Genomic DNA, 86,442 nt, shown 5'->3' with positions numbered 1-86,442 from the left:
TCGGTGACCCTAACCGAAAGGCTGGCGAAGGTGCCGGACACCGTCGGCGTGCCGGATACAACACCGCTCGACGAGTTGACCGAGATGCCGGTCGGCCAGCTGCCGACGAGCGAATAGGTGTATGGCAGCGTGCCGCCACTGGCCGATGCGGTGAAGCCGGTATAGGCGGTGCTCTGCGTAGCCGACGTCACCGGCGTTCCAGAAATCGACAGCGGAGCTGACGTTCGCGGCACCACCATCGGGAATGGAAAAGTCACTGCAGCGCCACGACGTTAAGATGTGAAAACCCATTGATCACGGTGATATGGAACATGAAGTCATCACCGTTGGTGGTGGTCAGTGCATCGCCGGTTTTCTTCGTGAAGCCCGACGTCGTGATGGTGCCGGCGGAGCCATTGTTCGTGCACTGGATTGCCATGGACATGGCGTCGCCGCCGCCCACCGATGGAGGCGCCAGAGTGTGCGCACCGCCGTTCACGTAGCGTTGCAGATTGCCGTTTGCTGGATCTGGCGTGAAAGTACCCGACGACTTGGTGCCGGCATTGTTCGCGGTCGCCGTGAAGCCCGCAGTGAGGTTGGCAGTGGCGTCCGATTTAAGCGCGGTGACCGCAGCTATGTTGACCTGGCTGAACGCAATCGCCGTCGNNGTACCTTCCTCGACGGCGATGAGCGATCCTGGATGCTCGTCATAGGTGTCGAACTCGGATGAGCGCGCCGGCGAGACGCCGACGACATAGATACCGTTCTGCTCTGGCGCGGACTGGTTCTTGACCAGCACCAGGTCGGCGGTCGCCAGTGTGACGCCATCGAGCGTGTCGCCATTGTTGAGCGCGGTTGAGATCGTGATGTTGGCCGTCGTCGCGACCCTGACGCGGCCACGCTTGCCGAGATTGAGGGCTAGGCCGTCGACATAGGTCTTGACGGCCTGCTCTACAGGGACCTTGCTATTTGAGTTCGATGCCAGGGTGCCGTCGGTCGAGAGCGCGACGCCGCTATCCTTGATGATCTTTCCGGTAGCGAGATCGAACAGCGCGATGTTGTTGTTGACAGCGCCGGCCGGGCCGACGACGTCGCCGGAACCGCCGCCGCCAGAAAAGAGAGCCCAAGCCGAACCATTGTAGAAATAATAGGCGTTGTCGTCCTGCGCATAGGCGAACGCGCCTTCGATCGGCGGCAGGAAGAACCAGGCCGCATTGTAATAGACGGCCACGTGCTTGCCTTGGCCAGACCAAGCCCCCGTTGGAGACGCGCCGAGCACATATAGATCGCCCTCAGCCGGTGAGCCTGGCGGTGCGGTATCGCCGATCGAGACCGCAGGGAAGCACATCGCGCCGGCCTCGAGCGCGGCAATCGCCGCATTGACCGTGACGGAACGGTTGTTCTGTGTTTCCGCCATCTCGGTGATGCCGAGCCGGTTTGAAGTCGTCATGCCGCTTCTCTCAGTTCGATGCCGTCGCCATAGATCGCGGAGACCTGGGCGAGACCGAATTCAAGGGTTGTCTGGGGTGAGCCGAAATCGGTCGTCTGATCGGCGGCGGTGTAGGTATAGGTTTCGGTGCTGGCGTCGTAGCTGTTCACTAGGACGCCCATGCCGTCGTAGATGTTGATGGCGTAGGCTTCGACGCTTTCGCTCATCGGCGGTGTTTCCGGCCCGCTCTCCGGCCATGCCTGGCCGAGCCGATCGCGGCGGTTGAAGACGAAGGTCCAGTCGCCCGTGCCGGAATCGAGCACCGCACTGACGAGTTGCGGCGACCATGGCCGCAGACCCTTGCCGTTGTTGGTGAAGGTGACGGCACCGGTGGAATCGAACACCGTCGAGGTCGGCACCGCGACATAGATGCGCGCCAGCGTGCGATCTCCCTCCAGGCTGCGCGTCATCGCCTGGTCGTCGAGATGATAGACTGTGGCGCCGGCGGCGTGCCCAGCCATGGCGAATTCGGTACCCTTCAAGCCGCGCAGCAGCGTCGACAGCGTCCAGGTGCCATCCATGTTGTCGACGACGGAAGCGGCGCGGATGTACTCCCAATCGCCGACGCTGGCGTTCCAGACGGCGAAGCCGTTCGTGGTCTCGCTGGCTAGCAGCGCGTCCTCGCTGACGCTGGCAGGCGCGCTGCCAATCGGAACGGCGATGTTGAAGGCCGTTGCGCGATCCCATGCGGCGGGATGCGCGCGATCCGGTAGCGCATCGAGTGCGATGCCACGGATCATGCCGTTGACGAAGCCAGCCCACTGCAGGTACGTGGAACCGCCATCCTCGGAACGATAGATCGAGGCCGAACGGAACGTGCCGGCGGAGGTCACCGCGACGCCGGTGTAAAAGCCGTCATTGTTGTCGGCGCCGCGCAGCAGGTGGCCGTCGATCAGCACCGGGGTGGCATCAGCGATCCCGAGCAGCGAATCGATGACATAAGGGGTCTGGACGCCGACGGCCTCCGATGTGAAGCTGTCGCCGCGCTTGCGGAACTCCATCTCAACGACGGTATCGCCGCTCATCTTGGTCAGCACCGCCTTGGCGGTCCTTCCCTCATCCAAGGGCAAGGTGACGACCTGGCCGGGGTGGAGATCCATGTGCTTCGGGCCGACAGTGGTCTTGTAGACCGTGGCGGCGTCGAGCAGGGAGTTGAACATCACATCCGCCACCTGGGCGGCGTCGTCATCCTTGAGAACCTGAGATGTCGAAAACGCCAAGGCTCGCTTGCGTCGCACCTTGATCGGCGCACCGGTCTCGTCGGCCTGCGAAGGTTCATCGTTGAACTTTTCGTCTTCCTTCGTGGTTCCCGCCTGCGCACCGATGCGGTAGGCGGCGTCATAGCTCGGATAGGTGATGATGATCTGTTCCGGCATATCGAGCGCCGAGGGATATTCATCCGTGACTGATACCGGATCGGGTTCCGCGTTGAGCGCGACGCCGACATCATCGATCGACAGTGTGCGAAACGAGGCGGTCTGGCGCGGGAAAAAGGTCTGGACGCCGTCGATCTGCGCCCAATCGACGAAGTTGACGCGGGTGAGATCTTCGACGACGCCGCGCGGTGGTGTTCCGGCACGATCGCCGTAGCCATAGATGCCTGATGTCACCGCGGAAGCATCGGCGGTCAGGCCGGCGTAACCGCATTCGGCCTCAAGCACTTCGGACAACAGGACGGGTGTGCGAGCGAGACGGGGGACGAACATCAGGTAGCCTTCAAGCGGCTGCCAGATCACCCCGAATCCGGCCGATACACCGGAGAGGTAGCCAGGGGCATCGAAGCCCCATGTAGTCGTTGCATAATCCGCCAGTTTGGTGAGATCGGAAATGCGGTACTCGACGATCCGGTGATCTTCCGGTGCCGAAAATACCAGCGTGTTTGAGGCGCCCAGAGCACGACGTGACAGCAGTTGATCCGGTATACCGGACGCGTTCCAGCCGCCATCCGAGATCGATCGAAGCAGCGTCCCCATATCGGCCGAATAGACGTAAATATTTCCCTTGGCGCCGAACACGATGACGCTGTCGGATTCATCGTCGTAGAAGATCGCACGGATACCCTGAACTGCGCCGAGCACGGGCAGCGTGAAACTGGCGTCGGCGACGGAAATGGTAGTGGTATCCCAAGCGGAATGATGGAGGACCGTCGAATTGCCGGTGCTCCAATAGAACCGATCTGGACCACAGCTCAGGATTTGCGGTTTGCCGGCAAGATCGAGAGACCAGCCCAGGCTCCAGCCGGTACCGATGTTGCTGAGCAGCGAAAGCTTATCCTCACGCGCCATCAAAATGTAGGACACGCCGCCGATCGACGTCTCGCAGGAGCAATTGATGTTGTCCTTTGGCAGGGATTGCAACACACCGGTCACGACCTGCTTTTGAGCGCCGGTGGCGAGGTCGTACACATGGACTTCATCGGCGTTTATATTGCCGACAAGCACATCGTTGCGGGATGAAATGATGACACCGGTCGGCGGGAAGCCCAGATCGATGGCCTTGCGCACCGTGCCGGAAGGCAGCGAATAGAGGGTCAATATCCCACCCAACCCGTCATTGGCCGCCAGAGCCACGGCGTCACCGTTGATGTCGGTGCGATGGCTTCCACCGGCGGCACCAACGTTGATGCTGAGATAAGCGCTCTCGCTCTGCTTGAGCAGTTCACCTTCCATGTTGGGGATGCGGAGGCCGAACTCGTCGAGCGGAAGGTTTTTCACCACAACATAGACGATGCCAGGCCAGGCCGGGACGTTACCGGCGCCACGGTCGGCCTCGATGTCAGGATCAGGCCCTTGGTCATCGGTGCCGAGATAGACCGTGATCGAGGCGCCCTTGGCGACGCCGATGCCCTTGCCGCCGTTGTCAATGGCGTGCTGGAGTGCCTCCGCCGAGATGTCGAAGATCAGCTTGTCGTCGGCCCAGATGCGCGTGACACCAGACGCCGGGCCGTTCCAGGCAAACGCGACCGCAAAGGTTGCGGTGTAACTGTAGGTCGTCACCTCCGGACCGAGGGCTTTACCCTGCCGCTCCGTCTTGACGTGCTCGTCGATATGATCGGCCTTGAGCCAGATCACGGCACCGGCCGTTCGGATCGCGCCATGCCAGCGGGTGAGCTGCTCGCCATAACGTGACGTCTGCGCCTTCAGGCTTTCGGCGCGCGGCCCCTTGATCTTCTGCGGAAAGAAATAGGCGATCGCCAGATTGATGCCGATGCCGGCGACGGTGGTGACGATCGAGCCGAGGAGACCGCCACCAACGGCGAGGCCGGCGAGCGGCGCTATGAAGGCCATTTGGGCCTCCACAGCATCAACGGTGGGAACTGCAGGCCGGTGTCGACGACATTGGATTTCGGGCCGAGCGCCTGGATGACGCGCTTCGGCGCCAGACCGTCGACCTCGGAGACGATCGCCATGTGTAGCGTCTGCGTCGTCTTGAACAGCACGATGTCGCCGATATCCGGGGCACCGACGCGATCGCAGAACACTTCGAGATACCGCCTGGCCTGCCGATAGTCCTGCATGCGGCCATAATCGGCCGTCAGGGGCACATCGACGCCTACGGCGCGCATCGACAGCACGATGAGCCCGACGCAGTCCATGCCGCGCTCAGTGCGTCCCTGGTGCGCCCACGGCACGCCGAGGAAGCCGCGAGCGGCGGCAATGAAGGCTTCGGCGCTCATTGAGCGTTGCCCTCTACATGCCGTGCTTCCATGAGGGCCTTGTGGACGCCCGATACCGATCTCAGCGCGTCGATCGATGGGAAACCTGTGCGATAGACATAGCGATCATCCCTCCCCGGCCGGCGCATCAACCCCGGATCGAACTGGAACGAGCGGGCAGCGCCGACCGCGTATTTCAGCGGCTCAAGCGCCTCGGTAATCGGTTTGGCGTCAAAGGCGAAACCCAGCGTCTGCATCCCCGCTTTTCCGACGAGACCACCATCCGCGAGGCCAGGCATTGCGGCGATAGCAGGCGCGGCAGCCACGGCACCAGCAGCTGTACCAAAGAACGAACGTCGGTTCATGGTCAGGCCTTCGATGCTGCCGCAGCGGCCGTGTTGTCGGCGATCTCCCGAAGGCACAGCAGCGCTTCGACCAGCAGGCTGAACGCGATCGCCTTTGCCCTTTCCACATCCTTGCCCTGGCATTCCGATATCTCGCTGGCGGCTTTCAGGATTTCGTTGCGCGTCATGTTCAGCCCTTGGGTGCGGTGGCGGTGATGTTTTCGCCGGCGAGGAAGTCGAAACCACCATAGCGAAGCGTCAAGGTGCGCGAATTGTGGGCATTGTCGTGCTTGCCGATGCAGTCCTCGACACGCCGATGTCGGCAGCCGACCAGGGCTTCGAAGGTGTCGCCGATCTGGATGTCATCGTAGGCGCCGAGGTGCAGCACCAGCGTTCCGGTGCCGTTGTCGGCGCGGACACGGCGCTTGTCGCCGGCATTGTCGCCGGTCAGGAAGGTGATGAAGCCCTCGCCGAAATAGTCCGCGACGACCGTGATCCCGGTCGCAACGATGGTGCGGCGATCGGCAGATGACGTCACCGTACCAACAAGCCGGCGGGCGCGGATCGCGGTCCAGGTCACGGTGCCGTCGACCACGGTGCCGCCAAGCGTGGTCGGCCATGTCGGTTCCGATGCGCCACTGGCGCCAGCGACTGTCGCCTTGAACCAGTAGATCCCGGCGCCGGTCAGCCGCCTGACGAGACCGTGGAGCGCATAGTCCGTCGTATCAGCCCAGGCATCGGCCCGGGTCGGGATGCCGCATTTCAGATCGCCATATGATTCGGGACAGTTGGCGCCAAGGGTGACGCCGACAGGCTGCTCGAGCCGCTTCTCCGGCCCCATCATCTCCAGCCGCGAGACCATTCCCTTGATGTCGGATTGACCGAAATCATAGGTGCAGTAGAGCCACGGCTGATCAAGATGATCAGGCACCACATACCCGATGATGGCGATGGCGTTGTCGAAGCGGCCGCGACGGACGTCGCTCGCGGTCACTATGGTGGCGCCAAGGATGATCTTGAAATCGCGGTCGTCGATCGGTGCGTTGATCTGCGCCGAAAACGCGGACAACTGCTGGAACTGGAACGGTGAGAACGTCTCAACACCTTCGCCATCAAGATCGACGTCGAGCGGCTCATCCCATTCGGTGAGCGCTATCCTGGTGCCGTTGGCGAGGATGATCAGCACGATCGCGGGCAGCGCGAAGGAATCGGAGTTGATCGCCGTCAAGACGCTCGCCGGTACGGTCCTAGGCATCGAACGGCACCTCGACCAGCGGGATCGATGGCACGGACCCGACGCGGAAGAACTCCGCGACCTGGCTTAGATCGTTGGTGTCGAAGCGGACCTTCTCCCGGAATTTGAACCCGGCGGTGACATTGTTGACGCCGACGGCGGGCTCATTGCCGGCCGTGAAGGTGACGACGCCGGTGGTGTAGTTCACGGTGTAATGCGTCGTCTCCGTCTTGGTGACGCCGCCGACAGCGATCAGCATGGTGCCCTGCACCGGCAGATAGATCGTCCTGTCGACGGCGACGACCGAGGTGTCGATCAGCGTGACCCTGTATTGCTTCTTGAGTTGAAACACTGGGTTGGCGCCGTCACCGCTGCCGATGATGGCATCGTTTGCCGCCGGTGCGTCCTCCGGCTTGCAACTGCGATCGTCGAGCAGATTGGTGATCGCGAAGCAGTGTTCCGGCCCGTTCATCACCTCGAAGAACGCCAGGATGTCGTAGACGTCATTCGCCTTGCGGATGTTCTTGCCGATGTTGCACCGACGCAGCCTGCGGGAACGCCTCGAGCGGCGCTGGCTGTACCCGGTCGGGCTATTGGCCGCATCGACCAGGCTGACAGGCGCGAACTCGCTGCCCTGCGAGATCGTGCCGGGCAGAACTGCGTTGTAGAACGTCATGCCGTCCTCTGGAGCTTTTCAAGGGCGCGCGCGCTTTTCGCCGCGATCTGGTTCTGGCTGGCCGGCGTCGCCGGGTTCTCGCGGAAGATGAAGTTGTTGGTCTGATGGATGGCCTGCGCGGGGCGATCGTTGGCGGCTGGAGCGCCACCGCTCTGGTTCGCCGCCATCTCCATCGATCGAGGATTGCTGCGGATGACATCGCCGGCGCGCAGCTTGCGCAGCTCTGGGCCGCGCTCGCCAACCCATGCCCAGCCGGAAGGAGCGTTCTCGGTGCCATCGGCGAACAAGCCCCATGAGCCGGAAAGGATGTCGCCGGTTGCCTTGGGCGATATCGAGTTCATGAAACCGAGGGCGCCCGAAGAACCGCCGAACATGCCGGAAAGCCCCTGAAACCAACTGCTGCTGCTTGTCGCCGGCGTCAGTTGCGACATGAGGCTTTGACCCATCTTGCTGAACTGCGAGATCAGGCCTTCCGAAGCGCCGCCGAGATTGCCGAGTGCACTGGTCGTATTGCCAAGAGCCCCGGTCGCTTTGGTTGATGCATCGCCGAGTTTGGCGATGCTCTGGGTCGTCATAGGATCGATGCCACTATCGCCTCGATTTATGCCCTCCCATTTGCCGACGCCGGCGGCCTTCGCTCCATACCATTGCGACCAGCCGGACTGCTTGGCCTGCTTCGCGGCGAACTGGATGCCGGCCTCCATGTTGGCGGGGTCCGACACGCTAAGGCCGGTTTGCTCTTCGAAGGCGTTGCCAAGCCCCTTCGGGAAACCGGTTCCGGGACCGCCTTTGAGTAGTTGCATCGGGCCGAAGGAGGGCTCCTGGATGCCGTTCTTGAAGACACTGCTCTGAACAAATCCGCCCAATCCGCCTTCGGACTTGGCGACCTTCAGGAAGATATCCGGGTTGATGCCTTCGGCTGCCGCTGCGCGACGGATCATGTCCGTAACGCTGCCGCCTCCCAGCGACATCGCCGAAGCAGCGCCACCACCGGAACTAGCGAAGCCACCTGACGGCGAGAAGATGCCGCCGAGCCCGCCAGAGGTCGTTCCGAACGCCTGATCAATCCGGCTCTGGATCATGTCCTGCGCGGATCCGCCGGTGCCGAAGGCCTGGTCGATGCGCGTCTGGATTATGTTCTGGTTGGCGGCATCGCCGCCGCCATAGCCGAGGATATCGGACAGCGTGGTGTCGGCCTTGAACGATGATCCGCCCAGCAACGAGCCCAGCGAGCCGACACCCGGCAGGCCAACCGGCGCGCCGTTGACGAACACACTCGCGGCCTGGACCTGCATCGAACCGACCGATTGGCCGCCGGCGCCTCCGAAAAGCTTGCCCAGCAACGATGATGCGCCAGCAGATGATCCGGACTGTGACTGCTTTCCCGAAAGCAGATCGCCCAGCAAGCCGCTTCCCGTCGATTCTCCACCGAAGATGGAATTGAAGATGCCGTCGAGGCCGCGATCGATAAGCTTGTCGGCGATCTTGGACAGCGCGTTGACCGCCGCGCCTTCCAGGCTCTCCCATAGCGATTTGCCCTGCTTGAGCCCATCCGCCATGTCGGTGAAGAAGCCTTTGAACGTGTCCTTCGTCTCTGAAAGTGCCATGTTGTAGCGCATCATCTGCGCTTCCTGCGAATTGAGGTCTTCGGGCTGACCGGCGCTTTTTAGCGCGGATGCGATCTGCTGGTCTTCCGAGTTGCGCAGGATTTGCCGGCGATCGAACAGTAGGTCGGCTTGCAGCGAGGCCTTCGCCATCGCCTCTGCATTGGCTGAAAGCGCCGAGGTGTTGGCGCGCATCTCGTTGGCTTCCTGCCCGTACAGCGGGATGCCGAGCTTGCGGATATCCTGCTCGGTCTTCAGCGCAGAGGCGGAACGCTGGCGTGCCAGCGTGTTCTCGCCGACCAGCCCGAGTTCGGAACGCTGGGTTTCGAGATCGATCTCCTGACCATGGATTGTGTCGCGCGCTTCCTGCAGCGCGCGCAGCTTGCCGTATTCGATCGCCTTCGCCTTGATGCGCGCGATCTCGGCCTCATCGGCATCGACATTGTTGCGAGCGGCTTCCTCGCGAACCTGCTGCTCCAGTTGGAAGGCCATGCGCAGGCCTTCGGTCTCCGCCGTGGTCTTGCCGATGAGATCGACGTCGAGCTTCGCGGAAGCCAAGGTGTTGTCGAGCGAGCGTTTCCGCTGGTCCTGCGCCTCGGTCAGCGCAATTTCCTTCTGCCGCTGCTGCTCACGTTGCGCCGCAAACGGATCGTCGCCGAAGCGCTGGCTCATCACCGACTGGTCGCGGCCGGCCTGCTGGGTGCGGTCGAAATTGCCGATCGATGAGCGGTTGATGTCCTTGATGGCCTCGCCCGTGTTCTTGAGCTGCGCTGCCGCAGCGGTGGCGGCGGCCACGATCGCGAGTATCTTGTCGGCGGTGGACTGAAGGCCGGGATTTTCGCCGACCACTGCCGCAATCGACTTTTCGAAAGCGGCGAAGTCTGGACGACCGTTGTGGGCCTCCGCGACTATCCTCTTGATCGGTTCATTGAACGCAGAGAATTGATCTCGCGCGGTGATGAAGCCCTGACCGGCCGCGAATGGGTTGATCAGGTCGGAAAACGCACCGACATTGGCGGCGCCGGACGATTTCTGCAACGCCTCTGTCTTGCGGCGCGCATCGGATTCTGACGCGATAACCGACTTCTTGTAGAAATCGTCAGCCTTCAGACTTGCATTGCCGTAGGCGTCGGCGAGGTCGTTGACCGCCTTCCGCTGCTCCTCCGTGGCGTCCTTCAGGGATTTCGTCTGCGGCAGCAGCTTCGATCCGAACTGGATGCCGGCGGCGACAACGGCGGTGAGACCGATGGCGACAAGGTTGACCGGGCTTACCAGGCCGGTAAGACCGGCAAGCAACGCCTTGGCGCCCCCAGCGGCGCCCTGTTCGCCCATGGCCATCTGCATCGCCATGCCGAGTTGCGTGCCCTGCTGAAGCGCGATCGTCGGGATCGATTGCCCCATCATCGACGTGATCGCGATGTCCTGAAGCTGGCTGGTCGCGTTCATTCCGGCGAACTTGTTGGCTCCGCCGCTGCCGTTCTGGTTGGCCGCGATGCGATTGCGGGCCATGGTCTGCGCCTGGGCGAGTTCCTCGGCTGAAATCGCACCCTTCGCCGCCAGCGCCGAATATTCCGACAGCTCGTTGTTGAGGCGGTCCTGTGCCGCTGCGGCGGGATCGAGTTCGGCGCGCAGCGCGGCGACGCGTGATGCCATCTGGTCGGCTTCACGGCCGGCTTCTTCGAAAACGGACGCCGAAGCCCGGGCGGATTTACCCGAAGTCGCCATCACCGAAGAATTGAACTCGTCGGCAAAGGCGGCGCCGGCCTGTTGGGCTCGCAGGCGAGCCATCTGTTCAAGGCGGGTGAACTCGGCCTCGAACACCGAAGCCGAGGCCTGCGCGCCAGATGACGGCGACGACACCCCGAGAACGGAATTGAAGCTGCCTTGGTTCGCTGTGGCCATCTGCCGGCTGTTTTCGGCGGCCTGGTCGGCACGCGCCTGCGCGATCAGTGCGGCGTGCGCCACGGCGGCCTGCTGCAGGGCTATGGCCTGCCCTTCGATCTGGGTGTTTGCTATGCTGACCGCAGCGGCAAGCTGGGTCTGGCCCTTTGCGGCGAGCTCGGAGACATCGGCGCTGAGCCCGAGCTTCTGGTTCATGCCGACGAGAAGGCGTGTGGCACCCTCGATGTCGGTTTTCCCGCTGTCGAGCTGCCGCCCGATCTGACGAAGACCCTGCTCGAATCGCTCCTGGTTCTTGTAGCCGTCGAGGTACTGGCGCGAGAGCTTCGCCAGGCTGTCGCCGGCGGTGCTGATCTTGGTGTCGGTCTGGCTGAACGCGGTGCCTATCGCCTGCGCGGAAGCGATCATTGCGCGATCGGAGGCGACTTTCTGGTCGGCGCCGGTCTTGTACTTCGCGGCGTCGATCTCGGCGGCGACGCGGAGGCTGGAGAGTGCTATATCGTTCATATCTCAACCTCCCTTCTTTGGGTGCGCGCCGATGAGACGACGGTTCATTTTAGTGGCAGCTCTTGGTGCGACCGCCGCATTGGCGGCCGACCGATATGAGCTATCCGAAGCTCAGATTTCGTCGGTACACGACACGCTCTTGAAGACTCTCAAAGACCCCGGAAGCGCTCAATTCGGATCTATCGGAGCTGTCCAGACGGGTGCCGGCAAAATCACGATCTGTGGCACCGTCAACGCGAAGAATTCCATGGGTGGCTATGTCGGATTTGCTCCATTTCGCGGCCACATGTGGACACCCGATACCGTTTTCTTTCTGGATGAAATGGCCTCGAACGACGGCGAGTCCGCGCTGATATCGTCCAATTGCGGCGCCGCCCTCATGTCGGATTGACGTCCGCTCTTTCTTTTGCCTTTTCGGCGACGTGCAACAGCCATTCGTCATCGAGGGCGGATACGAAGTCGACGAAGCGATCGAAGGCTTCCCCCTCGATGCTGTAGCGGCGGGCGTAGGCGTCGAAGGCGAGGAAGCTGATCGGTGTTTCACCGCCGCCCTCGGTATATTGGCGGTCGTAGCGCAGGACCTGCCAGGCGCGTCGATAGAAGTCGTGCCAGGTCTCGTATCTGGCTTCATCCGGCCTGGTCGGAAGCGTCTCCGCCGGCACCTCGTCCGGGTACTCCCGGTTCAGGTCTGCCAGCCATTCGTGATGGCCTCTCCGCTCCAGGTCGTAGCGGAAGGCCGCCTTCAGTTTCCCGAGGCGGTCTCCTCGAACTCGACCTTGCGCCTGCCTGCGAGACCGGCGCACCAGCGCACCATGCTGCGTACAACCCGATGCTCCTCCGCCATGAGGACGCCGCCAACGACCTCAGGGGAATAGGCAACATCGAGGCCCTTCCAGCCGAGCAGGAGGAACTCGACGGCGAGTTTTCCTTCCGCCTTGGCCAGCACATCGGCAGGAATGGTACCGCTCGGATACGCCTGCCGCAGCTTCTCAAGCTCCGCCTGATAGGCCGAGGCATAGGGCGGATAGTTGAGCGAGCGCGTCAGGAATGCGAGGCCTGGCAGGGAAACCTGCTCGAGCGGTTTGTCGGGGTTGAGGCCGGGCCATTCCTTCGGCTCGATCCAGTCGCCTTCACGTTCCTTGACAAGATCGGCAGCCAAGCTGGCCAGTTTGATGATGCTCATGTCGGAGATATCCTTTGTCGGAAGGGTGCTGGGCGAGGTCCGACAACCCCGCCCAGCGTTCTCGCGAAAGTTCGGTCCCGCTGTCGGGCGGGATTTGGTCATTCGTAGTATTCGAGGCGGTCAAGCAGGACGTGCGCGTTGGTCAGCGTGTCGAGCGACGCCATGCCGGTCAGCGGCAATTTGGTGTCGGTGTTCTTCGCCGTCGCGTTGGTCTGCCCATCGGTGTAAGTGAGACGCGGAACCGCCCAGATCATCGCCTGGCTGTTCTTCGCGATGCGAAGGTTGATGTTTGTTGCCGTACCAGCGAACAGCTTGGACATCAGGGCGTTGGACCCGAAGAAGGTTCCCATCGCAGCGGTGACATCGACCGATCCCTTGCCGATGTCCTCGGCCCCGACGAGACCATCGGAGCGGATACCGCCGATCATGCGGAGGTTGTTCTTGATGGTCAGCGTGATCGATTCGATGAAGTTCGGACCGCCGACGATCGTCCCGTTCTCCGCGATGCGGCCGACATTGACCGCGGCGGCCATGATCGCGTTCGTGGTAGCGGCGTCGGGTGACGCATCCAAGGACGTGGTGTCCTGGGTACCGGTCAGGCCGGCGAAAGTCATCGTCCAGGTCGCGATCTGCTCCTTGACGAAGTTGAAGACGCCCTGGTCGACGGTCATGCCACGCTGCGCGATATAGGTCGGCACGGTCTGATCCATGAACCCACGCTCGATCGTCTGGCTGAGCGTGAGAAGACCGTTTTTGAGCGTATCGCCGTAGAAAACCTTGACGGTCTTGCCGGTGCCGGCGTCGGTCGTCCAGCCGGTCGGCAGGTTGTCGAGCGTCAGTTTCGCGGCGGCAATCGCGATGACGCGCGCCCATCCATTGCAGGCCGCAGTGGCGAACCTGTCGCCGGTTGCGGTGCCGCCGATCTTGATCCACTGCCCAACGGCAAGACCGAGCGTGGTGAAGTCGAGCAGCGTCGAAGTGATACCATCGGCGACGGCGACGAGATCGGCTGAAGCGCCTTGGAAGCCGACGACCTTGATGCGCGCCGCGGCCGCCGGCGCCGCCTCGGTGACGAAGCCGGCGCCGAGGAACACCGGGGATGTCGCATGGCCGGTCGTGCACTTGAAGACGCCGTTGTTGGCGCCGGTGGCGAACCCGGAGAACTGGGCGATCTGGCCAGCGACAAAGGCGGCGCCTGTCGTGCAGGTCACCACATCGGTGGTGCCGGTCATCGCGGTGATGACGCTGTCGGCCGTCCCGTCGTTATCGCGGAACGGCGTGTTGACCCAGGTGTTGGCGAACAGCGATTCCAGCCAGTCTGAGAACGGCGACCCATGCGGCGGCCAGGAGAGCTCGCCGTTGATCGGACCATCGTTCATCTCGTTGACCTTGATCGGGTCGGAATTCATGCGGTCGTCGCGGATCTCCTCCGAACTGACGAACACCGGCACGAAACGCAGCGTTTCGCCCTTGAGGCGCGCCTTGCGCATCCGGGGCGTGACCGGCGTGGTGCCGAGGGTGACCTCCCTGACGTGGGAGAGGCGCAGGCGATTTGCGTCCGACATGACATTTCTCCATGGCAAATAGCGCCGCGGTCAGGCCGGGCGGTGGGCAGGCGTTGATTTTCGGGGTGAGGTCTAGGCGGCGGCAGGCTTGGATTTGGCAGGCTTCGGCTGTGCCTCAAGGAAGCCCTCTGAGGTCAGACCTTCGAGGGTGTGCGGCGACAGATCGGCGTTATCCGGAACATCGGCGCCGGCGGCGAAGCGCTGCACGCGCGTGTTGAACGGCTTTAAAACCTTGGTCATGTTCATTCGTCCCTTTGCCAGTTGATGGTTGCCAACATTGAGTAGTAGTTGGCGCTGTATTTGCCGGCGTCGCCGGCTCCGATCGATGCCTCTCGGAAGATCACGGTGCCGATCTCCATCCCACGAAAGAGGTCGATCGCCAGTCCGGCATATTGGCGAGCGAGCCGCGTACCGATTCCGTTCTTCGTCATGACGTGCAGGTAGACCTGCCCGACTTCGCGCCAGAGGTTGTTGTCGCGGGTTTCGGCGCCGATCGAGGCCTGATCGAAGAAGTCGCCGAAGATCTCGACGTAGAGGAAGTGGGCAGGATCGTCGGGGATATCGTCCGGCATGTTCTCGAATAGGACCGGCGTGGCATCGAGACCGGCCGTCGCACATGCTGTCGGCCATTGCTCATTGATATACGGCTCGACGGTATCGTAGGTGACGAGGCTGGACATCAGAGCGCGTTGATGACGATCGAGGGATAGGTGATCGGCTGGCCAGCAGCGCGGTCAGCGCGAGGTTTCGCACTGACGGTGCCAAGGTTCTTCCCCTGCGCCCGCCAGCCCAGGATGACCGGCTTCGGGACGCCATGCCAGCGCGCCAGAGCGTCGACCGACGCGGTCCGCTGGTCGCCGCCCTTCAGCACATACGGAATCATCGGATGAACACCTGACGCGATGTTGAGGAATTTGGCCTCGAAGCCGAAGGCGCCACGGAAGCGATTGTTCATGGCGTTCTTGGTGCCATCGAAAACCCGGCGACGCTTCACCCCCAAGAGACCGCCCTCGACCTTGCGGATATAGGGCTGGAAATCGGTGATGATGACCTCGGCGTCGCTCGGGATCGATGCATAGTTGGTGACCGGCTGCCCTCCAACGATGACGATGAAGGATTCAGCAAACCTGCCGGATTTGCGCGGGCTGCGCTTCACCAGCTCGGCCAGGGCGGCGTTGATGATCAGCGGCCAGTTCGAAAACACATACAGGATTGAACCCGGGGCGACGACGGCTTCCTCGGCCAGGCCAGGGACGCCATTGACGTAGCGGTCATATTGCGGCGATGCCCCGGCGGCGATCGCCTTCGCGAGCTCGGACCGCGCATATTTCGCCAGCGCTGCGCTGATCGCGGCTGGCTCCATGCCGGCCGTGGCGATCTTGAGGTCGCGCTCGAAGGAATCGAAGCGGGCCATCAGTGTCGAGCCTCGACGATCTGCACCTTTCCGGTGAGTGTCTTGCGGACAAAGGCTTCATTCTCGATGACGGGGCCGTGCTCGTCGTGCACTTCGACGAGAACCGTACCGGCTTCATCGTCGGCCTCGCAGGCGCGCTCGACGCGCTGCCCATCAAGGAAAACGATCGGATTCTTGAAATGCCACCGCCAATAATCGGGTGACTTGCTATCACTCGTTACGCGCATGATCAGCCTCCAACCACCAGTTCGACGCGCACCAGCGTGTTCTGCACCCGGATATGTTTCGGGAACTCGACGTTGCGAACCTTTCCGTCCTGCACGATCTTGTCGTTCTTGCGGATCGGCAGCCTGAACTGCGCCCGGTTGATGTCGGTCGGGCTGAGGACGACACGCGACCATGTCTGATCGATGTTGCCGACCAGCTCTTCCGGCTTCAGCGGCCGTATCGAGGCCCTGACATCGGCGTCGAACGGGATCTGGATCGCGTTCGGGCCGAGCGTCAGCCGGCGCAGCACCGCATCCTCGCCGGCGTCTAGCAACGCAGCGTCGAGATCGGCGATCAGCTCGGCAGGCGTCGTCACCGCGCGTGGATCCTCGCCGACAACACCGTGTTGCCGGCATAGGTCCCGGTCGACACAAGCTTCAGCCGGAAGCGATCGCCGAGAACAATGCCAGTGACAACGGTGTCGTCGGCGAGCACGCCATCGGTCGGCGTCTGTTCGACGCCATCGGGCTTCAGGCGGCGCGCGCGTGTCTTGCTGGCCGTCGTTCCCGCCAGGCACCAGAGATCGAACCAGGTGGTGCCCTGATCGAGCGTGGACTGCACGAATGCCTTGATGGTGGCGCCGCCGCTGCCATAGGCGAACCGCAACTGGACGTCGATCTCGGAGACGCCGGCCAGTCCGACGATGGGATCGCCGATTGCTGTATCTGCGGCGGTGACCGTAAAGTCGCCGAGATCGTAAATGCCGGGGTTTTCCATTATGCCACCACAGGGTTGATGAAGCGGGCGAGCTTGCCAGCGACGATCTCCGGGACCGCGCTTTCAGTGCCTTTCCCGGGGATCGAGCCGACCCAGAAATCGCGCTCCACGCGGCGGACATCCGGGATATCGACGACTTCAGATTTCAGTGACGGATCGCGACCTTTTTCCGCCCAGGCGAGCCGCATGAACTCCATGGCCGCTTCCGCGAGATCTCCGGGGACATCAGCGAAACCGGCTTTGTACACGGCGATGATCTTGGTGGCGCACCAGCGCACCTCTCTGTTGTTGACCAGTCGGGCGACTAGACCCGATTCAGGATCGACAGCGAAGTCATCGTCCGCCGTCAATGGCTCGCCGTCCTCGACGAGGCTGGTGACTTCGATGTTGAAGCGCCGTGAGAATTGAAGAGCTGCGACATCAACACCGCGAAAGGTTTCGGTCAGCGTCTCTTGCCGCAACGTGGGCTCAGCGCCGGCGCCGACCGCCACCTTGCATTCCGTCATGATCGCGGCGCTGTTCCGAAGATCCAGAGCCGCAAGCTTTGTGTCCTGGCTGCTATCGGTCACGCCGATCGCCTCACGACGCTCAGCCTGCGTCAGCAGCGAGCGGTCGGTTGCAGGCGTCGTTATGGCGAGGGTTGATCGCATGAGGGTCTTTCGAATTCGGGTTCAGCTAGCTTGCCAGTGCAGCGTTGATGGCCGCAGCACAGATCGGCACGGCATACGTCTCATAAGCCGACGCCGACAGGTGCGTCCCGTCCGGATATAGCGACGTGTCGGCCGTTGTCGCGACCAGTCCAAGAACCGGATCAGCCGCATAGTCGGCCACGGTGTAGCCGTTCACCGATGCGTTGGATCGGATCTGCGTGTTGAGATCCTGCCGGTCCAGGTCTTTCGCCGAGCCGGCCGAGCCGAACGCGGTGCGCGGTAGGCAGGTTCCGACGACGCACCGCACGCTCGAGCCTAGAGCTTTCTGCGCCGCTACCCATGTCTGGATGTTGGCCATGACAGCCGCCGCAACGCCAGAGCCCGCGTTGATATCGTTGGTCCCAGCCCACAGATGGAACATGTTCTTGCCGGTGATCGAGCCGCTGTAGAGCGTCGCTTCGTGCGCGGCACGGCCGGTCACGACGCCAGACATCAGTTGCCCGGCAATGCCAAGGTTCCACACGCACTTGTTGGAAGCCGAGACCAGCGCCGAAGCGAGACGTGGCATGGTCTTGCAGTCGTCGGTGTAGACGCCCTCCGTGATGCTGTCGCCGACAAACACAAGGTGATTGTCGAAGGCTGTCGGGATGCCGAACGCCGCGATCGCCGCTGTCCTGGCGTCGGTGATCTGTGTGTCCGACAGCTGCGACGGATAGATGGCGAACAGGGCGTAATCCTGGCGCGCGGCCTTGTTCCATGCGCTGGCCACTGAGCTAAAGCCGAGGTAGCCGCCGGCGATCGCGAGCGTCGTTGGCGCCGTGATCGTGCTCTTGGCGCCAGTCGTGCGATAGATGCCGGAGCCAGAGGCGCCGGTGCCCATGCCGTAGAACTCTAGGACGTCCTTTGCAGCCGGAACCTTGTCATTCACAGCGCCAGGATACCAGCGGATTGACATCGCCGTGGCGGACGACAGCAGCATCGCGTCGGATTGCGCATTGTTCGGGAACTCGTAAGGCGTCATCCCTTGCAGGGAGACAGACGAAGCGAATACCGCCAGCTTGGTATTGCCGAGGCGATCAAATGCCACCCCTGCTGGAATATTGAAGTACCGCGGAATGGCGTTAGGGGCGGTGTTGTCTGCTCGGCGCGTACCAGCGATGATTGCGTTGCGACCAGCCAGCAAACGAGGCATGTTTGCCTGTGTCGTCTGCGTGGCGTGGTTGCCGTTGCCGCTCTGGTCGTACCAAGTTTTGACCAAGATGATATCGGACGGCGAAGCCTTGAAGGCCATGGCCGTAGCAATGTCAATCTTGCGGCTTATGGTGCGATAGCCGATATCCATTTCGGCGCTGTCAGAGGCGCGCACGATGCGACAACAGGCCAGCGCGGAGCCAGATATGGCATTGGTCGAGAAGATCGCGCCGCCCGCACCGGGTGCAGGCAGGATAAGATCAACACCATGCGTCTCGGTCGCCCCTCCCTGTACCAATGGGCTGGCAAGCGGCCCGTCAAAGAGCTTCTGAAGGGGTGAGAGCAGCACCGACATCACACGCCCTCCAGTAAGCTTTCGGGCAGATCAGGCACTGAACACACCGCAGGCGACGCCAGCAGAGCGCGTGAAGCGATAGGTGCCCGGTCCGGCGATCACGGTCGCGAGGTTATAGGCGTTCAGCTCGCCGATGCTGCTGTAGGCGCCGGCGTCGTCCTTGAGCTGGATCAGCACGCGGGCGCCACTGTCGACAGGAGCGGCAGTATTCTTCAGCGCGACCGTGACCGGAGTGCCAGCCGCCACGACAAGATCGCCCGATGAGGCGGCGGTCGTGCCGACCGCGAGAAGTTGAGTGGCCATTTGCTATCCTCCAGGTCGGGGCGCGGCTGTGATCAGCCCTGAGCGGCGATGCGGGCGTCGGCGATCTTGCCGAGGACGACATCCTTGCTGTCGCCGTCGACGACTGCGATCTTCTCGGCGTCGACGACCTTCGCGAGATCTGCATCGGAGAGCTTCGCCAGATCGGCGAGAATGGTGTCACGCTGCTTGGCCGCCTTCTTAGCCGCGGCATCGTCGGCCTTTTTCTTGGCCGCAGCTTCGGTTACAGCGGCCTCGATCTCCTCGGCCGTGCTGCGCGAGGCATATCCCTTCGGCGGATAGTCCGATGCCGAATAGCCGGCAGCCAGGTACTCAGCGATGGTTGGACCGTCATCGCGCAGCGCATTCCGCTTTTTGCCGCCGATCGCTTCGACGTAACCGGCAGCCTCGAGATCATCGAAGAGCTCCGCCGGCACCTGGTCGTCTGTGCCCTTGACGATCTCGCGACCGTGGAGATTTCCTTCCTCAGCGACGCGAACCGACATGAGGACGGCAACTGCTTTCATTGCAGACATCGGATTTTCCTTTCGGGTTTAGCCCTTCATGAGGGGGTTGGGGTGTTTGGCGTGGTCGTATCGGGCCTCGATCGCCTCGGCGGTCGGCAGCCGATCATGCGGCGTCATGGTGACGACGTGGCGCTCGCCGGTGTCATCAAAGGCGAGATCAACCATGTCGTAGCCGTAGAGCCGATCGCCGACAGGCGCGTTGGCATCCATGAGCGACGTCATTGCCGGGAACCCAATCTCGATTCCGCGTTCCGCCGCGATGCCGAGATGGAATTCGACGCAGGCGCGACCCTTCTCGGCCTGGTGTGAATTCGCGTAGGTGAAGTCCATGCCCCACAGGCTGATCTTCTTGACGCCGATGTGGACCGCGAAGGCGACCGCGTAAGCCGCGGTGCTGTTGAAGTAGGCCCAGCCACAGGAGTTGATGACGGCCTCGAGCGGATAGGCGACAAGACCGCGATATCGGCGGTGAGGCTGGCTGGTGTAGATCGGACCGGGATGCCTCCGCATCCATTCCAGCATCCTGGCAATATTGCTGTCCGGCTTCGCCGCGGCGCGGACCTCCTGAACCCTGACATCATCCATATGGAAGACGCGGTCGCACTGGACGACGCCGGCGACAGCATTGATGCCCCAGACCTCGTCGCAGAAGGCATGGCGGCCGCCGAGCCTTTTCACGAGGTCGACGTAGGATTCCAGCGATGGGCCGAGCCCGAGAATGCAGACGTGTTCCGGCGTTGCCGCCAGCAGGTTAGATTTCTTCACGGTGATTTTCCTGTTGTCGGACAGGTTGACGCGCGCCGGCGGTGTTCCGGCGCGCGGGAGGATTGAGATCAGGCCGCCGGCTTGCTGGCCGGGTCGAGGAACGCGGTCGCCGCGATCGGTGTCGTCGCGGTGGTCGTCGACTTTACGGTGATGTTGCAGTAGCGCTTGCCGCCCTTGTAGCCGATCGTCTTGACGCAGTTCTTGGAGGTGCCGGAAACCCGGGTTCCTGTGGCGCCGACGCCGGCGCCGGCCTCGGTTCCGATCAGGTCGACATCGGCAACAGAGGTCATGGTACCGGTGACGTCACCTTCCTTGACGATCGTGGTGTAGACGGCGGTCGTGGCGGTGACTGTGCCATATTCCACCGCGAACAAGACGGGGCCGATGTAGCCCTTGCGGTCGACAATCTTGCCGACCTGGCCGGTGCCGGTGGTGCCAATGGCAACCGGCGAGATGACGCGAACGGCCTTGAGACCGTTTTTGAGATCAAACATTGGAGTGCTCCGATTGAGATTGAGGGACGAGAGCCCGACCGCGCGGCCGGGCTCAGATGGTCATGACGCTCAGGTCGAGCACTTCAGCTTGCGGATCGCCTCGGCCAGAACCACCTTGCCGCCGGTGCGCCGACGGAAGATGAAGCGGATGTTGCCGCTGGTCGCCTGGGTATAGGGGTCGCGCAGCATCTCCATCGCGATGCGATCGACGATGGTGTAAGCCCGGCGGAAGTCGCCGTAAGCGATCGGGTAGAGGTTGGCGCCCTCGGACGGCATGTCCGGGAACTCGGCGTAGGGGTCGCCGTCGATCGAGTTCGGCTTGCCCTGCGCGATGCCGGGCATCCAGATGTAGTTCTTCTGCCCGTCCTTCAGCTTGCGGACCGAACCGATGGTGGTGCGGTTCATGATCCACGTCGCGTTGGCGGCGTAGGCGGTCTTGATCGCATGCTTCAGGGTGAGCAGGCCGTTGGCCTGGCCGTCGACGTCGGCGATGGTGGCTGCGGTACCCGACACCGTTTCCGCGACCAACCCATTGGTCAGGATGCCCTCATATTCGCCGATGCCGGTGCCGGAGACGAACTCGGCGCCTTCCTTGACGGCGAACTGTTCCGCGGACTCCTCGCGGATCTCGGCCTCCATGTCAAAGGCGGAGTCCTCGAGCATCTGGTTGGAGATGTCGATCAGGGCGTACATCTCAGGTGCTGTGAGCTCCTCGAGACCGTAGGTGAGGCCAGTCGTTTCCGTCTTCGTACCGGTCTCGTGGACGCGGCGAGCCGCGAACTGACCGGTGCGCTTCGGAATCTGGATCGCCTTATTCGCGGTGTTGCGGACACGGACAAGACCACGGGCCGGGCTCTGCAAGGTAACTGCCTTGATGATTTCGCGGATATATTCGGTCGGGGCAAGATACCCGGCCGCGGTATCGGTGCCGACGTTGAGCGCCTTGGCTTCCGCCATGACATCGGCGAGAACCTTCTGCTCATCCGCCGAGAGATTGACGACACCGACAGCATGGGCGCGAACAACCGCCCTGCACCAGTTGTTGAACATTACCTTGGCTTCGTCGCCATTCCCGCGCTGACGGTCATTGGCGGGAAGGCGAGCAAGCGCGACCTCGATGCGCTCCGAGGCTTCCTTGGCAGCCTTGGCCTGCTGTTCGGCCATGGTCAGCTTCTGGTTGAGGCCTTCGTACTGCTGAAGGGTCGACTCGATCTTGGCGAGCTTTTCCGTCGTGATGACGTCGGCGGCGCCCTTTTTCTCGATCTCCTTCAGACGGTTGTCGTTGGTGCTCTTGAATTCCTCGAAGGCGGTCATGACCGGGCTGATCGCCTTCTTCAGCTCCTCGGGATCGATCACCGCGGCGGCGGCCGAGGCGATGATGACGCCGTGACCGTCATTCAGGGGATGGGCGAAGGCAAAAACAGCCGCGATGGCGTCGGGCGCTACGACGGCGGTGATGGCAAGCGCGACCGCGCACGCCACCATGAGCATGGTGGAGATCTTCATTTGAGTTCCTCGGTTGAATGAAGGGGCCTAGTTGCCCCGGATGCGGTTTGCGGCATCAGCAATGATGGCCGCGACGACGCTTTCCCTGTCCTCATCCCGAGGGTCCAGTTGAGCCTTGAAGCCGCTGGCGGCGATCGCCTTGGCGGCAGCATGCGAGTAACCGCCTACATCCCGTAGGAAGTCCTCGAATTCACGAATGGTCTTGATCTCGTCCGCGAAGTCGTCCTCCGCGGCCGCCTTCATGGCGTAGATCCGAGCCAACACGTTGGAGGGGTCGTCGACGAGCGAGACCTCGCGCAGATTGGCGGCCTTGATATAGCGCTTCGGCTCGCCGGGACGATCACTGCCCTTCTTCGAACCATTCGGGGGGACGCGATACCCAATCGAAAGGCCTTTGAAGCCTCCCTCGCGAACCTGCGCCTCGTTCCATTTCCCCTGTTCGGTGCCCAGGCCGATAAGGTGACCCTTCACCTGCAGGCCGTTGGCGTCTTCCGACATCGCGTCCCAGACACCAACGGGTTCATGACGATTGCCCGTCATTGCGCCATGCATCTTGTACATCGGCGGCAACGCGCGACCCTCGCGCTGCCGATCGAGAAGCGACTTCGCAAAGGCACCGGGTTCTATGACGTCGCCGTGGCTGTCGATATTGCCGAAGACCGCGGCATAACCCTCGAAAGAGCCGGGGGTGCCGCCGCTGTCCGCAAACTTGAACTCGAACGCCGCGCCGATGCAGCCGATTTCCATATCAGATCACTCCGTCGCTGGGCCGCTGTCGGCGCGGTGCTCGTCAATTTCCGAGAATATTTCTGGGCCGAATTTCAACTCGCCGCGGTATGGCTCCACTTTCGCGAGGTCGATGTCGCCGGCATCCATCGTTATTGTGACGTGCGGCTGATATTCCGGCCAATCCCAGGAGGCGCCGGCCTCGCGGATGGCCATGTGTCGCCACGACAGGTCAGTTGAAGCGAAGAGCAGCGCAACCGCGCCGTCCTTACCCATCGGCTCGACGACACGAGGACCGCCAGGCGCAATCAAGAGGGTGCCATTGCTGTTCTGGATCCAGTTCTCGCCGAGAGTGATCCAGTCCAGCCGCGACCGGCTATAGGCGATCGTGACATGCAGTTCGTCGGCCTGAAGCGTGTTCTTGAACCCTTGGGCGTGCGCCCACTTCAGGAAGGCGTCGGTGTTGATGAGATGCCGGCACACATAGAGGGTCCGTGGCGCTGACTTCGTCTCCGCCGAGCCGGGCTTTCGCTGATCCTGGCTGGCTGGCGCCATCGTGGCCGGCTGCCAGACCTCATCCATCTTCGGATCTTCATCCGGGTTCCAGCCGTCGTCCTCACGGACCTCGTTCGGCTTCAGCCAACCCGGTGAGGAGTTCGTGCCCAGACCCGCCTTGTAGTACTCCGTCCGATCTTTCAGTGAGCCGCGGAGCAGCTCGGATGTGTCGATCCGGCAATAGTAGCCCTCGGCGCGCTCATCCTTGGTCAGGATCTGGGTTTCCACCCCGGATCGCACCGCCTTGATCCAGGGCTGCAGCGAGTAGCGGACATGCGCTTCGAGGAAGGCATCAGCGCTGGCGAAGGTCGGCGACTGGTCGCCGGCATGCCCCAGCATGATCGGGAAGATGCCGAGGAGACGCGCGATTTCCTCAATCTGGTGTTTCCGGGTGTTGAGATGCTCGCCGTCGACGCCACTCTGAGCGATCGCCTTCCACTCCAAACCGCCGGCTATCACCGGCGTTTTCCCTGTATTCGGCGCGCCGCCGAAGCTTTCCTGCCACTGGCTCCGCAACAGGTCGATCTGAGCCTTGTTCAGCTTCTGCTCGGTCTGCAGAACACCGCTGGGACGCGCGCCGTTCGCATGCAGCCTGGCCTGCGTCTCCTCGATCGAGCGGGAAAGACCGATGGCTTCGCGGCCGACGACCGCGGGATCCAGTCCCTTGTACGGTGACCACGATGGTCCCTTGAGATGCAGGACCTGGTTGGAGCCGACCGTGGCGAAACCGCCGCCCTCGAAGGTGAGATCGTAGGTCACGTAGTTGAACTGGTTCGGCAGATTGATCGAGACGCATTCCGGCCGGACCGGTATCAACTCTTTCAGTTGGCCGTTTAGCTCTACCTTGTAGGAGACGCCGTTGCCGGCACCGGCGGCGTGCATGAGCGTGGTGCGCCAGAACTGGAAAGAGTCCTGGAGATTGTTGGCGCGGTGCAGCAAGACGTCATAGGCGGGGTGGTCGATCGCGGGTTCAGTGCCCTTCGTGCTCCGCTTGTGGAGCTCGACTGGCAGCTGTGCGATGCCTTCCGCGATCACGAGGATGCCGCGGTGGAACGATGTCGTCTGCAGGGCCGATGATGTCGATACCTGGGCGCCAGATTTTGTTGGCAATCCCCATCCGCCATTGATCGCCGACCACATCTCCGGCGAGAAATCGACAGCCTTCGCCTCGTCGTCGTCGTTAACCGCAGTCAGCGGCGACGCATCCGATCGGCGCGGGATCAGGGGTACCGATCGCATATGGTCGCCTTTCAGAGTGCGTAAATTTCTGCTGGGACTGCCGCTTCCGGATTCTTCACCATCACACTGACGGCGTCGAAGAGTGCCATCACCGGGTCGATCTTGGCGTCACCGGCGTTCTGTTTGGTCGCACGGATGGCGGTCGCTGTCGGCTCGATCTTCACGTTCTCGACACTCCAGTCCATCATCGAGGATTTGGCGTGCGTCAGCATTCTGTTCGATAGCCGGCCTTCGCTCGTCTTGATGGCGTTCATGAGCTTGTAGCCCTGCCCCACGCCTTCGACCTGGCCACCTTCCTGGGTGATTTCGATCTCGGCGAGCGCATCGACGAGTTCGCCATATGGTCCTTCAGCATCGACCGCGACACAGGCAAGCAAGCCAGCATCATTCACTTGTCGAATGACTCCGATGCTCTCAGCGAGACTGACGATCGTGTCGTCGACGATGGTGAGCTCGCCAGCCGTTTCGAAGTCCAACAGTTTCGTCGCGATCGACTGGCGACGCTCGAGCACACCGCGATGGCACCAGGCGTGACTCCAGCAAAGCCAGCGCTTCATCTTGATCACGACATCCTGGCCGGCGACCTTGATCACGACCTCGATCTCGGCTGGTTCGCGACCAAGCACCGAAAGTCCGTAGAGGTCGTCAAGCCCACCACCGTCTATCCCAACGACAACCGCTTCGCTTCGCTCGAGAAGGGATTGCAGGGTGATCGTGTCATCTTCCGAATGAGCCCAGTAGGCAGCACCTGGCCATCCGTCGGTCTTCATGCCAACGCCCATCTCGATGTTGAGATGTTGCGAAGCCCAGATGCGTGTCGGTTTGTCACCCTTCTCGCGCTCTGAATTCCAGTCGGGTATGAGATCATGCAAGTGGATCGACCGGTTGAGGTTAGGCATCACCATCGACCAGTTTTCCGAATCGCCCCACTTGTCCTTGTCCTTGGCGATCTCCGTTGGGAACTCGTAGAGCATCGGCAGCATCGGCCGGATGATCTTGCCGCGGTAGTGCCCGTCGCGGATCCTGCGCGCCATGTGCAGTTCATCCTTGAACGCACCGGCCGGGATCTCGTCGCTCTGGGTTGTGGTGATCAGCAGCGCGCCTTCGTTGGTCTTGTCGAGACCGCCACGGATCTGGCGCAGCACTTTCGTCGTGTGCTGGTTGCGGCCGAGGAGGTGCAGCTCATCGACCAGGGCAAAGATGACGATCGCGCCGGTGAGAATGTCGAGAGCGAACGTCTTGACCTTCAGTTCCGAATTCGTGACCAGGCACTGGATCGTCTTTTCGTGATCCTTGCGGTGAAAGCGGCGCTGCAGGTCAGGCGATTTGCTGATCATGGCCGTGGCCTGATCGTAGGCGCGATCTGAAATGGTCTGCGTCGGACCAACGAACAGCGCCTCGACGTTGTGGCGCTTGTTCATCATCATCGCCGTCAGCATCAGGCCGGCGCTGTAAGTCGTCTTCGACGATCCCTTCGGAGCCATGACGAAGAAATCGCGGATGGCGCGGCGACGAATGGCTGGATCCCAAGACCCGAAAATGACGCGGACCAGGTCGCGGAACCACTGTCCCGCCGCTTGGCCCAATGTCATCTCGTCGAGGCCGTCCGGCAATGGCAGTGCGTCGAAGAAAGCCAGCCCCATCTCGGCCTCGGCCTCATTCAACTCCAGACAGTCCGGGATCAGCGGTTGACCCTTCTGCATCCGCTCTTCCCAGTCGACGCAACTGAGGTCCCACATGTCAGTGCGGTCGCGTGCCCTGGCGGCGGGCCATCAGATCGCCCAGCGTCGAGGCGGTGTCCGGTCGGCTGGCATCGACAAGGGCCTGCTCCTTCTTGCCGAGCTTCGGACCCTTCTCCTCCGCCTGCGGGCGTGACGACTGGCCGTAAAGCATCAGGTCGTTTTGCTCGACGAACTTGCGGAACGCCTTGCCGGCCGCCGAGCTTCCGCCTTCGAATTGCGTCCAGAAGAGCATCGCGGTCCGCGCGTCCAGACGATCCCTCGCCTCATCCCGGAACTTGAGTTCACGAAAATAATTCTTCCGCAAAGTCGGCGGCGTGATGCTCAGCGCCCGTGCGATCCGCTCGTTGTTCCAGCCGAGGGCGAGCAACATGCTGACTTTGTTGCGGTTTGCCGCAGTCGCTATGTGTTGCGGGCGACCTCGCTTGCCCCAGCCTTCGGGAATCGGATCCCCAAAGAGGTCAGAATTCTCACTCATCGAAAAAAAATCCCTCGCTGAGCCCCAAGCGGTTAGAGGCCCCGTGGCCGCCCAGAGATTCGACCCGCCCCCCCCTTATCAGGGTCGGGCTGCCATCCTCTTGGCCCGCTCGGCCAGCGTCTTCTTGGTGTGCGAGGCTCCACAGCGGAGCATGATGTTGCGCTTGTCGAGCGGTGCGCCACCGTCCCTGAGCTCGACCAGGTGATCACCGAACACGCGCATGCCATGCCGATGGGTCTTGCCGTCGCACTGCGGGTCCTCGCATCTGCGACCGCGCTCGGCGATGATCTCCGCCATCAGCTTGCGCCACTCTGGGGAGAGATAGAACGAATCAGCTGTCTTGGGCGCCACCTTGATGGTGCGCGTGTCCAAGGTCCGGATAGCCGGACCCATCATCTTCAGCTTGGCCAATGTGGGAATCTTATCCATCGCGGTGAAGCATGCCGGGCCGCGCCCTTCGCTTCACTTGGATCCGTTCGGGGCTCGGCCTTGCGGCTGCCACTCGGTTTTAGAAGCTTGCGCCTCAGGTCAACGGGTCGTCCTGGACGTGACTCGCTAATCGGATTTGGTGATTTGCGCAAGTCCCAGTTCCACAGGCGTCTCACGTCCGAAGATCATCACCATCACCACCGCACGCTGATCATCGGTCAGCTTGGCGATGGTCCCCGGAAAGCTGGCGAACGGACCGTCCTCGATCAGCACGCTTGCCCCAACCGGGAACGCCGCCTCGACCACCGCCTCGTCGGTCGACTTCTCTTCCAGTTTCTTCTTGAGTTCCAAGTATTTACACTCAGGCACAGGCACCGGCCCGTGCGCCCCACCAAGCACACCGCTGACCCCTTCGAGGTTCAGCAGAGCGGCCCACGTTTTGTCACGGTTGACGACACGAACGAACACGTAGCCAGGCAACGCAGGCACCGTGTAGGCGACCTTGCGCTTGGCGTGTGGGGCATTGCGCAGCCGCTTCTCGACCGGAAACCAGCGCTCGATGCGGGCGACCGACAGAGACTTATCCACATCCTTTTCGGCGTGATGACCGATGCAAAGCACGAACCATTGCATCACCGGCCCCGACTCACCCGCTGCGGCGAGCAACGCTTGCGCCCTCCGAGACAGGCCCATCTGCCTGTCCGATTCGGCATAGGCGCGGTCAACGTTGATGATCTCGCCCGTCGATCGGTTTATCCAGACGTTTTCCCGATCACTCAGCCGCTTCACGTCCGCCCGCATCATGGTTCCCTCGCACCGCCTGTTCGAATGCTTCCAGTCCTGCCGGCCCGCCAGCCGGGAAGTAGACCACCGGCATCTGACCGGGGTCGGGCAGCCAGGGCCAGCCGCGCTTCTCGTGCTCGCCAAGCCAGCGCTGCCAGAGATCGCCACGCACCGGCACCGGCTCCATTAGCGCGGCCAGCGCCTCCAGATCAGGCGTCACGGTGATGCCTTTGCGGCTCTCGGCGAAGTCGTGCATGCGGTTGACCGAGGGCCATCCGTGCTTGGCTTGGCGTGTCAGCCTCGCCTGCCGTCCTTGCGCATCGTCCTGTGCCAGCAAGGTCGCCATGAAGGCGCTGGGCGGTGGTGCCGACAGGGCCGATTTCAGCACCAGTTCGCGCATCCGCACCGCGCCCCACACCGGCCCGAAGGGCGGTGCAGTCATCGCCGCCGGCTTCGCGTCGACCGGCTCCGGAACATCGACCCACAGCCGCTGCTCGAAATAGGTCGAAGGCGCGTGGACGTGATCTTTCTTCTGCGCCTTGAGCAGCGCCAGCCAGTGCGGGAACTTGCGCTCGGCCTCGACCCGGTCTTCCAGCGACAGCGCCATGAACAGCTTCAGCGCCCGCGCCGTCGGAATGCCTTTCTGCCCCGGCCAGACCCGAACCATCCGCCAGAACGCCGCCTCGATCTTTTTCGGATTGTCCTCGCGCGCCTCTCTCTCAACAGGTTCCCTTACCGGTTCCCTTACAAGGTTAGGCGGCGAATTTTGCCGGTTGAAACTGTCGGATTCTGCCGGTTGCTCGGGCACGATTTCGCCGGTTGCTTCGGCCCCAGAGCTACCGGCAGAATTTGCCGGTTGAAAATCGGACTCGAAGCTTAGGTGATAACGGTTCGAGCTGCGCTTGCCGTCCTCGAAAGTCACATCCCAAGCGATCAAGCCGCGTGCCCTGAGATGAGTCAGCTGATCACGCACGGCGCGCTCGCCGAGGTTGGTCTTCGAGCAGATGTAGTCCTGGCTCGGAAAGCAGCCATTGACCGGATTGTGGCAGTCAGCGAGCACCATCAGCACCGCCCACTCCGACGGCTTCATGTCCCGGTGCATCTCCGGCTGATCGAATGCCCATTTGGTCGCTGCGTGGCTCATGTCGGCACCGCCAACGTGAACAGATCAGCCTGCGCCGGACGCACGTCGATCACCATGGCCTCGCGCCTGGCGCGGCCGGCTCCCGCCAGCATCCAGTCGACGTTCTGGCCGCGCCGCGCCTGCGCTTCGCGCAACAGCACCTTCGCGTAGTAGATCAGGAAATCCCGGCGCTGCTTTGGGGTTTGCTGCTTCACTCCGCCGCCTCCAGGAACGCTTGCAGGCCCCACTCCAGTGGCGGGCGATGGTTCGCTTCGATCCAGGCAGCCGCCGGTGCGTCGCAGACCGAGTTGCCGATCTTGTGCCGCTGTTCGGTTTCGGTCAGCGGCTTGCCCCTGTAGATCGGGTCGAGGATATAGCTATCGGGAAAGCCCTGCGCACGGGCGAGCTCGCGCGGCGTCAGCATGCGCATGCCGATATCGACGATGACATAGAGGATGCCGCGAATGGTCAGCGTGACGATGTCGCCGCCATCCCAGCATCCATGCCGACGTAGGAACGCGGCGACCTGGCGCGCCCGAGCCATTTGCGCATCAGTCAGTGGCGGCGGCGAGGCTTCGACATGGGTGAGGCCAAAGCGCGCCTTGGTCGGCACAGTGAGTGAAGGATCGTCGACACGGGCGTGCTGGCCGCCCGACGAATAGTAAGCCGTCATCAGCGGCAGCGTCACGACGGCCGAGTGCTGGCCGCCGGCGCAGATCGCCGGGTGCGCATCGCCGCAAGATCCGTCACGCCGATCGCTGCCCTTCAGCGACAGCATGTGGGCGGCGACCACGCCTTGGGTGCAACCCTTCTGAACGATGGTCGAGACCGGCCGCTGCACGCTGTGGCCTTCCTCGCCAGTGTTGTGCTGCGCCAGGTAAACAGCCGCAAGGCTGCCCTGGTTGCCGTCCGGAACCGGTGTCGGCAGCGGTCGTTCGGCGCTCACCGTGCGCGGATCCTGCCCGTCCCTTTCGCCATAGCGTGGCACCAGGTAGGGAACGATCACCTGGTTCTGGTCGCCGTCGGAAGCCGCAATCGTATGGGTCGGTTGCGTGGCGGACCTGTTGCCGCCGCCATGCTGGCCCCGGCTGACGAAAGGAACAGCTGCAAGCCCAACCATATCCATCTTGCCGCCGCCGCCCGACACAACGGCCCCGGCGGGCTCATTCATCGACGTCCCGATCGAATTGCCGAAATCGCGCTTGATGAACGGCAGCAACGCCGCCTCGACCGCACCGATCGGCGAGGCGCCGCCCGGACGCTTGATGAAGCTGTTCGCCGTCACCGCGGGCAGCGGGGCGCTGACCGGCTTGCCGACACTGTCGCCGCGAAACACGGCGATCAACGGCGCCACGATCTTCGGCTCCAATCCCTTCAAGGCCACCGCACGCCAGACCGGCGGCAAGCGATCCCAGATGTCGCTGTCGACTTCGTTAGGGTCGCCTTCGGTCCACGGCGACAGCTTGGCCACGGCAACGACACTGTCTGGCTTCGTCGTCATCGACTGCCACGGCTGGCCGACCGAACGCGGCGCGCTCTGGCCCATGCGTCCGCCGACACCGACGATGCACGGCGCCAGATATGTCTCGACATCGAACTGGTTGGCGCCGCCGGCCATCACCGTGCGCGTCGGCTCGTCGGCACTGGAGGTCGGCGAGCCGGAGTTGCGCATCGTCATCATATGCGGCACGACGAGGCCGTGCGCGTCGCGCGCCCGGGCGACGGTCGCGAATGGCTCGCCAAGCCCCTGCCCGCGAAAACCCTCACCGGCATGATTGCAGGTGGCGATGAAAGCGTCGTCGCCGGCGTCGAGCACATGCCGCTTCACGCCAAAGGCCAGGCGTGCATCCGTCTTCACCGCCAGCGGCCGGATAATGCGTTTGCCTGTTGCCTTGGTGTAGGCGCGCGCCTCCTCCCTGGTCAGGAAGATCGACGGGCAGTCGATGTCGAAATCGAGGATATCGGCCGCCACCGGCCACGGCTTCAAGGCGCTGCTCTTGACCATGTCCGATTTGGGCGCAGCGTGGCTGCGATCCGGGGTGACGATCCGGGCAGCATCGCGCCGGGCGCAGAGGTAGAGGCGCTTGCGGATCGTCGGTGACCCATATTCGCAGGCGACCAGTTCATCCCAGCCGACGGAATAGCCGTAACGCGCCAGCTCATGGACAAACTGATGAAACGTGTGGCCAAGCCGCTCCGGGTCGCGTTCGAAACCGGTGCCGTCCTTGCGCTCGATCAGCGGCGACCATTTGGCGAAGGCGCCGACATTCTCCAGGCAGATGGTCCACGGCCGCTGCCAGTCCTGTAGCTCCTTCAGCCATTTCAGCAGCACCCAGGCGAGATCGCGAACGGCGCGCGACGTGATCGGGCCGCCCTTGGCCGTCGAATGATCGCGGCAATCCGGCGACAGCCAGAGGAAGCCGAACAGATTGTCGCCAAGCGTCTCCCGCATTGACACCTGCCAGACATTGTGCGGCAGATGGATGGTGTCGCGATGGTTCGCCTCATGCATGGCAAGGGCGGCCTCATCGTGATTGATGGCATAGGTCGGCCCGAGCGGATGCCCGGTCGGCAGCAAGCCGGCTTCTGCCAGCCGCCGGAAGGCTTTAGCGATGCCGTTCGATGCGCCGCCGCCGCCGGCAAAGCTGTCGACGGCAACGATCCTGCGTTCACCCTTCGCCGGGGGAATGAAGGGCAAAGGCACTTTCTTCGCCGGCATGAAACCGGGCACTGAAAGACAACGCCATTTCTTCGTTACCGGCGGCAGGGCGACGACAGCGCCGAAATCGAATTGTGCGTTCATTGCGGCGCCACCAGCTCGAAACCGGCCGCGTTGCGATGACCGCCGCCACCAAAAGACTTGGCAACTTCGGAAACATCGACCCGGCTATCCTCGGACCGCAGTGAGAACTGGATTTGCCCGTCGGCGCGGCGGAACCACGAGGCGGCGAATGGGGCATCGGGGAAGCGTGCCAGTAGCTCGTGCGCCGCGTCGCTGGCGTAGTGGTATGGCGCGTTGACGGTCGGCACATGGTGCCCGCCGACGTCCGAGAAATACGCCTCCTGCAGCATCTTGCCGATGTTGGCCAGGTGCGACCGCAGGACCGCCTTGCCTTCCTCGACCAGTTCGTCGGGCTTTTCGGCGATCTCGCTCCAGACGGCAAAATCCATCGGATAGGTGCGCAGCGCTGCCGAGAACTGCTTCGTGCGATCACCGTAGGCGAAGCGCCAAAGGTCGCGGTCTTCGATCAGCGACAGGATTGTGGGGCAAGGATCGTCCTGCCTGTTGGTCCCCGTTGCGAACTGCCAGGCCATCGTCGCTCCAGACTGGTGCATGTCGAAGACGGCAACGATGGGCGAGCCGGTCTCCGTGCAAGCCTTCGCCGCCAGAAGCTCTATGTCAGCCAGCGCCGGCATGGGGCCATTCCAGTCGGCCAGATCGGCCTCGGCTGTCTTGTGGTGGTCGATCACCACGATGCTCTTGGCCTTGTCGGCCATCGCCACCAATTCCGGGCGCTTCGCCGAGAAGTCCACGAACAGGACGTGCCGGCCGGCCGCATCGGGAAGCGGCTTGCCGTAGAAGCCGGGCACATAGGCAACCTCGTTGCCCCATCGTTTCCAGATCGCCCACGCCGCGCCGAAGCCGTCATCGCAATTGCCGTGATAGATGCAGAGGTCTGGTTTCCAGTTCATCGTCCCGCCTTCTTCCAATCGGCAAAACTCCCGCGCAGCGCTTTCCACGCGTCGCCGGCCTTGCCGCCATCGTTGAGTTGTTTTCGTGAGGTGACGCCCAGCAGAGAGCGCACTTTTTGCGCCACGCGATCGTCGGTCAGAGGCTTTTCGAGCCCGTGCCGCTCATGCAGGAACACCATGAACGCGGGCTCCTGACACTTCATGGCGCACTCTGCAGCGAAGTTCTTCACATCGCTCGCCGCCGGTTCGCCGGCAGCCTGATTGCGATGCGGAGGCTTGCCGGACAGCTTGCGGATCTCGCGGAAAGAATCGTCGAGCAGCCGCAGCAGGAATTTTGTCGTGTCGGGCGCATTGCAGACGAAGTCGATCTCATCGACCGAGGCAGCATCGAAGCGCAGCAGCACCAAGAGTTCGCCCATCTCGCCGCGAGCCTCGACGAAGGCGCCAGCCTCGCCATGCACGCGTGTCCACTCGCCCGGCGCAATATCAGTCAGGGCCGCCCGGATGGCGCGCAGCTTCGTGGCATCGGGCGAGAGGACGGCGGCGTTCATTCCGCCTCTCCGGCCAGCACGTCGAACACCGCCCGGCCGACTTCGCTCAGCGCCCACGGCGTCGCCGATCCGCGACCCATGCGCCGACCGCGCATGACGATGCCGCGCCGCTCCATGGCGTGCAGTACATCCGACACAAGCATCTTCGATTCGTGCCGCAGCATGCCGGTGAGCGCCGCCATGGAGAGCCGGCACCAGCCGTCGGCGTCGGCGTGGGTTCCGACCAGATGGATAACGGCGCACTGGCGCAGCGTCAGTTGGCCAGCGGCACCGAACGGGCGCCGGCCCTGGCCGCCGGCCTCGAACTCGGCGCGGCCTTCGATCAGGTCGCCCGCCATGTCGGTTTCCAGCAGCCGGGCGAGCAGTGCCGCCGCCAGCACCTGCGGGCTCTCGCCACGCGCCAGCGCATGGCGGCGCAAGCCATCAGCGACGGGGCCTGTGAAGGCGATATGCAGTTCCTCGCTGGCGCGGCGGCGCGCCGGCAAGAGCATTTGGCCAGTGCGCGCGGCATTCTGCCTGGCGATCAGCTCCGGCGAGCGCATATCGAGGCGCGGCAGGTTGCGGTCGAGTTTGCGCAAAGCGGCTTCAGCCATCGAGTTCGACCCCAATGGCTGCCAATGCCGCGTCGTTCTCGGCGATGCGCCGGCTGAAACCAGAGATCAGGTCGCGACGCACGCCGTCCAGCCATGCCTTCGCCATGACGATTTCCGAGGTCTTGCCGGTGGCGCTGCCCATCGACAGCACCAGCCGCTCGCCAGCAACCAGGCGGTCGCGCATGGCGACGTTCTGGGCGCGTGCCTCGGCGAGCGCCGTCGCCTTTTCGAGATCGGCGGCCTTCATTGGTCGAACTCGCCGCAGCCGCGCCCGATCTCGCCTGGGTTCTCGGGCTTGGTGAACTGCTGCCACGGCACCCAGCCGCGCGGGCAGTGAAAGCCCCAAACGCGCAACATCGGCCCGGTCAGGAACAGCGTCCAGCATGGCCCATCCACCAATTCAATGCGGTGCGCGGCCGAGGCGCGCCGGAACTTAGTGTCGCCGGCGCACCGCTCGACGCGGTGGTTGATACCGCCCGGCGCAATTGTGTGCTCGACATAGCGGCCACGCAGCAGCACCGAAAAATTCCACCAGGGATGATCGTGCAGCGCCCGGTCGTCGTCGGACCGCAAGAAGTGGTGCAGATAGATGTTGAAGAACCGGTTGCGCGGAATCAGCCACCAGCGATGCATATAGGGATCGATATGGCCGCCAATAACGATATTCGGCGGGCGCCTTGCCGACAGCGAAATGAGACGCGGCGCCAGCCGCAGGATGAGCTTTTCAAACATTGGACAATATTCCTGTTTCAGTGCTTTTCCCGTGAAACACCTTGCCGTGGGACAGGCCGGGCCTTGCGCGCTTGCGCGGCTTCGGTGCACCGCGCGGCGCGCGGTAGAAGGCGCGGGCGTCGAGCCCGGCCCAATCGCAGATGGCGAATATCTTCCCGGCCGCGATGTCCTGTCCGGCCATGACGCGCGACAGGTCCGGCGAGGTCACGCCGATCTCGTCGGCCAGCGCCCGCCAGCCCCTTCCGTCATACTCCAGCATCGGACGGAGCTTGCGGCCGAGGCCAGCAGTGTCATAGGCGGCGAGCGTGCCGGCGCGGATCGGCCGGCTCTTTTCGCGCAGGGACAATTCCTCGGCGCGATCGTCGATGCGCATGCGATTGTCCAGCGCCTTGCGAAGGCGGGCCATGGCGCGGAGGATTGAGGGATCGGAAGTCACTCCGCCGCCTCCAGCTCGTCGCCGATGCCCATCATGTCGAACATCGTTGGCACGGCCATCTGCGCTTCGGCCTTGCGGCAGTAATGCGCGCCGTCATGGAAATAGGTGGCGGACAGTTCGGAGGCCTGGCCCTTGCGGCCTTTCAGGATGGCGCGATAGGGCACCGTCATCAGCCCGCCGAACGGGTCATAGATGATGTCGCCCTTGTTGGAGTAGCGGTCGATCAGCCGGTCGACGATGTCGAACTGCAGCGGGCAGACATGCTTTTCCAGATTGTTGAACGCCTGCTCGCCGTTCAGTGTGTGCATGCGCACCACGTCGGTCCAGATGTTCGGATCGGCGCAGGGCGGATCGAGCATCATGTAGGTCTTCGACAGCGCATCCTTGGCCGCCAGCTCTTCGCCGAGCCGTACATGCGCTTCGAAATCATAGACCGCGCCCTCGAACATGTTCTGGAACAGCGCGCGCACTGCCTTTGGCCCCAGCCGCACGATCTCGTCGGTGGTCAGCAGCCGGTCGCCGGAAGACGGCCAGAAGGCGTGCGCATCCATCTGCCAGCGCGCCAGCGTGTAGCCGCTGCCCGGCACTTGCGGCCGCCGGTCGCCGTCGCTCCAGCGCTCATGCCGGCCGTCGGCGGCAATCACCAGCGGCTTGTCATGCTCGACAGGTTCATCGGCGTAGCCGCGCGAGAGGTCGCTCTGCGGCCGCCGAAACAGCAGCACATACTCCGGTGAACCGACGCCCATCTTGGTGGCGTCCTTCATCATTTCGGAATAGCCAAGCCGATAGGTCTGGTTGTTTTCCTTCACCACATCGGTACCGATGGTGATCATGCCGATGAACTGAAAACCGTGCTTCAGGTAGTGGAACAACGCCTCGGCATGGAACGGCGACACGGTCGGCACGCCTTCGCCGGTCACCGAGCCGAACAGCACCCGGTCCTTGACATGGATACAGGCCAGCCGGCCGGGCTTGAGGATGCGCAGCAGCTCGGGCGTCAAAAAGTCCATCTGCGCCCAGAAGTGGCCATTGTTGTCGGTGTGGCCGAAATCGTTGTAGCTCGCCGTATACTCGTAGTGGTTGGCGAACGGGATCGAGGTGACGATCTCGCCGACGCTGGCGCTGGCCGTCTGACGCGCCTCCAGCACCGCATCGTTGTGCGCAATCACGAAGGACTCGCCGCGCTCTTCGCGCCTCGCTACGCCGATCGAGCGTGACAGCACGTCGTCGAGCGGCAGTCCGTCGAGGCCGTAGCGGCGGATGATCTCCGCCATGCGTGCCATCAGGCGTTCGTGTTCAGCCCACTTGCCTTCGAGGTTGCGGCGCACCTCGCGCTCGGCTTCCGAGAAGATGATGTCTATCCGGCATTCCTGCATCTGGCCGAAGCGCACGATGCGGTGCACCGCCTGGATGAAGTCATGGAACTTGAAGCCGACACCGACGAAGATCGCCCAGTGGCAATGTTTCTGGAAATTGTTGCCGGCGCCCGACATTTCCGGCTTGGTGGCAAGGTCGCGGAACTTGCCGTCCTTGAAGCCTATGGCGTTCTTTTCGTTCGCCTCCAGCCCTTGCGTCCCATAGATCGAGCGCACGCCCGGCACCGCCGCCTCGATCGCCCGGCGCTCATCCTCGAGGTCGTGCCAGAGGATGCGGTGGGCCTCCGGATCCTGCGCGATCAGTTCGACCATCTTGCCGATGCGCGCCGCCAGGCTGTCGCGCTTGGCCGCACTCGCCTGCACGACGCCGAGCGCCGTATTGCGCAGCAAAAGGCCCTGCCCGTCACGATCCTCGCCGGCCGTCGAATGGTCGATCGGCACTTCATGCCAGTTCACCGTGACCGGCGGGAGCACATAACCGTCGTCGGAAAATCCGAGATCGGAAGGTGATTGCAGGAACACCGCCCAGCTGTGCACCCACAGCCAGAATTCATCTTCCTTGTGCGGGAACAACGTCAGGTCGCCGGCTTTTTCCGAATTGCGCTGGAAGAACCGCGTCAGCGCCTGGCCGGTGTCCATGATGCCCAAAAAGCCGGCATAGTGGATCAGTTCCTTGGTGCGGTTCGGCGACGGCGTCGCGGTGGCGACGAACTTGAAGCGCACAGCCTTGAACAGCGGCAGGAACGTCTGGAAGGTTTTGGTTCCATAGCCGCGCAGCACCGCCGCCTCGTCGAGGCTGGCCGCAACGAAGCGCGAGACGTCGATCTTGCCGGCCAGCACCGATTCGTAGTTGGTCAGGTAGATCGTGTCGTCGCCGTCGACCTCGCTGTCGCTGCGGATGAACTTCAACGTGACGCCGAATTCGCCTTGGAATCGCTCCGCCGCCTCGGCGAAGAACTCATGCCGCACGCCAAGCGGAATGACGATCAACCGCAGACCAGGCGCAAACCTGCCTATCAGCCGCATCAGCTCGATCTGCATGAAAGTCTTATGGAGGCCGAACGACGCGAAGATGCCGCGGCTGCCGCCCTTCAGCGCCCAGCGCACGATCGCCCGGCAATGCGGTGCGCCGGCCGGGTTGATGTCGTCGAGCGCAACGTCGAAGCCGTCGGCTTTGGCCAGCTGCATCTTGCCGCGCAGGAAGGTGAGGTAGGGATCGTCGGGGATCGAGGCGAGCGCGTTCATGCCGACACCGCCTTGGCGAAGACACCTTCGCGGTTGAACCACTCATAGAATCGGCAAGGGCCACAGGTGCAGCGCCAGCCGTTGGCGCGCAAGGTCAGAAGCAGCCGCTTCGCCTCGGCGCGGCGCAGCGTGTAGGCGTTCCAGCACCAGTTGCCGACCCAGTCTTTTGACCCGACAATCTCGAATTTGCACCGGTGAATGCGGATGAAACCCGCCCCTTCGGTGAAGGTGTAAGGCCTCCAACCCGGCGATTCCAGTTCGACGTCGCCATAGCTCGCCATCACGGTCTTGCCGTCGAACCGGCCGTTGTCCGGATCGTTGCAGGCGAAGTGGATGGTGGCGGTGCGCTTCATGCCGGCACCGCCTTCTGGAGCTTGTCCAGATCACGGCCGATCATTGCGTGCTGGACGCGCAAGGCGGCGAGGTGTGCCGCCATTTGATCTGGCGGGACTTGATCCGTCCGCTTCAGCAAGCTCCGCAGCTCAAGCGCATCGGCGCGGGCGAAGGCCAGTTGTTTCGTAAATTCGGTCACGCCGGCACCGCCTTCTTGGCGCGACGCTTCGGCTGCCTAATCTCCCCACCTGTGGGGGAGATGTCCGGCAGGACAGAGGGGGGCGTTGTCCCTTCAGCCTTGCCAGCCGCCAACTCGGCTTCGACGATCGGCTTGAGTTCAGCGAGCCGCGCGGCTTCGGCCGCGTTCAGGTCATCACGCAACTTCAGCCGATTGAATTCTGTCCAGTCGGCCAAGGCATCGACGAAGCCGCGTTTCCTGTCGCCAACAACACTGACGGCATCGCCATCGGATGCGGCGTCGACCAACCTCCCCAGTTCGGCGAGCCGCTTGGCGCCGCCGACCGTGAGTTCCTTGCCGGCCCAGATCAGGCCCTGTTCAGTGAGGATTTCGAACAGCGGGCCGGAGACCTTGATGCCGCCGGCAATCGCACTGAGCATCTTGAATTCGGTCAACTCGGCGGCGGTTACCGATGGCGTTTGCCGCACGATGGTCCGCTTGCCCGCGAGGTTGGCAGGGCTGACATAGCCATCGCGTTCCATGCGCTCCAGCAGGGCCGACGCGGTGTTGTAGTTCAGTTGCAGCCTGCGCTGCACGAAGCTTGGCGACGGCTTGTCGTTCGCCACCACCAGGTCGACGGCCTTGCGGTAGAGTTCGTCATCCGTTGCCGGGGACCCCGATTGCTCCGCAATCTCCCCGGCCTTCTCGGCGGGCGGAAGGTCCACCGGACCTTCCGATGGACCCGCTTCAAAGCCCCAGTGATCCCAGCCCGGCCGGGGCGCGCGGCAAAACAGTTCGATCTTGGCGATGCCTGGGAACAGCCGCTCTATTGTCTCGGCGAAGAAATCCGGCTTGGCGGAATGCTTTGTCTTGCGCTCGCGGTGCACCGTCTCGGGCTGCGAGCCGGGCAAGGGCGCGGCGACGTCGCCGCGGCGGCCGATCAGCAGGATCTCGTGCCGGTCGCGGCCCCAATAGCCGGTGCCGGCGACTTCCTTGTCCCATATCCAGTGATGGACATAGGTGAGGCCGAGTTCGGCCAGCACCCGCAACCCGTCGAGCAACATCGGGTTGGTTGCCCAGAGATAGATAACGGCGTTTTCGCTGAACGGATCGAGATCCTTCAACAGCGCGATGATCTCGTCGGTCGTCATCGTCGGATAGTGGTTCTCGGCGCTCTTCTCGCGACCGGTCACTTCCGAACGCACGCCGAACTGCCACGGCGGATCGAGATAGCCGACCGGATAGGTGCGCTTGAGCTTGCCCGGCGCTGCCGCCTGGCCGTTGTCGCGCACCATGTCCATATGCGTCAGCCGCACGGCGTGGCGCAGCTTCTGCCGTGCCGCACGGATCTCTTTCGCCCGCGCGACGATTTCTTTCTCCTCGTGTGCCAGCACTTCGCGCTGCGCCTCGACGGCGAGGTCAGACAGCGCCTCGCCGGCATGCACAGACACGCGGCCGTCGCGGATCGCCTCGATCAGTTCGGCCGCGCCATGGTCGCGAATGCGCTTGGCGGCGATCACCGCGCGCTCGGAAATCGACAGCCGGCGCGCTGCCTCCCGGGTCGGCAAATTTGCTGACCCGGCAGTGCTCTGGTTGATCCCGATATCCCAGTCGACCAGCCGCGCCGCCACCATGGCGCGCTGGCTCTCCGATAGGTGCCGGCGGTGCAAATTGAGCGACAGCACGAAGCCGAGCGGATCGTCGCCGGCATAGTCGATGAATTCAGGCTCGACCTCGGCGAATTGGCAGGCGGCATAGCGGTTGCGCCCATCCAAAATCTTGCCGTCCAGCAGGACTATCGGCTCGCGCTGGCCATAGGTCACGATGTCGTCGGCCATCTCCTGCATTTCCCGCTCCGACAGCAGCGGGAACAGTTCGGCCAAAGGATGCGGGAGGAGCTCGGTCACGACTGGACTCCCGCGAGATAGGATTGGGCCAGCTTCTTGATGCGCGTATCATCAGGCGCATCGACTTGCTGGAGTGTGGCCAGTGGATCGACGATGCCCTGCGACTGCGAAGCCTTGAGCCCGAGCATCTCGACAAGGACAGGATCGCTGCCACCGTTGGTATGGGCGTAGATCGCGTCGACCTGGCGAAGCTGGCCCGGACGGCGAAGTCGACCGATCAACTGCTTGTGGACTTGCGGCGACCAATCCAGTTCGCCGACGATCACCTTCGAGCAGACTCGCTGCAGGCCATCCAAGCCGGCGCCCGATCGCAGCGAGATGATCATCAGCTTGCTGCGACCCTCGATGAAGTCTGCTTTCGCCCGTGTCTTCGCCAAGGTGGTTTCGCTGCCGGTATACATGACCGGATCGAGGTCACTCAAAGCCGCAAGCCAGACGTCGTAGACATCGCGGTGCCAGCCAGCCAACAGCACCGGTTCGCCGGCCTCGACAAGAATGCGCGCCAGCGCTGCGACCGACTTCGCCTTAGCCATGCCGGTCGCGTGCCGAGCCATCATATCGAGTTCGCGCGCTGCCTGGCCGCGCTCGACAAAAGAACCGCCCATCACCCGTTGCGCAAGAATGCGAGCCTCATCCTCGACGGCGTCGACGACGCTTTGGTCAAAGTCGACTTCATGCATAAGGACATTGACGGGCGGCATCTGCTTGCCGACGTCGAATTCCGTGCGGCGCAATGCGATCGTCTGATCGCGCAAATAGGTGCCCAGCGCCTTCGGATCTCTGACCACCCAGTGCGACCCGTGCGAGGTGCACCACTCGATGATGAACTCGTGCCAGCCGCCGAGCGCGCCAGGTTCCAGAAGATCGACGATGTTGAAGATTTCCGATCCATAATTGTAGATCGGCGTTGCCGTCAGTCCCATGCGGATGTCGGTGTTGGAGACGAAGGCGCGAGCGGCCTGGCCCTTATTCGTCGATCCACCGTGCCGCAGCTCCTGGATTTCATCAAAGATGATCGACCGGAACTTCCCCGTCGCCGCGATGTCGGTCCAACCGGCGATGTTCGAATACTTGAATATGAAGATATCGGCAGCCGGCAGCCTGTAAGGCTTCGTGCCCTTGATGATGTGACTGGTGAAGGTGGTGAACTCTTCGATGTATTCCTCGACCCACTGCTCGGCCAGATGCGCCTGGACGACGATCGCCGCCGGCAGCGCCGACGTTTCGGCAAGCGTCGCCAGCGCGCTGACCGTCTTGCCGAGGCCCACATCGTCCAGCAGAAGCAGCCGCCTGGTCTTGGCGGTGACGGCAGCCGCCTGTGCCTGGAAAGGGTAAGGCGACGCGCCTTCGCGAAACCGGCCGATCGACGAAGGCAGCCAGTCGTCGGCGAGAAGACTTTCGACGGCCAGGCGCTGGTCTATATGGCGCTGCCGGCCGGCTTCAACGCGCTCGCGGTCGGCACTCGGCACCTCCAGCGGATAGCGCTGAGTGAACCAGACAAGGTCCGCACATACGGCGGCACCGTCGGTGATGAAGAACTCACCCGTCTGATGAATAGGAATTCGAGGAAATACCTTCTTGAACACCAGCGAGACATGCGGCGGCAGCCCGGCGACCTGCCACTTGCCGAGGTCTGCCCGGTATCGCAGGCGTCCATAGGTTTCGAGCGACGCGTGGGCGTTCAAAGCCACGCCCTCCCGAGCGAAACAATGTCCAAGCGCTTGGCACCAATCGCAGGTGGCACTCCCATCGCGACCGAGGAGACCAAGGCGATGGCACTCAGCTGCGAATGGGCGGCATACCGACGGAGTTGCCGCAGGATGGCGCGCGGAGATCCCTTGATCTTGACCTCGATGCCAAGGTCGCCGACGACGAAGTCGATGATGTCGCCGTCCCCCAGATTCACCTCACGCTCGAATGCGATGCCGCAATTCGCGAATGCATCGGCGATCGCGGCCTGCACATCCTTTTCAGGACCGGCCGGCAGCCGGGTCGAGCGCAGCACGGCAAAAGCATCGCTCATGCCGGCACCCGCGCGTCAGCCAGTGCGACCTTGGCGGCGCTGCGCTGCGGCTCGCTCATCTCGAAGCCGAAACCGTAGCTGGTGGTGAAGGTGGGACCGTGCGGCTTGAGCTTGCGGCGCAACCGCTTGACATGGCTGCGGATCGCCTCGCCGAGATCGTCGATGCGCTCCAGCGCGTCGAAGGAATAGAGCGCGCTCGCCAGATGATCGTAGCTGGCGACGCCGCGCTGCACCAGCATCATGAAGATGGTGGCCTCGGCCTTGTTGAGGCCGAAACGGCGCCGCGCGGTCTGCAGGTCGTCGCCGCCGCTGAATGCCGCTAGTCGCTCGCGCAGCTCGTGCACCTCGTCGTCGAGGCGATCCTGACGCTTGGCTTGTCTTGGCGACGCCTGCCCGAAGCGTGCTTGGTTGCGGGCGACCGCCGCCAGATGCTTGTTGGATTCCGGCATGCCCGGCGCCTGCATCAGTGCCGCATAGTCGTCCGGCTCCAGCGGCTGCACCAGGCGCCAGCCCTCGCTATGGCGGGCGGAGAGCTGCGAGATTGGGATGAAGTCGACAGCGCCCATCACGATCCCCGACCCGGCACGAACAGGCAGATCGTCTTTCCGGCCTCGCCCCCCCCCTGGTGCGCACACCAGTGGAACTCGCCGTCCGGCGATTGCCGGATGCGCTTGTCGGTCATAGGGATCACCTCGCCGGACGGCGTGTGATAGCCGTCGGCGCGCTCGCCGATTTCACCCGTCTTGGCCTGCCGGCAATCGAGGCCGGAGCAGCACTGCCAGGGGTACGACCAGCCCTGCGGCATGGCGGCCGTTGGCAAGGCGTCATGCGGCCAGCTTTCGCCGGCGCTCATCGCGACGATGCCGAGCGCCATGCCGCCGATGGCAAAGCCGACGGCGCAGGACGCCGGAAAGGAATGCATGGGATGTCTCATCGAAGCGCGCCCCGAGCCGACCAGAAAACGCCGAAGCCCGGCGCGGGCACTCACCTCACGCCTTGCGGCGCCACGCTTCGAGAATTCTGCTGACCGTCTGCGGCTTGACGCCTGTCGCCTTGGCGATGGCGGCCACATCGCCCTGCCCGGCGCAGGCGAAAACCAGCGTCACCTGCGCATCGAGCTCGGCATCATCGACCGGCGCGGCCCGCTCCTGTCCGATGCGCGCGGCAAAGCCGGCCTCGAACAGCAGCTTGGCAAGGCCCGTCGGCGACAGGCTCTTTTCGCGCGCACGCTTGCTCACTGCCTCGTGCACCTTGGGCGACACGTCGAAGGCGAACTGCTTGCGCTCGATCGACTGGCGGCCCTCGCCGAGAAGCCGCCGAAGCAGCGGGCGGCGTGGTGGGCGCAATAGGAGGTCTCGCCGGAGACTATCTCGCCGCAGAACAGATGCAGTCCGCCCGGCGGCGCATCGTTGACCGGAAAGCGGCACTGGTCCTTGGCAAGCTCGGTGATCGGCAGACGCCGGCTGCCGGCATCGTAGACGGCGGGCTTGATGACAGGCTTTGGGCGCGGCGGCGGCGTCGGGGCACGCAACATGAGAAGATCCTTGTCGATGGGTGGCATGTCGAGGGTGGCGTCGAGAAAGGCCCTGTTCGGCAGATATTCCGGATGCAGCCGCGTCTTCTCGGCATGCGACAGATCGCGATAGCGCCGCGCGCCAGGCTCGAAACGCTGCGTCTTTTCCGGCCTTGCCGGCGGTGCCGGTCTGCGCGGCAGCGCCTTGTTAGGGCCGCCGCCATGGCCGGCGCGGCTGAAGCCGATCGCGGCCAGCGTCTCGTTGCGGTGGACGATGCCGATGATGGCATTGCGGCTTACGGCGCATTGCCGAAGGCTGGAGAGTTCCGCAGCGACCTGCGAGGCCGAAAGGTCTTCCTTCAGCCACCCGGCGATGGCGTCAATTTCATGCGGCGTATAGGCCATGGTCCCGGTCATCTACGCCGCCACCTTCCGGCGCGCGCGATAGAGCGAGCTGATTCCTTCGTCGATCTCGCGAACCGCCGTACGCTTCGCCGCGGCGATGTCGGTGCGACTGGTGACGACGGCCGCGAGCGAGGTGACCGCCTCGCTGGTTTCCTTGTGGAGGTCGGCCAGATCCTCGACACTGAGAGCTTCCGGCTTTTCCGGTTCGAGCGGCACGAGCGTGTAGCCGAGCATATTCGCCAGTTCCTCCATCATCATCGGCGCGCCCAACTGGCGGTCGAGAGCGACGATGACGGCGGCGTTGATGAAGTTCGGCTCCGAGCGCGAACCGTATTTCGACAGCATGTCGGTCGGCACGCCTGCAACGTGCTGGAACACGCCCGGTCCACCGGCGAGCTTGATCAGCTGCTCGGTGCGCGCCTTGATGCGAATGCGGTCTTCCGGCGTCGTCAGGAAGAGGGCTGGATCGAGCTTGGACATGGCAGCTTTCCGGCAAAGCAGAGCCGTCAAGGAATTTTTCCGGAGAAATGATTCCGTGCAGGCAGGAAGTGGTTGATTCAGTGTGCGGGCAGTTCAACGCGCCCTACGGAGGCCTCCATGCCTTGCTCATTTCCGCACCCCCTGAGTTCTGTTCCCCAGCGCTTCCCGCGCGCTGCTGAAGCGCCCCTGGTCACGCCGGACGAAGTGAGGCACATCGCCGATATCGTCGCCGACATCATCGGCCGCCGGCCGGGCCAGCGACGGGATGCCGATCCGGTCGGCATAGGTGCAGATGCCGCGCGCGATGATCTCGTCGGCGGCAAGGCCGGTAGCATCACCCGCCAGCTTGAGGATCAAGGCGACTGCGGGCGCGATGGTGATCGAGAGAGTGACCACGCCGGAAGGCTCCGGCGCGGTCGCAGCCTGGTCGTCTGCGGCGGCGAGCGGACAGCTTTCCGTGAAATGGTGAAAGGCCGCGCCGGCCCGGGAGGTGTCACGGACCGGCGCGGCAGGCTCTGCGCATGGGTTGAAAGCTTGGGAGGCCTGCGCAGTGGGGTAACGTGGAACCAGGCGTTTCGTAAATTCGCGCGGCGCGCTGGCGCATGGGCTGGCGAGGTCTTTCATGCGGCGCTCTCGCGGTCTTCGACAGCAAGCGGCACGGCAGCGTCCAGCAAGGAGGCCGGGTTTATCCCTGCGATCTGGCGCTCCTCGGCCTTGCGGATCAGGGCAGGCCAGTATTCCACCGGGATTGATTCGCGCCTGCGCATCGCCTTGGCGGTGCCGTACTCAACGGCGATATCGGCCGCGAATTCGGTCAGGCTGGGCCAAAGGTTGATAACGTCGGCGTGCGTCATGAGTAAGGAGGTACACATCATACCCCCATCCTGTCAAGCGGCAGGGCATTACTTGTACCCTGTTGTTAGGGTATTTTTTGCACCATGACCGATGAAGAACGCCTTGAACGCGAACAGCGCGCCGCACGCCTGCGAAAGGTCAGGGCCGATGCCGGCTTCGCCGGGCCAAAGGCGGTTGCCGACGCCCTCAACATCAACGTCAACACCTACAAGGCCCACGAAGCTGGGCGAAACGGCTTCAGTGTCGCCGCCGGCAATGCCTATGCCGACCTATTCGGCGTGTCTGCCGTGTGGCTCTATATGGAGATCGGCGCCCGCCAGGAACCGTATGACGGCGAGGCTGCCCGTTCGTTGCGCGCTCTCATGCAGCGAATTGCCAATGCGGCCGACGTCGTTCGCGAGCGGATCGTGGCCTATGCCGAATTCGAACTCACCCGCATCGACACCGCCACAAGGTGATGCTTGTGGTCGACGTGCACATCCCACGCGCCGCCGTGCATCTTCTGCAGCGCGTCGGCAAGCGCAAGTGCCGCGCCGTCAACATATTCGGTCGAGGTGATTGCCCGGTTTCCAGCCTTGGCCGCCGTTGTCGCGAATATCATAGCCGAAACAAGTGCGCGGCGATTAACCATAACACTTGGTAAAAGTGCATGCCCTTCCATGTCTGGATTTCCCCTGGCCCATTTGTTCTTACTCTTATGCCTGAACGAGCAAATACACGCTCTCATTAGCCGTCTGTCAATTCACAACAAAGCCTTTCCGTACACTCATGGCGGGATGACACATTTTTGGCACATCGCTACCAATCTGGCACCATTTCGAAGCTGTTTGGTTTCGGCCATAAACGGCGCATGCCTCAAGGTGACGACCCACGCCACAATCTCAGACTGACGCCAGCGCTGAAAACCCGTCTGGCGCATGCGGCAATCGATTCCGGGCGCTCGATGAACGCCGAGATCCTGGCCAGGCTCGAGCATTCCTTTGCCCCCGATCCGGCAGCCCAGATCGCCGAGGTTCTTCGGCCGCTGGCCGGCCTGAACGATGCCCAGCGCCACAAGGTGGCCGAACTGTTGACCGCCGCTGGCATAATCATGGCTGCCGCCCTAACCACGGCAACCGACAAGAAATAAAACAAACGCAGATCGCAGTGAAATCCCATGCCAACAAACTGCATGATTCATGTACCTGCGATTTTGAAGGTATAAAAGATACCCGTATCGCTTGACATGCACGGGTACATATAATACCCCATTGGTCCGAACCGCAATCGGATCATTCCGCTATGACCCCCGCCCAGCGCCTCAGCGCCCTCGCCGACGCCTCGCCGGATGTCGCAGCATGGATCACCCGCCAGCTGCTCGCTGGGCGCAAGCCGTTTTCCGAGGTGCTCGCCGAACTGGAGGCGCGCCCTTAGATGGTCAGCATCGCAACCACACCGGAGATCGCCGCCCTTCTGGCTGCCAACGCACCGGTCGCGATCGGCGTTTCCGGCGGCAAGGATAGCCAGGCGGCTGCGGTGGCGACCATCGGCTATCTGCGCGGCATCGGCCATCGCGGCCTACAATTGCTGATCCACAGTGATCTCGGCTCGGTCGAATGGAATGACTCGCTGCCCATGTGCCGCAAGCTCGCTGCCCATGTCGGCATTGAACTTGCCATTGTTCGCCGCAAGGCGGGCGGTCTGATGGAGCGCTGGGAAGCGCGCTGGGACAGCAGCAAGATGCGCTACGAGGCGCTGTCGACCGTGACACTGGTGCCTTGCTGGTCGACGCCGGCGATGCGGTTCTGCACATCCGAACTCAAGACCCACATCATATCGGCTGAACTGAAGCGCCGGTTCCCTGGCCAGACCATCATCAACGTGACCGGCGTTCGCCGCGCCGAGAGCGCCCAGCGCGCCAAGGCGACCATCGCCAGCCCGGATGCCGAGGGGCGCATCTGGAGCTGGCGGCCGATCGCCGACTGGTCCGAGCAGGATGTGTTTTCCCTCATCGATCACAGCGGGCTGCCACCTCACCCCGCCTATCGGGATTTCGGCATGAGCCGAGTTTCCTGCCGGTTCTGCATCATGTCCAACCTTGCCGACTTGACCGCAGCAGCAGCGCAGCCGGAGGCACATGACCTGTACCGCCGCATGGTGGCGCTGGAATCGACCAGCAGCTTCGCCTTCCAGGGCGCGCGATGGCTGGGCGACGTGGCGCCGCATCTACTGGCCGCCGAAGGCCGCGCGGCGCTTGCCGACGCCAAGCGCGTGGCCGCCGCCAGGACGACCGCCGAGAAGCGCATCACCAAGCCGATGCTCTACGTAAAGGGCTGGCCGACGCGCATGCTGTCCGACGACGAAGCCGACACTTTGGGCGGCGTCCGCCGTGAAGTCTCCGATCTGCTGGGCTTACGATCTGAAATTCTCGACCGCTCCAGCATTCATGCCCGCTACGCCGAATTGATGGCTGCCAAGCCACAGGGGCAATGCTGATGGGCCGCGACATGATCGAAGAGCAGGCCTTGCTGGAGCTGAGCCAAACGCAGCGCGAGGCGCTGGCCTGCCGCTGGCCGCTGATCCTGATCGAGGCGACGCGGCGGCCTGACCTGGCCGAGGACATCCGCCGCGAACTGACCGAGGAACCAGCATGAGTGCGCCGCTCGACCATGTCGCCCGCGGCTATGACCGCGTCTGCGATGCCAGCGGCAAGCCGCACATCGTCTGCCGGTTCTGGCCCGAATGCCAGTGCGGCGAAAACTGCGACGACCAGCACGACACGCGCATGATGCGCCGCATCCTGGTCGGCTTCATCGCCGCCGTGCTGGCCATCGCCGGCGGGCTTTTCATCTGGGGAATGCGCTCGTAGCGAGCCAGCCCCGCCATCCAACTGTTTTGAAAAAGGAGAGAAAACGATGACTGCCGCAGCGCTGAAACCCAGCACCTTGCCAACCATCCTGACCAAGGCCGATCCGAACAGTCCGGCCTTCCGCGTCGAAGGACGCACCCGCATTTTCCTGAAAGGCGGCACGATCATCAACGTCGGCGCCGGCGGCGTCGAGAACGTCAGCGACCATGAAATCACGCTGCTAGCAGCCGGCCTGGTTGCCGGCCGCGACCTCGCCATCTACGCCGACGAGGACGGCGCGGTGACGGCGGTTCCGGATGGCGAGCGCGTTACTGAGGGCCTGCTCCAGTTCGGCGGTTTTCATTACGCACCGGGCGGCAATGCCACCGGCCGCACCGGCGGCGACAGCGAGCCGGCGATCAACCCGTTCTCCTGCTGGGATTTGAGCTTTCGCCCGGCCTGCCCAGATCCGCGCGGCATGGCTCTGGTCGATCTGCCCGGTGGCGCCAAGGTCTGGGTCGACATCTACAAGCTCGGCGTCAATCATCGCGACAAGGGCACCAGCCGGTACGGCGAGACGATCGCCGACGGCTATGACCTGCCGCAAGCGGTCGGCGGAACCGGCCTCGCCAAGGCGCTCGACTACGCCACGGCCGCGGCGATCATGGCGCATCACGGCAAGCAACTGTTGTCCTATGACGAGTTCCGCGTTGCTGCCCTTGGGGTCACCGAAAAGACTGCTGCCGATCGCGACCCGAAGGTGAACGGGCTCGACGCCGCCCGCACCTCGCAGCGCGGCATCATGCAGGCATCAGGAAACCTCTGGGACTGGGGCCACGATGGCGACCCGGAAACGCCCCGCGCTTCCATCTTCGGCGGCTCGTGGGTCGGCGACAACGCCGGCTCCCGGTACGCGAACTTGGACTACTGGCCCGAGAACTCGAACGAGAACATCTCGGCGCGCGGCCGCAGTGACGACCCTTTCCCGGCTCGGCGTTCTTCTGGGTCATGGCCCCGCCGGCCCTTTCACCAAGCGACATCCGCCTCTCGGCGGATGCGCTGGGGTGGTCAGCCCGGTCATCCGGCTTCGGCGAACACACTTCTGGGTCCGGTACAGCGGGGAGTAGCGGGCAACGCCCGTCGAAACCCGCGACCGGCAAGCGGAGTTATGATGATGGGCAAGAAGCATCGCAACCTGATCGGCGCGATCACCGCCGATGCAACCATGCTCGAGGCGCTGCGGCTGACGTCGCGTGGCAAGCGGCTGACCCCGGCCAGGCTGGAGTTCAAGGAGTTCGCCGCGCTCAATCTCGAATCGCTCGCCCTCGAAATGGCTGACGGCACTTATGTCCAGGGCGAGCCACATGAGTTCAACATCTTCGATCCCAAGCTGCGCACCATCTCGGCGCTGCCCTTCCGCGATCGTATCGCTCAGCACGCGCTATTCCAGGTCATCGCGCCAATTTTTGACGCAACCCTGCTTCCACGCACTTTCGCCTGCCGGCCGGGCAAAGGCACCCATGTCGCGGCGAGCATGCTGCAGGGCGACATCAGGCGGCTGACGCGACCCAATCCTTCCGGCCAGGCGGAGCCGCTGTTCGTCCTGAAAACCGACTTCTCCAAATACTTCGCATCGATCGACCGTGCTGTGCTGTGGCGGCTGATCGAAGCCAAGATTTCGTGCCGGGCCACGCTACGCCTGATCGAGGCGATGCTGCCGCGCCATGGCATCGGCCTGCCGATCGGCAGCCTGGTGTCGCAGATATTCGCCAACGTCTATGGCGGCATCGTCGACCGGCATTTGCAGCAGGATCTCGGCGAGCGCCACTGGTATCGTTACATGGACGACATCGTCATTCTTGGCCGTTCGTCGGAACACCTGAAGCGCGTCCGCCTGTCGATCGAGGCGCTGTCGCGTGGGCAGCTCGGGCTGCGCTTCTCCAAATGGTCGATCCAGCCGGTAGCCCGCGGCGTCAACTTCGTCGGCTACCGCATCTGGGCCACGCACAAGCTGCTGCGCCGCGACAGCGTCACCCGCGCCCGCCGCAAGATCAGGGCCTACCGCGCCGCCGGCGATCATCACCGGCTGCAAAAGTTCCTTGCGGCATGGACCGGCCATGCCGGCTGGGCGGACAGTTTTCATCTGATGCGCAGCCTAGGGCTGGAGGAGAAGCGGAATGGCTGACGAGGCCGCCTTTTGGCTCGAACTGCGCGAACCTGGTTGCGTCCCTCAAGGCAAGGGTCCTTTCCCCGCTGCACTGACGACGAAGACGCTGCGCGAGTTCATGGAAGCCAGGCCCTCGGCCTTCATCACCGTGGTGTCGTTCGACGCCTACGGCCGACCGATGTTTCAGGACGGCCCGGAGACCCTGATGCAGGCAGATGGCCGATCGACCCAGCGCGCCATGCGCCACATCGCTTCATCGAAAGCAGCGTTCGAAACCGGTGAGGCGCTGACGAAGATTTCCAGCGCGATCGACCGCTACCACGCCGCCCTTACCGCCCGCGAACACGGTGGCATCGCCGCTGATCGCCTGGTCAACGCCGTTCAAGAGATCATGGGGAAACACTGGAATGGCTGACAGAACCAGCATGCACAACCTGCTGTCCGAGCGCTTCGTCCGAGATGTGGTCGGCTCCGCCATCAAGGATGGAGCATCTTATTCTGACCTGATGGTTTTGTCTGAAACCGTCCAGCTCGGCATGATGGAAATTCTGAACAAGCACTACGGCCTTGCCCCTGCGGTCGCTGTTGGATTGGGCGAGGCCAGCCTTCAGCACGCCATCGAGCGCTTCTCTGAACTTCGGAAAGGGGCGCGCTGATGGGCGTCCGGATAGAAACCCTCGGCTACCCAAGTCGGACAGATGCCGTGCTGGCGCTGCGCAGGCAGGGCATCTCGACGGCGGAGATTGCGGCACGCATCGGCATAAAGACGACGACCGTCTCGGCGCTGGAGCATTCTGCCGGCCGCGCCAAGCGCGCGCCTCGCCCGCTCGAAGAACTATGCCGCACGGTCTTGTTTCCGATCGACGTGCTCAACGCTTTGGGCCCGCACGCGGCGAAACGAAATATGCATCCGAACCGGCTGGCTCGTCTCATCGTCGAGACTGTGAGCGACGAGAAGATGATCGACGCCGTTCTGGACGACGCTGACGATTTGAAGGGTTGGGCATAATGGCTGACAAATCCGCCATCGAATGGACCGACGCGACGTGGAACCCCGTTGTCGGCTGCTCCATCGTCTCGCCCGGCTGCACCAACTGCTACGCCATGAAGATGGCCGGCCGCATCGAGGCAATGGGCGGCGCCAAGCACTACGCCGGCACGACGAAGAAGGTGAACGGCAACACCATCTGGACCGGCAAGCTGGCGTTGGCGCCGGAAAAGACCCTGTTGCAGCCGCTAACCTGGCGCGCGCCGCGCCGCATCTTCGTCAACTCCATGGGCGATCTCTTCCACGAGGACGTGCCAGACGAGTGGATCGACCGCGTCTTCGCCATTATGGCGCTCGCCCCTCAGCACACGTTCCAGGTGCTGACCAAGCGCGCGACGCGCATGCGGGAATATCTGACCGAAGGCATCGGCAGGATCCGCGCTTGGACGCCTTCCGACGCTCAGTTTCGCGCATGGTGCCTTATGCCATCGCTCGCAGAAGAAGCAGCCGGATGCCCGGCACCGGCATGGCCCCTGCCGAACGTCTGGCTTGGCGTCTCCGCCGAGCGCCAGCAGGAAGCGGACGAGCGCGTTTCGTCTCTGTTGTTCACCCCGGCAGCGATCCGCTTCGTCTCGGCCGAGCCCTTGCTCAGTGAGATCAACTTCCGCCGGATCTCGCTCGGCACCAGCGCCGGCACCTTCATCGACCATCCTGAAGTCCGCGAGGCTGAATTCACGATCGATGCGCTGGGCGGCGCACCGAGGTCCAGCATTCCCGGCCTCGACATGATCATCGCCGGTGGCGAGAGCGGCCCGAAAGCGCGCCCTATGCATCCAAATGCACCGCGTAGGATCCGCGACGATTGCACCGCAACTGGCAAGGCGTTCTTCTTCAAGCAGTGGGGCGAATATCTGCCCGTCGGACAAAACCTCCCGGGCCACGGAAAGGTCCACGGCGCGACGGCGGTCAAACCGGGCCGAATGAAACTGCACTACGGCGGCACCCCCCAACAGGCGCCAAGGCACGCCTTTGCAGATGGTGGCGTCGAGTTCGCATCGACCTCTGATGGTCACTTGACATTCCGCGTCGGCAAGAAAGCCGCCGGCCGCCTGCTCGACGGAATCGAGCACAAAGCCTTTCCCAACCTGCAACCTGTGGAGTAACTGCAATGACCGCAAGACTGACCGAACTCACCGCCAGCATCGTCCAGGCCTATGTGAGCAATAACCCGGTGCCGGCCGCCGGCCTGCCGGATCTCATCGCCAGCGTCGACGCCGCGGTGCGCAAGCTGGCCGGCGAACCGGCAAAACCGACCGAGGCCCCCGTGCCGGCCGTCAACCCGAAGCGCTCGGTTTTTCCTGACCACATCATCTGCCTTGACGACGGCAAGCCCTTCAAATCGCTGAAGCGCCATCTGGCAGCACTCGGCATGACGGCGGACGAATACCGCTCCAAATGGGGCCTCGGCGCCGACTATCCGATGGTCGCGCCGAACTATTCGCAGAAGCGTTCGGCCCTGGCCAAGGCGTCCGGCCTCGGCCGCGCCGGCAGCCACCACGCGCTGCAATAGGCGCCGGGCTGATGAGCAGGTCAGGTTACGTCGAGGACATGGACGACCAATGGCGGCACATCATGTGGCGCGGCACGGTCAAGAGCGCCATTCGTGGCAAGCGTGGCCAGGCATTCTTGCGCGAAATGCTGGCCGCCATGGATGCGCTGCCCGAGAAGAAGCTCGTCGCGAGCGAACTGGAGGCAGGCGGCCAGGTCTGCGCCATCGGGTCGGTCGGCCGCGCCCGTGGCGTCGACATGAGCAAGCTCGACCCAGAGAACTATGACGCCATCGCCGGCACCTTCGGCATCGCCGCGCCGCTGGCGCAGGAGATCGTCTACATGAACGACGAGTACTGGAGTTGGTCGACCGACGAGAATGGCTACATCCGGCATGACGAGGACGGTAAAAGCATCAGGATCACGCCGGAAGAGCGCTTCGAAAAGATGCGGGCGTGGATAGAGGGGCATCTTTCCAAAGCCGGACCAGCGCCATGACGATCGAGAAGGAAGCCGGCCAGCAGCAGATCGTCTGCGAATGCGGCACCAGCCAGACACGCACCTATCAGGCCGACGAGTTCGACGTGATGGTGTCCGACGCTCGCCGCGAAGGCTTTATCTTCGCCAAGGTCGCCGGCGAGTGGCAGCACACATGCCAGGATTGCTCACGCCCTGCTAGGCCCCAAGGGAGGCTTCTATGACGATCAGCAAAGAGGTGGCGCCGGTAGCAGTGAAGGCGCTCGACATCGACAGAGCATCGGAATCGATCGCCGAAATGGTGGCGGACTGGTACGGAAATGCGCCGCTACCGAACGCGCGTATCACAGCGAGCGTTATTGCACAGCGCCTCGCCCGCTTCATCACCATCCCCGCAACGGCAGATCTCGCAGCCATTCCGGCCCCGCAAAGCTCGGTGCTGCGACCTGCCGATGAATGGTCGGAAGAGGACGGCCCCGTTCTCTGGTGGCGCTTCCCAATCGCCGAGGCGCCGTATGTAGGAAGCCCACTTGATTGCGGACAAACCGTCGAAGTCGAGCTGCGCGCGCATGGCGTTGAGAAACTCATGCGCGCCAATGTTGGCGGATGGCCCGGATATCACACCCATTGGCAAGCGATTGCGGAACCGCTCACCCCCTCAACGCAGGATCCACATCGTCCAGAGGTGTCGCCGTGAAAGCCCTGACCATTTGGCAGCCATGGGCAACGCTGATCATCGCTGGCGTCAAGCCCTATGAGTTTCGAGGCTGGCCGGCTCCTGTCTCACTGCGCGGCCAGCGCATCGCTATCCATGCCGGCGCCCGGCCGGTCAAAAAGGCGGAGCTTGCAGACCTGATCATCCGCCTACGCTCGCCCGAGGCTTGGTCGACAGCGCTGAAGCCCGAGGCGCTGGAGATGCTAGAGCGCTGGCATTCCAACCCGCTTGCCCTACCGCTCGCCTCGATTGTCGGCACGGCCGTGCTCGGCCAGCCGGCGCGCGCCTTCGAGATCGTCTCGGAATTCGGCGCCAAGCTTAACGACAGCGATCGTGACGCACACTCGAACTGGGCGTGGCCGCTGACCGATATCGAGGCGTTGCAACCGATCCAGCCCGCCAAGGGAGCGCAAGGCTTTTGGGACTGGAGGCCGGCTTGACCGCCCTGCCCTATATCTTCCGCTGGGATCGCCAGAGCCGCAAGGGTGAACGCTGCGCGGTCACGGCACGAAGCCGCGCCGGAACCGCCTCGTTCGCTCTGGCGGGCTTCGGACGGCCTGCTATGGCCCGTTTCAACTCGATCCGGGTCGAGTTCGTCGACGGCTATGCAATGATCACCAGCGGCAACGCCATCCGGAAGGCCAGCCCGTGAAACACGACACCACGCCCCTGGGAGCCTCCGTACCGCGCATCGCGATGTCGCTGACCAAGGTGGCGATCGCCATGGACGTCAGCCCCACAAGCGTGCTGCAGATGGTCGAGGAAGGCCTTTTGCCCAGGCCACGCGTCTGGCATTCCCGCAAGCTTTGGCGGGTTGCCGAGATTGACGCCGCGCTTGCCGAGTGGCCTACTGACGGCGAGCAGCAGGAGCAGGACGGCGAGCCGGGACGGTGGGACGCCGACTGATGGAAGATTTGGCGACGATCGACCTGCCCTATATCGAGGCGAACAAATCGCGGCATGGTCGCATGCGATACTATTTCCGCTTCGAGGGCGTGAGGGTCTGCCGCCTTCCCGACGATCCAGAATCGGAAGCCTTTTCCACCGAATACTGGACAGCGCGCAACAAGGTCGACAAAGGCGAGACGCCCAAGCCCTCGGCAAAGGCCACCCTGCCCGGCCATCCACTGCCGAACAGCTTCCGCTGGCTGTGCGTGCTGTATGTGAAGTCGGACGCCTTTCTGAAGCTGGACAAAACGACGCAGGCCAAGCGGCGGCAGATCATCGATTCGATGTTGCTGGAGCCGGTGAAGACCGGCGGCGATGATCTTTTCGCCGACATGCCGTTGAAGCAGCTCACGATCGACAACATCCAGAAGCTCCGCAACCGCAAGGCCGATACACCCTTCGCCGCCGATGAGCGGCTGAAGGTCCTTCGCCAGGTGTTCGAAACCACGCGCGACGGCCGGGACGGCAAGCCGGTGCCGATCATGCAGGTCAACACCGCGCGATTCGTCCGGTCGTACCGCAAGAAGACGGACGGGCATGAGACCATCACCAGCGAGGAGATCGGCATCTATGTCCGGCACCATGGCACCAGTTCAAAGGCCGTGCTGGCTCTGACGCTGCTGATGTATGTCGGCTTCCGCGTCTCCGACCTGCAGGCGATCGGTCCAAGACACCGCCGCGCGGACATCTTCATCTTCCGTGTCTTCAAGGGCAGGAATCGCCGGCCGAAGACACTCGAGGTGCCGATCCATCCGATTCTCGCGCTCGTGCTCGACATGCACAAGATCGCCGGCCTCTACTACATGATGACCGATTATGGCCACCCGTTCTCGATCAAGGGCCTATCGCAGAGGGTGTCGGAATGGTTCAACCAGGCCGGCCTACCCCATCTGACGGCGCACTCGGTGCGCAAGGGTCTGGCTACCAAGATCGCCGAAAACGAAGCCACTGATTCGATGATGGACGGGCTATTCGGCTGGGACGACGGCAAAACCTCAAAAATCTACACCGCCCGCAAGCAGCAATCCCGGCTCGCCAGGCAGGCCGTCGAGCGCATCGACTGGGGTGAAATCGGGAACGTATTGCCACACCCTGCGGATACCGGTTCGGTTCCGGCTGCCACACCTGCGGAAATTATCGAACAAAATCATTCATCAAGCGTCCGCCGCGCTTGAGAATGGAGGCCTCGCCCGGAATCGAACCGGGGTGCAAGGATTTGCAGTCCTCTGCGTAACCACTCCGCCACGAGGCCTCGTTGCTCCCGGCGTTCCACCCGGTTCCAATAGGTTGCGGCGAAAATGCCGTCAAGCGGCCACCGTGCATTCCGAACGGTTTCCTCTGCGCCAGTTCAGGGCAGCATCCGTCAAATCCTCATTACCCAGGCAACACAACGGCATATTAGCGGATTGTTAAGCATGGCTTGTCGCTGGAAGAAACGCATCCACGGCCCATGCGTTGAGCACGCCAGGAGGCAAACACATGCATCAGGCAACGGTGGTAAAAGACAAGAACGCGTCGGCCAGCCTGTCTCTGCCGCAGTGCGGAGAGCTTTTGCACTACGCCATCGATCGCCTGTCCATCGAAGGTGCGGGCAGCCTGTCGCCGCACAACAGGGCAAGGCTTGCCTCAGCCGCGGTAATTCTCAAACAGATCCACGAAGCACTGGAAGAGCACGCCGCCCGCTGAAGCGGCCCCTTCCGCTACCGAACGTCAATCCGGTCGGCGGCGCCGTTCCCACCAGACGACAAAGCGGCGTCGGTGACGGCGCACCATGGCGAACTCATAGGACAGCACCAGCAATCCGAGCGGAACCATCCAGAAGCCGAGGATCGGCAGGAATCCGAGGATGCCGCCGATGGTCAGCAGGAAGCCGATGGTGATTCTGAGCCCGCGCGAGCGCGGCATCTTGAACTCACGCCCGAAAACCGAGATTTTTCGCGCCGGCATCTGGTTGTCTTGTGCTGTCATCGTCTCGAAAGGTTAATCCGTTTTGATCGTTCAGGAGCACCGCTAAACCAAAGCCGCAGCCGCGCTTTCGGTTCCGTATCCCTGGCAAGACGGCTAATATGAGGGCATCCGCCGACGATTGCGAGAAACCCCTGCGCGAAAAAGCCTCGGAAAAATGCGAAATGCTTCTTTGCAAAGCCGAAAAGGGCAGCTATAGGCTGCGCCACTCACATAAGAGCCTCCGTTCCCCGGTAGCTCAGTGGTAGAGCAACCGGCTGTTAACCGGTTGGTCGCTGGTTCGAATCCGGCCCGGGGAGCCATTTCAGTACAAAACTGCGAACTTCGCGCCCCGCCGTGCACACGCCAGGCTTTTCGCCTGACGCTACAAGTGTCTGAAGAAGCGTAGCCTTTGATCCCTTGATCAGAATCCGCTCAGCTCCAATGTCAACTCGCTGCACCAGCGTTTGCAGATGGTGACGCCTAAAGCTTCCGTCCCCATCCCGGAGTCGCTGCGTGGCAGCTTCTGCGAACCGCGCAACCGCCTCATGCGTTATCTTGACCGCATGGCTGTCTCGGTCCATCGCGCGCTCGGCATCGGCGTTGGCCGCATCCCGAATTCTCTTCAACTCCGCGATTCGTCCCTTGAGGTTGCTATCCGCCAAATCAGCCAGACCGTTCTCGATCGCTTCATAAAGTCGCGTGAGCTTCCCCTCGGCGTCAGCAGCCTGTCGTCGCAGATCGCCGGCCCGGTCCTTCTCGCGATTGTTTTGCTCTGCCCTTCGTCGTAGCAACCCGGACAGCAACGCCTCGAGCCTAGCTGGGTTCAAAAGTCGCTGTTCCACATAGTTCGCGACCAATTCGTCGAGTTTCTCCATCGGCATTGTTCGACCCTTGCAACCGGTCTGTCCCTGCCGGGCGGTCGTGCAACAGGTGTAGTATCGATACTGTTTTCCCTTTCCCGAGGTGCGCAGGGTCATCGCACCTCCACAGTCCTCGCAGAACACGACACCACCCAAGAGCATCGGGCTGTTCACGAATCGAGGCGCCCGCAACTGCGGGCTTCGCGACTTAAGAAGCTCCTGTACGGTATTAAATTCATCCTCTTCGATGATCGGCTTCACCTCGACTTCGACGACATCTTCCGCAGCCTTCTCAACGCCCTTCCGTTTGCCGCTGACGTTAAAACGATGTCGCCCGATGTAGGTCGAGCGCGTAAGGACCTGATGGACTCCTCCGAGACCCCACCGGCCTCCGGTTTGTGTCCGAATCCCGCGATTGTTCAGATAGCTGGCGATCTGACGCACTCCCATCGGGCCGTTATCGCTGTCGCCGGCACGCGCCAAACGAAACATCAAGCGGACATGGTCGACGGTGAGAGGGTCAGGTTCGATTTTCTTTTTGGTCCGGGTGCCACGTTGCTCGGCGGCCACGGTCCGGTAGCCGTAGGGTGGTCTGGACCCATTCCAGAAACCCTGCCGAGCGTTTTCGCGCATAGCCCGAAGCGTATGCTTGGCGTTCTCCTTGGACTGATACTCATCGAATAGCGCCATGATCTGGCGCATCATGGTACTCATGGGATCGTCGCCGAGATCCTGTGTAACTGACGTCAGCCGAACATTGTTCTTCGCCAACCGTCGGACATAGAACTCGAGCTGAAACTGATCGCGAAAGAACCGTGAGAACGAGTGGACAATGATAGTGTCGAAGGGCGCTGGGCGTTGCGATGCAGCGTCCATCATTCTCTGGAATTCGGGCCGCTTGTCGTCGGTCGCCGACGCACCTGGCTCAACAAACTCCGTCGCCACCGCAATTCCCTTCGTCTGACAATAGGCCTGTAGCTGGCGACGCTGGTCGGGGATTGAAAGGTCGTGCTCAGCCTGCCGGCCGGTCGATACGCGGAGATAAAGCGCGGCTCGGCCGGATATAGCCAAGGTGGAGCTCGCTTTGGCATTCATGAGCGGCCTCCTCTCGTCAGGTCAGTTTCTAGCTCCAAAAATTTCATCAAGCAGATCGGAGCAGTGAACCTCAAACAGGTCCAACTCTCGCTCCGAAATGGGAATAGGATCGGACCAATCGTCGAGGATTTCCGGTTGCCACTCCTTCTTGTACCGTTTCGCTCGGTTAGATTTTGGACAGCGACTAGGTACGGCGTAGTCGAATAGACCGGTGAGCTCCGTCGACCTGCGAAGTGGAAAGGCTGACATTCCGCCATTGTCTCTGCCCAAATCAAAATTGCTAGCCGATACAAGGCATTATGTGAGCTATCGAAGGCGGGCATTCGGATGCTGCCGAAGGCTGCCGACCTCAATTGGCTCCTGTCTGCGATCGTGGAGAAGTGCATATCGGCGGGTCTACACGGCCCGCCCGTGGCATTGCGCCCCCTTGGCATTGGTCCTTCGAGTTAGAAATTAGGCAAGCCAGCACGAAGGTGCGCCGACACTCCAAACCCAAATCGGTATTTCGCCTTGTGCCTTACGATCCGTCAGGGCCGAATATCTGACTCAGCCCACCTTGCCGGCTAATCCGACCAATATCGTCGAATGCCGAGCGAATCTGGGGCCAAGGAAACTCAGTATCGGCTTGCGAAGACTGCCCTTCCCTCAGCACGGCATCAAGTTTGGCTGCCACACCGGCAAGGGACGCTGCGGGGGTTTTCGACAACAGCTCAAGCAGGTCCTCTGCTCGATCGGCGGCCTCGCGTTCGGCGCGCAATGTCGCCGAGTAGCCAATCTCCCTGTCGGCGGCATCCCAGTGCGCCTGATGAGCCGCAAAATCGGCTTCGGCCTTCCCACGAACAGCCGATTCCGCTGGAGCTATATCGAGCATCTCGGTAAGCGCCTCAAGTGAATACAGCCTTGCGTTCTCTCCGTCGTGCAGCCGCACAGTCGTGCAAGGAAATCCGACCGTTTCGGCAAGCTTGCGCTCCAGACGCTGCTGCTGACGGCACAGCCGCTCGGTCCGCTGGTGTGCTGCCTGCCATTTGCCCCACGCCGCAATCGCAGGATCGGCGGATAGGTCTATTTCTAAATCGGTGCCGGCAAATGCTTTGCGCTTTGATCCCGCAAGTGCAATTGCCGTTCCTACAAGCATCCTCCTGCGGGTGACGAGAGGCGGAGTCGTGCTATTGTCGGAATCAGTCATGATCCGAGCTCCTCATAGCTTGGTTGTGGTTAGGTCGGGCTGGGCGTGCTAGCGCTCAGCTCGGCCGATAGGGGAAACATCATCTTATACAAATTGATTGACGTCAATCGGATTGATAGAATGGAACGTGCGCTAACGGTAGAGCAGTGTCGTGGCGCTCGCGCGATGCTTGGATGGAGCCAAGAACAGTTAGCTGAAGTAGCGACCGTTGCTCGACAGACGATTGCAGATTTTGAACGCGGGGCGCGTATGCCGATCGCCAACAATCTGACGAGTATAAGGCATGCCCTGGAAGGTGCCGGAATCGAGTTCTTATCCGAGAATGGGATCCGATACAGAGCGCGCAGATGACAACGTCATTTGAACCGATCTCCCGGTTTGACAGCCGATCCTTGGTGGCGCAATCCGTGACCGTTTTGGGGCCGAAAGCGGAATGGCGGCTTCGAGGCTCGGAAGGCCAGAAGCGGACCTTTAAGCGCCGTGCGTATATCGACGTGACCTGACCAGTTGCTGACCTGGTTATGGTTCGCTGCCATACGATCCGATGATGATTGGGCCGCTGCAAGGGTTCTCAATAACCCTCGGGCGGTCAATACGTGGCGTCCCACGGGGGCTCTGTCGCCAAGTTGTACGTCACGTGCGCACTTCACAAGCCACCCCGGCCATAGCGCCAATGCCAAGCATGCATTAACATTCCAGCTCGACCCCGTTGGGGCTGGCCAGTGATCTGTTCAAAGGGAAGTACCCATGACCAATCATTGCTGTGGACCGGGCTATGCTTCTCCAGCCGAGGCGATGACGGCACCTCGCGAAAAGCTGCTCTATACGATTGCCATCTACACCGGCACGGGCATTCAGAAGCCGGACTATCTGTGCACCATCGATGTCGACCCGGAGAGTTCGACCTACAGCCAGGTGATTTCGCGTTTGCAAATGCCGGGTATTGGCGATGAGCTTCATCACTCGGGCTGGAATGCCTGTTCGTCGTGCCATGGCGATGCGAGCATGGAGCGGAAATATCTGATCGTGCCGGGTGTGCGCTCGTCAAATCTGCATATTGTCGATTGCGGTACCGATCCGCGCAGCCCGACACTGTTCAAGGTAATAGACGGCGCTGAAATCAAAGCCAGGACCAACTTGTCGGCACCGCACACGGTGCATTGCCTCGGTTCGGAAATCATCATTTCCATGCTTGGCGACGCTCAAGGCAATGCCCCTGGCGGCTATTTGCAGCTCAGCAAGGAGTTCGAGATTGTCGGCCGTTGGGAAAACTCCATGGGCAGCATCAAGTTTGGTTATGATTTCTGGTACCAGCCGCGACACAACGTGATGGTCAGCTCGGAGTGGGCCGCACCCAATACCTTCATGCCTGGCTTTGACCTGGAAGAGGTTGGTCATCTGAAATATGGCCGAGAGATCCATTTCTGGGATTTTGAAAAGAAGGAGCCAAAGCAAACATTCTATCTCGGTGAAGATGGCTTGATCCCACTGGAAGTGCGATTCCATCACAATCCCGACAGCAGTCACGGCTTTGTTGGCGCGGCCCTTTCTGCAAATATCATCCATTGGTGGAAGGATGCGGCGGGTGATTGGCAATGGGAAAAAATTGTCGATGTCGGCAATGAGCCGCACCCCGAATGGCCGATCCCAATACCGGGCGTGATCTCGGTCATTCTGCTCAGCATGGACGATAGATACCTCTATCTCTGCAACTGGTTGCATGGCGACATCCGTCAGTATGACATCTCGGATCCTCACAATGCCAAGCTTACCGGACAAGTGTGGATGGGCGGACTTCTCGACCGTGCGCCTGAGGTCAATGGCGTGAAAGTGACTGGCGGGCCTCAGATGATACAGCTCAGCCTCGACGGCAAGCGCCTCTATGTGACGACCTCACTCTTCTCGACCTGGGATAATCAGTTCTATCCGGAAATCCGCACCAATGGCGGATGCATGCTAATGGTCAATTGCGATACGGAAAACGGCGGCATGGAAATCGATCCGCTATTCGTTGTTGATTTTGGTAAGGAACCAAATGGACCAAGCCGCTGCCACGAAACCCGTTATCCCGGCGGTGATTGCACGAGTGACATTTGGGTATGACCAGCTTCACCATCACTCTCGCCAATCAAGGCGGTGCGGCCTTTGACGTCGATCACCGCAAGCCCCTCTTGCAAAGCTTGCGCGAGCAGGGCGTGGATCTGCCGTATGGGTGCAAGTATGGCGGCTGCATCACCTGTGCAGCCAAAATAATCAGCGGCAAAGTCGATCAAAAAGCGCAGCGGGCGCTGAACAACCGCCAGATCAACTATGGCTATATAATCCTCTGCGTCGCCCGCCCTATGAGCGACTGCACGCTGGAGGTCGGCGTTGAGAGCCACGACAAGCTCTATCGCAACCCCTTCCTTGACCCGCTGGCCGCTCATGAATTGAAAGCCGATATTGCGACCCCGTTGGAAGCAAAGAAATGACCCATATGAATCATGATGAGCCCTATTCGGAGGCTTATCTGCAAGACATTCTGAAATCGGTCAAAACCATCGCGATGGTGGGGGCCAGCCCCGATAAAACCAAATTTTCCTATGGGGTACTCAGGGTGCTGCACGAAATCGGCTACGACATGATCCCGGTCAACCCCAGTCCCGGTCTGGACGAGATTCGAGGGCTTAAGGTGTACGCGTCACTAGCGGCCATCGACCGGCCTGTGGATATGGTTGAGGTTTTTCGCCGCTCCGAAGATCTGTTGGAAGTTGCACAGGAGGCCATCGCAATCAATGCCAAGGTTCTGTGGGGTCAGATTGGGGTGCGCGATGACGCTGCCGCCCAGTTGGCGGAGGAAGCGGGCTTGAAAGTGGTGATGAACCGCTGTCCCAAGATTGAGTTGTTCCGCCCCTTCTGGAAGCCAAAGCTGCATTTGGGAATATGACTGCAGGGGCGCAGAATTCGGGGTTGTCGCGGCAACCAACCTGTTCCCTCTGAGGTCTCAGACGTTGATTCTGCTAGCAGACTGAATTTTGCCCGAGGTACGATGCCAGATGATCGCTGAGATCACGCGCGTCGTCGCCAGCGCCGTCGATCAGAGCAGACTTGCGGCGGCGCAGAAACTGCGTCCCCATCAGGTACAGGCCCGGATGTTCCACTACACCGCCGTCGTGACGGACGTGGCCCTTGCGGTCGAGGACCGGCAGTTCCAGCCAGGAGTAGTCCGGCCGGTAGCCGGTGGCCCAGATGATCGTCCTGATAGCGCCTCCGGCAAGATCGAGGCCGAGCGGCGGGTTGTCCTCGACACGGGTCGGCGGCGGGCGATCCGGCGGCCCGACCGTAGCGTCCAGGCCGTTGGCGCGCGCCCATTCGTCGATGAGGTCGAGCAGCCGGGCCATCTTGAGATCGGAAAGCGCGCACATGTTGCGCAACGACCCCGCAAACTGGGCCTTGCCGTCTTCGGTGATGCCGGCAAGACGACCGATGAGCCGGACGCCGAGGTCGTCGAGCGCATTGAGGTCGAGGGTGGTGCGGTCGGGCGTGCCGGCAAGCTGCAGCGAAGGAACCCGTCGCGCCCGCCTGATGTCGTCCACCTCGTCGTAACGCTCGTCGAGCACGCCGGCGGCGTCCATCCACCATTCCAGGTCCTTGCCGCGATAGACGCGGGGCGCCCGGATGTGCTCGCCCACCGACAGGGTCACTTGACGCCCCGAACGCTGCAGTTCCTGTGCGATCTGGGTGCCGCTCGACGACGCGCCCACCACCATCACGCCACCGTCGGCGACCTGACCCGGATTGCGGTAGGACTGTGCCGTCAGCATGGCGACCGACGGCGGCACGCGGCTGGCGACGTCGGGCAGGCGCGCGATGTTGCACGCGCCCGACGCCAGCACGACGGTCCGGCACCGCCACTCGCCGCGGTCCGTGCGCACAAGATATCCCGCCCCGTCACTGCGAACCGAGGTAACGGTCGTGTGGGTTCTGACCGGAGCCGAGATCGCCTTGGCATAGTTCCCGAGGAAGTCGATCACCTCAGGCATCGTCCGGTAGCCGTCGGGATCGTCGCCGTCATAGCGGAAGCCCGGCAGCCGGCTCTGCCAGTTCGGGGTGAGCAGCCGCAGTGAATCCCATCGCTCGGTGCGCCAGGTATTGGCGATCTCGCCGCGCTCCAGCAGCACATGGTCGATAGAGCGCTCCGCCAGGCAGCGGCTCATCGCGAGCCCCGCGTGCCCCGCGCCGACGATCACTGTGGTGACGGAACTAATCGCACCCTCTCATCAAGAGAGTCTACGGTTCGAAGCGCCTTTCAATTCACCACGACCGTGACGTTCGTCGGATTGGTGACAATGTCATAGACCGCCGACCGCTTCTGCGACTGAGCGACGATAGCCTCGATGTCCTCGCGCTTGGCGTCGGCGTCGATATTGTATTTCACCGTGATGCCGCTGAAGCCGTTGCGCACGTCGCTGTCGATGCCGAGTATTCCCGCGAGATCCATGTCGCCTTCGATGGTCGCCTTCACCGACTTCAACTGGATGTTCCGGTTCTGGGCAACCGCGGCGATGCCGGCGGTCAGGCAACTCGCCAGTCCGACCAGCACGTATTCGACGGGCGTGGCGCCCTTGTCCTGGGAAGCGAAGACCTCCGGATGGTCTGCGTCGAATGTGAAGGTGGTCTTGCGATGCTGATCCTCGCCGAGACCGTAGAAGCTCTCGACCGACGAGTGGCTGTGGGTGCCATCCTTCCATTCGCAGGCCGCGCGCCACTTGAACTGCGCCGCCTCCGGGGCGTTGGTAAGCGCTTCGCGTGCGCCGAGCAGCGCCTCTACGTTAACGCCGTTGTTTGCCTGTACTTCGGAAGCCATAATTATTATCCTCCCTACCTTGCACTGGCTCAAAAACCCGACCGATCTCACTGACCTCCCGATCAGATTTCACCATGGCGCGGCATGCTATGGGTCGCGAAGCGTTTCTTCAAGTTGTTTCCGCAGCGGAATGTTCGCCCTCGTGTACCGACTTGCGCCTTTGCAGGCTCTGGCGCGACCACGACCTTCAGCGTGGTCAATTGCAGTGTCTGCTTCCGGGCGGAGGCAAAGTTCGCCTCTATGGCCGACATGCGGCGCATACCAGACATTCGGCATCTGCTCCCCCTCGCGTCGCTCGTCTCATGCCTTCCACATCGTCGATCGGAGAACAGCCTGCATATGCTCTGCGAGGTCGAGTTCATCGCGCGCCTCGATCTCTAAAAGATATCCGGCCTTGGCCAGGCGATCCCCTTCCAAACGGCGGCATAGCTGCAGATGGCGACCAATGCCCTCTCCTCCTCCCGGCTGGCTCTGTCGGAGCCGCTACTGCCATCGCCGATGTCATGCAGGGCTTTGCCGAACGCAGCATAAGCTGCCTTGTGCGCCTCAATCAGCGCTCGCAGATTATTGGACGGTCCTTGGTCTCGACCCTGCGGCTCTGTACCATGCGCCGCCACCGTCGACGCGACGACTGCGCTGCCGGTGTGCAAGAGCAAGGCGCGGCGACTGATCTTAGACGTGGCAAACTCTCCCATTTCCTTTGATGGCGATCAGGACCGTAACACGATGGTTTGCGCATTCGTGTCAGGATGGACAGACCCTATGGCAGCGGACAGCCAGTGCGGGCGACGCGCAGCGCCCGCATCTCGGACGGTATGCCGCGCTACCGGCAACCTTCGATTTGGAGTCAGACTGTCGCGACTGGGCGCTTTCATCAGGACCGTCAAGCCCATGCATCCGCAATGCTGAGGATGGCGCCCGCCGACAAGCCTGCGCTCGGCCGCCAACCTACGGCCGACGCTGGCGACCTCGGCTCTCATTAGGCCGCACCGAAAACAGCCGCTGCAGCCGGGCTACGGCCCATCGCGAGTCACCGCAAGCCAATGTCAACGAGGTCCTGACGTATACGAGTCACAACCTAGTTCCCTGCCAACCAGAGACCACCTCCGCGACCCGCGTCCTGTTCTGAGAATCGGGTCTTCTGTCGAGGCTTCGCTGTCGTTTTTGACCACGCCCCTTCCCGGCCCCAGCCTCCTCAAGTGCCGGCCTAAGCCGCCGCACATCGCATCAAGCCACGGAAACTGCGGTGAAATCGGCGGGTTAGTGAGGTGCTCAAACATCTCGCACCTCGCGCAAATGATGCATAACTCTTTGAAACAACACAACCGATCAACGCCGCACCTCGCGGCCTTTTATCTCGCCATCGCTCTCGGTCGTATGGTCGTATTTCGCCGCCTTCCCTCGACAGCTCCAAACCCTCCCTCTGCCACGAGGCAATGCCCGGCTGCCCCCTATTGCGCGAGGAACTACGAAAGGAAGCAGATCGCTTCTAGAGCGCCCCGCCGATGCCCACAGAAAGCGCTGCTCAGGCTGCAGCCGATCTGCAGTCGCCTTGATGATGAAAGCGCCTTCCTGGCATGATCGAGGGCACGTTGGAGTTGCCAGATTTGACCTCAGATGGCGCTGGCCGACCTGTCATATCGACACTGCGAAGACGTGCCAAAAGCAGCATGGCTGAACGAAATGGAGGTAAGCCGCCGTGTGGCAGGAAGACATTCTTGTATTGCCTGACGATCTGATTGCGTTCGCCTGGTCTGCACCGATGCGGGACTTGGCAGCAAAACTCGAACTGTCTGACGTCGGGCTGAAGAAGCTGCTGACGAGATGCGGAGTAGCGCCGCCGCCGCAAGGCTATTGGAACAAAATCCGTGCCGGAAAGGGGGTGCCATCACTACCCAAGGCGCCACCGCGGCGCCCCGGTGAATTGGGTCGAGCAAGTGTCGACGCCCGCTTCAAAAAGGTTCTGACAATTGCCGCCCCTATTGCATCCAATGGGCCATTTGCGTCCGCTCTGGTTCCAGAAGACCTCGACGAACTCCACGCACAAGAGTTGAAGGCGATTGGCAAAGTCTCTGTCCCGCAGACGTTGGACAGGCCCCACACAGGGCTCGTTCAACTGCTCAAGCAGGAGCAGCGCCGCCGCGATAAAAATGCAGAACGTGAGTGGACCTTTGACGAACCCAAGTTCGACAATCCACTAGGCAAGAGGCGGCTGAAAATCTTCAATGCGCTGTTTTTGGCGCTCAGCAAGCGTGGCCACGACGGTCATGTCTACGAACGCGATGGCGAAATTCACGCGGGAGCAGCTATCGGCGACACCCATGTTGGTTTGGAAATTGGGATAGTCGGCAGCTACCGCACCGTGCGTCAGTACGGGTACCTGCGGCCGGCGCCAGACCTGCCAGCATCAACCCGCTTGCGCTGCGGATCGATCCGGGGTTCGACCGCAAGAATACAGTTTCCTGGCAGGATGACGGTGACGCCAAGCTTGAATCTAAGATTGCTGAGATCGCGGCTGCGATCATCGTGGCCGGCGAGAAAAAGTTCCGTCTTAGCCTGCGGGAAGCCGAGGAGCGTGCAGAGCGAGAGCGGATTGAAAAGGAGAAGCAGCGCCAGGAATGGCTAGTCCAACTCAACCAAAAGCGCCTGCAAAACCTTTGGAACAGCGGAGAGCTACTACGTCAAGCTGAAGACATTCGCGCGCTTGTTGAGCGCGTCCGTCGCGCGATCGATGATGGTTCGGCTGATATCGATGCCTCGGCACTGGACGCATGGCAACGTTGGGCCCTCACAGAGGCAGACAGGATCGATCCAGTGCGGTCTGGTCAAATTTTAACGCATCTCAACGAGCCGTCGCTATAGAAAGTCGACCGACGCGGCCAACTAACCGACAAGCCGGCTGCTGGCCAAAATAGCTGGATTCGATCGACAGCCCTCCGCAATAGGACCGCCCGCACCGCCATTGTCGTCGGTAGCATTTGCGTCGAAGGACTCGCGTGCTCGCCATTGCACGACTTGCCGAAATCAGACTAGGAGAGCCAAGCTCTTCAACATAAAGGCGTGCAGATGAAAGGTTTTAAGCAATTCTTGAAGGACGCAGACGGTCTTCAAACCGAATGGAAAGAAGTGGACGTCTTCTATCACTTTGCGTCGGATGACCAAACTGCGAAGGATACGATCCTGACGCTACTAACCGAGGCAGTACCCTTTGTAGACCTTGGAAAGGGGCGATCAATAATCCATCATAAGGCGCATGTGCCAAACACCGAAGACCACCTCCATTTTGTGGTGAACGGAAATAAGATTGCCGCTGTCAATAAGAGTGGAACGGCACACGACCGCAGTCATGGGATCAAACTTCAGAAATGGGCACTTAAAGGAGCGGCGCAGCATTATCCAGATTTCAAGATGCCAAAGGATGGGCTCATCGAAAGCCTGCTCGGTCAACCTGACGGTGAGCTATTGCTTGAATCGCACCGCAGGCCGAGAGTTTTACTCTCAAGAGCGCGGCGGGTCTTGGCCGAACTGGCGGTAGTTTAGCAACGTTGCCAGTTAAAGGTCGGTGCAAGATCACGCCGCAACCGCTGCACGATTGCGGTCGGTCCAGATCTGTCGAACCGCGCAATCTTCAGTCTGTCCATTTCGGCTGGGGCCTGTCTGGCGTGAAAATTCATGACAGCGCAATTCTGCACTGTCAGCCTCTGCGGTGTGACATCCACCGCACCAGCAATTGTGAAGGACATGATGCGCTTCAGTGCTTCGAGAGTTCGCTACTCTAGCCACGTCTGTGATCGCAATGTTCGATTAGGGCGTGCTGGCTCGTTGATATTAGGCTGGTCCTATGGGGGCTGATCAAAGTCGTCTAGCACCACAGCTTCATGCCCGCGGACCGAACCCACCGTGGCCGGTTCGATGGCGAGAAACTGGAGCCAAAGACCCTGGCACGAGCTCAAGGGCGCGGGCAGCAAACCTTTGTGAGTTTCCCCGAACCGGCCCTTTGAGTGACTAAGCAATATCCAATTAAATCTAACATTTAGATGGTTAATTGTTCCGAAAGCTCTCCGGCGTAACCAGTGTGCATGTACGGAGATATGCGGCGTGAATGAGTGGGGTTTTGCGGCTGAGGTTAGCAAGTGGTGGGAGCAGACCGCCGCTGCCAATCCGGCGTGGCGATTTCACAAGGTAAAAGTTGAGGAACATGTCCCGGGCAGCAGGCAGCGGAGCGACCTGATTATACAAGGGGATCAAGCGGCGCTATGTGGAGAAATTCGGCTTCCTGATCACGCCAATCCCTCGCCGCAGGACTGAGCAAAGCCCGGAGTTTCTTGATCGCAGCGGGGGACACAATATTGAAGAGATTCAGGATGATGGAGTCCGCGCGCCGAAGTTGGACGGCGCCAAAAGCTGAATACCGCTCGCTCAATAGTAGGTCTCTCGATGTAGCGGTCTCCCGCTACCATCTCAAACCACTATCCAACCAAATATAGTCTGCACGCCCGACCAGAGCTGGGTCTTTCGTAGGCGCTTTCCGGCCCAGAAAAGCCTTGTCGTAGCGGAGGGTAACCTCCGTCTTAAACCAGGCATTTCTGTCAAAAAGTGCACTTTGGGGCACGAAGCAGTGGGGACAGATTGCCGGGTTGATCGGTGTAATTACAGATGTCCTCACAAAGACCCTGGGCGGCAAAGGTGAGGTGGCTGGACCGTTGAAGGAGATTCTCACAGAAAGTGAGGACAAAGGTTTCGACTCAGTTCTGGTTCTCCGGAATCTGGTGCGATTCGCCGGTATCTTTGATTTTTCAGGCATAGCGCTGCTGATCGACAAAGTTGATGAAACATCTGCTACTAACAATTCCGCCGACCAAACCGCTGCTATGATACATCCGCTTTTGGCGCGGGTCCAACTGATGGAAGTGTCAGGATTTGGCTGGATTTTCTTTCTCTGGACTGCCGTCAAGGGCATTTTTGAGGGCAGTGAGAGGCCGGTCCGGCTTGACAAATTAGGGTACGCGACCGTTACCTGGGACGACAAATTTTTCAGTTTGATGCTGGATAGGCGAACCGAATACTTCAGCGACAAGCGGTTTCCTTGGGCGGGGTTTTTCCGCAGCGAAGTTGATATTGCTGCTACGCTTGCCCTGATCGTCAAGGTCTCTATGAGATCGCCCCGAGAGGTCATTCGCATAATGGACGTCATAGTTCGTGAGCACGACATCGTGCACGCCGACAGTGAGAAGTCCGAGATGCTAACGGCCGAGTCTATCGAAATTGGCTTAGATGTGTACGTGACGGATCGGATCGGCACGATCTATGGCGATCGATTACTTGCCCAGATCTTCAGGCTCAACAGAACTTCGTTCACCAACAAAGATGTCCAGCGCGTCTTCAGAGTGGGTGCCCAATCGGCTAGAACGAGAATTCAATCTTGGGAAAGTGCGGGGATCATCAAACTCATTGGTACCAAGTCTGCGGAGGGAGGATTGGGGCGTCCTGTGAACGAATATTCCGTTGCAGACGCTCGCATCGAGCGGGTGATGCAGCGGCAACTCATCACGTATGATACGCCGATTGTTCCCGAAGCTGACTTTGTTGAAACGGACGACTAGAGGACGCCCGCCATTTTCAGCCCGGCCGTCGCTACCGCCTCCCAAGCGGCTTTCTCAACCAGGCTTCGCCTGACTGTCCTCCTCGGGTCCGCGCTGACGTCGATTGTCGGAACGTGTTTCAGATAGAGGTTTGGCTCGGGCGAAGCGCCCGCCGGCGCTGAATTGCTCGGCAAGGCACTGCAGGCTGACCGTCTTTCCGGTGCCGGTGGCTCCGGTGACGAGGCCGTGGCGGTTAGCCAGGCGTAAGGGCAGCGCGACCATGGCGCCGGTGGCCGTACGGCCGATTTCGACGACGACGGTTGCCATGGGTCAGCTTGAAGCCGTCCAATGATGACGACCCAAGGGTGTTGCGCAGCGTGCGCAACGTGCCGGCATCGTCAAATGGAGCACGGGCCGTCTACGCGCGGCACTGGACGCTTTTCCAGCGCTGGCCGCCCTTGGCGGCGTGCCACTGAAGCGAGGACAGTGCTTCACTGGTGAGGTGTGGAAGCTTTTCCATCGGTCATACCCCGGCCGTCGACGTGCGACACCCAGCGGATGTGACGGTCAAGGTCGGTGCGTCCCGCGCAAGCGGGCAAGTGCGCTCATAGGCGAGAATGCACTCCTCTCTTGGGCGGCCGATGCTGGATTGATAGCGCATTGTTGGCAGCAGGGAAAAGGTCGGCACCATCTCTTTGACCGCGAGAGCCTAGCGTCGCAGGGAGGATGGCGTTGGGGCAATTTGTGTTGAAAGACTATGCCATTTCGGCCGGCTGACGATCGACGACGACGATTGTGCGCCCGCCAACGCAAAAAACCGCCCCGGCTAGACCGGGACGGTTATCGAGTTATGATAGAATTGGTTGCGGGGACAGGATGTGGCTTCTTTGTCCCGCGGCGTCGGCTTGGTCTTCCTTGCGGGTCCCTGATGACAGCTCAAATCAGCCGGTGACGACAGCCGAACAGAGAAAGACCCGCATCGAGGCGCACAACGCGACGGCCCGCGTTGAGCAGGCCGGTTTGGTGTTTGGTTTGACTGCCAGCGCGTCATGACGCTCGCCACCGACGAGTTCATCCGTCGGTTCCTGCTCCACGTCCTGCCGCGCGGCTTCCATCGCATCCGCCACTACGGCCTGCTCGCCGGCTCCGCCCGCAAGGCCAGCCTCGCACTCGCGCGCGAACTGCTGAACGTCGCTCCGCCGCCGGAACATGACACTCGGGAAGAACCGGCTGACGTCCGCCCGCCTTGCCCTTGCTGCGGCGGACGCATGGTGGTCATCGAGAGGTTCGAACGGTGGCGCCAGCCTCGGGCACCGCCTGCCCCACGAGCGCCAAACCGGGAGAACGCCCCATGACCCGGCATGGCCAAGTTGCTCGTACGACCGCGCAGCGCAGCGCCGGCGCCGGTCAACGGGATGTCATCTGCACTTTGCTGTGGTGCCGGTCGTCCCGCACATCAATCCCGTCGAAAACAACGCTACAGGCTCTGCGACGTGGCCCGGAAGCCGCTTCCACGACATGCCCACCGCACCCTCTGCGGAAGTTCGCGAAAAGCGCTGGCACAGCCCGAAACGCAAAACCCGATAGCTCACAGCATGCGGCCCGCGGTTTCCCGCATGAGAGACTTTCGTACGCCAGACGGCACCCGAAACCCTTCAGCTTTTCGGTCGTTCAATTGGTTTATGACGTCTGCTGAAAGCGGACTTGTCCGATAAGGGCCGCCATTCGCGCTCCGTCCATGACGATCACCCATGACAGCCGTTTCGATGGTCGGTCGCCGCACGCCGGCCCGCCATGGGTTGGCTCGACGCTCACGTCAGAAGGACAAGCGTGCTATGATCTTCGCGGGCCTCACTGCTCGGACCACCGGTGCGACGGTTTCTGGTATTTGGAAGGTTCTCAGATTTTGAGCTTTGGATGTCGAGCCAGGTATCGCCGCCTCTGCTGAAGCAATATCTTTCGCGCTGACCTGTAACGACTTACAGGCTCCCTTCTCGTCCCAAAGGTTCTTGGCGATTGCGCTTCCCACGGCTGCGGTGATGGCGCTGGGTGCAACATCGTTTGGAGCGACCTGGCGCGTCGCGATCAACGCCTTGATTGCCTCGCCGAGGATCGCTGCGGAGTCGTCGAACTCGACGCCACGGACTTGGTCGAACCTCTTCTCGGTGCTGCCGTCGACGATGCAGTGATGCGCGATGAAGATCCAGTCGTGGATCATGTAGGCCGGCGCGTAGCCCCAAGGTGAGAGCCCCTTAAAGACCTGCGCGATTTTCGGGATTGAGCCGCCGTCCGTGTACATGAGCCCCGGCTTGATCTTACTACCTGGAGCCGTCGGATCGGCCCGATTGAAGATTAAGGGGTCGTGAGGGTCGGGCACGAACAGGAAATTCCCGTCGCCGGAACTGTTGCCTTCACCGACCCACATGACGAACAAGCTGCCGGATATCTCACCGGTGGTGAGCTTCTGGTAATCTATGGAGCTGCACCCAGCTGCCGTTGCAACTGCGAGCGCGATCACGCTCGTAATGAAGCGACATGCAAATCGCCGAGCCAGGCGGATCTGATCGCTGAACGCCTTGTGTCGCATCGTTCCACCTCGGTCGAATAGGGTGCTGATGGTATGAGACGCTGCCAAACGAACGGAAGAAGTCAGAGAAAACCGACCCCGTGGCTCTCGGCGACAATCGAGATTGGCAACCCCTCGTCGCGCCAGGCGGTCGCTTTGAAAATCTTGTCGCCAAACGATGAGTGCTTCCAAGACTCCGTGGCGTAGGCACCGATCACGAGCACGTCGGTCCTTTGCGTCAAACTGCCGGCGCGGCCGCCAAGATCCGCTATGGCCTGCTCGCAGTATTTTCGCTGGCCATAATTGAACGTTCCGGTGAAACAGTACGACCGACCTTCAAAGGTCAAATGCGGAGGCGGATTGCAAAGGGACAGGGTGGTCGGCTTCAACACTTCCCCGAGTTCGAAATCTCGGTTCGAGAAGCTGTTCAACGTATCGAGAAGGTCGGTATGTTCATCGGCATCGAGCAAGCCGTCCGCAAGGATTTCATTGACCCGTCGGTACAGCGTCCGGACGATCGGCTGATCGCTAATCTCGACGTTCGCGCCCAGCCACTTTTGAAGAAACTCGACTTCCGCCTTGTTGATACTCTCGTCGGCAGCGAGGCCGCGCGCTAACCCTATCAACTCATCGATCTGCCGCAAAGAAATACGATCGCCGCCGACGCGGTTGTAAAACTTGTCGCCCATGAACCCCTCCCAGCAAAGCGTCTCGCATGCTACCCCGTCACCATTCCTATCCAGCTTGCGGCCCCACGCAATTATACAGATACCATTGGGCGTCTTCGCAGGAAATGATTTGCGAGCAGTATCGCCGGGGCTCGCACGAAAGTCCGCCGCTTTGCGCGACCAACTTACGACTGATGATGCCGAGCGGCTGGCTCGACGGTCCTGCACGTCGCCATGCGATGCGCGCCAGTCACAAGGCGCATCGAACTTGCCAACTCATAGACCAAGCCTCGCCGCCTTGGCCTTGGCCTGTTACGACGCGTAGGCGCCGTGGCTGTAGCGGGGCCAATCGAGCGCCTGGCCATGCTCTACCATCCACGCCGCCACGCTGGCGCCGTAGGCGCGCCGGCAGTCGCCCACGAAGCGGTGATAGCTACGGTGCCACCAACATCTTTGGGGCAATGGTGTTGTCCGCTGGCTTTTGTTGCGACATCAGGTCCCCGATCGAGAACTGCTTCTTGTTCTTCCTGGTCTTCGGCTTTCCCTTCTTATCGAAGCCGATGACGATGTCGTTCGGGACCATCTTGACACTGATTGTCTGCACGTCTGCCCGCGTTGCAAGCTGCGATGCCGACAGAGAAAGCGGGATCATCTTAAGCCCCAGGCTCCCGTTCGCGTTCACGTTCTGCTCAACAGAAAAAACGGTTTGAAAATCCAATTGACCAACCGCGAACAAAGGTGCGCCTTCATAGGCCTTATCCAGACTACCTGCGACACCCCAAAGCCACGCTCCAAATCCAAGCCCCGGCTTTATTCCCGCCTTTTCCAGTTTGTCGCAGATCAGCGTGTCCGAAACCTTGGGGTCGAGATCAAATGTTATAGTCGTAATAATGGTGTTTTTTCTGGCTGTTTGAGACGAAATTCCAAAGTCGACGGAAACACCTTGATACGGCACCAGGCCAGATACTGCAGCTCCTGTCTTTCGATCGATTCCCTGAGCAACGTTCAGAACCATTGTGCCGGTAACCGGCCAGCCGTTCAACGGCAGGTGTCTGCCGTGATAATTGACCATGTAGTTGGCATAGTCGCACTTCAGGGAGTTCACGAAAAGGTCGACTGGAATAGGCGCCCACTGACCTGTCGGCGCTGGCAGGCTTGCACAGCCGCTCATAGCCGAGATGCCAACCATTGCGAGAATGCAACTGCGCTTCTGCATTGTGCAGCCCCTAATCTGGTCCAGCCCCATTATTTGTGCGCAACAAATCTCACAACGCGTGACTTTATTGCATTTAACGCACGCTAATACATTTTTATGCAATATTCAACGCGGTCCTTCGGCGGGCGCATGGATTGTTTCATTGAGGCCGCCCACGTCGATCTCAACACCATAGTTGCGGAAGAAGCTTCCGCGAGAGAAACCACATGCCGGCTCGACATCGGAGGCAAAGGTACCAGTATGGACGCCCACGACGACATACCGATCACCTTGCTTCTGCAAAATAGGTGTTCCACTATATCCGCCATCGGTCTGACAGGTGTGTATGAGGCATTTCCCTACAACGGCCAGAACCGAGCACAGAGGGCTATTGTCAACTCTGAGCGATCCCTCCGCCGCTGCAGCTGACGCCGGATCTCGAAGGGCGGATGTGTCGCCCAGAAAGGCCGGAATCACGACCTTCGCGCCGAGTGTAGGTTGACCGACCGGGAGTGGGGTCAGGGTTTTGTTGTAATCGACCAATTCGATAAGGAGATAATCCGAGCCCCGCTCGGAAATCGGATCGTAATGTTCGAGATCCAGATTGAACGGAAGGTTGGCCGGGACTGCGCGATATGACGCCCCGCGGTCACCCAGCACGATTGCTTGCCGCCCAGGGACCTCTCTTACGCTAAGCGGTGCAGAATGCTTTCCGGTGATGAGGAAACGCGACACCCAGCTCCGCTCGCCTGGAGCAAAACAGTGGCGAGCTGTCAGCACGAGGTTTTTCGCTAGGAGGACTCCGGCGCATGAGACCTTCATTCCATCCAAGAAAAAAACAAGATGATCGAATGCGGGATCGACCGACCCCAGCCTGTCCAGACACCTGAAGCGGTAGTTCGCCTGGAGCAGAAGCAAGAGGGAGGGGTTGGGGTCGACGGCATCGGTTTGCTGCGTTCGCGCGGCCCTCAGAGCCTTCACCGCCACCGAGCAAGCCGCGCCCGCGCCTTGGCGGGCGTAGCCGATCATCTCCTGCCGCAAGGCAGGCGGGAGCTTGTCCAACTGAGGCGGGCCAGGCAACTCTTCTGTCGTTACGCTCGGTTGCGCTAGCCACAGGTCGTACTGCGCTTGTGCTTGAGATATGGCTGTTTCGAACTCGGTCCGCAGGCTGTCATCGACGATGACACCTATACTGTCCAACGTGCCGTAGAGATAATCGCCATATTCCGCGCTCTTGAACGCGCCCAGACCAACCTGCATACCGGTGGCGCTGGTTTCCTCCAACGTATCGAGCAGGGTAAAGCAAGCCGTTGTCTCGCAATCACGAACCAGGGGCCCAACCACGATATTTCGAAGGTCATCCAGATTGCCCCCATCCGCTGCCGCCAAGCGCCCTGTTGCAACCAGGCAGAGCACAAGGGAAGCCAGGATGGACGTCGCGCCAACTCGCATTACGTTTTCGGATAAATTCTCTTCAAAAACGCTATATCGGCCGGTGATAGAACGATATTGCGCTTGAGGATGTAACAAGGGGATTTTTCCCCGTTCTTAAAAAAATCAGCCGGCAGCTGATAGTGCATTTCCGACGTAGGATCATATTGAGTCACAATCATCGTCGGCGTCAGCTTTAGCTTGTCGAAATTGTTTTGAACATCGCTTAGCTTCCAATGCAGGAGCGCGGCGATTTCTTCGTCACTTTTGAAGCCGCAATCAACAGCTGGGTGTTGGTGTTCGTGCAGCATTCCAAGCATGTGTCCAATCTCATGGCGCGCGATTCCGGTCCATGTTGTCGTCCAATTCCCTTGGGTGCCCATGCCATTCAAGTTCAAAGTAGGCTGGGTCTCATCAAAGAGCAGGGCGTCGTTGCCGACATAGGAATAGTATCCGTCATCGGTGAAGCTCACGTGGATTTGGGCGCCAGTCGATCCACAGTCCGGGACGGAACCGTCCAGATGCAAATCCGTATAGTCCACCATCTCTTGCGCGACGGTCATGAATGTCTTTCTTGCCGGCATACTGCCGTTCAGAAAGCAAACATGTAGCGTCTCCCCTCTGTCCCAGAAGGCCTGTGCATCAGCAACCTGTTCCAGCAGGCTTTGGAGCGGCGACGGCGGGGTCGGTTTGGGCTGTTCGCCCGGCTTCAATGGCTTGATGGAATGGGCCGGAGGGTTGACAGCAAGCGCCTTCTTGAGCAGCTTGTACTGCGTATCTGGATCACGCAATTCCTCATGTCGTCTGATTATGCTCTGATATGAGGGAGGAAGCGCCGAAATCCCCTTCTGTTGAGCCGCCTCGCCATAGACGTCATGCGCCATGGCGCCACGCGACAAAACCATGAGTGCGACCGCGGCGCACGCATAGACAGGTTTTCGCATTTCACAATCCTCCCCTTGGTGTTATTGAGCTCCAGAGCTCCCTTGAAATCCGCCCGACAAGCCGCCGCCGCCAAGACCACCTCCGTCTGATCCGGCCGGTGTCGGAGCAACAATGACGGGAGCGGGGGCCTGGAGCGCGGCCGGTGCCCTCTCATTGCCGCCGCCGAGGTCAAGCGCCCCGGGAATCGCCTGCGACAGGGGACGAAAGTCTCCGCCTTGATCCAGAAGTAAGAAGTGAGAGTTAGACAAATCGGGTGGAAGCCCATTCGCGTCATTTGGCCTGCGATCAACAATTCCATTCAGGATCGTCTCGCAGGCTGGATTGCCCAGACATCCCGTGGGATCAGTCGGATCGATGGGCTCGCACGCAGCACAATCCTCAAAAGTTTTTTGACACGTTCCAGTCATACAGGCTGGATCAAATTTGTGGAACTTGAGGGGCGTTGTTACCGTGCTTATTTGGCCTGACGGTTCTTCGATTGCGTTCTTCACGACAGTAACGTGCTTAAAAATGCTCCCGGACCACTCCGATCGATGGTGACTGCAGTTTTGGCTATTCTTGCGCACTTTTGCCAAGTCCAAAGCTATGTGCGTCCCGCCGCAATCGATGAACCCTACGTCGCCGCGGCTGTCGACGAAAATTTCGCCGGGCATGGCTTGATCACCAAGTTCCAGGGTGGCGCCGAGACGGTTGCCGCTGGAATCGACCATGAAGGAGAGTTCGTCGGCCGATCCCTGCTCCACCGTGGCCAGCAGCAGCAGGAGGATCACTGCTTGAGCAAGCAGGGCCTCAGACGTCCTGAATGTCAGCCGCTCAAGCTGGCGGGGATGGCCTTGTTTAGAAAGACATAAGTTGAGTATTTTCCGCAGCAAAACCATCGCCAACACGCCTCACAAGACGACGTTGAACCGAACCAAATCGACTAGCATTTTCGCGCCGCACGCCTATGCCTGGCGATGCTTTTCGCCTGCTAGACCGCCCAGCAATTGCATTAAGACCGATGTTTTTTACTACTACGATAATTCCCTCCATCTGTCACTGGTCTATTAGCGGAAAATAATAAAAACCCCAGATCAACTGCCGACACCCCGTAGACTCTCTGACGTTCCTCAACGTCCGCGATGTGCATGTACGTCATAGTTTGATGTCGCCAGTCCAGTCAGTGTAACCGCAGATCCTAAAAATACGTGATGCAGCGGTCAGAGAAGGCACGTTAGCGGTGAGTTCCCTGGCCCTTCGCGAACGGAACTGCAGCGCCCTTCGCCGGGGCTGTCGGTCCGCATCCCGCCGCACCGCAAGGCGGAACGTCCAGCTTCACATTTCGAGCACTTCAAGGGCTAGGCGCATATTATGCGGGCTTCGACCAACTCGCCGGCAAGGAGACATCACTTCTTGCTCCTGTTGGGCGCATACCCGGCGCAAGCTCTATGACGTTGCGGAGGCTCACAATGCGCCGATCGCGTTTCAGGTCTTTGCCGATCGGCCAATTCTATGCCGTCGAAGCCGACATCCGGTCAATCGCCCCTCCATCGGCTCGCCTCTCGGCGCAGCCGTTCGAAACCAATTGTCGACCCCGTGCCGGCGTCCGGCCGGAAGCGCAGCTTGCGCTCTTGCTGGGACGGAGCACGCTGCTGAAGCGACCCACTATGCATGAATTCGACTCTAGACGGGTAATTATCGTGCATATAGCGCAGAACACAGATCGACGTGACGGTTATAACTTTCCCAGCACCACCTTACATCGTCTTCCCGCCCCTGAGCGTCTTGCAAACACTGCTCACGCAGTTCGACAGAGTTACTCACACACTCATCTAAATCATCCGCATATGCGAGTTGTGGCAAAAACGCCAACTGCATTGCGCAATTTCCTATAATTACGCCGCGCATAACAGGTCGAAAAATCTGCATTGTCGTCGTCCTCCCCTTCTACGCAAACCTCAGCACCGGATCGATGTCATCTGCTTCACCACTATGTAGTTGAACGGAATAGATCGAAAAGAGCGCGGCCTAGAATCGGTCGCATTTCCTGTGGCTGATGGAACCAAGAAATAGTTTTCGATCGGGGGATGTAATCGGGGATGTAGATGCGTCGCGAAAAGTAGAAGGGATTTTGATTGCGCCGAAAATGTTGGTCGCTCCTTGATGGGTTTGATCGGATCGAATCCAACTCCCGGGCGATCGCGGCTCTAGGAGACGGCTTCAATTCTTGTCTCTCCATCGAGTTTACAGCCCAGTTCTACCGGAGGCGTTAAACAGAAACTCCGTAAAGCCGGCATGAAGCCCAAGGCAAACTGGACCTCCCAGGGATAAATGAAAGGGGTCGGATTGTTTGAGGCGTTCAACCGGCACTGGAGACGTAGCTACAACTCGCGAAGAAGTATCAAAGCATATCATAACAGCAGCTGCCGCCGCACGACCGGTCCTGTGTACGTGCACGATCGCGGGTGGGCTGCGTTGGGCACGCAAGGCCGTCTACACGTCATCTGCGAGATACAGCCTGATCGCCTCCTGCTGCTTGCCGAGCGTGCCGTCCTTCCGGAAGCGGGTTCCGTCGACCGAAGATGATGCCTTTCTCACTGGAATAGACCGCCGTGTTCGTTACAGAAATGCGGATAATGCGGCCTTGAACCTGTCCGGTCACGATATCACCGATATCGATCCCGAGGATTGATTTTGCCACTGCCGAGCGTTCGCCCTCGAAGCTCCGTCTCCCATTGATCCAACTCTTCTTCGATCCGCGACCAGGCATCGGGGGCCGACCGAAACGGGCGGTCACCGCCAAACCAGATTCTGTCGGCCAGCGCGAGGGTATGGGTGGGCACGTTTCGCTCCATCGCGCGCGCGGCTCCAGACAGCGTTTCGCAAACGTGCTTTGCGTCTATCAATGCTTGGAGCCGACCGCGGTAGGGCGCAACATTCGCTCTGGTAATGGAGGAAGGCAGGGGTACTTCGCGAGTGGGCATGTAGTCGATGGCATGATTTCGCGCAGCGCCAAGCGGTACCTATGCACTCAGGCGGCTCTTCCTCGCGCCAGGCACGTCGCGTGCTTTGCACCTAAATTTCTGAGGTGAGATGCAGAGGGTGCTGTCCAGAAACATGCGCGAATCCGGAGTATGGATGTAGCGGGTAGACCAGGAATGGTCCGCCGACGTCAACGGCATCACCACATGGTGGAGTTGGTGTTCGCGGACCATGCGCACCAGAGAGGCAATCCGCTCCTGCCAGGGAGCGGTCAGGCGGACAAGAACGGCGGGACCGTTCCCGCTCGACCACCGTTTCTTTGCTCGCTCTCAAAAAACGAGAAGCTGGGGCCTGGCGAATGGAAGCAGCTTTCCAACGAGACTTGCAGCGCTTCCCTGCAGCGAGTGGCTCCATTGGGCATCGATCTTTCCCTGCTTGATCCGCTCGTGAGCGCGGTTCTGGATCAGCAGCAAAAGTTGCGCCGCGAGGTTCGGATCGAGGTCCGGGAGTCTGTTTCCGATAACCGCGGCAGCGTCGACGCCTTGAAGGTCGGCTATCGCGGCGCTGTAGAACTGCTGTTGAAGATTGGAGAGAGTTCCGGCTGCTTGTATGCGCACGGTTTCGCCCCGGCGCGCCGATCGATCTCTTCGCGGAAGGCACCCAACGGTGGGCGCCGGGGACCTCCTCCTGCCTGAACCTTGGCCCAATAGCCTCGAGGTGGCTTGGGGACCTGCAGGCGCCTGCAAAGCTTGGCGAGCGCCACATCGGAAATGCCGAGTTCCTTTGCGATCTCGCTGGTCAATTTTCCCAGACTAATGCCAAGAGTTCCTCGCGGGAAAATTCTCGTCGTGTCATGCATGTGCCTCTTGCCGGTCTTCCCATATGTCACTCATTGGGATCGCTTTCAAAAAAGCGATGGTGCGACCGTGCTATTGAGCGTGCAGGAGGGACCGGTGGAGAGAGTCGACGAATTCGCCGACCAGCTACAGAAGTCTTGGTGCAGTCACTGCGGGCCGTGGTTAGCTAATCTACAAACAACCGAATGCCAACGAAAGGCTTGCTGGTCAAACCTCACCGCACCACTCACCTGTCTTGCGATACTCCCTCATCGAAAGCTTGCCCACAACCGCGGTGCTCAGGTGCGCTGATCGCCGCCGGCAACGCGCATCTCGGCCTTCACCTGCCGCGATGCGATGGCTGGAGGATGAAAGTCTTCGTTTCTCTCAAACGCAAAACCGCCCCGGTTAGACCGGGACGGTGATTGATTTATGATGAAAGTGGTTGCGGGGACAGGATTTGAACCTGCTGGCCTCGCTTGCGAAGTCGCTTCAACAGACGAACTCAGTTGCGGCGCGGTATCGGCGGTAGCGCTCCACCGGCTCGACCCCCGTACTCACGTTGCACCACTGCGGAGACAGGCATACCGACATTCTTTAGAAGCGCGCATCTCGACTGGAGGTGCAAGACAGAAAGTTCGAAAAGCTACCAGGAACCCCAGCCAAACCGGATGCTCGGCAGGCAACTTCGCTCCACAAGCCTCGTTCGCTCTACGGTCGCTACTACTTCTGAAATAACATCAAAGGGTTGTCCGAGGTCCGTACGAATTCTGCGTCGGCTCCACTGCAGTTCGATAGACCAGGCTTAGGAGGGCGGTTGCGTCGTTGATCATCAACCAATAGAGAGGGGATAAATCAGACAAAAGGACCACCAATGACCGACCAAACCGATACCCGCGCTGCCGAACTAGCTGAGTTAACAGCCGACATTGTCTCAGCATATGTCAGCAACAATCCATTGCCGGTGTCTGGTTTGCCGGACGTGATAGCATCGGTTCATGCTTCGCTGTCCGGACTTGGCACGCCGATCTCACCCGTCGTTGAGCCGCAAACTCCCGCGGTCAACCCGAAGAGGTCGGTGACGCCGGACTTCATTATCTGCCTCGAAGACGGGAAGAAGTTCAAATCCCTGAAGCGGCATCTTAGCACGGACTTCGGCCTGACACCGGACGCCTATCGCGCCAAATGGAACTTGCCGCACGATTACCCTATGACAGCTCCAAATTACGCCGCTCAGCGCTCGCAACTTGCAAAGTCCATCGGGCTTGGCCGCAAGGCTAAACCCGTCGTACCAGCCAAGAAGGCACCTGCGAAGCGGAAAGCCAGAGCCTAGTCGGTCACCACCTGACGTAACGGAAAGACTCAGCTATGTCTTGAGAGCGGCGGACCTGAAAAGGACCGTCTGGCCGGCGCCATTCGGGCAACCTCCCAGCGAGGGCGCCGGTCTTTTTTCCTAGCGGGGCGGCAATAGCCGGCGAACACGTCTCAGGCACCTATCGCCAGCGCCTGAAGCTATCATCGGGCCGCTTCGCGATGATCGACAACGGCCTCGGATACGGCGCGAAGGTCACCATCCTGCCCGACCCGTGCAGGAGCTCGCGCCTCTTCCCGCGTGTTAACGACGTCAAGAATGCTCTCGGCAAACCACGGCTTAGCCAAAATCTAATGATACCACCTAGCGATCTGTGGCGCGGTAGATTCCATAGCCAACCTTGCTGAGCAGCCCCTCGTCGCACATCCGGGCCAGATAGCAGCGGGGAATTCCGATCTCAGTCAGCTCGCGCGTTCGCACTTCACCCTTTTCACGGGCAAATGCGACAGCGCGGTCTCGGAGGGATGGCCCAGGCCCGCCGGCCAATTCGATGCGCTCCGCGCGCTCTCGGTCACGCTTGCGAGTCTTGACGGAAGGTTTTAGCGTAGTTTCGAGGGGGATCGGCAGCTCGTAGTTCGCGGTTTCATTCGGCCCGGGGAGCCAATCTTTTCAATGGCTTAGCCGCAATCGCTACCTTCCCTCATTTGCGGGAAAGTTCCACCAGGGCTACGTCCCGGGCTACATTTCAGAAAATCCACGAATCCCAGGCAGCACAGGCCACATTGATTTCCATCGCGTTCCTGCGACTATCGGCAGGTCCACGCGACATGGACGCAAACGTTGGGAGGGGCTTTGCCTGGGATGGTCGATCTAAGGGAAACGCTCAAGGCCGAGGCCGCAGAGTTAGCTTTCACGGAGGAACGGAAGGCCGGAAAACTACGGCGCTATCTGGCCCTTCACGATGAAACTGGGGCAAAACTGAAATCCAGTCTGGACAACGCTGCCTCTGCGGCTAGCCGCGTGCATAGGTATCAGCCCATCATTGACGAGACGCCACAATGCCCGCGCTGTTGGATATTGCGAGCAAAGCACGAGCCCATGGTTGGCCAAGGGAGCGGTGGCGAAAGCGATTTGTTCAAGTGCGGCGAATGCGGGCACAAGGTGGCCTTCCTACCGTAAAAAGCCCGCCACCGTGAGGCAGCGGGCTTCATTATTCCGGTCGGGAAGAATGATCAGCCGGCGGCTTTGCGCTCGTCCATCACCTTCTGATGGCAGGCCTCCATTGACACGATCAATTGCTCGGCGAGGTCGCGAGCTATCCACAGCAGATGCAGGACTTGCTGCATATCGCTTGCGATGCTCTCTGGCAGCGGCTTGTTGGTGGCGACATCATATGTCGTTTGAATGAGCGTCGAGAGGTAATGTCGCCTTCGAGGTCGTCGAGACTGTCGCTCGGGCCGGTCATATCCCGCTCCTCACAAGCACTTCCTGCGATTCCAGATCGTCGGGCCACATGACGGTTTCGCCGTAGTCGCCGGGACAGTAGCCCTCCAGATCGCCGCCGTCCTCGTCATCGCACTTGTCGAGCTCCAGATCGCATGTGTCGCTGGGGCCGGGGTTGGGCGCGGTGACGGACAGGAATGACTGCCCGCCGCGATGGCCCCAGCCCAGAGAGGGCTCGTCGTCTGCGGTTTCCTCCAGATCGCAATCGGCTTCCATCATGTCGAGCGCGGTGATCAGCGACATGGCGTGGTCAAGCAGGTCGTTCAGGCGCTTCTCGACCGACTGGCGCCATTCGCGCGGGTCCATCCCCTTCGGCATTCCCAGGGGCTTCAGAATGGGCGTGTGGGCGTTCATGAGCCGCGCTCCCCATCGAGGAACGCCAGCGCCGAGACCAGAGCGGCCTCTGCTATACGGTCGATGACCGAGCGCTCATCAAGCGCATAGCGGATAGCTTCAGCCACGCCCCGGTTGCTCGTCGCCTGCGGGGTGGCATGCCACAGCCTGTCTGACACCGGGCCATAGGTTGCCGCGACAAGCGCATCTTCGTTGTCTTGGGTGGTTATCTGCTCGATCGGGATCGCCATGAACTCCGCCATCTTGGCGTGATACTCGGCGAAGGCGTCGGCCAGAGGATCGGCCTGCGCAGCCGCGGCCGGGATGCTTCCAAAATTCGGAAACACTTTCGGCGGCGTCGTGACGGCAACCGCCGCTGTAGCCGCCCCTATGGCTGGAACTGAAGCAAGGGCGCCAAGCATGGCGCGGCGGGAAAATCTCCCCAGGATGGGCATTACCTCGGCAGCGGGCATAGCTTCGCCGGCCGCCAGAACATGGGTGTTCGGCATTGTAAATCCCCTTTGGGTTGGATAGACTGTTTACAGGGTAAACATGCCATTGCCTGTTTACAGTGTCAACAGGGCCGCGAAATGATCACACCATCACAATGCCGAATGGCTAGGGCCGCGCTTCAGATCGGCGTGCGCCAACTGGCGGTCAAAGCCGGCCTCTCGTCGATGACGGTTACTCGCTTCGAAAACGGCCATTCTTCCGGTGCACCTGACACTGTCGCTGCAATCCGCCTCGCCCTCGAATCGGCCGGCGTCGAGTTCATCCCCGAGAATGGCGGCGGCGCTGGCGTGAGGCTGGCAAAGCCGCAGCCGTAGCCAGATCAGTTGCGCGACGGTCAGGCCGGGATCAACGGTAGTAACGAAATGAAGGCGGGGCTCCGCTCCCAAGCCTCACTTCTTGCAGGTAACCGAAAGTAGGCGCACGCTAGGGGCGTAAATCCGTAGGCGTTGGCGGGACTTACGTCCAGTCGCACATCGCGCGAGGATTTCACTTCAAATAGTGGGAGGATGACAATGAAGTACATGATCAGCTGGTTCGAACGCCCGCAAGGATCGCCTACAGAGTACGAGAATGCCCAGAAACGGATACTGGAGGTATTCACTCAGTGGAAGGCGCCCGACAATTTCAAGATCGAGTTGTTCGTTGTGCGAGTGGGCGAGTGGGGTGGGCATATATTGGTGGATTGCGACGATCCGGTGGCCGTTCACAAGGTATGCTCCACCTGGCCTGCTTTTGAATTCCAGGCACGACCCGTGATTGCTATCGAGGACGCTGTCCGGGTCGAACTAGAAGCGATTGCTTGGCGCGATGGACTCAAACATAAGTGATATTTGAGAGATCCCAGCCAAATGTCCGCTTCGTGTTAGGGGGGTGACCCTAGCCCTTCGGCTTTGGCGTGATCTCCTCGACCCGCACCTTGTCGCCGATTTCCTTGGCCATCGCCAGGGCCTTCGCCTTGTCCTTGGTGGTCAGCACCGTGCGCCAGTGCGGCTTCTCGAAGACGCTGACGATGTAGGTTGTGGCGGGCTTGTCGGTCATCCCTTCCCCGGTCAGCTAAAGCCCGCGCCTCTGGCGGAGGACGCGGGCCGATCGGAGGCCCGATCTTCGGCAGGCGATGGAGGGCACCACCCGCCGCACGCACTCTTCTTTCGATTTGCTTCACTTTAAATTAGCAGAAGCGCATAAGGTTTCCAGCCGGTGGCGATGTTCCCGCAAGCACATCCCGCCGGTTAGGCCCGGTGCCCTCGCCCCACCCAACAAGGGTGCCGGGCCGCTCCATC

102 protein-coding genes, 2 tRNA genes and 3 pseudogenes are annotated in these 86,442 nt (G+C 61.5%); 35 read left to right on the top strand and 72 right to left on the bottom strand.

Annotated features, from left to right (window positions below; all coding sequences use genetic code 11):
• From FCU66_RS26055 to FCU66_RS26020, 9 genes are all read right to left on the bottom strand, one after another.
• The coding region (locus tag FCU66_RS26055; protein ID WP_210239721.1) for a putative Ig domain-containing protein at window positions 1-257 on the bottom strand (257 nt) is incomplete at its 3' end.
• The gene (locus FCU66_RS26050) at window positions 254-1,396 is read right to left on the bottom strand and encodes a DUF2793 domain-containing protein (protein ID WP_425462867.1); all 1,143 of its coding nucleotides are present in this window, start codon (window positions 1,394-1,396) and stop codon (window positions 254-256) included. The genes FCU66_RS26055 and FCU66_RS26050, both read right to left, overlap by 4 nt.
• Window positions 1,397-1,425: 29 nt before the next feature.
• A complete protein-coding gene (locus FCU66_RS26045) occupies window positions 1,426-4,755 on the bottom strand; it encodes a GTA baseplate fiber-binding domain-containing protein (RefSeq protein ID WP_136617074.1) in 3,330 nt (1,109 codons plus the stop codon).
• Complete coding sequence (locus FCU66_RS26040; RefSeq protein ID WP_136617073.1) at window positions 4,743-5,144, bottom strand: C40 family peptidase; 402 nt, start codon at window positions 5,142-5,144, stop codon at window positions 4,743-4,745. The genes FCU66_RS26045 and FCU66_RS26040 overlap by 13 nt, the downstream gene beginning before the upstream one ends.
• A complete protein-coding gene (locus FCU66_RS26035) occupies window positions 5,141-5,488 on the bottom strand; it encodes a hypothetical protein (protein WP_136617072.1) in 348 nt (115 codons plus the stop codon). Before FCU66_RS26035 ends, FCU66_RS26040 begins: the two co-directional genes overlap by 4 nt.
• Window positions 5,489-5,490: 2 nt before the next feature.
• Window positions 5,491-5,655 (bottom strand): hypothetical protein, encoded by a 165-nt coding sequence (locus FCU66_RS41300; protein ID WP_168991802.1) that lies wholly within the window; start codon window positions 5,653-5,655, stop codon window positions 5,491-5,493.
• 2 nt (window positions 5,656-5,657) lie between these two features.
• Window positions 5,658-6,722: a baseplate hub domain-containing protein gene (locus FCU66_RS26030; RefSeq protein WP_136617071.1), complete on the bottom strand. Its 1,065-nt coding sequence runs from the start codon at window positions 6,720-6,722 to the stop codon at window positions 5,658-5,660.
• Window positions 6,715-7,377, bottom strand: a complete 663-nt coding sequence (locus tag FCU66_RS26025; RefSeq protein WP_136617070.1) for a DUF2460 domain-containing protein — start codon at window positions 7,375-7,377, stop codon at window positions 6,715-6,717. The genes FCU66_RS26030 and FCU66_RS26025 overlap by 8 nt, the downstream gene beginning before the upstream one ends.
• Window positions 7,374-11,387, bottom strand: a complete 4,014-nt coding sequence (locus FCU66_RS26020) for an HlyD family secretion protein (protein ID WP_136617069.1) — start codon at window positions 11,385-11,387, stop codon at window positions 7,374-7,376. Before FCU66_RS26020 ends, FCU66_RS26025 begins: the two co-directional genes overlap by 4 nt.
• A 31-nt stretch (window positions 11,388-11,418) precedes the next feature.
• Between FCU66_RS26020 and FCU66_RS26015 the strand changes: the two genes are divergently transcribed.
• Window positions 11,419-11,778: a hypothetical protein gene (locus tag FCU66_RS26015; protein WP_136617068.1), complete on the top strand. Its 360-nt coding sequence runs from the start codon at window positions 11,419-11,421 to the stop codon at window positions 11,776-11,778.
• On the opposite strand, the gene FCU66_RS26010 is transcribed toward FCU66_RS26015, so the two are convergent.
• From FCU66_RS26010 to FCU66_RS25800, 44 genes are all read right to left on the bottom strand, one after another.
• The gene (locus FCU66_RS26010) at window positions 11,765-12,049 is read right to left on the bottom strand and encodes a phage tail assembly chaperone (protein WP_136617067.1); all 285 of its coding nucleotides are present in this window, start codon (window positions 12,047-12,049) and stop codon (window positions 11,765-11,767) included. The genes FCU66_RS26015 and FCU66_RS26010 overlap by 14 nt on opposite strands.
• An 80-nt stretch (window positions 12,050-12,129) precedes the next feature.
• Window positions 12,130-12,570, bottom strand: a complete 441-nt coding sequence (locus FCU66_RS26005; RefSeq protein ID WP_136617066.1) for a hypothetical protein — start codon at window positions 12,568-12,570, stop codon at window positions 12,130-12,132.
• 98 nt (window positions 12,571-12,668) lie between these two features.
• A complete protein-coding gene (locus FCU66_RS26000) occupies window positions 12,669-14,135 on the bottom strand; it encodes a phage tail tube protein (RefSeq protein ID WP_136617065.1) in 1,467 nt (488 codons plus the stop codon).
• A gap of 72 nt (window positions 14,136-14,207) precedes the next feature.
• A complete protein-coding gene (locus FCU66_RS41295; RefSeq protein ID WP_168991801.1) occupies window positions 14,208-14,381 on the bottom strand; it encodes a hypothetical protein in 174 nt (57 codons plus the stop codon).
• Window positions 14,378-14,815, bottom strand: a complete 438-nt coding sequence (locus FCU66_RS25995) for a hypothetical protein (RefSeq protein ID WP_136617064.1) — start codon at window positions 14,813-14,815, stop codon at window positions 14,378-14,380. The genes FCU66_RS41295 and FCU66_RS25995 overlap by 4 nt, the downstream gene beginning before the upstream one ends.
• Complete coding sequence (locus FCU66_RS25990) at window positions 14,815-15,549, bottom strand: hypothetical protein (protein ID WP_136617063.1); 735 nt, start codon at window positions 15,547-15,549, stop codon at window positions 14,815-14,817. The genes FCU66_RS25995 and FCU66_RS25990 overlap by 1 nt, the downstream gene beginning before the upstream one ends.
• The gene (locus FCU66_RS25985; RefSeq protein ID WP_136617062.1) at window positions 15,549-15,776 is read right to left on the bottom strand and encodes a hypothetical protein; all 228 of its coding nucleotides are present in this window, start codon (window positions 15,774-15,776) and stop codon (window positions 15,549-15,551) included. Before FCU66_RS25985 ends, FCU66_RS25990 begins: the two co-directional genes overlap by 1 nt.
• A 2-nt stretch (window positions 15,777-15,778) precedes the next feature.
• A complete protein-coding gene (locus FCU66_RS25980; protein WP_136617061.1) occupies window positions 15,779-16,132 on the bottom strand; it encodes a hypothetical protein in 354 nt (117 codons plus the stop codon).
• On the bottom strand, window positions 16,129-16,533 hold the full coding sequence (locus FCU66_RS25975) for a hypothetical protein (protein ID WP_136617060.1): 405 nt from the start codon (window positions 16,531-16,533) through the stop codon (window positions 16,129-16,131). The genes FCU66_RS25980 and FCU66_RS25975 overlap by 4 nt, the downstream gene beginning before the upstream one ends.
• On the bottom strand, window positions 16,533-17,102 hold the full coding sequence (locus FCU66_RS25970; protein ID WP_136617059.1) for a hypothetical protein: 570 nt from the start codon (window positions 17,100-17,102) through the stop codon (window positions 16,533-16,535). The genes FCU66_RS25975 and FCU66_RS25970 overlap by 1 nt, the downstream gene beginning before the upstream one ends.
• Window positions 17,103-17,208: 106 nt before the next feature.
• A complete protein-coding gene (locus tag FCU66_RS25965; RefSeq protein WP_136617058.1) occupies window positions 17,209-18,729 on the bottom strand; it encodes an SGNH/GDSL hydrolase family protein in 1,521 nt (506 codons plus the stop codon).
• Between the two features lie 30 nt (window positions 18,730-18,759).
• Window positions 18,760-19,032 carry a hypothetical protein gene (locus FCU66_RS25960; protein WP_136617057.1) on the bottom strand — a complete coding sequence of 91 codons (273 nt, stop codon included), beginning with the start codon at window positions 19,030-19,032 and terminating at the stop codon, window positions 18,760-18,762.
• A 32-nt stretch (window positions 19,033-19,064) separates the two neighbouring features.
• Window positions 19,065-19,565: a hypothetical protein gene (locus FCU66_RS25955; RefSeq protein ID WP_136617056.1), complete on the bottom strand. Its 501-nt coding sequence runs from the start codon at window positions 19,563-19,565 to the stop codon at window positions 19,065-19,067.
• Between the two features lie 18 nt (window positions 19,566-19,583).
• On the bottom strand, window positions 19,584-20,321 hold the full coding sequence (locus FCU66_RS25950) for a hypothetical protein (protein WP_136617055.1): 738 nt from the start codon (window positions 20,319-20,321) through the stop codon (window positions 19,584-19,586).
• Window positions 20,322-20,389: 68 nt separating this feature from the next.
• A complete protein-coding gene (locus FCU66_RS25945; RefSeq protein ID WP_136617054.1) occupies window positions 20,390-20,815 on the bottom strand; it encodes a hypothetical protein in 426 nt (141 codons plus the stop codon).
• 69 nt (window positions 20,816-20,884) lie between these two features.
• Complete coding sequence (locus FCU66_RS25940; RefSeq protein ID WP_246094009.1) at window positions 20,885-22,321, bottom strand: phage major capsid protein; 1,437 nt, start codon at window positions 22,319-22,321, stop codon at window positions 20,885-20,887.
• Between the two features lie 27 nt (window positions 22,322-22,348).
• Complete coding sequence (locus FCU66_RS25935) at window positions 22,349-23,068, bottom strand: HK97 family phage prohead protease (protein ID WP_136617053.1); 720 nt, start codon at window positions 23,066-23,068, stop codon at window positions 22,349-22,351.
• A gap of 6 nt (window positions 23,069-23,074) precedes the next feature.
• On the bottom strand, window positions 23,075-24,841 hold the full coding sequence (locus FCU66_RS25930) for a phage portal protein (protein WP_136617052.1): 1,767 nt from the start codon (window positions 24,839-24,841) through the stop codon (window positions 23,075-23,077).
• Between the two features lie 11 nt (window positions 24,842-24,852).
• Entirely contained in the window at window positions 24,853-26,544 is a 1,692-nt protein-coding gene (locus tag FCU66_RS25925; protein ID WP_246094008.1) for a terminase large subunit, read from the bottom strand.
• A gap of 37 nt (window positions 26,545-26,581) precedes the next feature.
• Window positions 26,582-26,953: a hypothetical protein gene (locus FCU66_RS25920; protein WP_246094007.1), complete on the bottom strand. Its 372-nt coding sequence runs from the start codon at window positions 26,951-26,953 to the stop codon at window positions 26,582-26,584.
• 183 nt (window positions 26,954-27,136) lie between these two features.
• Window positions 27,137-27,469: an HNH endonuclease gene (locus tag FCU66_RS25915; RefSeq protein ID WP_136617049.1), complete on the bottom strand. Its 333-nt coding sequence runs from the start codon at window positions 27,467-27,469 to the stop codon at window positions 27,137-27,139.
• A gap of 144 nt (window positions 27,470-27,613) precedes the next feature.
• On the bottom strand, window positions 27,614-28,291 hold the full coding sequence (gene nusG, locus FCU66_RS25910) for a transcription termination/antitermination protein NusG (protein ID WP_136617048.1): 678 nt from the start codon (window positions 28,289-28,291) through the stop codon (window positions 27,614-27,616).
• Window positions 28,260-29,414 carry a helix-turn-helix domain-containing protein gene (locus FCU66_RS25905; RefSeq protein ID WP_136617047.1) on the bottom strand — a complete coding sequence of 385 codons (1,155 nt, stop codon included), beginning with the start codon at window positions 29,412-29,414 and terminating at the stop codon, window positions 28,260-28,262. The genes nusG and FCU66_RS25905 overlap by 32 nt, the downstream gene beginning before the upstream one ends.
• Window positions 29,411-29,608, bottom strand: coding sequence for a hypothetical protein (locus FCU66_RS25900; protein ID WP_136617046.1), 198 nt, complete (start codon window positions 29,606-29,608; stop codon window positions 29,411-29,413). Before FCU66_RS25900 ends, FCU66_RS25905 begins: the two co-directional genes overlap by 4 nt.
• A complete protein-coding gene (locus FCU66_RS25895) occupies window positions 29,605-32,196 on the bottom strand; it encodes a DNA cytosine methyltransferase (RefSeq protein WP_136617045.1) in 2,592 nt (863 codons plus the stop codon). The genes FCU66_RS25900 and FCU66_RS25895 overlap by 4 nt, the downstream gene beginning before the upstream one ends.
• Window positions 32,193-33,086: a DHHA1 domain-containing protein gene (locus tag FCU66_RS25890; RefSeq protein ID WP_136617044.1), complete on the bottom strand. Its 894-nt coding sequence runs from the start codon at window positions 33,084-33,086 to the stop codon at window positions 32,193-32,195. Before FCU66_RS25890 ends, FCU66_RS25895 begins: the two co-directional genes overlap by 4 nt.
• On the bottom strand, window positions 33,083-33,637 hold the full coding sequence (locus FCU66_RS25885) for a hypothetical protein (RefSeq protein ID WP_136617043.1): 555 nt from the start codon (window positions 33,635-33,637) through the stop codon (window positions 33,083-33,085). The genes FCU66_RS25890 and FCU66_RS25885 overlap by 4 nt, the downstream gene beginning before the upstream one ends.
• Window positions 33,634-34,230, bottom strand: a complete 597-nt coding sequence (locus FCU66_RS42075) for a hypothetical protein (RefSeq protein ID WP_136617042.1) — start codon at window positions 34,228-34,230, stop codon at window positions 33,634-33,636. The genes FCU66_RS25885 and FCU66_RS42075 overlap by 4 nt, the downstream gene beginning before the upstream one ends.
• Window positions 34,223-34,477, bottom strand: a complete 255-nt coding sequence (locus FCU66_RS25875; protein WP_136617041.1) for a hypothetical protein — start codon at window positions 34,475-34,477, stop codon at window positions 34,223-34,225. Before FCU66_RS25875 ends, FCU66_RS42075 begins: the two co-directional genes overlap by 8 nt.
• Window positions 34,474-34,962, bottom strand: coding sequence for a hypothetical protein (locus FCU66_RS25870; protein WP_136617040.1), 489 nt, complete (start codon window positions 34,960-34,962; stop codon window positions 34,474-34,476). The genes FCU66_RS25875 and FCU66_RS25870 overlap by 4 nt, the downstream gene beginning before the upstream one ends.
• Window positions 34,955-35,398, bottom strand: coding sequence for a hypothetical protein (locus tag FCU66_RS25865; protein WP_136617039.1), 444 nt, complete (start codon window positions 35,396-35,398; stop codon window positions 34,955-34,957). Before FCU66_RS25865 ends, FCU66_RS25870 begins: the two co-directional genes overlap by 8 nt.
• Window positions 35,395-38,019 carry a DNA methyltransferase gene (locus FCU66_RS25860; RefSeq protein ID WP_136617038.1) on the bottom strand — a complete coding sequence of 875 codons (2,625 nt, stop codon included), beginning with the start codon at window positions 38,017-38,019 and terminating at the stop codon, window positions 35,395-35,397. The genes FCU66_RS25865 and FCU66_RS25860 overlap by 4 nt, the downstream gene beginning before the upstream one ends.
• Window positions 38,016-38,372 (bottom strand): hypothetical protein, encoded by a 357-nt coding sequence (locus FCU66_RS25855; RefSeq protein WP_136617037.1) that lies wholly within the window; start codon window positions 38,370-38,372, stop codon window positions 38,016-38,018. The genes FCU66_RS25860 and FCU66_RS25855 overlap by 4 nt, the downstream gene beginning before the upstream one ends.
• Window positions 38,369-38,551: a hypothetical protein gene (locus FCU66_RS25850; protein ID WP_136617036.1), complete on the bottom strand. Its 183-nt coding sequence runs from the start codon at window positions 38,549-38,551 to the stop codon at window positions 38,369-38,371. The genes FCU66_RS25855 and FCU66_RS25850 overlap by 4 nt, the downstream gene beginning before the upstream one ends.
• Window positions 38,548-40,437, bottom strand: coding sequence for an MT-A70 family methyltransferase (locus tag FCU66_RS41280; RefSeq protein ID WP_168991797.1), 1,890 nt, complete (start codon window positions 40,435-40,437; stop codon window positions 38,548-38,550). Before FCU66_RS41280 ends, FCU66_RS25850 begins: the two co-directional genes overlap by 4 nt.
• Window positions 40,434-42,122 carry an SNF2-related protein gene (locus tag FCU66_RS25835; RefSeq protein ID WP_168991796.1) on the bottom strand — a complete coding sequence of 563 codons (1,689 nt, stop codon included), beginning with the start codon at window positions 42,120-42,122 and terminating at the stop codon, window positions 40,434-40,436. The genes FCU66_RS41280 and FCU66_RS25835 overlap by 4 nt, the downstream gene beginning before the upstream one ends.
• Entirely contained in the window at window positions 42,119-42,460 is a 342-nt protein-coding gene (locus FCU66_RS41275; protein WP_168991795.1) for a hypothetical protein, read from the bottom strand. Before FCU66_RS41275 ends, FCU66_RS25835 begins: the two co-directional genes overlap by 4 nt.
• Window positions 42,457-43,026, bottom strand: a complete 570-nt coding sequence (locus FCU66_RS25830) for a helix-turn-helix domain-containing protein (RefSeq protein ID WP_136617034.1) — start codon at window positions 43,024-43,026, stop codon at window positions 42,457-42,459. Before FCU66_RS25830 ends, FCU66_RS41275 begins: the two co-directional genes overlap by 4 nt.
• Window positions 43,026-43,382 (bottom strand): hypothetical protein, encoded by a 357-nt coding sequence (locus FCU66_RS25825; protein ID WP_136617033.1) that lies wholly within the window; start codon window positions 43,380-43,382, stop codon window positions 43,026-43,028. Before FCU66_RS25825 ends, FCU66_RS25830 begins: the two co-directional genes overlap by 1 nt.
• Window positions 43,383-43,449: 67 nt before the next feature.
• Window positions 43,450-43,698: a hypothetical protein gene (locus FCU66_RS25820; RefSeq protein WP_136617032.1), complete on the bottom strand. Its 249-nt coding sequence runs from the start codon at window positions 43,696-43,698 to the stop codon at window positions 43,450-43,452.
• The gene (locus FCU66_RS25815) at window positions 43,695-44,390 is read right to left on the bottom strand and encodes a GcrA family cell cycle regulator (RefSeq protein WP_136617031.1); all 696 of its coding nucleotides are present in this window, start codon (window positions 44,388-44,390) and stop codon (window positions 43,695-43,697) included. Before FCU66_RS25815 ends, FCU66_RS25820 begins: the two co-directional genes overlap by 4 nt.
• Window positions 44,391-44,858: a hypothetical protein gene (locus FCU66_RS25810; protein ID WP_136617030.1), complete on the bottom strand. Its 468-nt coding sequence runs from the start codon at window positions 44,856-44,858 to the stop codon at window positions 44,391-44,393.
• 126 nt (window positions 44,859-44,984) lie between these two features.
• Window positions 44,985-45,482, bottom strand: a complete 498-nt coding sequence (locus FCU66_RS25805; RefSeq protein WP_136625451.1) for a hypothetical protein — start codon at window positions 45,480-45,482, stop codon at window positions 44,985-44,987.
• The gene (locus tag FCU66_RS25800) at window positions 45,479-45,712 is read right to left on the bottom strand and encodes a hypothetical protein (protein ID WP_136617028.1); all 234 of its coding nucleotides are present in this window, start codon (window positions 45,710-45,712) and stop codon (window positions 45,479-45,481) included. The genes FCU66_RS25805 and FCU66_RS25800 overlap by 4 nt, the downstream gene beginning before the upstream one ends.
• A gap of 84 nt (window positions 45,713-45,796) precedes the next feature.
• On the opposite strand from FCU66_RS25800, the gene FCU66_RS25795 reads away from it, so the two are divergent.
• Window positions 45,797-46,171 (top strand): helix-turn-helix transcriptional regulator, encoded by a 375-nt coding sequence (locus FCU66_RS25795; RefSeq protein WP_136617027.1) that lies wholly within the window; start codon window positions 45,797-45,799, stop codon window positions 46,169-46,171.
• Here FCU66_RS25795 and FCU66_RS25790 read toward each other — a convergent pair.
• Window positions 46,126-46,374: a hypothetical protein gene (locus tag FCU66_RS25790; RefSeq protein WP_136617026.1), complete on the bottom strand. Its 249-nt coding sequence runs from the start codon at window positions 46,372-46,374 to the stop codon at window positions 46,126-46,128. The genes FCU66_RS25795 and FCU66_RS25790 overlap by 46 nt on opposite strands.
• Before the next feature lie 189 nt (window positions 46,375-46,563).
• Here FCU66_RS25790 and FCU66_RS25785 point away from each other — a divergent pair, with 189 nt between their 5' ends.
• The 18 genes from FCU66_RS25785 (at window position 46,564) to FCU66_RS25710 (ending at window position 56,558) form a co-directional block, all read left to right on the top strand.
• On the top strand, window positions 46,564-46,842 hold the full coding sequence (locus FCU66_RS25785; RefSeq protein ID WP_136617025.1) for an Arc family DNA-binding protein: 279 nt from the start codon (window positions 46,564-46,566) through the stop codon (window positions 46,840-46,842).
• A 152-nt stretch (window positions 46,843-46,994) separates the two neighbouring features.
• Entirely contained in the window at window positions 46,995-47,126 is a 132-nt protein-coding gene (locus FCU66_RS42575; protein WP_281285543.1) for a hypothetical protein, read from the top strand.
• A complete protein-coding gene (locus FCU66_RS25780) occupies window positions 47,127-48,188 on the top strand; it encodes a phosphoadenosine phosphosulfate reductase domain-containing protein (protein WP_136617024.1) in 1,062 nt (353 codons plus the stop codon). It abuts the gene before it with no gap.
• On the top strand, window positions 48,188-48,346 hold the full coding sequence (locus FCU66_RS41270; protein ID WP_168991794.1) for a hypothetical protein: 159 nt from the start codon (window positions 48,188-48,190) through the stop codon (window positions 48,344-48,346). Before FCU66_RS25780 ends, FCU66_RS41270 begins: the two co-directional genes overlap by 1 nt.
• Window positions 48,343-48,561 carry a hypothetical protein gene (locus tag FCU66_RS25775; protein ID WP_136617023.1) on the top strand — a complete coding sequence of 73 codons (219 nt, stop codon included), beginning with the start codon at window positions 48,343-48,345 and terminating at the stop codon, window positions 48,559-48,561. The genes FCU66_RS41270 and FCU66_RS25775 overlap by 4 nt, the downstream gene beginning before the upstream one ends.
• Before the next feature lie 46 nt (window positions 48,562-48,607).
• Complete coding sequence (locus tag FCU66_RS41685; RefSeq protein ID WP_206077110.1) at window positions 48,608-50,725, top strand: reverse transcriptase domain-containing protein; 2,118 nt, start codon at window positions 48,608-48,610, stop codon at window positions 50,723-50,725.
• Window positions 50,718-51,122, top strand: a complete 405-nt coding sequence (locus FCU66_RS25765; protein ID WP_136617022.1) for a hypothetical protein — start codon at window positions 50,718-50,720, stop codon at window positions 51,120-51,122. Before FCU66_RS41685 ends, FCU66_RS25765 begins: the two co-directional genes overlap by 8 nt.
• Window positions 51,115-51,363 (top strand): hypothetical protein, encoded by a 249-nt coding sequence (locus tag FCU66_RS25760; protein WP_136617021.1) that lies wholly within the window; start codon window positions 51,115-51,117, stop codon window positions 51,361-51,363. The genes FCU66_RS25765 and FCU66_RS25760 overlap by 8 nt, the downstream gene beginning before the upstream one ends.
• A 47-nt stretch (window positions 51,364-51,410) precedes the next feature.
• A complete protein-coding gene (locus FCU66_RS25755) occupies window positions 51,411-51,716 on the top strand; it encodes a hypothetical protein (RefSeq protein WP_136617020.1) in 306 nt (101 codons plus the stop codon).
• Entirely contained in the window at window positions 51,716-52,858 is a 1,143-nt protein-coding gene (locus tag FCU66_RS25750; protein WP_136617019.1) for a phage Gp37/Gp68 family protein, read from the top strand. Before FCU66_RS25755 ends, FCU66_RS25750 begins: the two co-directional genes overlap by 1 nt.
• 5 nt (window positions 52,859-52,863) lie before the next feature.
• Entirely contained in the window at window positions 52,864-53,265 is a 402-nt protein-coding gene (locus FCU66_RS25745) for a Ros/MucR family transcriptional regulator (protein ID WP_136617018.1), read from the top strand.
• 11 nt (window positions 53,266-53,276) lie between these two features.
• Window positions 53,277-53,741: a hypothetical protein gene (locus FCU66_RS25740; RefSeq protein WP_136617017.1), complete on the top strand. Its 465-nt coding sequence runs from the start codon at window positions 53,277-53,279 to the stop codon at window positions 53,739-53,741.
• Complete coding sequence (locus FCU66_RS25735; RefSeq protein WP_136617016.1) at window positions 53,738-53,944, top strand: hypothetical protein; 207 nt, start codon at window positions 53,738-53,740, stop codon at window positions 53,942-53,944. Before FCU66_RS25740 ends, FCU66_RS25735 begins: the two co-directional genes overlap by 4 nt.
• Window positions 53,941-54,417: a hypothetical protein gene (locus FCU66_RS25730; protein ID WP_136617015.1), complete on the top strand. Its 477-nt coding sequence runs from the start codon at window positions 53,941-53,943 to the stop codon at window positions 54,415-54,417. Before FCU66_RS25735 ends, FCU66_RS25730 begins: the two co-directional genes overlap by 4 nt.
• Entirely contained in the window at window positions 54,414-54,875 is a 462-nt protein-coding gene (locus tag FCU66_RS25725; protein ID WP_168991793.1) for an ASCH domain-containing protein, read from the top strand. Before FCU66_RS25730 ends, FCU66_RS25725 begins: the two co-directional genes overlap by 4 nt.
• Complete coding sequence (locus FCU66_RS25720) at window positions 54,872-55,087, top strand: hypothetical protein (RefSeq protein ID WP_136617013.1); 216 nt, start codon at window positions 54,872-54,874, stop codon at window positions 55,085-55,087. Before FCU66_RS25725 ends, FCU66_RS25720 begins: the two co-directional genes overlap by 4 nt.
• Window positions 55,084-55,341, top strand: coding sequence for a hypothetical protein (locus FCU66_RS25715; RefSeq protein WP_136617012.1), 258 nt, complete (start codon window positions 55,084-55,086; stop codon window positions 55,339-55,341). The genes FCU66_RS25720 and FCU66_RS25715 overlap by 4 nt, the downstream gene beginning before the upstream one ends.
• Window positions 55,341-56,558: a tyrosine-type recombinase/integrase gene (locus FCU66_RS25710; protein ID WP_136617011.1), complete on the top strand. Its 1,218-nt coding sequence runs from the start codon at window positions 55,341-55,343 to the stop codon at window positions 56,556-56,558. Before FCU66_RS25715 ends, FCU66_RS25710 begins: the two co-directional genes overlap by 1 nt.
• A gap of 3 nt (window positions 56,559-56,561) precedes the next feature.
• Here the strand turns inward: FCU66_RS25710 and FCU66_RS25705 are convergent.
• Window positions 56,562-56,635 (bottom strand) — tRNA-Cys (locus FCU66_RS25705).
• 227 nt (window positions 56,636-56,862) lie between these two features.
• On the opposite strand from FCU66_RS25705, the gene FCU66_RS25700 reads away from it, so the two are divergent.
• Window positions 56,863-57,069, top strand: a complete 207-nt coding sequence (locus FCU66_RS25700; protein WP_136617010.1) for a hypothetical protein — start codon at window positions 56,863-56,865, stop codon at window positions 57,067-57,069.
• A 24-nt stretch (window positions 57,070-57,093) separates the two neighbouring features.
• Here the strand turns inward: FCU66_RS25700 and FCU66_RS25695 are convergent, their stop codons facing one another.
• Window positions 57,094-57,351, bottom strand: a complete 258-nt coding sequence (locus FCU66_RS25695; protein WP_056581953.1) for a hypothetical protein — start codon at window positions 57,349-57,351, stop codon at window positions 57,094-57,096.
• A 224-nt stretch (window positions 57,352-57,575) separates the two neighbouring features.
• On the opposite strand from FCU66_RS25695, the gene FCU66_RS25690 reads away from it, so the two are divergent.
• Together FCU66_RS25690 and FCU66_RS42070 are read left to right on the top strand one after the other, a co-directional pair.
• Window positions 57,576-57,650, top strand: a tRNA-Asn gene (locus FCU66_RS25690).
• A gap of 150 nt (window positions 57,651-57,800) precedes the next feature.
• Window positions 57,801-58,118: a hypothetical protein gene (locus tag FCU66_RS42070; protein WP_246094006.1), complete on the top strand. Its 318-nt coding sequence runs from the start codon at window positions 57,801-57,803 to the stop codon at window positions 58,116-58,118.
• Between the two features lie 63 nt (window positions 58,119-58,181).
• Here FCU66_RS42070 and FCU66_RS42065 read toward each other — a convergent pair.
• Together FCU66_RS42065 and FCU66_RS25675 are read right to left on the bottom strand one after the other, a co-directional pair.
• Window positions 58,182-59,285: pseudogene (locus FCU66_RS42065) on the bottom strand (recombinase family protein); the annotation flags it as partial.
• 517 nt (window positions 59,286-59,802) lie between these two features.
• Window positions 59,803-60,471 (bottom strand): hypothetical protein, encoded by a 669-nt coding sequence (locus FCU66_RS25675; protein WP_136617008.1) that lies wholly within the window; start codon window positions 60,469-60,471, stop codon window positions 59,803-59,805.
• A gap of 120 nt (window positions 60,472-60,591) precedes the next feature.
• Here FCU66_RS25675 and FCU66_RS25670 point away from each other — a divergent pair, with 120 nt between their 5' ends.
• From FCU66_RS25670 to FCU66_RS25655, 4 genes are all read left to right on the top strand, one after another.
• Window positions 60,592-60,822 (top strand): helix-turn-helix transcriptional regulator, encoded by a 231-nt coding sequence (locus tag FCU66_RS25670; RefSeq protein WP_342778201.1) that lies wholly within the window; start codon window positions 60,592-60,594, stop codon window positions 60,820-60,822.
• A gap of 396 nt (window positions 60,823-61,218) precedes the next feature.
• Window positions 61,219-62,574, top strand: coding sequence for a selenium-binding family protein (locus FCU66_RS25665; RefSeq protein WP_136617007.1), 1,356 nt, complete (start codon window positions 61,219-61,221; stop codon window positions 62,572-62,574).
• Entirely contained in the window at window positions 62,571-62,942 is a 372-nt protein-coding gene (locus tag FCU66_RS25660; protein WP_136617006.1) for a 2Fe-2S iron-sulfur cluster-binding protein, read from the top strand. Before FCU66_RS25665 ends, FCU66_RS25660 begins: the two co-directional genes overlap by 4 nt.
• A gap of 5 nt (window positions 62,943-62,947) precedes the next feature.
• Window positions 62,948-63,397 carry a CoA-binding protein gene (locus tag FCU66_RS25655; protein WP_031212498.1) on the top strand — a complete coding sequence of 150 codons (450 nt, stop codon included), beginning with the start codon at window positions 62,948-62,950 and terminating at the stop codon, window positions 63,395-63,397.
• A 73-nt stretch (window positions 63,398-63,470) separates the two neighbouring features.
• On the opposite strand, the gene FCU66_RS25650 is transcribed toward FCU66_RS25655, so the two are convergent.
• The 3 genes from FCU66_RS25650 to FCU66_RS25640 all read right to left on the bottom strand — a co-directional run bounded on the left by FCU66_RS25650 (window position 63,471) and on the right by FCU66_RS25640 (window position 65,586).
• Entirely contained in the window at window positions 63,471-64,700 is a 1,230-nt protein-coding gene (locus FCU66_RS25650; protein ID WP_281285542.1) for an NAD(P)-binding domain-containing protein, read from the bottom strand.
• 59 nt (window positions 64,701-64,759) lie between these two features.
• Window positions 64,760-65,317, bottom strand: a complete 558-nt coding sequence (locus FCU66_RS25645) for an OsmC family protein (protein WP_023679231.1) — start codon at window positions 65,315-65,317, stop codon at window positions 64,760-64,762.
• A gap of 62 nt (window positions 65,318-65,379) precedes the next feature.
• On the bottom strand, window positions 65,380-65,586 hold the full coding sequence (locus FCU66_RS25640) for a hypothetical protein (protein ID WP_136617004.1): 207 nt from the start codon (window positions 65,584-65,586) through the stop codon (window positions 65,380-65,382).
• 1,430 nt (window positions 65,587-67,016) lie between these two features.
• On the opposite strand from FCU66_RS25640, the gene FCU66_RS25630 reads away from it, so the two are divergent.
• The 3 genes from FCU66_RS25630 (at window position 67,017) to FCU66_RS25620 (ending at window position 70,920) form a co-directional block, all read left to right on the top strand.
• Window positions 67,017-67,943, top strand: a complete 927-nt coding sequence (locus FCU66_RS25630) for a hypothetical protein (protein ID WP_136617003.1) — start codon at window positions 67,017-67,019, stop codon at window positions 67,941-67,943.
• 440 nt (window positions 67,944-68,383) lie between these two features.
• Window positions 68,384-68,857, top strand: coding sequence for a hypothetical protein (locus FCU66_RS25625; RefSeq protein ID WP_136617002.1), 474 nt, complete (start codon window positions 68,384-68,386; stop codon window positions 68,855-68,857).
• Between the two features lie 1,097 nt (window positions 68,858-69,954).
• The gene (locus FCU66_RS25620; RefSeq protein WP_136617001.1) at window positions 69,955-70,920 is read left to right on the top strand and encodes a hypothetical protein; all 966 of its coding nucleotides are present in this window, start codon (window positions 69,955-69,957) and stop codon (window positions 70,918-70,920) included.
• A gap of 147 nt (window positions 70,921-71,067) precedes the next feature.
• Here the strand turns inward: FCU66_RS25620 and FCU66_RS25615 are convergent.
• Window positions 71,068-71,226 (bottom strand): annotated as a pseudogene (locus tag FCU66_RS25615) (helicase HerA-like domain-containing protein); the annotation flags it as partial.
• Between the two features lie 707 nt (window positions 71,227-71,933).
• On the opposite strand from FCU66_RS25615, the pseudogene FCU66_RS25605 reads away from it, so the two are divergent.
• A pseudogene (locus FCU66_RS25605) lies at window positions 71,934-72,254 on the top strand (transposase); the annotation flags it as partial.
• Window positions 72,255-72,715: 461 nt separating this feature from the next.
• On the opposite strand, the gene FCU66_RS25600 reads toward FCU66_RS25605, so the two are convergent.
• The 6 genes from FCU66_RS25600 to FCU66_RS25570 form a co-directional block, all read right to left on the bottom strand.
• Entirely contained in the window at window positions 72,716-73,486 is a 771-nt protein-coding gene (locus tag FCU66_RS25600) for a hypothetical protein (protein WP_136616999.1), read from the bottom strand.
• 62 nt (window positions 73,487-73,548) lie between these two features.
• Window positions 73,549-74,154 (bottom strand): BRCT domain-containing protein, encoded by a 606-nt coding sequence (locus tag FCU66_RS25595; RefSeq protein WP_136616998.1) that lies wholly within the window; start codon window positions 74,152-74,154, stop codon window positions 73,549-73,551.
• A gap of 412 nt (window positions 74,155-74,566) precedes the next feature.
• Window positions 74,567-75,349 (bottom strand): hypothetical protein, encoded by a 783-nt coding sequence (locus tag FCU66_RS25585; RefSeq protein WP_136616997.1) that lies wholly within the window; start codon window positions 75,347-75,349, stop codon window positions 74,567-74,569.
• A gap of 105 nt (window positions 75,350-75,454) precedes the next feature.
• The gene (locus FCU66_RS25580; RefSeq protein WP_136616996.1) at window positions 75,455-76,858 is read right to left on the bottom strand and encodes a trypsin-like serine peptidase; all 1,404 of its coding nucleotides are present in this window, start codon (window positions 76,856-76,858) and stop codon (window positions 75,455-75,457) included.
• Window positions 76,780-77,703 carry a M12 family metallopeptidase gene (locus FCU66_RS25575; RefSeq protein ID WP_136616995.1) on the bottom strand — a complete coding sequence of 308 codons (924 nt, stop codon included), beginning with the start codon at window positions 77,701-77,703 and terminating at the stop codon, window positions 76,780-76,782. Before FCU66_RS25575 ends, FCU66_RS25580 begins: the two co-directional genes overlap by 79 nt.
• Window positions 77,704-77,724: 21 nt before the next feature.
• Complete coding sequence (locus FCU66_RS25570; RefSeq protein ID WP_136616994.1) at window positions 77,725-78,582, bottom strand: hypothetical protein; 858 nt, start codon at window positions 78,580-78,582, stop codon at window positions 77,725-77,727.
• A gap of 2,289 nt (window positions 78,583-80,871) precedes the next feature.
• On the opposite strand from FCU66_RS25570, the gene FCU66_RS41265 reads away from it, so the two are divergent.
• Entirely contained in the window at window positions 80,872-81,360 is a 489-nt protein-coding gene (locus tag FCU66_RS41265; protein ID WP_168991792.1) for a hypothetical protein, read from the top strand.
• Between the two features lie 1,015 nt (window positions 81,361-82,375).
• The gene (locus FCU66_RS25560; protein WP_136616993.1) at window positions 82,376-82,834 is read left to right on the top strand and encodes a Ros/MucR family transcriptional regulator; all 459 of its coding nucleotides are present in this window, start codon (window positions 82,376-82,378) and stop codon (window positions 82,832-82,834) included.
• A 342-nt stretch (window positions 82,835-83,176) separates the two neighbouring features.
• Here the strand turns inward: FCU66_RS25560 and FCU66_RS42570 are convergent, their stop codons facing one another.
• From FCU66_RS42570 to FCU66_RS25545, 3 genes are all read right to left on the bottom strand, one after another.
• Window positions 83,177-83,359 carry a type IV toxin-antitoxin system AbiEi family antitoxin domain-containing protein gene (locus FCU66_RS42570; protein WP_281277037.1) on the bottom strand — a complete coding sequence of 61 codons (183 nt, stop codon included), beginning with the start codon at window positions 83,357-83,359 and terminating at the stop codon, window positions 83,177-83,179.
• Between the two features lie 915 nt (window positions 83,360-84,274).
• Window positions 84,275-84,670: a hypothetical protein gene (locus tag FCU66_RS25550; protein ID WP_136616992.1), complete on the bottom strand. Its 396-nt coding sequence runs from the start codon at window positions 84,668-84,670 to the stop codon at window positions 84,275-84,277.
• The gene (locus FCU66_RS25545) at window positions 84,667-85,158 is read right to left on the bottom strand and encodes a hypothetical protein (RefSeq protein WP_136616991.1); all 492 of its coding nucleotides are present in this window, start codon (window positions 85,156-85,158) and stop codon (window positions 84,667-84,669) included. The genes FCU66_RS25550 and FCU66_RS25545 overlap by 4 nt, the downstream gene beginning before the upstream one ends.
• Window positions 85,159-85,263: 105 nt before the next feature.
• On the opposite strand from FCU66_RS25545, the gene FCU66_RS25540 reads away from it, so the two are divergent.
• Both FCU66_RS25540 and FCU66_RS25535 read left to right on the top strand, forming a co-directional pair.
• On the top strand, window positions 85,264-85,476 hold the full coding sequence (locus FCU66_RS25540; RefSeq protein WP_136616990.1) for a helix-turn-helix domain-containing protein: 213 nt from the start codon (window positions 85,264-85,266) through the stop codon (window positions 85,474-85,476).
• A 198-nt stretch (window positions 85,477-85,674) separates the two neighbouring features.
• Window positions 85,675-85,989: a DUF3303 domain-containing protein gene (locus FCU66_RS25535; RefSeq protein ID WP_136616989.1), complete on the top strand. Its 315-nt coding sequence runs from the start codon at window positions 85,675-85,677 to the stop codon at window positions 85,987-85,989.
• Window positions 85,990-86,038: 49 nt separating this feature from the next.
• On the opposite strand, the gene FCU66_RS41260 is transcribed toward FCU66_RS25535, so the two are convergent.
• Entirely contained in the window at window positions 86,039-86,200 is a 162-nt protein-coding gene (locus tag FCU66_RS41260; RefSeq protein WP_168991791.1) for a hypothetical protein, read from the bottom strand.
• Window positions 86,201-86,442: the final 242 nt, after the last annotated feature.

Origin of the sequence: Mesorhizobium norvegicum (genome assembly GCF_004919685.1) — a bacterium.
Lineage (GTDB): Bacteria > Pseudomonadota > Alphaproteobacteria > Rhizobiales > Rhizobiaceae > Mesorhizobium > Mesorhizobium norvegicum.
This window is presented reverse-complemented; position numbering and strand designations above follow the sequence as displayed.

Coding starts and splice junctions, on each gene's coding strand:
- FCU66_RS26045 (WP_136617074.1), bottom strand. CDS start 4,755: ATGGCCTTCATAGCGCCGCTCGCCGGCCTCGCCGTTGGTGGCGGTCTC.
- FCU66_RS26040 (WP_136617073.1), bottom strand. CDS start 5,144: ATGAGCGCCGAAGCCTTCATTGCCGCCGCTCGCGGCTTCCTCGGCGTG.
- FCU66_RS26035 (WP_136617072.1), bottom strand. CDS start 5,488: ATGAACCGACGTTCGTTCTTTGGTACAGCTGCTGGTGCCGTGGCTGCC.
- FCU66_RS41300 (WP_168991802.1), bottom strand. CDS start 5,655: ATGACGCGCAACGAAATCCTGAAAGCCGCCAGCGAGATATCGGAATGC.
- FCU66_RS26030 (WP_136617071.1), bottom strand. CDS start 6,722: ATGCCTAGGACCGTACCGGCGAGCGTCTTGACGGCGATCAACTCCGAT.
- FCU66_RS26025 (WP_136617070.1), bottom strand. CDS start 7,377: ATGACGTTCTACAACGCAGTTCTGCCCGGCACGATCTCGCAGGGCAGC.
- FCU66_RS26020 (WP_136617069.1), bottom strand. CDS start 11,387: ATGAACGATATAGCACTCTCCAGCCTCCGCGTCGCCGCCGAGATCGAC.
- FCU66_RS26015 (WP_136617068.1), top strand. CDS start 11,419: ATGAGACGACGGTTCATTTTAGTGGCAGCTCTTGGTGCGACCGCCGCA.
- FCU66_RS26005 (WP_136617066.1), bottom strand. CDS start 12,570: ATGAGCATCATCAAACTGGCCAGCTTGGCTGCCGATCTTGTCAAGGAA.
- FCU66_RS26000 (WP_136617065.1), bottom strand. CDS start 14,135: ATGTCGGACGCAAATCGCCTGCGCCTCTCCCACGTCAGGGAGGTCACC.
- FCU66_RS41295 (WP_168991801.1), bottom strand. CDS start 14,381: ATGAACATGACCAAGGTTTTAAAGCCGTTCAACACGCGCGTGCAGCGC.
- FCU66_RS25995 (WP_136617064.1), bottom strand. CDS start 14,815: ATGTCCAGCCTCGTCACCTACGATACCGTCGAGCCGTATATCAATGAG.
- FCU66_RS25990 (WP_136617063.1), bottom strand. CDS start 15,549: ATGGCCCGCTTCGATTCCTTCGAGCGCGACCTCAAGATCGCCACGGCC.
- FCU66_RS25985 (WP_136617062.1), bottom strand. CDS start 15,776: ATGCGCGTAACGAGTGATAGCAAGTCACCCGATTATTGGCGGTGGCAT.
- FCU66_RS25975 (WP_136617060.1), bottom strand. CDS start 16,533: ATGGAAAACCCCGGCATTTACGATCTCGGCGACTTTACGGTCACCGCC.
- FCU66_RS25965 (WP_136617058.1), bottom strand. CDS start 18,729: ATGTCGGTGCTGCTCTCACCCCTTCAGAAGCTCTTTGACGGGCCGCTT.
- FCU66_RS25960 (WP_136617057.1), bottom strand. CDS start 19,032: ATGGCCACTCAACTTCTCGCGGTCGGCACGACCGCCGCCTCATCGGGC.
- FCU66_RS25955 (WP_136617056.1), bottom strand. CDS start 19,565: ATGTCTGCAATGAAAGCAGTTGCCGTCCTCATGTCGGTTCGCGTCGCT.
- FCU66_RS25945 (WP_136617054.1), bottom strand. CDS start 20,815: ATGTTTGATCTCAAAAACGGTCTCAAGGCCGTTCGCGTCATCTCGCCG.
- FCU66_RS25940 (WP_246094009.1), bottom strand. CDS start 22,321: ATGAAGATCTCCACCATGCTCATGGTGGCGTGCGCGGTCGCGCTTGCC.
- FCU66_RS25935 (WP_136617053.1), bottom strand. CDS start 23,068: ATGGAAATCGGCTGCATCGGCGCGGCGTTCGAGTTCAAGTTTGCGGAC.
- FCU66_RS25930 (WP_136617052.1), bottom strand. CDS start 24,841: ATGCGATCGGTACCCCTGATCCCGCGCCGATCGGATGCGTCGCCGCTG.
- FCU66_RS25925 (WP_246094008.1), bottom strand. CDS start 26,544: ATGCAGAAGGGTCAACCGCTGATCCCGGACTGTCTGGAGTTGAATGAG.
- FCU66_RS25920 (WP_246094007.1), bottom strand. CDS start 26,953: ATGTTGCTCGCCCTCGGCTGGAACAACGAGCGGATCGCACGGGCGCTG.
- nusG (WP_136617048.1), bottom strand. CDS start 28,291: ATGATGCGGGCGGACGTGAAGCGGCTGAGTGATCGGGAAAACGTCTGG.
- FCU66_RS25905 (WP_136617047.1), bottom strand. CDS start 29,414: ATGAGCCACGCAGCGACCAAATGGGCATTCGATCAGCCGGAGATGCAC.
- FCU66_RS25895 (WP_136617045.1), bottom strand. CDS start 32,196: ATGAACGCACAATTCGATTTCGGCGCTGTCGTCGCCCTGCCGCCGGTA.
- FCU66_RS25890 (WP_136617044.1), bottom strand. CDS start 33,086: ATGAACTGGAAACCAGACCTCTGCATCTATCACGGCAATTGCGATGAC.
- FCU66_RS25885 (WP_136617043.1), bottom strand. CDS start 33,637: ATGAACGCCGCCGTCCTCTCGCCCGATGCCACGAAGCTGCGCGCCATC.
- FCU66_RS42075 (WP_136617042.1), bottom strand. CDS start 34,230: ATGGCTGAAGCCGCTTTGCGCAAACTCGACCGCAACCTGCCGCGCCTC.
- FCU66_RS25875 (WP_136617041.1), bottom strand. CDS start 34,477: ATGAAGGCCGCCGATCTCGAAAAGGCGACGGCGCTCGCCGAGGCACGC.
- FCU66_RS25870 (WP_136617040.1), bottom strand. CDS start 34,962: ATGTTTGAAAAGCTCATCCTGCGGCTGGCGCCGCGTCTCATTTCGCTG.
- FCU66_RS25860 (WP_136617038.1), bottom strand. CDS start 38,019: ATGAACGCGCTCGCCTCGATCCCCGACGATCCCTACCTCACCTTCCTG.
- FCU66_RS25855 (WP_136617037.1), bottom strand. CDS start 38,372: ATGAAGCGCACCGCCACCATCCACTTCGCCTGCAACGATCCGGACAAC.
- FCU66_RS41275 (WP_168991795.1), bottom strand. CDS start 42,460: ATGAGCGATGCTTTTGCCGTGCTGCGCTCGACCCGGCTGCCGGCCGGT.
- FCU66_RS25830 (WP_136617034.1), bottom strand. CDS start 43,026: ATGGGCGCTGTCGACTTCATCCCAATCTCGCAGCTCTCCGCCCGCCAT.
- FCU66_RS25825 (WP_136617033.1), bottom strand. CDS start 43,382: ATGCATTCCTTTCCGGCGTCCTGCGCCGTCGGCTTTGCCATCGGCGGC.
- FCU66_RS25815 (WP_136617031.1), bottom strand. CDS start 44,390: ATGACCGGGACCATGGCCTATACGCCGCATGAAATTGACGCCATCGCC.
- FCU66_RS25810 (WP_136617030.1), bottom strand. CDS start 44,858: ATGTCCAAGCTCGATCCAGCCCTCTTCCTGACGACGCCGGAAGACCGC.
- FCU66_RS25805 (WP_136625451.1), bottom strand. CDS start 45,482: ATGAAAGACCTCGCCAGCCCATGCGCCAGCGCGCCGCGCGAATTTACG.
- FCU66_RS25800 (WP_136617028.1), bottom strand. CDS start 45,712: ATGACGCACGCCGACGTTATCAACCTTTGGCCCAGCCTGACCGAATTC.
- FCU66_RS25795 (WP_136617027.1), top strand. CDS start 45,797: ATGACCGATGAAGAACGCCTTGAACGCGAACAGCGCGCCGCACGCCTG.
- FCU66_RS25790 (WP_136617026.1), bottom strand. CDS start 46,374: ATGGAAGGGCATGCACTTTTACCAAGTGTTATGGTTAATCGCCGCGCA.
- FCU66_RS25785 (WP_136617025.1), top strand. CDS start 46,564: ATGCCTCAAGGTGACGACCCACGCCACAATCTCAGACTGACGCCAGCG.
- FCU66_RS42575 (WP_281285543.1), top strand. CDS start 46,995: ATGACCCCCGCCCAGCGCCTCAGCGCCCTCGCCGACGCCTCGCCGGAT.
- FCU66_RS25780 (WP_136617024.1), top strand. CDS start 47,127: ATGGTCAGCATCGCAACCACACCGGAGATCGCCGCCCTTCTGGCTGCC.
- FCU66_RS41270 (WP_168991794.1), top strand. CDS start 48,188: ATGGGCCGCGACATGATCGAAGAGCAGGCCTTGCTGGAGCTGAGCCAA.
- FCU66_RS25775 (WP_136617023.1), top strand. CDS start 48,343: ATGAGTGCGCCGCTCGACCATGTCGCCCGCGGCTATGACCGCGTCTGC.
- FCU66_RS41685 (WP_206077110.1), top strand. CDS start 48,608: ATGACTGCCGCAGCGCTGAAACCCAGCACCTTGCCAACCATCCTGACC.
- FCU66_RS25765 (WP_136617022.1), top strand. CDS start 50,718: ATGGCTGACGAGGCCGCCTTTTGGCTCGAACTGCGCGAACCTGGTTGC.
- FCU66_RS25760 (WP_136617021.1), top strand. CDS start 51,115: ATGGCTGACAGAACCAGCATGCACAACCTGCTGTCCGAGCGCTTCGTC.
- FCU66_RS25750 (WP_136617019.1), top strand. CDS start 51,716: ATGGCTGACAAATCCGCCATCGAATGGACCGACGCGACGTGGAACCCC.
- FCU66_RS25745 (WP_136617018.1), top strand. CDS start 52,864: ATGACCGCAAGACTGACCGAACTCACCGCCAGCATCGTCCAGGCCTAT.
- FCU66_RS25740 (WP_136617017.1), top strand. CDS start 53,277: ATGAGCAGGTCAGGTTACGTCGAGGACATGGACGACCAATGGCGGCAC.
- FCU66_RS25735 (WP_136617016.1), top strand. CDS start 53,738: ATGACGATCGAGAAGGAAGCCGGCCAGCAGCAGATCGTCTGCGAATGC.
- FCU66_RS25730 (WP_136617015.1), top strand. CDS start 53,941: ATGACGATCAGCAAAGAGGTGGCGCCGGTAGCAGTGAAGGCGCTCGAC.
- FCU66_RS25710 (WP_136617011.1), top strand. CDS start 55,341: ATGGAAGATTTGGCGACGATCGACCTGCCCTATATCGAGGCGAACAAA.
- FCU66_RS25700 (WP_136617010.1), top strand. CDS start 56,863: ATGCATCAGGCAACGGTGGTAAAAGACAAGAACGCGTCGGCCAGCCTG.
- FCU66_RS25695 (WP_056581953.1), bottom strand. CDS start 57,351: ATGACAGCACAAGACAACCAGATGCCGGCGCGAAAAATCTCGGTTTTC.
- FCU66_RS42070 (WP_246094006.1), top strand. CDS start 57,801: ATGGTGACGCCTAAAGCTTCCGTCCCCATCCCGGAGTCGCTGCGTGGC.
- FCU66_RS25675 (WP_136617008.1), bottom strand. CDS start 60,471: ATGACTGATTCCGACAATAGCACGACTCCGCCTCTCGTCACCCGCAGG.
- FCU66_RS25670 (WP_342778201.1), top strand. CDS start 60,592: ATGGAACGTGCGCTAACGGTAGAGCAGTGTCGTGGCGCTCGCGCGATG.
- FCU66_RS25665 (WP_136617007.1), top strand. CDS start 61,219: ATGACCAATCATTGCTGTGGACCGGGCTATGCTTCTCCAGCCGAGGCG.
- FCU66_RS25660 (WP_136617006.1), top strand. CDS start 62,571: ATGACCAGCTTCACCATCACTCTCGCCAATCAAGGCGGTGCGGCCTTT.
- FCU66_RS25655 (WP_031212498.1), top strand. CDS start 62,948: ATGAATCATGATGAGCCCTATTCGGAGGCTTATCTGCAAGACATTCTG.
- FCU66_RS25645 (WP_023679231.1), bottom strand. CDS start 65,317: ATGGCTTCCGAAGTACAGGCAAACAACGGCGTTAACGTAGAGGCGCTG.
- FCU66_RS25640 (WP_136617004.1), bottom strand. CDS start 65,586: ATGTCTGGTATGCGCCGCATGTCGGCCATAGAGGCGAACTTTGCCTCC.
- FCU66_RS25625 (WP_136617002.1), top strand. CDS start 68,384: ATGAAAGGTTTTAAGCAATTCTTGAAGGACGCAGACGGTCTTCAAACC.
- FCU66_RS25600 (WP_136616999.1), bottom strand. CDS start 73,486: ATGCGACACAAGGCGTTCAGCGATCAGATCCGCCTGGCTCGGCGATTT.
- FCU66_RS25595 (WP_136616998.1), bottom strand. CDS start 74,154: ATGGGCGACAAGTTTTACAACCGCGTCGGCGGCGATCGTATTTCTTTG.
- FCU66_RS25585 (WP_136616997.1), bottom strand. CDS start 75,349: ATGCAGAAGCGCAGTTGCATTCTCGCAATGGTTGGCATCTCGGCTATG.
- FCU66_RS25575 (WP_136616995.1), bottom strand. CDS start 77,703: ATGCGAAAACCTGTCTATGCGTGCGCCGCGGTCGCACTCATGGTTTTG.
- FCU66_RS25570 (WP_136616994.1), bottom strand. CDS start 78,582: ATGGTTTTGCTGCGGAAAATACTCAACTTATGTCTTTCTAAACAAGGC.
- FCU66_RS41265 (WP_168991792.1), top strand. CDS start 80,872: ATGGTGGAGTTGGTGTTCGCGGACCATGCGCACCAGAGAGGCAATCCG.
- FCU66_RS25560 (WP_136616993.1), top strand. CDS start 82,376: ATGACCGACCAAACCGATACCCGCGCTGCCGAACTAGCTGAGTTAACA.
- FCU66_RS25550 (WP_136616992.1), bottom strand. CDS start 84,670: ATGAACGCCCACACGCCCATTCTGAAGCCCCTGGGAATGCCGAAGGGG.
- FCU66_RS25545 (WP_136616991.1), bottom strand. CDS start 85,158: ATGCCGAACACCCATGTTCTGGCGGCCGGCGAAGCTATGCCCGCTGCC.
- FCU66_RS25540 (WP_136616990.1), top strand. CDS start 85,264: ATGGCTAGGGCCGCGCTTCAGATCGGCGTGCGCCAACTGGCGGTCAAA.
- FCU66_RS25535 (WP_136616989.1), top strand. CDS start 85,675: ATGAAGTACATGATCAGCTGGTTCGAACGCCCGCAAGGATCGCCTACA.
- FCU66_RS41260 (WP_168991791.1), bottom strand. CDS start 86,200: ATGACCGACAAGCCCGCCACAACCTACATCGTCAGCGTCTTCGAGAAG.